This is a genomic window from Pinirhizobacter sp. (assembly GCF_036499745.1).
Lineage (GTDB): Bacteria > Pseudomonadota > Gammaproteobacteria > Xanthomonadales > Rhodanobacteraceae > Pinirhizobacter.
Map to the genome: position 1 here is coordinate 1 of NZ_DASYDG010000031.1, position 114703 is coordinate 114703.

Sequence of the window (114703 nt, forward strand, 5' to 3'; positions counted from 1 at the left end):
GGAAAGCCCTGGCCGCGTGAGCGCTGGAGCATGCGGCGTCAGGTTCTCTCCGAAGTTCACCGGTGCGTGCCGGGTGAGGCTGGGGGGTGTCGTTTTCGGAACGCTTCCGCAGGAGGGCGAAGCCCGACGAGGACTTAGTGACCAGGGTGACGCCCGCCGGCCTCCCCCACTCGAGGCGCAAAAAAAGCCCCCGGCAAGCGGGGGCGTTTTTCGGTGCGACGCGGCAGTGCTTAGAAGCGGTACTGGCCCGACAGGCTGAGCAGGTTGCCCTTGTCGTCGTTCTCGCCGACGGTGAGGTCGCCGGTGGGGCTCATCGAATTGATGTGGGCCTTGTTGACGAAGATGTGGGCGGCGCCGAGGTTCACGTCGAAGCGGTCGGTGACTTTGTAGCCCAGGCCGAAGGTGAGCCAGCGGCGGGTGGAGTCAGGCACGCGGACGTCGCGGGTGGAGTTGTAGGTGGGCGTGGTGTCCACGGCTACACCGGCGCGCAGGGTGAGCTTTTCGGTGGCGTAGTACTCGCCACCGACTGAAGCGAACCAGGTGTTGCGCCAGTTGAACTGTTCCGCCGTGGCCGGCTGCGACGGGTTGCCGTACTGCACGGCCAGTTCCTTGAAGGAGTCCCACTTCGTCCAGGAGATGTCCATACCCAGGCCGAACTTCTCGTCCTGGTGCCAGAAGCTGGCGGTGGCGAAGGCCGGGGTGGTGAAGTCAGCCGTACCGCTGGTGTGGGTGAACGGCGCCTGGCCGCTACCGAGCAGCGGGGCAACCAGCGGGTTGGAGAGCAGACCCTGCACCTGGGCGGGCACCTGGAAGTTGGCGGTGCCTTCAAGCGTGTGGGAGATCTTCGAGTGGTAGTTCAGCGCGAAGCGATCTTGCGCGGTGAGCTTCCAGAAACCACCAAGCTGCCAGCCGTAGGCCCAGTCGTCGCCCTTGATCTTGGCGTAGCCATCGGTGCCCGGGGGCACGACAGCGCCGATCACGCCCAGGTAGGTGGGCACGGCCTGCGGCGGAATGGCGCCGGCAGCGGCACCCTGCTGCACGATCCCCAGGCCAACGGCGTTGAAGTTGACGGCGCTGGTGAGTTCGGCGCTGGTGCGCTGGGCAATGGCGCTGGCGCCCAGGGTGAAGGTGTCAGTGACATCGAACGAGGCCGACAGCGTGGCGTCGAGGGATTTGAAATCGGACTTCAGGCCGCTGTAACGGCCGGTGAAATCGTTGTCGTAGTCGGTCTTGAAGCCGAACGGCGCGGTGAGGGCCACGCCCACGTGCCAGCGATCAGACACCTTGGACTGGAAGTACATCGCGGGCACCGGGATGGTGGTGCCGGCATCGCCGCCGTTGGAACCGGCGATCGGACGGCCCAGCGCGTCAGTGGAGCTGCCGGAGAACTTGGTGCTGAAATTGATGGCGGTGACGTCGGCCTGGAAGGTATTGCCGTCCAGCATGGTCATCGCGGCCGGGTTGTTCACGATCACCGAGGCATCGTTGCCGGCCGTGACGGAACCGGCGAAGGCTGTACCGAGCGCCTTGGCGCTGTTTTCCTTCAGCTGGAACGCGCTGGCGTCCGCGGCGCGGGGGGCGACTAGCGCGCCGGCGATGGCGACGGAGAGGGCGGCAAATGCCAGCGGGCGAACCGCCCAGGCGCGGCGGGTAAGGGACATCTGCATTTGTGGACTCCTGCCAGTTTGTTCTTATGAGTTCGAGGCGGGACTGCCGAGGGGCCGGGAGGCCCGTGTAACAGCGCGTTCATACGCCCGTTTGACAATCCCGGGCGAGACTGTGCCGTGAACTTTTCGTTAGCGCAAGTGGCGGTGCAGCAAAATGAGACGCAGCTGGCGACTTCAATCGGGTATAACCATCCAATGCTTCGTTCCGGGGCGCAGCATTGCTAGGCTTGTCCGGCCAGCCAACACGAAACACGGGGTTACCCATGCAGTGCTTCGTCTATGCAAGCCAGCGCAAACCCGATACCTACGTGTGGTTGCACAAGCGCGACGGCTTTGACGTGCTGCCCGAGCCGCTCACCCTGATGCTTGGGGAATTGCGTCTAGCCCTCGAGCTGGATCTGGACGACAGCCGCCGCCTTCCCCAGGAAGACGCCCGGGAAGTGCTGGCGAACCTCGCCGAGCGCGGCTGGCACCTGCAGATTCCCCCGGGCGACACCCTGGCCGTAGGCAATCAGCACTATCGCCAGGCGCCGCGCGAGCCTCGCGAACCGCGCGACTGATCCTCGCAAGAAGAAATCGAGGTTAACGTTCGGTTACCGCGAGGCGTGTTCGTGCTTCCGTATACTCGCGCGTATGTCGAGAATCAAACCACGGCGCCGGCCGCCGCTCCTGAAATCCCTCCCGTGGTTCCTGCCGGCGCTGATCGCCGTTGCCCTGGCCGGGTGGTCGACCCATCCGGTGGTACTGATACCCCTGCTCCTGGCCAACGCCCTGGCGATGGGCGCGGTATGCCATGCCATCGGCTTCGATCCCGAACCCAGCTTCGCCCGCACGCTGCTGCGCCGCGGCGCCGCGCACATGGTGATGTTCACCAGCTATACCGCGGTGATGTTCCTGCTGGTGGCCTGGCCGCTGGTACGCCTGATCCAGGAACCGAGCCTTTCCGGTGCCCTGCTGCTGGCCGCGGCGCTTGTGGTGGCCCTGGCCTCGCTGTGGCGGATATGGCCTGCATTCGGTCTGGTCTTCGTCTGGGACGACGCCTACCCCGGGCAGGAAGATGGCTCGTGGATATTCACCGCCGTGGCACGCAGCATCGCCTTCGGGCGGCACCTGTCGGCCGAAGAACGCTTTTTCTCGCATTTCCTACCGGCGGCCATGGCACTGCTGGTGCTTTCGTTCGCCGCCGTGACGCTCACCGGGCTCTATGGGGTGTTGCCTTCGGAACTTCGCATCAGTGCGCTGGCCATCTATGGACTGGTGCTGCTGCCGCTGGGCTGCATGGTGATCGCCAACCGTACGTTGCGCGCGATGCTGTGCGAAGGGCGCCAGCGTCCGCACGGGACCCCGGCATCGCGCAGCGGCGTTACCGCGACTGCGCCTTTGACCGCCTCGGCGGATAAAACACCGCGGGTGGATCCGGTGTTCGGCACCGAAAGCGCTCCCGGGCCGGTGCAGCCGCCCCACTCCATCGAATCCATACCGGCCGGTCGGCCGCAGGCGGAACTGGACAACGACCTCCTTGAAGCCACGCGCGGCGGCGATGTCGATCGCGCGCTTGCCCTGCTCGATGCGGGCGCCGACGCCAACACCACCGCGCATCCCGGCGACCGCGACCAGCGCCCCGTGCTGGTGCTGGCGGCGCTCATGCCCGATGTGCGCCTGTTGCGTGCCCTGATCACCCGAGGTGCCGAGGTCAACCGTGTGCACGCCGGCTGCACAGCCCTGCTGGCCGCCTCGCGCGACAGCTGGCATGGCCGCGCCGACGCCGTGATGACCCTCCTTGCCAACGGCGCCAATGCCTCGGCCGTCGATGGCGAAGGCAACACGGCGCTGCACGGCGCGGTGCTCTGCGGCGAGCCGACCATCGCAGCGATGCTGCTCGATGCCGGTGCGCCGCTGAACGCGTTGAACAAGGCCGGCTATAGCGCGCTGGCCGCGGCCTGCCGCGCCGCCAACTGGAACCTCACCCGCTTCCTGCTCGAGCGCGGCGCCAAGGCCACGCCGGTCGATGGCGAGCCTGCGCTGGTTGCCGCCGCCGGCATCACCGAAGACGACGACGAAGGCGTGCGTATCCTGTTCAAGCACCGCGCCGCGGTAAACGCCACCGACAGCCACGGCCGCAGTGCCCTGATGGTGGCCGCGGCCGAAGGTCACGAGCGGATCTGCCGCACGCTGCGTGGTGCAGGAGCCGACGTGGGCCTGGCCGACCGCCGGGGCAGCACCGCGCTGATGGAAGCTTCGCGCGCCGGCGCACCACGCATCGTGGAACTCTTCGCCGAGGCAACGCCCGATCCACGCGCACGTGACAGCCATGGGCGCGACGCCCTCACCCTGGCGTGCCAGTCGCCACAGGCGCGCGCCGAAACCGTGCGTGCGCTGCTCGCCCTCGGCGCACAGCCGCGTGAAGCGGGCATGGATGGCCGCAGCGCACTGGATCACGCTGCCGCGGCCGGTCGTTGGGACCTGGTCGCCCTGCTTGACCCGGAAACACCGCTCCCGGCCAGCATGAGCGATGCCGTGGTCCCCGAAGCCGGCGCCGATTCACCGGACCACCTGCTTGATGCGCTGCGCTTCGGCCATTGGGCCGTGGCATCCACCTTCGCCCGCCGCGCACGTGAATGGCCGGCGTCGCAACTGGCCGCGATGTATTTCGAACTTTCAGCCCCGGGCCTCGGCGCCAGCCGTGCATGGTTGCTCGAGCACGGCCTTGACGCCGAGGCACGCCTGGGCGCCCCGCGCCAGCGCGACGACAAAGACATTGAAAACGGTGACGACGACAGCACCAAGGCACTTGGACGCCGTCTTTTCGATGCGCTGATACCGCAGCTGCCAGCATCACAGGACGCCGTGGCCCAGTTGCTCGATGCCGGCGCCACGCCGGCCGGCGCGGGATTGTTCCTGCAGGCCGTTGCGCACATGGGCGACAGCGATGCCGAAGCCTCGCTGCTGCTGCGCATGCTCGGCGCTGGCGCGGATCCGTTTGGCGTGGATGCGCGCCTGCGCAGTGCCGTTCACGTCGCTGCGGCCGTCGCGCATCCACGCGTGCTCAATGAACTGCTGGCCCGCGGCGGCGATCCCAACGCACGCGATGGCCAGGGCCGCACGCCGCTGTTCGCGGCGCTGGAAGCAGGCAATCGTGTACTTGAGCGCGTGCGCAGCCTGGTGGCCCACGGGGCGGATCCGGAAACCACCGACGCCCACGGCGAAACCCCGCTGGGCGTGGCCATGGGTCAGCCCGAGGTGGAGCGTTGGCTGAGCTGGAGCCGCTGGCCGTTGCCACGCCGGCCGCTTCGCGCCACCGATCTTCCACAGGCTGCCGCCAGTGGTGACGCCGAAGCCGTGCGCCGCCTGCTCGATCTCGGCTTCGCCGTTGACGCTGCTGACGACAAGGGCGCCACTGCACTGCTGCGAGCCTGTGGTGCTGGCCACCGCGACGTCGCCGTGGTCGTCCTGGATGCTGGTGCCGATCCCGAGCGTGCTGCATCGACGGGCGCCACGCCGCTGGTGGCGGCAGTGACCGCGCGGCGCGAAAACCTGGTGGCCTTGCTGCTTGAGCGTGGCGTGGCGGTCGACCAGCGCCTGCCCGGCGAGACCACCGCCACGATGATCGCGGCGGCCTTGGGCTACCCAGAGATCGTCGAGGCGCTCGTGGATGCTGGGGCAGACATCAACGCCCGCGACGGCAGCGGCCACACGCCGTTGCATGCCGCCGCCCAGTACTGTTTCGAAAGCAGCGACAGCCTGCGCTCGCGCCGCCTGCTCGATGTACTGATCAGCCGCAAGGCCGAGATCAACCATGCCGACAATGAGGGCAAGACGGCACTTCTGCTTCTGCTCGGAGCGCACAAGCGGCCAGGCGTAAGCTGCGATGCCACCCACCTGGGCGCTTTGCTGCCCGCGCTACTGGACGCCGGCGCCGACATCAGCCACGCGGACCAGCGTGGCGTCACCGGCCTGCACGCCTGCGCCATGCATGCGTTGCTGCCGCCGGCGCGCACGCTGATGGCGCGTGGCGCCGATCGCAGCGCCGCCGATGCCTTCGGGCGTACCGCGGGCGATGTCGCCCGTACCCTGGGGCTGGTAGACATCGCCCATGAACTGGGCGTGCGCACCAGCGCGGTGCCCAGCGTCCGGCAGACGCTTCGCCAACCCTCGCAACCGAACGACTGATCGCTATCCGTTTCCGCGGGCGAGGGCTGCGCGGCGGCGAGCCACGCGGCGCTCCAGGCGCACCTGCTTGCGCTTGCGCGCCCGCTCGGCAAGGCACGAGAAGATCACATAAAGCGCCGGCGTACTGAGCAACGTAAGGCTCTGCGAAACCAGCAGGCCGCCGATCATGGCGATACCCAGCGGCCGGCGCAGCTCCGAGCCTTCGCCCAGGCCAATGGCCAGCGGCAATGCGGCCAGGATGGCGACCATGGTAGTCATCATGATTGGCCGGAAGCGCACCAGGCAGGCTTCGCGAATGGCCTCGAGGTAATTTTTGCCGTGCTCGCGCTCGGCCACCAGGGCGAAGTCGATCATCATGATCGCGTTCTTCTTCACGATGCCGATCAACAGCACCAGTGCGATCATCGCGATCACCGATAGCTCGGTGTCGGTGATCACCAGCGCCAGCAAGGCACCCACACCGGCGGCCGGCAAGGTGGAAAGAATCGTCACCGGATGGATCAGGCTCTCATAGAGCATGCCCAGCACCAGGTAGACGGTGATGATCGCTGCTGCCACGAGCAACAGCATGTCACCCTGGGACTGCTGGAAGCGCTTGAAGTCCGAACCGAAGTCCATGCGGATGTCGCCGGGCAGGCGCATGTTGTCGATGGTCTTCTGGATCACCTGGGTGGCCTCGCCCATGCTGATACCCGGCGCCAGGTTGAAGCTGATGTCCATCGTGGTGTACTGGTCTTCGTGGATCACCTGTGTCGGGGCAAGCCCCGGCATCTGCTTGGTGACTGCCGTAATCGGCACCATCGCGCCGCTTGTGCTGCGCACGTACAGCCGGTTGATCGCCTCGGGTGTCGCCGCCAGCGCCGGCAACGCGCTCATCACCACCGAGTACTGGTTGATGTCCGAATAGATGGTCGATACCGAGCGCTGGCCGAAGGCGTCGTACAAGGCCGAGTCGATATTGCCTACTGACACCCCCAGCTTCGATGCCGCATCGCGGTCGATCACCAGGTTCTGGCGCAGGCCCGCGTCGTCGACATCGGTTCCCACGTCGCGCAACAGCGGGCTCTTCTTCAGCTCTGCCTGGAGCCTGGGCAGCCACAGCTGCAGGGTTTCCTGATCGTTGCCTTTCAGTGACACCGAGTACTGCGCGCCCTGGCTCGAGCCACCGCCCGCACCACCGGTGGGAAGGTCCTGCACGGCACGAAGCCGCAGGTTCAGGTCGGGGAATTTGGCGGCCTTCGTCGACAGCCGCGTAAGCGCTTCGAAGGTGGTGTCCTCGCGGCCCTGTGCGCGCGTCTTAAGGCCGACACTGAAGAATCCGCTGGTGCCCTGCCGGCTGGTGCCCAGGCGTGTGCCGACGGTGGCGACATCGGGATCCGCACGCAACATGTCGGTGAGGCGCTGCATGCGCTTTTCCATATCGGTGAACGAAACAGTAGCGCCGGAGGTGGCGCGCCCCGAGATCAGCCCGGTGTCCTGCTGCGGGAAGAACCCCGAAGTGACCATGCCGAACAGCAGGACCGTGATGCCGATCAACACCAGCGGCGTCAGCGCCATCAGCAGCGCGTGGCGCAGTGTCCAGTCCAGCGAGCGCCGGTAAACCGCCAGCATGCCGGCCAGGAACCGTTCGATACCGCGGCCCAGGCGCGAAGGTGGCCGGTGCGAATGCTGGGTAAGGAACCGCCCGCACAGCGACGGAGTAAGGGTAAGCGATACCAGTGCCGAGACCACGATGGCCGAGCACAACACCACGGTGAACTCCTTGAAGAACATCCCGATGATGCCCGTGGCGAACAGCAGCGGGATGAACACGGCGATCAGGGAGGCAGTGATCGAGACGATGGTGAAGCCGATCTCGCGTGCGCCGAGCAAGGCCGCATCCATCCGCGAGAGGCCTTCATCCATATGACGACTGACGTTCTCGATCACCACGATGGCATCATCGACCACGAAGCCGATGGCGATCACCAGCGCCAGCAGCGACAGGTTGTTCAACGTGTACCCGAAGATGTACATCATCAGGAACGCGCCCGCCAGCGACAGCGGCACGGCCAGGCCCGCGATCACCGTGGGCGCCAGCCGCCTCAAGAAAAGCGCCATGGTCATCACTACCATGGCCAGGCTGATCAGCAGCGTCGCTTCCACTTCATGCAACGAGGCGCGGATGGTGGGCGTACCGTCGAAGAAGGGCTGCAGCCTCACGCCTTCGGGCAACCATTCGCGCATCTGCGGCAGCTGGTCGCGGATGTTGTCCACGGTCTGGATCACATTCGCATTGGACTGCTTGTACACGTACATCAACACGGCCGACTTCGAATTGAACCAGGCCGCCTGCTGGGCGTCCTTCTGGCCGTCGTACACCTTGGCCACCTGGTCAAGGCGGATCGGCGTGCCGTTGTTGTTGGCGATGATCAGCCTGGCGAAGTCCGCCGCGCTGTGCATGTTGTCGTTGGCGACCACCGCCATGGTGGTGTGGCCATCGGACAGGAACCCCTGCGGTGAGGTCACGTTGGCGGCGGTGAGCGTGTTGCGCAGCTGGTCGGGTGTCAGGCCCATGGAATTGAGTTGTTGCAGGTCCACGTCCACCCGCACCGCCGGCGTGGCGCTGCCGTAGATATCCACGCCTGACACGCCGACCTGCTGGCGCAGGCGCTGGGCCAGTAGCGAATCGGCGATGTTGTACAGGGCGTCGCGGGCCAGCGTGTCGGAAGTGAGCGCGATGGCGATCACCGGGTCGTCGTTGGGGTTGGCCTTCTGATAACTCGGCGGCGGCAGGCCGGCGGGCAGATCCGCCTGCGAGGCGTTGATCGCCGACTGCACGTCGCGAGCGGCAGCATCGATATTGCGATCTGAGTCGAAGATCATGAAGACCGAAGCCCGGCCTTCCGAACTGTTCGAACGCATGGTCGAAATACCAGGCACCTGGCCCAGGTGCCGCTCCAGCGGCGCCGCCACCGTCGCTGCCATGGTGTTGGCGTCGGCGCCGCTCTGGCTGGTCTGCACGAAGATCGCCGGGAACTGGATGTCCGGCAACGCCGCCACGCCCAGCAGGCCGTAGCAGATCATGCCGACGACGAACACGCCCGCGGCGAGCAGGGTGGTGCCGATCGGGCGGCGGATGAAAGGACCGGAAATATTCATGCTTTAGATAATTAAGGGGCAGCCGCCAGCATGGCCGGGGCCGGCCCATGAACGTCGATGCCCGGAAAAGGCTTCGCCGGGCGGTTGCCCGCCCGGCGATCAGAGGGTACTGCGGCTCGTCGCGCCGTGCGCGACGGGGGCTGGATCACGCCAGTCCCCGGGCGGCGTCGCGGGCGATGGCGCGCCGCTCGCGGCGCGCTTCGATCCAGTCGGAAACCCGTTCCATGTAGAGGTAGATCACCGGCGTGGTGTACAGCGTGACCAGCTGGCTGAGCAGCAGGCCGCCGACGATCGACACACCCAAAGGACGACGCAGTTCCGACCCGATGCCGTTGCCCAGTGCCAGCGGCAAGGCACCCAGCAGCGCCGCGGCGGTGGTCATCATGATCGGGCGGAATCGCAACAGGCACGCACGGCGGATCGCGTCATGGGCATTCATGCCCGTGCGCTTCGCCTCGATCGCGAAGTCGATCATCATGATCGCGTTCTTCTTCACGATGCCGATCAGCAACACGATGCCGACGATGCCGTCCACCGACAGGCTCATGCCGCAGATAAGCAGTCCCAGTAGCGCGCCGACACCCGCCGGCGGCAGGGTGGAAATGATCGTCACCGGATGGATGTAGCTTTCGTACAGCACGCCCAGCACGATGTAGATCACCACCACGGCAGCCAGCAACAGCAGGACGGTGTCGCCGACGGAGGATGAGAATTCCGCCGCCTTGCCGACGAACTGCTTGGCCACCTGCGGCGGGATATTGACCTGGTTTTCCACTTCGTGGATGGCGCTTACCGCTTCGGACAGGGAATAACCCGGTGCCAGGTTGAAGGCGATGGTCACCGCCGGCAGCTGCTGCTGGTGGCTGATCACCAGCGGGGCGTTGGTGACCTGCGCCGTAGCCAGGGTGGAGATCGGCACCGCGCCGCCGCCGCCGAGCAGGATGCCGGTGTTGGACAGGCCGATACCGGTGGCCGTGGCCGAGTTGCTCGACGAGGCCTGTCCGAAGGTGGTGGCATTGCTGCCGGTGAGCGCACCGCTACCGTTGCTCTTGACGTAGAGCTTGTCGAGCAGATCCTTGCTGGAGCGGAACTTCGGGTCGACCTCCAGCACCACGCGGTACTGGTTGAGCTGGGTGAAGATGGTGGAAATCTGGCGCTGGCCGAACGAGTCGTACAACGTGTCGTCGATGGTCTGCACCGGCACACCAAGGCGGCTGGCCGCGTCGCGGTCGATGGTGAGCTTGAGCGCATTGCCCATGTCAGCCAGGTTGTTGTCGACGTCGGCCAGCTCCGGGCGCTGGCGCAGCGCCGCGGTCATCTGCGTGGCGTACTTCGACAACTCGGCCGAGTTCACATCGCTCATCGCGTACTGGTATTCGGTGGCCGCCACCCGGGTTTCCAGGGTCACGTCCTGCACCGGCTTCAGGTACAGCGCCGTGCCCGGCAGGTGGGCTGCGGCATCCTGCAGGCGCTTGACCACGTCTTCCAGGTTGCCGCGCTTGGAGCGGTCTTTCAGCACGATGGAAAGCTGGCCCTGGTTCAGGGTGGGATTGATAGAGCCGGCACCGATGAATGCAGCAACGCCGGTCACGTCCGGCACCTGGCGCAGGGCATCGGCCACCGCCTTGGTACGAAGTTCCATCTGCTCGAAAGCGACGTTCTGGTCGGCCTGCACTACGCCTGTGATGAGGCCCGTGTCCTGCTCGGGCAGCAGGCCCTTGGGAATCACGATGTACAGCACCACGGTGAGGGCCACGGTAACGCAGGCCACCACCATGGTCGTGCGCTGATGGGCCAGTACCACGTCGAGCGACCGCTCGTAGACTCCCACCACGCGCGACCACCAGGTGACCTTGCCGTCAGCGGCATGGCGCTCGTGCGCGTCTTCACCCTCGGGCAGCGAATCGGCCTTCAGCAGGTAGGCGCACATCATCGGGGTGAGGGTAAGCGAGACCAGCATCGAGATCGACACGGCGATGGTCAGTACCCACGCGAACTCATGGAACAGGCGGCCGGTGACACCCGGCATCAGCAGCAGCGGCAGGAACACGGCGACAAGCGACACTGTCAGGGACACCACGGTGAAGCCGATCTCGCGGGCGCCGATCTCGGCCGCCTCCTTGCCGTCCTTGCCCTGCTCGATATAGCGGACGATGTTTTCGATCATCACGATGGCATCGTCGACCACGAAGCCGGTAGCCACCGTCAGCGCCATCAGTGAAAGGTTATCCAGCGACATGCCGGTGAAGGCCATCACGCCGAAGGTACCCAGCAGCGAAAGCGGTACCGCGACCGACGGGATCACCGTGGCCCACAGCCTGCGCAGGAAGACGAAGATCACCGCCACCACCAGGAAGATGGTGAGGATCAGGGTGAACTGCACGTCCTCCACCGACGCGCGGATGGTCACCGTGCGGTCGGAGAACACATCCAGCTTCACGTCGGCGGGAAGCACCGTTTTCAGCTCGGGCAGGATCTGCCGGATGCGCTCGACCGTCTGCACGATGTTGGCGCCGGGCTGGCGGCGGATGTCCAGCAATACCGCCGGCTTGCCATCCGCCCAGGCGGCCAGCTGGTCGTTCTCGACGCCGTCGACGACATTGCCGACGTCGCTCAGGCGAATCGCCGCGTTGTTCTTGTATGCGACGATCGTATCCTTGTACTCCGCCGCCGTGGCCAGCTGGTCGTTGGTACCGATGCTGTACGACTGCGTCTTGCCGTTGAGCGTGCCCTTGGGCGCGTTCACGTTGCTGGCCGTGAGCGAGCTGCGCAGGTCCTCCATGGTGAGGCCCAGGTTCGACAGCTGGGTCGGGTTCACCTGGATGCGCACGGCCGGTCGCACGTTGCCGGCGATGCTCACCAGGCCCACTCCCTGCACCTGGGCCAGGCGCTGGGCCAGGATCGAATCGGCCACGTCGTTGATATCGCGCAGCTGCACCGAATCGGAGGTGAGCTTCAAGGTCATGATCGGCGCGTCGGCCGGGTTCACGCGATTGTAGACAGGCGGATACGGAAGCGAGCTAGGCAAGGTGCCCTTGGCCTGGCTGATCGCCGACTGGACATCCTGCGCCGCGATGTCGATGTCGCGGCCCATGTCGAACTGCAGGATGATCGTGGACAGGCCCGCCGACGAGTCCGAGCTCATCATCTGCAGCCCGGAGATCTGGCCGAAATTGCGCTCAAGCGGCGTGGTGACCAGCGAGGCCATGGTGCTGGCGCTGGCGCCCGGGTACTGGGTGGTAACCACCAGGCTTGGGGCGTCGATTTCAGGCAGCGCCGATACCGGCAGCTGCCGGTAACCCAGGATGCCCAGCAACATGATCGCCACCATCAACAGGGAGGTAGCGATCGGCCGGCGAATGAAAAGTGTCGAAAAACCCACGTGGCGTGTCCTTGCAGAACTGCTTCAAGCCACCGCGCGATGAATCCATCGCGCCATGGCCCTGGTGTGTTGGTTAGCCGCCGCGGCGTCCGCCCTTGCGGTTTGCTGCCTGCTTGGTCTTGTCCAGCTCCGCGGCGGTCGGCGCGGCCGGTACCTGGCCCGGAGCCAGTGCCTGTACCTTGCTGCCGGGCTTGAGGCGGAACTGGCCCTCGGTGACCACGCGGTCGCCTTCCTTCAGGCCCTGGGTAATCAGCACATGGCTGTCACCCACTTCGGTGCCCGAGACCACCGCCTGCATCTTGACCGTGTTGTCGCCCTGCACCTGGTAGACGTAGTCGCCATCGGGACCGCGCTGCACGGCCTGCGTGGGCACGACCAGGCCGCCCTTGATCGTGTTCACCTTCAACTGCACGTTGGTGAACTGGCCCGGCCACAATTCGGTCTTGGTATTGGGGAACACCGAACGCACGGCGAACTGCGCGGTGGTGGCATCGATCTGGTTGTCGATCACGTCGAGCTTGCCGTCATTGGCCACGATGTGGCTGTCGGCACGATCGCGCACGGTCACCGGCGCATCGCCGCTGGCAAGCGCCGCGCGCACCACGTCGAGGTTCTGCGTGGGCAGCTTGAAGGTCACGTACAGCGGATGCAGCTGCGTAAGCACCACCAGGCTGTCGGTGGTGGAAACGATATTGCCCACGTCCACCGCGCGAATGCCGGCCACACCGTCGATCGGAGCGATCACCTTGGTGAAGCCCAGCTGCACTTCGGCGGCGCGGATCGCGCCCTGCGCACCGGCCACCGTGCCCTCGTACTGCTGCACGGTGTTCTTCAAGGTGACGAGGTCGGCCTGGGAGACGTACTGCTCCTTTGAATTGGCGACCAGGTCCTGCGAACGCTTCAGGTTGCTGCGCGCGGTACCCAGTAGCGCCTGGTTCTGCGCCAGGGTGGCGCGTGCCTGGTCAAGGTTGGCCTGGATGGTGCGCGGATCGATCTCGGCGATCACATCACCCTTCTTGACCTCCTGGCCTTCCTTGAAGTTGAGCTTCATCAGCTGGCCGCCGACCTGCGGCTTCACCGTTACGGTGTTCAATGCCTGCGCGTTGCCCAGCGCATTGAGGAACACTGCAACGTCCTGGCGGACCACCGGCACCACGGTCACCGGGATCGGTGTGTCGTCCTTGCCATCCTTGCCCTTGCCGTCCCCCTGCCCGGCCCCGGCTTGCTGGCCAGCAGCTGCGCCACCCTTGTGGCCCAGGCGCGGCACGACGATCACCGCGGCTATGGCCAGCACGACGATCACCGCCAGCGCGATCTTCCAAAAACGCGACATGAAACGCTCTCCATATAGAAACTGCGGGGTTGTCCCCGGCGCGCGGTGCGCGCGGCCTGACCCATGGGTCAATAGCATAGGTTTACTGCAACGAGGTTGAACAATGCCGGTTGACAGGGGTACCGCGTGACCTGTGGCAGGGTTGGACAACGACGGATGGCCAAAATATCCCCGCGCCATGATCACCCCGCGACGCTCTTTCCGCTATACTCGGCGACTGATTGTGTCCCCTTTATACGGGGCCATGCCTGGGCCAGCATCCCCTTCAGGAGTCATGCGTGAGCGGTACACCGAGCAAATCCGACAAGAGCTTCCTGCAGCAGTTCTCACTGCTCACCACTGGGCTCTCGGTCCTCACCGTCCTGCTGATGTTCCTTGCCTACTGGATTTATTCCGGCATTCCCAAGGAATCAGATCCCACCCAGGTCCAGGCAAAAGCCGAACGCATCGCCGCAGTCGGTGGCGTCTACGCCGGCGATACCGGCCGTGCCGCCATGCAGGCCGCGCAGGAAGCCGCCACCAAGGCCGCCGCCGCGCAGGTCGCCTATGGCGGCACCACCGATGGCAAAACGGTCTACGACAACCTCTGCCACAGCTGCCACACCGCCGGTGTCGCCGGCGCACCGAAGCTGGGCGACAAGGGCGCCTGGGCAGCCCGGGTGGCCGAAGGCATCCCCACCCTGATCAAGCACGCGATCGAAGGCTACAAGGGTCCGGACGGCAACGTAATGCCGCCCAAGGGCGGCAATCCCTCGCTCAACGACGAACAGGTCGGCAACACCGTCAAGTGGATGGTCTCGCAGGTCAAGTAAGCGCCCGCACTGGGGCTTCGGCCGAACGTGATGAAGCAAAAGCTAAAGCCGCCGCGAGGCGGCTTTGAGCGTTGAGGGGACGGGAGTGGGCGGGTGTGACCCTGGTCACTAAGTCCTCAGTCGGCTTCGCCTCCCTGCGGAAGCGTTCCCAGGGTCACACTCGCCCACTCCCTCCGACTCGTGATGCAAAGCACGCAGTGTGGGAGATTGACGCAGGCATTTTTGGGCGCCTCTCGCGCCGGTGGGCCGACGCAGGGGAAACGGCGTTCATCGATCACGGTGACGTCAGACATCCGTAGCCCGTTCTCCCCACAACCGTCGTTGCGTCCGAGGGTGCGGTCGGGTGGTGCTTTCGTCGCGCTTCCGCAGGGAGGCGAAGCCGACTGAGGACTTAGCGACGAAAGCATCATCCGGCCGCGCCGTCACCGCCACGCAAGATAACGGGCGAGGCAAAGAGGCTGGCGCTGAGTGGGGGGCGGCCTTTGAAAAAGGCCGGGCCTCGGTACCAGAGCGGGGGAGGGAGGGTATCTGGTACCGAGGCGGGGCAGGCAGTCCATTAAAGAACTGCTCGGTACAGGATTATAGGCCTGCGAGGCCCGGCGTCAATAGGATCGATCTAAATTCTTTTTCATCAATGGCCGGAAACCGGCACGGGGTTGGTAGGCCCTGCCACTGGGCATGGGGACTTCCGGGCCATTGCAGCCGCTCAGGCGGGCGGGTATCCCTATGGGGCACGCCTATTCCTTATGGAGCCCACGTCATGCGCAAGTACGCCCTGCTCGCCCTCGCCTTCGCCCCCTTCGCCGCGGCGCACGCAGATCAATGCACGAAGTCGGCGGACCGCTCCCTGGACGCGGACCTGCGCGGGGTGCGCACAGTGCGCCTGGAGACCGGTAGCCACGACTTGAAAATCAATGCCAGTGGCAGCGGTACCTCGCTGGCCGCACGCGGCAAGGCATGTGCATCCAGCGATGACGCCCTGGCGGAACTGGTGATTACCCAGCATCGCGACGGCGATACCCTGGTGGTGAGGCTGGGCGACGATCGCAGCCATTGGCACATCGGCTACACCTACCAGTCGTTCAAGGTGGACGTGGCGATGCCGGCCAACCTGCCCGTCCAACTCGAAGTGGGTAGCGGCGATGGCGAGACGCATGGGGTGGCAAGCCTTGATGCCCACGTCGGCTCCGGCGATGCGAAGCTTTACGAGACGGCGGGCGCAGTCAGTGCTTCGGTGGGCTCGGGCGACCTGACCGTTGAAGGCGCCGGTAGCGTGAAAATCGATGCCGTCGGCTCAGGCGATGGCAAGCTTCGCAGTATCCGTGGCCCGGTAAGCGTGGGCACCGTCGGCTCCGGCGACCTGGACATGCGCGATGTCGGCGGCAATGTCGAGGTGGATTCCATCGGCTCAGGCGACGTCAACGCCGACAACGTGCGTGGCGACCTCACCGTGCACTCCAAGGGTAGTGGAGATATCAGCCACTCGCGCGTGACGGGTAAGGTGTCGGTGCCCCGCGAGGACTGATTATCCGGCGCGAAGGCGGAGATTGGCCTCAGTGCGCCGCCAGCGCGGCGCGCAATTGGTCGACGTAGGTGCGGCTCGCCCGCAAGGGCGTGCCGTCGCGCAGGCGAAGCAGGCAGTCGCGGTTGGAGAGTGCCTCGAGCTCGGCGATGCGATCGATGCGCACGATGGTGGAGCGATGGATGCGCGCGAACCGCCGTGGATCCAGGCGAAGGCTCAGCTGATGCAGCGGTTCACGCAGCAGGTATACCCGTGTTCCCACATGTAGGCCGGCGTAGTCGTCGTTCGCTTCGATCCAGTCGATGTCGTTGGTTTCAACTACGGCGATGCGTTGGCCGACGCGTACCGTGAAACGTTCTACCCAGGTTGGAGGCGCCTGGGCCATGTCGTCGCGGGCGCGGTTACTCAGGGCCATGCGCGCGCGGTCCAGCGCTTCGCGAAAGCGCTCGTCGTCGATGGGTTTGAGCAGGTAGTCCAGCGCCTGCAGCTCGAACCCGGCCACGGCGAAATTCTCGTAAGCGGTAAGCAGGATGGCGAGGGGGCGCGAGGCGACCGGGATCTGGCGCAGGGCGTCGATGCCGCTCATGCCAGGCATCTGCACGTCCATGAATACGAGGTCCGGTCGATGTTGCCCGATCAGCCGTACCGCCGCCTCGCCCTCCTCCGCTTCGCCGACCCAGCAGATGTCCTTGTGTCGGGTCAGGCGGGCACGCACGCCATCGCGGGCGAGCGGTTCGTCATCCACCACCATCACACGCATCACGGGCTGGCCACCTGCGGGGAATGCTTGGCGGCGGCAGCCAGGCGAAGCGGCAAAGCCAGGCGCACCCTGCAGGAGCCATCTGCTTCCACGGCGACATCCACGGTGTGATTTCCTGGATACAACGCTTCCAGCCGTTGCCGCACGTTGGTCAGGCCGATGCGGGTGGAACGTTGCGAAGGATCGCCGACGGGATCTGCCACGCCATCGTTGTGCAGTTCGATCACCAGACCACCGCCCTCGCTCTCGATGCGAAGTCGCACCGTCCCGCCAGCTGCCCTTGGTGCGATGCCGTGGCGAATCGCGTTTTCTACCAGTGGTTGCAACAGAAGGGGCGGCACCCAGGCCTGCAGCACTCCGGCGCCAACGCGTATGTCGACGTGCAGGCGCCGGCCGAGCCTTACTTTTTCAATGTCCAGATAATGGTCGGTGAGCGAGAGTTCCTCGGCGAGCGTCACCTCGCGCGCATCGCTGCGTTCCAGCGTGGCACGCAGGAGATCACCCAGGCGCGCGATCATGCGGGTGGCGCCACTACCGCGGCCATCCACGACCATGGAGGAAATACTGTTAAGGGTATTGAACAGGAAGTGCGGGTGCATCTGGTACTGCAGCGCTCGCAGTTCCGCTTCGCGAGCCAGGGCCTTGGCCTCCGTTTCGCGGCGGTGCGCCCTTTGCAGTGCGTCGTACTGGTGCAGCAGCGCATGAATCGCACAGTAGACGATGAGCGCCAGCCAGCAGCCGTCGAGTCCGGCGAAGATGCGGGCGAATGAGTAGCCCGGTACCAGGCGCCAATGTACCGCCGCGGCCTGTGCCACGGCGTTGTTGATCACCGAAGGCACGTAGGTGGCCAGTAGCAGCACCACGATGGTCAAAAGCCCGGGCACGCCGCGCCGCCACATGGCGCGTTGTAGCAGGGCGATGGGTACTACCCAGAAGAGATAACAGACAGCATAGAAGGCACGGAACGCGCCTGCGTGCGCCTGGCCGAGCTCCGGCAGCGCCATCACTGCCATGCAAAGCATGACGGGCAGCGCTGCCAACAGCGAAACCCGCAGCGGCAGGCCGACAGGCGGACGAGGAAGCAAAGCGTGTGTCATCGTGATGCCCGTTGAGCGCCGACCCCGCTGCCGGACGCCCCGGGCACCGTATATCGAACCTCAGCCCTTGTCATCCATGATGGCCGAGTACAGCATGGCGCTGATCTTCCAGCCCTCGTCGGTATGCACCAGCTGCCAGGTTTCCGCGCCATGGTTGGTGGCCTTGCCATCCACCAGGAACCGGTAGTCGAAGTAGACAGTGCCGACGATGCCGTCGGTCTGGATGCTTACATTGCTGAAGACCTCTTCGATCGGCCTGGGCGCGCTGCCGACAAAGCCTGCGAACTCTTCGTAGCTGCCCGGCACGAACTGTTTGGCTTCGGGATGTCTGGTGCGAATCTTCGCCACCGAGGCCTTGTCCACGGCCATCAGCCACGAACCTCCGGACAGGAACATCCCACTCATGGCTTTTCCATTCTTGGCGATGATGGCCGCTTTGAAGCTGTCGACGACCTGCTGTATCTGCGCGCGGTCAGCAGCATGCGTGTCGACGGGGACATCCTTTGCGTGAACGGTCGCGGTAAAGGACAGGGCAACGAACAGGACGGATAACAGCAACCTCATGGCGCAACTCCATCGACAGTGGGTGGTGCCCGATTAAGGCTGCCCGGCATCGCGGGCGCCACTGATTTGCGGCTAGCCGTGCACGGGACGCGGTAAGTCGTGGATGAGGGATGGGCACGGCCAATGCCCTGACGTGGCCAGACTCAGGTCACGACCGATACTGCAACGCCTCGGCCAGGTGCATGCGGCCAGGTGGCGACGCCGGATCTTCCGCGAGGTCGGCGATGGTACGGCCGACGCGCAGGATGCGGTGGAAGGCTCGTGCCGAGCCGCCCAGGCGTTCCACCGCTGCTTCCAGCCACTGGCGATCCGTCGGCCGGAGTGGGCAGTGGCGTTCCACGCCGCGTGCATCGAGTGCGGCATTGGCGCATCCCTGGCGGGTAACCGCCGCTTCCCTCGCGCGTCTTACCCGCACGCGCACGGTGGCCGTGCTTTCGTCGTGGGGACCGGGCTCGCCACGCAGTTCGTTGAGCGGCACGCGCGGCACGGGAACGTGCAGGTCGATGCGGTCGAGCAAGGGGCCGGAGATCTTGCTGCGGTAGCGGGTGATCTGGTCGGGTGTGCAGGTGCAGCGGCCGCGTGGATCGCCGGCGTGGCCGCAGGGACATGGGTTCATCGCCGCTACCAGCTGGAAGCGCGCGGGGAAGGTGGTGCGGCTGGTGGCGCGCGATATCACCACCTGGCCGGATTCCAGCGGCTCACGCAGGGCTTCGAGCACGCTGCGGCGGAACTCCGGCAACTCATCCAGGAACAACACACCCTCGTGGGCGAGCGATATTTCACCTGGACGTGGACGCGAACCACCACCCACCAGCGCCGCCGCGGATGCCGAATGATGCGGGGCACGGAACGGTCGGCTGCGCCACGACACCGGTGGCGGCAACTGGCGACCGACCGAGCGTACGGCGCACGAAGCCAGGGCTTCGTCTTCGGACATCGATGGCAAAAGGCCTGGCAGGCGTTCGGCCAGCATCGTCTTGCCGGTACCGGGCGGCCCGGACAGCAATACGTGGTGGCCACCGGCCGCGGCGATCTCCAGTGCGCGCCGCGCCTGGTACTGGCCCCGGACATCGCCGAGGTCGGGATACGTGGGTTCGTCCGAGGCATCCACCACCGGTGGCGAATCCAGATCACCGGTTTCGGTGAGCCAGGCGCAAACGTCGCCCAGCGAATCGGCCACCAGCACGCGCATACCGCCGACCATGGCCGCTTCGCCGGCGTTGGCACGCGGCACGATGGCGATGCGGCCCGATTCGCGCGCCTGCAACAGTGCGGGCAGCAGGCCGGCGACCGGCCGCAGCTCGCCCGATAGCGCCAGTTCGCCCAGGAACTCGCATGCTGCCACGCGTTCGGCGGGCAGGTGATGTGCCGCGGTGAGCAGGCCTACGGCCAGTGCCAGGTCGAAGCGACCGCCTTCCTTGGGAAGATCGGCCGGGGCAAGGTTCACGGTGACCCGGCCGTTGGGGGTTTCAAAGCCGGTATTGCGCAGGGCCACCCAGACGCGGTCGCGCGCCTCGCGTACGGCGGTCTCGGCCATGCCGACCATGTAGAACGCGGGCAGACCGCCGCCCAGGAAAACCTCGACGGTTACCTCAGGGGCCAGGATGCCATCCTGCGCGCGGCTGTAGGCCACGGCGAGCGTCATGGGATGGAGCACCCGGTAATGGGTGTGGTTTTGAACATGGCGCCTTCCTTAGCGCGGGCGGATTCCGAGCAACTTCCAACTAACCGCCCCCGGTTCTTCAATCTCGGGGTGAGGGTGACAAACCGGGGGCGGCTCCCGGGAGCTGACTAATGCCCGCGTGCGCCCTGGGACGCTTCGAGGTCCGCAATCCGTTGCTCCAGCTCATCGATCCGTGCGCGGGTGCGCGCTAGCAGCTGTAGCTGGACTTCGAATTCTTCACGGGTAACGAGGTCGAGGCGGCGCAATCCCTGTGCCAGGACATCACGGAAATTGACCTCCAGGTCGTTGCGTGCCTGAGCAAGACCGGGTGGGACCAGCGATGCGAGGCGCTGGGCCAACTGATCGATACTTTGCACATCCATGAGGATTCACCCCGAATTCGTAAGTTCAGTCTAGGAAGCCGTCCGCAGTCCGGCCATCAGGTAATGCCGACTCTTCTTGTAGGGTTTTTCCTACAAGATGAGTCAGGCCATGGAGGGTATCCCAACCGGATGGCACAATGGCCCTCCGCCGCATACCCCACGGAGCAGGACATGAAGCTGGTCGTCGCCATCATCAAGCCTTTCAAGCTGGACGACGTCCGCGAGGCCCTGGCCGAGGTGGGCGTGCAAGGAGTGACCGTCACCGAAGTGAAGGGCTTCGGTCGCCAGAAAGGCCACACCGAGCTCTATCGTGGCGCGGAGTATGTGGTTGATTTTCTTCCGAAAATCAAGCTGGAAGTGGCTGTCACGGAGGACATGGTGGAGCGCGTGGTGGAGGCCATCGGCAACGCCGCGCGCACCGGCAAGATCGGCGACGGCAAGATCTTCGTCAGCCCCCTGGAGCAGGTGGTGCGCATCCGCACCGGTGAGCTCGACGGCGACGCGCTCTAGTCCAGCGCCACCGTACCTGCCGGAGCCGTCGCCTTCCAGCGACGGTGGTGCACCAGCAGGCCTGCGTAGTAACAGATGTAGTAGCCGAAGGTCAGGCCCAGCACCAGCAGGGTCAATGGGCTGTTGCCAATGGCCGGATGACCCTGGGCGGCTACCGCGGTGGCACCGGTGGAAGCCACCACGAACCTGTAGGCCACACGTCCCAGGAACAGCGCCGTGACCACGGCGCCCAACCATGGGTTGGGCACATAGCGGTCGCCTTCAGGCGTGGTCTCAAATCGCGTGAGCCTTAATCCGGCATAGCCCACCAGGCCACCGACGACCAGCCCGGCAAGCAGGCCTTCAACCAGCGCAACGTTCGCCAGGGGCCCCACGAGCGACGGAATGGCGAAACCCACCACGACCAGCGACAGGATCACGATGCGCACGACCATCCGCTTGGTGCGGATCGGCTGGGGGCCGAAGCTGCTGCGCACGCGGCGGTAGACGCCCCAGGCCATCAACGGGACGGAAATGAGCATGCCGATCAACTGCGGGTTCATGGGAGCAGCCATGGGAAAGCCTCGGGACCGTTTTTTGAAGTGGGGCCAGCTTAGGGCGCCGGCCCAACCCGAACCATGGTCGAACGCCATGACATCGGGGTGACGGCTGTCATTTGGCCTTGCCCTGTGCCGCGACGGCGGCCATCTTGGCCTCGATCGCAGCTGCGTCGCCCAGGTAGTAGTGCCTGACCGGTTTCATATCGGCATCGAACTCGTACACCAGCGGCACGCCGTTGGGGATGTTCACGCCCACGATTTCATCATCGGGGATGTTGTCCAGGTACTTCACCAGCGCCCGCATGGAATTGCCATGCGCCGACACCACCACGCGCTGGCCCGAGCCCACGGCGGGCTTGAGCACTTCATGCCAGTAGGGCAGCACACGCGCCACGGTGTCCTTCAGGCATTCGGTCAGGGGCACCTGGCCGGGGGCGAGCTTCGCGTAACGCGGGTCGTCGATCTCGGTGCTCTTTTCCAGTGCCGGAGGCGGGATATCGTAGCTGCGGCGCCAGATGTGAACTTGTTCCTCGCCGTATTTACTTGCCGTCTCGGACTTGTTCAGGCCGGTGAGTGCACCGTAGTGGCGCTCGTTGAGGCGCCAGTCGGTCACGACCGGCAACCACATCTGGTCCATGGTGTCCTGTACGTGCCACAGGGTACGCACGGCACGCTTCAACACCGAAGTATGGGCGATATCGAAGGAAAATCCTGCGTCCATCAACAGGCGCCCCGCCTCGACGGCCTCTTCGATGCCCTGCTCGCTCAGGTCGACATCGGCCCAGCCACTGAAGCGGTTCTCCAGGTTCCATTGCGACTGGCCATGGCGGATGAGGACAAGCTTGTGCATGATCTTCCGGTGCCTCGAGGCTAAAGAAGTCGATGGTGGAGCGGGCCGGGCCTTAGGTCAATTCCGCTCCCCTGCCATGAGTCACACTAAACGCGGGGCATTCCGGAGGCATCCTATGCCTACACCAGACCAGAAAAGGGAAACAAACATGAAGCGCAGCCTTATAGTCCTGGCCATGGGCGTAGCCCTTTCGTGCACCGCCTGTGCCGGCGGTAGCGACACGGACAAGGTAAATGGCTCGGTATCGGTCGCGGCCGGCCAGCCGGCCACCGACGTAAGCACGGTGAACGGCGCGGTCCACATCGCCGACAACGCCCAGGTGAAGGAAGCCAACACCGTCAATGGCGGCATCACCCTGGGCGACGGTGCCCAGGCCACGGAACTGGATACCGTCAACGGCTCGGTCACCCTGGGTGTCAAGGCGGCGGTAAGTGGCGAGGTCAACGCCGTCAACGGCGGCATCCGGCTTGCCAACGGTGCTGGCATCAAGGGCAAGCTTTCCAACGTCAACGGCGACATCACCCTGGACAACGCCCACGTTGGTGGCGGCATCGAGACCACGGCGGCCGACATCACCATCAGCGGTTCGTCGAAGGTGGAAGGCGGCATCCATGTGCAGAAACCCAGTGGCCTGAACTTCAGCGGCAACAACAAGGTGCCGAAGATCGTGATCGGCCCGGGAGCTACCGTCAGCGGTCCGCTCGACTTCGAACGCGAAGTGGAACTGCACGTGAGCGACCGCGCCACGATCGGCCCGGTGAAGGGAGCCACGGTGCAGAAGTTCTCCGGCGACACGCCGTAAACGCTAGATCCAGTCGCGCGGCTTGAGATACCCGGCCAGGCGCGCTTCGGCGCTGCCTGGCTCGGGCTCATAGCCATACTCAAAGCGCACGCGGGGCGGCAGGCTCATCAGGATCGACTCCGTGCGCCCGCCCGACTGCAAACCGAACAGTGTGCCGCGGTCCCACACCAGGTTGAACTCTACGTAGCGGCCACGCCGGTACAGCTGGAATTCCCGCTCGCGTTCGCCATGGGGGGTATCGCGGCGACGTTCGACGATGGGCGCATAGGCATCGAGGAATCCATTGCCTACCGCCTGGGTGAAGCCAAAGCAGCGCTCGAAGCCGCCTTCGTTGAGATCGTCGAAGAACAGTCCGCCCACGCCGCGTGTTTCCTGCCGGTGGCGCAGGTAGAAGTATTCATCGCACCAGGCTTTGTAGCGTGCGTAAACGTCGTCGCCAAAGGGCGCGCACAGGTCGCGTGCGGTGCGATGCCAGTGGATGACGTCTTCATCCACCGGATAGAACGGCGTGAGGTCGAAGCCGCCGCCGAACCACCACACCGGTTCCACGCCTTCCTTGCGGGCTTCGAAATAACGCACATTGGCATGCGTGGTGGGCACGTGGGGGTTGTTTGGATGAAGCACCAGCGACACGCCGGTGGCGATGAAACTGCCGCCGGCCAGTTCCGGCCGGTGCGCCGTGGCGGCGGGCGGCAGTTTGTCGCCATGCACACGCGAGAAATTCACGCCGGCCTGCTCGAACACTGCGCCATCGCGCAGCACGCGGGTGCGGCCACCGCCGCCGGCCGAGCGGGTCCAGGCGTCCTCGGTGAATCGCGCGTGGCCGTCGAGGCCTTCGACGGCCGAGCAGATGCGGTCTTGAAGGTCGCGCAGGAAGGTCTCGACAAGATCGGCCTGGTGGCTCATGGCGGTGCCGGTGCTGATGATGGAACACCGGAGGATAGCAACCCGGGGCCAGGGCCTCACCCAAGCATGACACCTGCCCCGCGTGTCAGCTGACGCGGTCGGCCATGCGCCGATGGCCGATCAGCCGCGCCCAGCGCACGGCGACGTCGATCCACATCAGGTATCCGGCCTCCAGGAAGATCCGGCGCAGGTAGCGGATATCGCGGGGCAAGGTGGCCTCGGCGCCCACCGTTTCCACCTCGAAGCCGAGCCTGCGTGCCAGCAGCTGGCAGCGCGCCAGGTGGTAACGGCTGGTGACCAGGCATACCGGCGGCAGATCCCCGGCGTCCCGTGCCAGCAGGCTGCGTGCGTGGCGGAGATTTTCCAGCGAATCGATCGAGGCCTGTTCCAGCTGCATCGGCACCATGGCCGGGAACCCTTCATCGCGCAACCAGCGCTCGCCGGCGGCGGCTTCGGTTACCGTGCCGCCACCGCTGCGCCCGCCCAGCAACATCACCCGCTCGGCCAGCCCCCGTTGCGCAAGCAGCAGGCCACGCGCCAGGCGCTGACGGTAATCATGCTCAGGGCGATTGCCCACCAACATGCGGCCAAAGACCAGCACCGCCAGCCGCCGGGTAGGTTCCCGTGGACTGCGCAGCGCCACGCGCGCCACGTGAAGCAGGTAGCCCACGTACAGCAGGCCACCGGTGCCCGCCAGGGCCACCAGCGTCACCGCGGCGCCATGGAGTACGTCCACGTCGCCCAGGTAACGCCAGACGCCGCGGCGGAAAGGTTTCAGCAGGGAAGAACGATGGGCCATGGGCGCCGCCAAGCATGCCTCAACGGCGTTCACGCGGCGTACCTGACCTAGGAAATAATTTCACCCAACGCTACGCTGGAACGATGCCCGAACCCATGCTTCCCCTGGCCATTACCGCCTTTACCGCCACCACCGCGCTTGGACCGGGCCTGAAGGCCCAATCCGATGGCCTGGCCGCATCGCGCAGCGGCCTGCGCCGCAATGATTTCAGCCAGGCCCCGCTCGATACCTGGATCGGCCGGGTCGACGGCCTGGAAGATGCTGCCCTGCCGGCCGATGCCGCCGGGTGGGAGTGCCGCAACAATCGCCTGGCGTGGCTGGCGATGAACCAGGACGGCTTTGCCGACGCCGCGCGCGAGGCGGCCCGGCGCCATGGCAGCGACCGCGTGGCCGTGGTGATGGGTACCTCCACCGCCAGCATCGGCGCCACCGAGCATGCCTATCGAACGCTCACCGAAAACGGCGCGTTTCCACAGGCCCTGCGGCGCCGCGACGTCCATCAGCCCAATTCCCTCACCGGTTTCGTACAGGCGGCACTGGGGCTGGACGGCCCGGCGCTCACCATCGCCACGGCGTGCTCCTCCAGCGCCAAGGTGTTCGCCGCAGCCGAGCGGTTGATCCGCCTTGGCGTGGTGGACGCCGCCGTGGTCGGCGGGGTGGACACCCTGTGCGAAAGCGTCCTCTTCGGCTTCAACTCGCTGGAACTGGTATCGAATGAACCGTGCCGGCCGTTCGACGCTACCCGCGGTGGGATCTCGATTGGCGAGGCCGGCGGCTTCGCCCTGCTCGAACGGCGCGAGCTTGCGCCCGGCGCACCACGGCTGGCCGGCTACGGCGAATCCAGCGACGCCCACCACATGTCCACGCCCCATCCGGAAGGCCTGGGCGCGGAATTGGCGCTACGCGACGCACTGGCCCGCGCGGGCCTTGACGCCGCCGAAGTGGACTACATCAACCTGCATGGCACGGCGAGCCTGAAGAACGACGAAGTGGAAGCCGCACTGGTTGCACGCAGTTTCAGTGCGCAAACGCGGGCCAGTTCCACCAAGGGCTTCACCGGCCACACGCTGGGCGCCGCCGGCATTGTCGAGGCAGCCTATGCGTTGCTGGCCATTCGCGATGGCTTCGTGCCCGGCAACCTCAATGCCAGCCAGCCTGATCCGGCCTGTGGGCCGCAGATGGCGTGGCACAACGAGCGGCAACCAGTGCGCGTGGCACTGTCCAATTCCTTTGGCTTCGGCGGCAACAACGCCTGCCTGGCATTCGTCGCGGGCGACCACGACTGATGCGGCCACTGGAAGTTTTCATCCAGGGCGTCGGCCTTTGGGCGCCGGCGGTGGCGACCTGGGCGGATTTCAAACCCTGGCTTGACGGCGCGCAACCGGATGCCGAACCCGGCAAGCCGCGTGCAGACGTACTGCCGGCCAACGAGCGGCGGCGCGCGCCCGATAGCGTGCTGCTGGCCGCTGCAGTCGCAGGCCAGGCTGTATCGGCCAGCGGGCTGGACCCGGCCAACCTGGCCAGCGTGTTCAGTTCCGCCCACGGCGACCAGGCCATCACCGATTACATGTGCGCGACGCTTGCCCAATCGCCGGCTGGCCTGTCACCCACCCGGTTCCACAATTCGGTACACAACGCACCGGCCGGCTACTGGACCATCGCCACGGTGTGCCATGCGGCATGCAGCGCCATCTCCGCCGGCGATGCCAGCTTCGGTGCGGGGCTGCTGGAGGCGGCAGCGCAAGCCGTCGCCGATGACCACCCGGTGTTGCTGGCCGCCTTCGATACCCAAGGCCATGGACCACTGCTGTCGATGACACAGGTGACCCTGCCCTTCGCTACCGCGTTGGTGCTCTCGCCTTCGCGCACGCCCCGGAGCATGGCGCGCCTGGTGATCGCCACCGCGCCGATCACCACGGTGACCAGGGCACGCGACGATCGACTGCATGCCTGGACAACGGCCAATCCATCCGCTGCGGGCCTGCCGTTGCTCGAAGCGCTGGCGCATGGCGCCGGTGCCGACGTGGTGCTTGCCGCTTCCGCCGGCATGGCGCTGCACGTCCGTGGAGAAACGCTTACTTGAGCTGCTGCGTCCTCATCCCATGCCTCAACGAGGAAAAGGCCATTACCGCGGTGGTCGGGGAAGCGATTGCGCTTGGCCTGCCCGTGATCGTGGTGGACGACGGCTCCGATGATGCCACCGCCGATGTCGTCGCCACGATGCCCGTGACCCTGCTGCGCCACGACACCCGCCGCGGCAAGGGCGAGGCCTTGCGCACGGGATTCCGCGAGGTGCTTCGCCAGGGCTTCGATGCGGTGGTCACCATGGATGGCGACGGCCAGCATTCGGCCGCCGACGTGCCGCGCCTGCTTGCCGCCGCCCGCGCCTACCCGGGGCACATCGTGATCGGCGCCCGGCTGCTGGACAAAGCCCAGCAACCACCGGGTCGCCGCCGTGCCAATGCCATCGCCGACTGGGGCATCTCGTGCGCCTGCGCGCAGCCGATCGCCGACACCCAGAGCGGGCAGCGCTTCTATCCGCGCAAAGTGATCGACCTGGTCGAGATCGGGGCGGAGCACTTCGTGTTCGAGGCCGCCCTGTTGATCAAGGCGTCACGCGAACTAGGCGTTCGCGTGGTCTCCGTCCCGATCGCCTCACGCTATCAGGGCGGCTTCCGCCACAGCCATTTTCGCCCCGTGCACGACGTCACCCGTATCACCCTATATACGATCGGACGTGCTTACCATTATGGGAACTTCATCCGGAGCTACCGGAAGTCGCGGGCGACCCTGCCGGTGGTGGTGGACCCTCCCCTCGCCTGAACGGCGAGCCCATGCCCCGGCCGCCCTGCACGCGCCCATTCGCAAGAACGTGCACAATCAGCTGGCGCCAACGAGGAGCAGGGCATGACGGCAAGCTCGCACGATGTGGTGATCATGGGCGGGGGCCTGGCCGGTCTCACACTTGCCATGCAACTGAAGGGCCGTTTCCCTGACCTGTCCATCCTGGTGATCGAACGCAACCGGCACCCGGTACCCCTGGCCGCGCACAAGGTGGGCGAGTCTACGGTGGAAATCGCCGCCCACTACTTCGGCCACACGCTGGGCCTGCGCGAGCACCTGGAAAGCGACCACATCCGCAAGTTCGGTTTTCGCTTCTTCTTCTCCGACGGCAAGGATGACCTGGCCAATGTCACGGAGTCCGGCGTGCGCCGCGTTTTCCCCACGCCCAGTTACCAGCTCGACCGCGGCGTCCTTGAAAATTACCTGGCCGAAGAAGCCGGACGCCGCGGCATCGAGTTGCGTGGCGGCGCCGTCGTGCGTTCGTTCCAGATCGTCCAGGGTGGTGCCGCGCATACGTTGCGCTATACCGGTGCCGGTGGTGAGCACGAGGCCCAGGCGCGCTGGCTGATCGATGCCTCGGGCCGCGCAGGGCTTATCCGCCGCAAGTTCGACCTTACCCGCGACAACGGCCATCACGCCAATGCGGTCTGGTTCCGCATGGAAGGCCGCATGGATATCGATGGCTGGTGCAACGATGCCGACTGGCAGAACCGTTGCGTGCCGCCGGAGCGCTGGCGCTCCACCAACCACCTGTGCGGGCCGGGCTACTGGCTTTGGTTGATCCCGCTGTCGTCGGGCGCGCATTCGGTGGGTATCGTGGCCGATGCGGACATGCATCCGATCGAAGACATGCGCACCTTCGACAAGGCCATGCAATGGATACACAAGCACCAGCCGCTGGTGGCGCGCGATCTTGAGAAGCGCCGGGACGACCTGCTCGATTTCGCCTTCCTGCGGAATTATTCCTACACCAGTACCCGGATGTTCTCAGCCGACCGCTGGGCGCTCACCGGCGAGGCCGGCGCGTTCCTCGACCCGTTCTATTCCCCGGGCAGCGATTTCATCGCCATCGCCAATACCTACATCACTATGCTGGTGGGGCACGACCTGGCCGGCGAGCCGGTGGCACCGTGGGCGCGCCTGTACGAGCGGCTGTTCTTCTCGTTCTACGAGAACACCTTGCAGATGTACCGCGGCCAGTACCCGCTTTTCGGCGATCCGGAAGTAATGCCGATCAAGGTTGTCTGGGACTACGCCTACTACTGGGGCGTGCTGTGCCAGCTGATGTTCCAGCAACGGCTGGGCGATGCTGCGCTTTTTGCCGCGCTTGGATCGGAGCTTGAGCGTGCGCGCGAACTCAATATCGCGATGCAGGCGTTTTTCCGCCGCTGGCACGCGGTATCGCGGCAGCGGAATACCGGCGTGATGCTTGACCAGGGTGAACTGGACTGGTTCCAGCAGATGAACAACGGCCTGCACGATGAGCTCTCGCATGACGACCTCGTCCAGCGCCTGCGCGCGAACATCGCCCTGCTCGAATCACTCGCCGGCGGCATCGTGGCCCGCGCGGCCGAGGACGACCCCGACCTTGCCGATGGCGTAACCCCGGTACCGGCGCCTGCGCCTGCGTTATTCACACGCGTGGCGTAACGGGGCGCTTCCCTGCGGCGGATGAATCACCGCCGCACGTCCGCTGGCAAGCAGCTGGCCGCCTTGCTCGACGCGGAATTCATACTGCGCACCGCCGTCGTCCGCCGCGATGCAACGGGCGTGGACATCCAGCGCGCCGGCATCGGGGTCGACATATTCCACGGCCAGGCGAACATCGCGCAGGCTCACCAGCCGGCCGGGTTTTACCGGTGCACCGGGCGTCGCCTTCAAACCACCGTGTACCGCCATGGCCTGGGCGCCGTACTCGGCCAGGTTCACCGCGTGCAAGCCACGTGGTTCGCGAAGCGGATGATCGGCCAGGGCATGGCTTTCGCTACGTGCGTGGATACTGTCGTGGTCGAAGGCGACCACGGCATCGAGCAGGTTCATGGCCCCTGCGTGGGGAATGAGCCCGGCGAATTCACTCTTTCGAAGCATGCGGCGCCATCAGGATGGAAATACAGAAATGGAAGGCCACGCCCAGGCTCACCGTGAGGCCGATGGCGCGCAGCACCGGGATCGATGACCACGCCAGCATGCCGAACACCAGCAACGCTGAAAGTACGCAGACGATAGTGGCGTGCAGCGTGCGCCGCTGCTCGTCGGGATCACCGGTATCCCGTTCGAAGAACAACGCGTAGTGCAGTCCCAGGCCACCTGCCAGGATCAGCGACACCAGGTGGAACAGCGATAGCGGGATGCCTGCCACGCGCTCTACCGCCAGCACCATGAAGGTAGCAAGCGTCATCGGTGCCAACACGTGCCAGGCACGGCGGAAGCTGCGCAGGGCAAAGGCAATCGTGGCGATCAACAACAAGGTGGCCACGGCCAGCGCCTTGAGGATGCGCGTGCGGTATTCGGCGACCAGGGATTCGGAGGCTTGCTTCAGATCCAGCAGGCGTACCGCGCCACCCGTTTTGGCGGCCAGGGGCGCGAAGGCGGCAGCATCGTGCACACCGGACAATGTAGCCAGGCCCACCCAATGATCGCCACGGTTCACCAGCATCGCCGAGAGCCGCTGGCCCAACGGCGAGGAGGCGAAGCGTTCCGGGGTAAGCACCGGTGCACTGCGTGCGGCTGCGACATCCGCCACGAACGGGGCGAACAAGTCCTTCTTGAACGGCGTGTCCTGCAGCGCGCTGGCCAACATCTTCTGCAAAGCCTGCGTGTCCGGCAGCTTCGCCTGGCGCGCCTTCTGCGTGGCCGCGCTGGGCAGGTAACGCGAAGGCAGCTCCACGCTGTCCAGCGCCTTGCCGGCCAGGAGCCTGTCGATATCGGGCTCGATGCGTTCGGAGAGCGCAAGCACGCCGTCGGCGTCGTGGGCCTGCAGCACCAGCAGGTAGCGCACGTCGGGTGCGCCTAGCTCGCCGCGTAACCGGGCGTCAGTCATCAGCATGTCGGTGGGCAGCGGCGTCAACGCAGCGAGGTTGTTTTCCCAGAATGAACCCGGCGCGAAATACAACATCGCCGCCGCGGCAAGGGCGATCGGCACCGGCAGCCAGCGCGGACGTGGCAGTTCGTCGAAGAAGGTGCGCAGGCGGGCCAGGCCGGGTGTGGTGGCAATGTCACGCGCACGTTCGGGCAGAAGGTGCGGCAACAGATAGCGCGTGGCAAGGCCCGCGGCCAGCAGGCCGGTGATGGTGAACACCGCCAACTGCTGGAGCCCGCCCACACCCGAGGCATAGAAAGCAAGATACGCAATGCACGCCGAGGCGATCGCCGTCATCAAGAGCGGCCACAGGCCACGCACGCTGGCCAGCGCTGTTTCGCCGGCCCGCCGATGGCTAAGCAGCCGGATCGGATATTCCTGTGCCACACCCAGCAAGGTGAAGCCAAAGGCAAGCGTGATGCCGTGGACTTCGCGAAAGCAAAGCGCCATTACCGCGATGCCGGCCAGGCCACCGGTGGCCACGGGCAAGGCGCCGAACAACAGCGAAGTGACGCTGCGGTATGCAACAAGCAACAACACGATGAAGCCGATGGTGGAAATGCGGCCGATGACATCGGCTTCGTGGCGCGTCTGCGCGTTCACCACCACGCTGAAATAGCCCGGACCGCTCAACAGCAGGTGCGCGCCCTGGCTGCCCGGCAGGGCTGCGAATGCCGAGCGAATGCCGTTGATGGCCGCCTCCTGTGCTTCCGGATCAAACCCCGCCGCCTGGGTCTGCACCAGCAACAGCGCTTCTCCCTTGCTGGAAAACCACACGCCGTCCTTCACCTGTGGTGACTTCGCCGGCGTCCACCGTTCGGCGAGCTTCAACAGTTCCAGGGTGGGATCGCGCGGAAGCAACGACTTGAGCATCGACGCCGCCGGCGAGGCCATGTCGTCCAGCCGCTGCTGTAGTTGATCGGAAAGGAAAGGCGCGTCCATCGCCGTGGTGTCGAGCGTGGGCGAGAGCAAATACCGGTAGAACAAGAACCGGTTGTCGAGCGCAGCCAGATCGAAGTCGCCGTTGACCACCTGGGGGTAAGCCGGCTGCTTGCGCAAACTTGCCGCCAGGCCATGGCTGAGCGACGCCAGCTGCGACGCCGGGACGCCATCGATGGCAACGAGCAGCAGGCGCGATCCCGGGCCCTCGCCCACCTGGTCCATCAAGAGCTTCTGGTCAGGTGTGGTCGGCGCCGGCATGAAGCTGCGCAAGTCCGTGCCCACCACCAGGGTGTGCGTAATCAACACATACAGCAGGCCCAGGCAAACCAGCCAGGCGGCCAGCAGGGCGGCGCGCGGTGCGAACCTCATGCGGCCACGTTGACCATCACGGCGCGGTGCCGGCGCATAAAGCCACCAGGCCATCGCGCGTGGGTTCGGCGGGCATCTTCGCTGCCAGTGGACCGAGCAGGTCGATGGCCACGTCGCCATCGCCTTCTTCCATGCGCATGCAGCGCGGCTCGTTGCCAAGGCCATCCACCACGATGCGGGAAATCTGCTTCGCGACCTTGGCATCGGTGGGCGTGAGTGCCAGCGACCAGTGTTCGCCATCGCGGTTGAGCTGAACGGTGAAAGCCTCGGCCAGGCGTGATGCATCGCCACCGAGCAAGGCGACGAAACTGTCGAGCAACACCTTCAGCTGCGGTGCGCGGGACAGCGAAAAGCTTCGCGGGCTCTTGCCTTCGCGGGTCTGCGTGACCTTATCATCGGCGATGGTCGCCGTTTCCTTGCGCGGGGCATCCACGCGCCGCTCGAGCTTGTCCTGGCCCAGCCAGGCCAGTTCGCCCGACGACACCAGGGGCTTATCCAACACGCTGGAAAAACGCGCCTCGGCGAAACTCGTGCGCGCCGGTGCCGGACGGCCCAGCGATGCGATCAACGCATTCGCATCATGCGCCGGCGCTGCTGGGCTGGATGTGGTCCATGCCAGCATGAGGGCCATCGTCATGCCAGAAATCGTAGAAGTTGAACCAGTTGTAAGGCGCCACATGGGCATAGTGCTCCAATCGCTGCGCGTAGCGGGAAATCAGCTGGTCGAGGGCCCGGGCGCGACCGGCGCGAGGGATCTGCACGCGGTCGGCCATGGTCTCGAAGATGAGCTTGTAGCGGTTGCCACCCATGTACAGGCCGAAGCACAGTACCACCGGCACCTGCAGCACCGACGCCATCAGCCAGGGGCCCACCGGGAACGGCGCGCGCCGGCCAAGGAATTCAACGTGCCGGCAGTGTTCACCGGGGCGGGCACGGTCGGCCAGCAAGGCCACCATCTCGCCCTTGGAGGTTGCCTCGGCCATGGCCAGGGCGATCGAGGTTCCGTCGCGCGAAGCATCGATGACCCTGGCGCCCACCTGGGGTGCCAGCGCCTCGAGAAGTTGCGTCATCGCCGGTGTTTTTTGCTTGTCCAGCACCACGCGCAACGGCACGTCGGGCCGGCGCTGGCTGATCGCGCGCAAGGCCTCGAAGCTGCCCTGGTGCGAACCGACCAACAGCACGCCGTTGCCTTTGGCTAAGGTCTGGTCCAGCAGGGCCAGGCCCTCGACTTCGATGTCGAAATCGCGATCGCCATGGGCCAGCAGGAAGATTCGATCCAGCAGCGTGGCCGCAAAACAATGAATGTGGTGGATGACCTGGGCGTGGCTGACCGGCATACCGGTGACGCGCTCCAGGTACTGGCGCGAGGCGCGGCGCTCGGGTCCGCGGCGAAGGAAGTAGTAGATCGCGATCGGATGTAGCCAGATGCGGCCGAAACCCCGCCCGAAATGCAGCGAGATGAAACGGATCAGCCATAGCGCGAAGCGACCACCGCCCTCGCGCTGCTCACGCCATTGCGCGCTCATGCCGCGCTTCCGGTAACGCTGCCACGGACCAGCACATCGCTGCCGCGGGCCACCGTGAATTTCCAGCGGCCCTCGCCGCCTGCGAGCGTTACCGAGGCTGATTCACCCGGCAGAAGAGGCTGGATGAACTTCGCTTCCGGGACACCCGTCATGCGTTCGCCGGCGACGGCGCGCAGCGCGTCGGCCACGTGCTGCAGAAGCAACACACCCGGCGCGATCGGATGACCGGGGAAATGCCCGGCAAACGCCGGATGGCCGGCGTCGATGGTGAACGCGTGTACCGGGTTCAATGATCCAGCCCCTGTCCGCGAACGAGTTTGGGCCAGCGTACCGCTACCTTCATCACCAACTCGCGAAAACCCGGATGCGATACATGGCGCAGGTGGTACTGGCGGAACACGTGTTCGGCTGCAAACGTGACGGCGATCATCACGTAGGCGCCCGCATGGGCGTAGCCCATGGCCCAGGCAGCCGGCACAGCGAAGGGCGGGGTAATACCCAGGTCGAAAAGAATGCCGCCGGGTACGGCGCAACCCAGCAGAACCGCCAGCAGCATGGCCTGGATCGCCAGGAAACAGGCCCAGAATCGCGTGAGGTTACGCGCGTAGGGTGCGATACCCGGCTCTTCCAGTCGTGCCGGGCTTTCCACCGATGCAATGATCCGGGCGATCAAAGGAATGCGGCCAGCCAGCAGGGTACGCCCGAACACCCAGGACAGGGCCAGGTTGATCAATACAGGTACGCACGAAAGAAGGATCGGGCCCACCCCAAGCACACCGGTGCCGATGATCACCGCAGCGCCGACAAGCCACGCCGCCCAGGCGCGCCGCTTGCCCGCGCCGAGCATCGGCAACGCGATGACGGTGAGCAGTACCAACAGTGCCGCCAGCGACAGGGCCGGGCGGTGCCATACCGCGCCGGAGATGGCCAGCACCGGATAAGCCACCACGAGGGGCAGCATCAAACGGCGGGAGCCATGGCGGGTGGTCTGGGTCGGATTCATCGGCACGTCCATGTTAAGGCGCGGGCCGGCATGCCGGGCGCCCACCGGTGGCATCGGTTCAGCTGGCGCGATGCTGTTCGATATGCTCGGACAGGGTGCGCAGGCTGGTGAAGATGCGCTTGTTGTCCGGGTTGTCCGAGCGCAGCTGGAATCCATAGCGCTTCGATACGGCCAGGGCGATTTCCAGCGCGTCGATGGAGTCCAGGCCCAGGTCGCCGCCAAACAGGGGAGCGTCCGGATCGATCTGGTCCGGTTGGGTGTCTTCCAGGTTGAGACTGGTCACTACCAGGGTGGCCAATTCGCTCTGCGCTGCCGTCTGCTCTGCCATGCTTCCTTCCGATACCCATGAAATCCTGCCCCCCCCGGCGGCAGCGGTCGCGGAGTGTACCATAGCGACTGGATGAAGCCGGATCGAACCATGGTTCAGGGTTGTGAAAAACTGCACGCGAATCAGTTAACTGCATCGCGGGCACCACAGGTTTCCTATCAATCTTCCCCTACCCTCGCCGCCAATGTGCTGGCGGCTTTCCGTTTCCACGGCGCCCCCTGTGCGCAAGAAGATGCGCGGGTACTGGACGTCGCCCTGGCGCCGCTCGCCGGCGACGCCACCGAGATATGGACCGTCGATGGCGAAGTCACCTCGGGCCGTGAAGGCGACTTGCGCTGGTCGCGGGGCGGCGGCTGGCTGTTCTGTGCGCTGGAAGCAGACGAACGTATCCAGGGTGGTCCGGAAGGTGCGGCACGGCATGCCTATGGCACGCTTTCCCGGTTCCTTGGCCAGCAGCCCGAGCGCCATGTGCAGCGGCTGTGGAACTACCTGGGCGGGATCAACCGCGGCGAGGGCGACGACGAACGCTACAAGCATTTCTGCCATGGCCGCGCGGAAGGCATGGGCGACTGGTTCGCCAGCGGTTTCCCGGCGGCGACGGCGATCGGCCACCACGCCGGTGAGCACCTGTTGCAGGTGTACCTGCTGGCCGGGCCCTCTCCCGGGCGCCGGGTGGAGAACCCGCGGCAGGTCAGTGCCTGGGAGTATCCCCGCCAGTATGGTCGCACGCCGCCGACCTTCAGCCGCGCCACCGTGCTTTGTACCGGCGATGCCCTGGCGATTTCCGGCACTGCATCGGTGATCGGCCACGCCACTGCGCATGAAGGCGAAGTGCTGGCCCAACTGGATGAAACCCTGCGCAATCTCGATGCCCTGCTCGCCAGCGGCGGATTGCCCGAGGGCTTCGACAGCCGCAGTCCGTTGAAAGTGTATGTTCGCCATGGCGAACATGCTGCGCTCATTCACCAGGCACTCCTCAGGCGATTGCCAGGTGTGCCGTTGCTGCTGTTGCACGGCGACATCTGCAGAGCTGACCTGCTTCTGGAAATCGACGGGTGGCGCTACGCAGCGGCCAGTACCGCGTAGCCGATACACGCGGCGAGCGCCCTCGCGATGCGTCGGAAAATCCTACCCTCGGGAAAGTGAGACGCTCACCGGACGTACTTGCCGGGGCTTATGGAGCAAGTGCACCTGCGTCGATAACGTGTCAGTGCGTCGAGTAACGACGTATTCGATCGACACACATGAGCATTCATTCCGCGCCCCGTGCACCTGCTTCACCCTCGCCCGGACACGCGTCCGGATTCAATGCGCCAGCATTCTCGCTCCATGCGGCGGACGACATCGGGACACTCGCCCGATGCGTCCTCCAGGGGCCATCGCTGGACACTCCCCTGGGGGAACATCGACTGGCGCTGGTCGATCCAACACCAGAGCGCCTGGCGGTGGCATCGCGCATCGTCGCCCGAGGCGTGCCCCATGCCGGCCCGCGCGGCATCTGGTTCCAACCTCGCGGCAAGCACATCGCAAGCGGCAAATGCGCCTTCCTCTTCCCCGGCGTGGACAATCGTCCGCTGCCGAACCTGGATGACGTGTCACGTCATTTCGCCGGTCCGCCGCCACCGCAGCCAGGCATCGACCCTGGCGACACGCTGGCAAGGTCGCGCCAATCGATGGAAAGCGGCATCCTGCTGGACCACGCCATGCGTCAGTTGGGTGTTCGTCCGGACGGAAGGGCCGGGCTCAGCTGTGGTGAATGGGCTGCGCTTACCGTTACCGGTGGGTTCGTCAACGTTGCGCCACTGCTCGACTATCGCCGTGCCGGGCTACCGCTGCCCAATCTTGTCTACCTCGCAGCAGCCATCAATGCCAATGTCCTGCGCGAGATCCTTGCGACCACGCAACGCATGGCGGATGTTGCCGTTTCGCACGAGAACTCCCCTTCGCAATCGGTCGCTTGTGGGCCCATCGAGGACATCGGGCGCCTTCGGGAAATACTCCAGTCGAAAGGTGTAATCACCCAGGAACTGGCCGTACGTTCCGGATTCCATGTGCCGGCGTTTGCGCCGCACGTAGATGCCATGCTTGGTTTCCTCGAGCTGGAGGCCCGGCCACCCAACTCTGAAGTGTGGTCGTGCGTTTCCGCAACACCATTTCCCGCCGAAAGATCCGGCTGCTCGCAACTGCTTCGCCGGCATTTCGTCGAACCGGTGAATTTTCTCAGGCTTGTCCGTGCCATGCACGCAGATGACTACCGCGTTTTTGTCGAATTGGGCAGCGGCGCACTGTGCGCCATGGTGGCCGACACTCTCGACGGAATGCCACATGTCGCCGTGCCCGCTGCACACCATTCGCGCCCCGGCCTTGAAAGCCTGCAACGCGCTCTCCTGGCGCTTTGGACAACTCATGTCGGCGTCGATCCTTTCGCGCTAGCCCCACACCCGCGCGCACTTGCCGTCTCTTGACATCCTTCGAGCATCAGCCATCTCTTCAAGGACCAAAACCATGACCACTCCACTCACTTTGTCGATCGACGAAATGGCGGCGCTCGAGACCGTCGTGGTGATCCTGCGTGAACTTACCGCCGACTATGACATCGACATACCGATTGATCCCAATCTGGAGCTGCAGGATGGCCTTGGGCTGGACAGCATCGACCTGGCACAACTTTCCGCAGAGCTATGGACGCGTTACGACGCGCGGGTGAACCTTGCCGAGCATTGTTCACGCCTCGAATTCGATGCCATCGCGCGCTTCTCGCTCGGCGACATTGCGCGTTACGTGGCCTCGGCAATTCGCGCAGCCGGGGCCTGACCATGTATGTCAAGGCACAAGGTATTGAGCACCATGTAATCATTGCCGACAACACCGGCGAACGCACCAAGCCCGAATCCGGCCGCCCCGTGGTGGTCATGGTGCACGGCGCCGTCGCGGACAGTTTTGCCAGTTTCTACCTTTCGCTGCACTGGCCACTTGCGTGCATAGGCACCACCAACCTCATGTACGACCGGCGCGCTCATGGGCGCACGGGCTACTTGCCGCGAACGCTCACTTTGCAACAGGCGAGCGCCGACCTCGCCGATATCCTTGCCGCCGCGGGCATCACCGACGCAGTGCACCTGGTAGGTAACTCGTACGGAGCCAGCGTGATTGTCGACTTCGCCGTCCACTACCCCGGGCGCGCTGCATCCCTGATCCTGCTCGAAGGCGAGCCTCCTACCCTGCGATGGCGCACCCAGATGCTTGAGGGCCTGGCACATGGCCTGGACGAGACCGACACGCACAGGAAATTCGCACTTTCCGACGGCCTGGGTACCCGGCATCAACGCCGTGCGAAGGCCGCCATCAGGGTGCTTGAGGACACGACGATGTTCCGCGACTTGGGGGCAAGCCGGCTTGTCGATGGCGCCATGCTCGATGTCCTTACCATGCCGATCCTCGGGATATATGGCGAAGCGAGCACGGTCGGCGTGAAAGCGCGCACGTTGGCCGCCATGGGCGATCGGGAGAATTTCAGCCACGAGACCATCCCTGGCGCAGGACATCTCCTACTTTTCGATGCGCCACGCCAGGTCGGCGAGCTGATCACGCAATTCCTGGTGCGGCACGACCCGCGCTGCGCAGCGGTTACCCGGCCTTGAGCCGTGTACTGCTGGTGGTCCCGCCGTGGAGGGGACATGTCAATCCGGCCGCCGGTGTCGCCGCTGTCCTGCATGGCGAGGGCCACGAGGTTGCCTGGGCCGGGCACGCGCCTTTGCTTCGGGAGCTTGGTGTGCCCGGCCGCATCTTCCCGACAGGGCCGCTTCCCCCCACGCCCGATAGACCGGGCGGCATGCATGGCATGGCAGCGCTACAGACACTATGGAATCATGCACTGGTACCGCTGGCACTGGGCATGGACATCGCCGTCGCCAATGCCATGGATACTTTCGCACCCGACGCGATGTTGGTGGACCAGCAAGCCATTGGCGCTGGCATCCGGGCGCAGCAGCGTGGCGTGCCATGGCTCACGCTTGCCAGCAGCCCCGGCGAACTGGTCACGCATGGCGACATGCACGCGCCTGTGCGCCGCTGGATGATCCAGACCACCCGCGAGCTCGCGGGCAGGCTTGGAGTCGACTCGATCCCTGCTGATCCACTGTTCTCTCCGCAGGGCACCGTGATGCCCAGCTGTCCGGCATTGATGGGCGAGATACCTGAGGGCTTGCTTGTACACGCAGTGGGCTGCCTCCTGGCGCATCGCGCGACCGCCAACGTTGCAGGCGTGGAAGATCCGATAGCGGGCCACCACCACGTACTGGTAAGCATGGGCACGGTAAGCGAAGAGGCATCCATCCGCTTCCTGGAAGCAACATGGCTTGCCGCGCAGGAAGGGCCGGCATCGATACACTGGACCATCGTCGACCCGACCGGATCCCTCGGCAAACGCCATGCGCCGAATGTCACGCTAGCTCGTCACGTCGACCAGCTGGCGCTCCTTGGCAACATGGATGCCGTGTTATGCCACGGCGGTCATAACACTGTCGCTGAAGCCCTTGCCCATGGCCGGCCACTGGTCGTCGCGCCCATACGCGACGATCAGCCCTTGATCGCACAACGCGTGGAAGTCAACGGCGCCGGTGTGCGCCTGCGGTTTGCCCATGCCCGGCCCACGCATATCGCCGCAGCGGTACACCGCGTGCTCCACGAAGCATCATTTCGCCAATCCGCCAGGGCCATCGCCGGCCAACTGCTCGATGGCGAGGCACGCGTGAAGCGGTTGGTGGGGCAGTGGCTTACCCATCCTCGCGCGTGCCTACCTAGCGTTTGACAGGACGTTTCCACCCCTGAATGGTCGCCTGGCGCGCACGGGCCACCGTCAGTTCGCCAGGCGGCGCATCCTTGTTGACCACAGACCCCGCGCCGATGGTGGATCCGTCATGCAGGGTCACTGGTGCCACTAGTGCACTATTCGAACCCACGAACACATCGTCGCCGATCGACGTTGTGAACTTGTTCACCCCGTCGTAGTTGCAGGTGATGGTGCCGGCCCCGATGTTGGTACGGCGACCGATCACCGTGTCGCCGATATAGGAAAGATGGTTCACCTTCGAGCCCTCACCGATGGCGGACTTCTTCACTTCCACGAAGTTGCCCACGTGCACGTTGGCGGCAAGTTCGGTGCCCGGGCGCAGGCGCGCGAAGGGACCAATCAGGCACGGTCCGCGGGTGACCACGCCATCGAGATCACAATGCGCATGTACCACGGTGCCCGCCGCCAGGGATACGTTGCGCAGGCGGCAGAACGGCCCCACCCGCACCTCGTCACCCAGTTCCACGCTGCCCTCCAGTACCACATTGGCGTCGATTTCCACATCGCGGCCGGCATTGACCTTGCCACGGATATCCAGTCGTGCCGGGTCGACCACGCGCACGCCTGCGATCATCAGCGCCTTCGCCGCCGACTGGCGGTGGAATGCTTCGAGTTCGGCCAGCTGCCAGGGATCATTCGCGCCCGCCGCTTCGTATTCGGCGCACTCTATACAAAGCGCCGCCTGCCCTTCCTTGTTGGCCATGGCGAAGACGTCGGTGAGGTAGTACTCGCCCTGCTTGTTGTCGTTGGTCAGGCGCTCGCACCATGTGCGCAGGCTGGGGCCATCGGCGATAAGCATGCCGGTGTTTATCAGGTCGATCTTGCGCTGCGTATCATCCGCGTCACGTTCCTCGACCACGGCCTTGACCTTGCCATTGCCATCGCGCAGTACACGGCCATAGCCACGCGGATCGGCCACGCGCGTGGCCAGCATGGCGATACCGACTTCGGCGTCGATCATGCCCTGCAAGGTATTGGCATGAACCAGGGGGACATCGCCGTAGAGCACCAGCACGCGGATGTCGGCAGGCATCTCGGCCAGCGCCGTGCGAACGGCGTGTCCCGTGCCCAGGCGCTCGCGCTGCTCGATCCAGTGGATGTCGTCGTTGCCTGCAAAGGCCTCGCGCACCTGCTCGCCCTTGTGTCCATACACCACGTGAATGCCCGCGGCGCCAAGGGCCCGGGCGGTGTCCACCACGTGGGCCAACAGCGGCCGCCCGGCCAGTGGCATCAGCACCTTGGCGCGTGCCGATTTCATGCGCTTGCCTTCGCCGGCGGCGAGGATCAGGACGTGGACCGGGTGTTGGGACATGGGAGGCTCGGCGAGAGGATTGGGCGCCACTTTGGACGAGGCGGCCCCGGAAGCCAATAGGCTCGGCGACCTACTTCTTTTCGGGGTCGGGCTTGAGGTTTTCCAGAGTCGGCGAATACGCCTTGACGAACGCATTCCGCAAAATGCCGGTAATGGCGTCCCAGGTGCTCACATTCTTCTGGTCAAGTCGTCCGCTGATGGCCACCCGGGTGGCCAGCAGGTCCTTGTCGTGGTTCTTGAAGATCCACGACAGCCCTTGGGCCGTGGCTTCCCAGGCTATCCGCAGCGGATTCTTGTGGTCTTGCTCCACATCCTGCTTCCAGCTGAAGATCTGCACGTCATGGAAGAGTGGCTTGGCGTAACCGGAAAGGTTCTTGTCGTGGGATTCAAGCTCCATCACGAAGTCGCCCTTGCCAGCGGCGAAATCAAGCCCGGCGTAGGCGCGGGCAAGATCGTTGGCCTTGGTAAGCACAATGTCCCTGACGGTGAGCTCGTATTTGAAATCACCCCACGTCTGCAGCGGGTCGAAGCTTGCTTTCACCGTCAATGGTGCCTCGCCCAGGATGTTGGCCTTGATGTCCGCGGTGGCCACCACCGTGCCGTTCGCCCTCGATGCGTTGCTCAAGTTCTCAAGCGTGCCGTTGACGTCGGTGGCCTTGAGATCTACCCGGGGGCTCGAGACGAAGTTACGGAACGTTACCGTGCTGTCGTGCACGTTGATCTCGTCCAGGCGGATGGGCGCCAGGTGCTTGATCTGCTCGCGCCAGTCCACGCCTTTGCCGGTCTGCGATTCGCCGCCGCCGCGGCCATCGACGAAATTCAGTTCAGCATTGTAGAAATCGATTTTCGCGCGCACCACGCCGTGGCGCAGGGCCTTCCAGCTGACAGCGGTATCGGTGTGGGGGGCATTGAAGAAGTGGACCGGAACCTTTCCGTCGACCTTCTCGATGACCAGCCCGTTGATGGTGTACGCACCCCGCCACAGGTGGATGTCGATGTCGCCGATGTGGCCGCGATACGCGCCCATCGTCTGCATGCGGCCATTGAGGTAGTTAAGCACCACATACGGCAACGCAAGGCGGCCGGCGATGACGAGCACAACCAGTACGCCCAGTATCCATAAGGGGCGGCTATAGCGTGCTTTCATCGGATCAGGCCGTGGGCTGCAATCATCAGACTGCCATTGTAGACAGCAGGCAGGTTGTCGCGGCATGAAGAAAAAAGCCGGCCCAAAGGCCGGCTTCCTGGTGTTACTCGAACGAGGGCTTAGTGGCGGACCATCTTTCGCATGCGCTCCAGCGCCTGCAGCTGGGCCAGGGCCTCGGCAAGCTTGGCCTGGGCGGCGCTGACATCAAGCGTGTCGCCTCGGTTGGCCAGGGCCTGCTCGGCGTCCTTCTTGGCGGCCTGCGCGGCCGCTTCGTCGAGGTCGGTGGCACGGATGGCTGTATCGGCCAGCACCGTCACCACCTGCGGCTGCACTTCGAGGAAGCCGCCGTTGACGTAGAACGACTGACGCTCGCCCGAGGCCAGCACCACTTCGACGAAACCCGGCTTCAGGCGAGTCACCAGCGGTGCATGGCGCGGGGCTATGCCCAACTCGCCCATCTCACCGGTGGCCACCACCAGGGTAGCGTCGCCGGAGAATTCCTCGGCTTCGGCACTGACGATGTCGACACGGATGGTATGCATGGGGAGTCCTGATTCGTTGCGTTAAGGAGGATGGAAGCTAAGAGGGGGCTTTAGGCCGCCTTCTTCGCACCCATGTCCTCGGCCTTCTTGATGGCCTCGTCGATGCCGCCGACCATGTAGAAAGCCTGCTCGGGCAAGTGATCCACTTCGCCCTCGACGATCATCTTGAAGCCGCGGATGGTTTCCTTCAGCGGCACGTACTTGCCCGGCGAACCGGTGAACACTTCGGCCACGTGGAACGGCTGGGAGAAGAAACGCTCGATCTTTCGGGCGCGGGACACCGATTCCTTGTCGTCCTGGGACAGTTCGTCCATGCCCAGGATGGCGATGATGTCCTTCAGTTCCTTGTAGCGCTGCAGCGTGCCCTGCACCTTGCGGGCCACGTCGTAGTGCTCCTGACCGATCACGGCCGGGTCCAGCTGGCGGCTGGTGGAATCGAGCGGATCCACCGCCGGGTAGATACCCAGCGATGCAATGCTGCGGCTCAAGGTAACCGTGGCGTCCAGATGCGCGAACGTGGTGGCCGGCGACGGGTCGGTAAGGTCATCCGCGGGCACGTATACCGCCTGGATCGATGTGATCGAGCCGGTCTTGGTGGAGGTGATGCGTTCCTGCAGCACGCCCATTTCTTCGGCCAGGGTGGGCTGGTAGCCCACGGCGGAGGGCATGCGGCCCAGCAGCGCCGACACTTCGGTACCGGCCAGCGTGTAGCGGTAGATGTTGTCGACGAACAGCAACACGTCCTTGCCCTTGCCGGTTTCGTCCTTCTCGTCGCGGAAGTACTCGGCCATGGTGAGGCCGGTGAGCGCCACGCGCAGGCGGTTGCCCGGCGGCTCGTTCATCTGGCCGTACACCATCGCGACCTTGTCCAGGACGTTGGAGTCTTTCATCTCGTGGTAGAAGTCGTTGCCCTCGCGGGTACGCTCACCGACGCCTGCGAACACGGAAAGACCCGAGTGCGCCTTGGCGATGTTGTTGATCAGCTCCATCATGTTGACCGTCTTCCCCACGCCGGCACCGCCGAACAGCCCGACCTTGCCGCCCTTGGCGAACGGGCACATCAGGTCGATCACCTTGATGCCGGTTTCCAGCAACTCGCTGGCGGCTGCCTGGTCGTCATACGACGGGGCGGCGCGATGGATCACCCAGGTTTCCTTCTCGCCGATCGGACCGGCTTCGTCGATCGGGTTGCCGAGCACATCCATGATGCGGCCGAGCGTGGCTGCGCCGACCGGCACCTTGATGCCTTCACCGGTATTGCGGGCTACGAGGTTACGGCGCAGGCCATCGGTGGAACCCAGCGCAATGGTACGGACGACGCCGTCGCCCAGCTGCTGCTGTACTTCCAGCGTGATATCGGTGCCGTCGATCTTCAGTGCGTCGTAAATCTTCGGCACCTGGTCGCGCGGGAATTCGACGTCGACGACCGCGCCGATGATCTGTACAACTTTGCCCTGGCTCATGGATCTGCTCCGGATGGATCTTTGTGTGTACGTGTCGGCGCCGCCGTGGCGTCGCCTATGGATGTGTTGCCTTAGACCGCCGCGGCGCCGCCGACGATTTCGGAAATTTCCTGCGTGATCGCCGCCTGGCGCGCCTTGTTGTAGACGAGGGTGAGCTCGTCGATGACCTTGTTGGCGTTGTCGGAGGCGGCCTTCATGGCCACCATGCGGGCGGCGTGCTCGCTGGCAAGGTTCTCCAGCGCCGCCTGGTAGACGATGGATTCGATGTAACGGCCCAGGAGGTGCTCGAGCACCGTGCGCGCATCGGGCTCGTAGATGTATTCCCAGTCGTGCGACTGTTCGGTCTTGACGCCCGAATCGTGGGCCACCAGTTCCTTGGCCACGACGGTGAGCGGCAACAGGGTTTCCACCGTCGGCTTCTGCACGATGGTGTTGACGAAGCTGTTGTACACCAGCAGGACGCGGTCCAGGCGCTTGGCCGTGTAGGCATCGAGCACGACCTTGATCACGCCGATCAGGTCTTCCACCCGCGGCTTCTCGCCAAGGTGCGCGGCGGTGCCGATCAGGTTCACGCCCTTGATGCGACGGAAGAACTGGATGGCCTTCTGGCCGACGGCGACGATGTCGACACCGGCGCCCTGGGCCTGCCATTCACTGATGGTGGCAAGCGTGCGGCGGAACAGGTTGGAGTTGAGGCCACCGGCAAGCCCTCGGTCGGTGGAGACCACGATGATGGCGATGTTGCCGACCGACGACCGCTCGGTGAGGAACGGATGCGGGAAATCGGTGTTGGCCTGGGCCACATGCGCTATCACCTTGCGCATGGCCTTCGCGTAGGGACGCGAGGCCTTCATCAGGTCTTGCGCCTTGCGGATCTTCGAGGCCGAGACCATTTCGAGCGCGCGCGTGACCTTACGCATGTTCTGCGTGCTCTTGATCTTGGTTTTGATTTCGCGACCGCTGGCCATGTGCTCTTCCGTCTTGTTGGTTTACCGCGCCGGCGGGCGAACCCGCCGGCGGTGCATCAGTTACCAGCTACCGGTCTTCTTGAACTCGTCCGCCGCGGCCTTGAAGGTGGCCTCGATGTCGTTGTTCCAGTCGCCGGTTTTCTCGATCTTGCTCATCAGTTCGCCGTGGTTCTGGCGCATGAAGGCATGCAGGCCCTTCTCGAACGGCAGCACCTTGTTGACCGGCAGGTCGTCGAGGTAGCCCTTCTCGGCCGCGAACACCGACACGCCGAGCTCGGCAATGGAAAGCGGCGAATACTGCGCCTGCTTCATCAGTTCCGTCACGCGCTGGCCACGGTCGAGCTGGGCGCGGGTGGCAGCGTCGAGGTCGGAGGCGAACTGCGCGAAGGCTGCCAGTTCACGGAACTGGGCCAGCGACAGCTTGATGCCACCGGAGAGCTTCTTGACGATCTTGGTCTGGGCCGCGCCACCGACACGCGACACCGAGATACCGGCGTTCACGGCCGGGCGGATGCCAGCGTTGAAAAGGTCGGTTTCCAGGAAGATCTGGCCGTCGGTGATGGAGATCACGTTGGTCGGCACGAACGCCGAGACGTCGCCGGCCTGGGTCTCGATGATCGGCAGCGCGGTGAGCGAGCCGGTCTTGCCCTTCACTTCGCCGTTGGTCATCTTCTCGACATATTCCTCGCTGACGCGCGAAGCGCGCTCGAGCAGACGCGAGTGGAGATAGAAGACGTCACCCGGGTAGGCTTCGCGGCCCGGCGGACGCTTGAGCAGCAGCGAGATCTGGCGGTAGGCCACGGCCTGCTTGGAAAGATCGTCATAAATGATGAGTGCGTCTTCGCCGCGGTCGCGGAAGTACTCACCCATGGCGCAACCGGAATACGGCGCCACGTACTGCAGGGCGGCCGATTCGGACGCCGAGGCCACCACGATGATGGTGTGGGCCAGGGCATTGTTCTCTTCCAGCTTGCGCACCACGTTGGCGATCGAGCTGCGCTTCTGGCCGATGGCGACGTAGATGCACTTAATGCCGGAGTCTTTCTGGTTGATGATCGCGTCGATGGCGACGGCGGTCTTGCCCGTCTGGCGGTCACCGATGATCAGTTCGCGCTGGCCGCGGCCGATCGGGATCATGGCGTCGATGGACTTGTAACCCGTCTGCATCGGCTGGTCGACCGATTTGCGCCAGATCACGCCAGGGGCGACCTTCTCGATCGCGCTGGTACCGGCGGCCTCGATCGGGCCCTTGCCGTCGATCGGATTGCCGAGCGCGTCAACCACGCGGCCGAGCAGGCCCGGGCCGACCGGCACTTCGAGGATGCGGCCGGTGGTCTTGGCGGTATCGCCTTCGCGGATCGCCTGGTATTCACCCAGCACCACGGCGCCGACGGAGTCGCGCTCAAGGTTCATTGCCAGGGCGAACACGTTGCCCGGCAATTCGATCATTTCGCCCTGCATCACGTCGGCCAGGCCGTGGATGCGCACGATGCCGTCGGAGACGCTGATGACAGTGCCTTCGTTGCGGGCTTCCGAGCCGAGCTTGAACTGCTCGATGCGGGTCTTGATCAGCTCACTGATCTCGGACGGGTTCAGGGTGGTACTGGACATGGTCGTTTCCTGGAATTTGAAACTGGGTTCAGTGCGTCAGCGCCGTGGCCAGGCGCGCCAGACGGCCGCGCGCTGAACCGTCGATCACTTCCTCGCCGGTATCGATCACCACGCCGCCGAGCAGCGCGGCATCGACATGCGCCTGGATTTCGATCTCGCGCTTGAAGCGACGCTTGAGCGATGCCTTGAGCGTTTCGGCCTGGGCGGCATCGAGCGCCAGCGCGCTGGTCACCTTGACCAGCAAGGTGTGTTCAGACTCACGCTTCATCTCGTCGAAGAGCTCCTCGACTTCCGGCAGCAGCGACAGGCGACGCTGGTCGGCCAGGGCTGCCAGGAACGAGCCAAACGGCGCACTGGCGTCCATGCCCGATGGCAGGTGCAGGGCAACAAGCTGCGCCGTCTGCACGCGCGGGTCGTTCAGCAGGTCGTGCACTCGGGCGTCGCCGGAAACGGCGGCCGCGAACGCCAGGGCCCCGGACCAGTCGGCAAGCTTGCCCTCCGCATGCGCGATCTCGAAAGCCGCACGTGCGTAGGGACGGGCGAGGGTGAGCGCCTGGGCCATGGTCAGATCTCGGCCGCGAGCTGATCGAGCATGGCCTTGTGCGAGGCCGGATCGATTTCACGCTGGACGATCTTCTCCGCACCGCGGATGGCCAACTGGCTCACCTGCGCGCGCAGCTGCTCGCGGGCCTTCTGGGCCATCGAGGCGATGTCGTCCTGGGCCGCGGCCTTCAGGCGATTGATCTCTTCGATGGCATCCACACGGGCCTTGTCGATGATCTGGTTGGCCTGTTGCTGGGCCTTGTCGATGATCTCGGACGACTGCAGGCGCGCCTGCTTGATCTCGACGGCAACCCGGGCATCGGCGTCCTTGAGTTCCGAGCGCGCGCGTTCAGCCGCGTCCAGGCCGTCGGCAACCTTTTTTTGACGTTCTTCGATGGCGCCGTTGATCTGGGGCCAGATGAACTTGGTGGTAAACCAGACCAGTATCGCGAACGATAGCATCTGGCCCAGGAAGGTCATGTTGATATTCATGATCTTACCGATATCTCCCGAAACGCATTAACGATGCGGCCACCGCAACGGGCAAGCCCGCTGCGGTGGCATGAACCCGCTGGATCAACCGCCCGCGGCGGTCTTGAGCATGCCCAGCAGCGGGTTGGAGAACGCCAGCAGAAGTGCGATGGCCAGGCCGATGATGAACGCGGCGTCGATCAGGCCGGCCAGCAGGAACATACGGCCCTGCAGCAGCGGAACCAGTTCCGGCTGGCGTGCAGCGGCTTCGAGGAACTTCGAGCCCATGATGCCGATACCGAGGCAGGCGCCCAGGGCACCGAGGCCGATGATGATGCCGATGGCGATGGCCGTCAGGGCCTGCACGTGTGCGATGAATTCCATGGTGCTCTCCTACGATGCGATAGCGGGTTGGCTAGAACGAAACGAAACAAAAAGTGAGTGGTAAATCGTGCTGCAGTTGACGGGTACTGCCTTGCTCAGTGGTGCTCGCGCGCCATCGCGATATAGACGATGGTCAGCATCATGAAGATGTAGGCCTGCAGCGCGATGATCAGGATGTGGAAAATGGCCCAGCCCGTGTTGAACAGGACACCCGGCACGAAACCGATCCAGCTGATCATCAAACCGGCGATCAGCATGAAGACCAGCTCGCCGCCGTACATGTTGCCGAAAAGTCGCATCGCCAGCGATACCGGCTTGGACAGGTATTCGACGAGGTTCAGCAGCAGGTTGAACGGCGAAAGCACGATTTTCATTACCGTGCCCTCGGACTGGAACGGTGCGGTGAGCAGTTCCTTGCCGAAGCCGGCACCGCCCTTCGCCTTGATGCCGTGCGCCAGCACGATGAAGAACACCGCCAGGGCCAGGCCGATCGTCGTGTTCACGTCAGCAGTGGGAACCATGCGGAAATACGTGTGATGGGCCACTTCATGGCCGCGGAAGGTCGTAACCAGCCAGCCGGCAAGATCCACCGGCAGCAGGTCCATCGCGTTCATGAAGAACACCCACATGAAGATCGACAGCGCCAGCGGCGTGATCGTGCGGCGGTCGCCGTGGAACGTATCCTTGACCTGGGTATCGACGAACTCGACGATGATCTCGACCAGTGCCTGCGCCTTCGAGGGCACGCCGGAACTCGCCTTGCGCGCCAGCAGCCAGAACCACAGGCAGAAGAGTGCACCGAGTACGAGCGAAACCACGATTGAATCCAGGCGCACGTCCCAGAAGGAGCCTGCGCCCGGACGTGTGGTCACCACCAGATGCTCAAGGTGATGCTGGATGTATTCGGTCAGACCGCCCTGCGGTTCACTTGCCATGCCTCAACCCTTGAATCTGAATGCGAGCAGATTTACCGCGAATGCAGCCGCCAGACCTGCCAGGGCGGCCAACGGCGGCAGCTTCCAATGAACCAGAACCAGCAGCAGCCCACCGACGATGACGACCCATTTAAGGATCGTTCCCGCGATAAGGCGCCCCAACATGACCGCTCCGCCACCCATGCCGCTGAAGGTTCGCGCTGCCATAAGCGCGTTGCCCAAAGCGACCAGCAGCGCACTCAACGAGGCGGCCAGTGCATAGCGCCAGCCCAACCCGAGGAATGCGAGGCCCACCAGCGCCGCCACGGCAACCTGCCACATGAACAGGCGCAAGGCCAGACGACGACCGACGGAAAGATTGTTAAGCACGCGATGGTTCCCGTGACGGTTTCGCACTAGGCGCCACCGAGTCAACGACGGGCCACGGTTTCGATCCGAGAAAGTATATCAGCGAGCGATTTGGCGTAACAAGCTACGACGCTGCGACAGGATGCCCCAGGACGTGACCGGGCACGCATCCTCAGGACATGGGCCTTATGACTATTTCCTAGTGCGACGCAGCATCCGAAGCGCGGAAAGAGGCCCCCGAGGTGCAGGTTTCGTGCACCACCACCTGGTCAAGCCCCGGCAGCGCGGGTCGCAGGCGCTGGAAGATCCATCGGGCCAGGTTCTCACTGGTGGGATTCTCCAGCCCCTCAATGTCGTTGAGATAGTGATGGTCGAGTTGGTCGTAAAGCGGCGCGAAAGCCGATTTTATGTCCGCGAAATCCATGACCCAGCCGGTGTGCGTGTCCACCGGGCCTTCCACGTGCAGTTCGACCCGGAAGGAATGGCCATGCAGGCGGGCGCACTTGTGCCCTTCGGGGACATTGGGCAGGCGGTGGGCCGCCTCGAGGGTGAATACTTTGAAGATGTGCATGGCGGACATTCTACCTGCGGCGGCCTCTCCGCCATCCCCGTCGGCTGTTTCTGACGAGTCGATTCGAGCCCCACGTACAGAAACGAAGGCGGGGCTCCTATAGGGTAGGTGTGAACAATGAAAGTTGCCGCCGCGCCTGGATTCAAATTGATGCTGGTTCCGGCCGGGGAGTGAGCACACGACAAAAAACCGCGCTAGCGCGCAGTCAGACGACTTCAGCCGACATACCACAGGTCGTTAACGGCTTGATTGCCGGACCTTTTTCCCGACCCTCCTCCGCTGGCTGGCTCCATAAAGCCGAAACCAGCCCTCCCCGAGCGCCGTTCTGCGTCGCAAGCCGGCGGAGGCAGTTCCCGATCTGGATCTGTTGTGCGCCGCCGAAGGTCAGGGCGGATGCTCTCAGGTGGCTCGAGATTCGTTCATCTGAGATATCGCTTGTCGAACCAGAACGGTTCTGGCTTCGATTCGACGAGGCAGGTAGCCCGCTGTGGATGATCGGGGTTAACCAGGTAGTTGGTGGCATCCGCGATCAGCGACGATGGCACTGGCAGAAGCAACGATGACTTCGACTTAAGCCAGCCGTCGCCGATAGCTCGCGTCGTCACGTCATTCGCCTGCCAGCCGGACGGCATGTTCGGCTGTGGATCGATGGCAGCATCGTCCAGAACCTCGATACGGATAAGTTGCAGCGTTAGCGGAATGTCCGTTAGCGGCAGACGCATATGGGCCAGGGTCTCGATCATGGCCAGCGCTGGATGTTCAGCGGTGTAAACGATGCGGCGGCCCTTGGTGTGCCATCGGCCGTCATCGTAGAGACCTCCCTCCCCAGTGAGGCCGGGGAAGGCCGAAATACGCCACAACCGCATCAATAGATACCGTTCGCGGTACGGCGTATATGCGACTCAACGATGCGCGCCCCGGCGTCTGTCGCGGCTAACGCCATGGGAGTGATCGGCGCCGATCCACGTACATACTCGGCCGGTCGCTTGAACCAATCAATGGCCATTTGGCGATCACCAAAAAGCTCCACAGCCTCCGCGTACACCCGAGCGACGCGCACAATCTTCTCAGACTCGCTTTCGTTGAAAGTTTCCTTCTTGGCCACCCGGCGCCGGATGGTGGTCTCAGGTCCAACCAGATCAATTGGAAAACTCAAGACCTTCGAGATGGCAAGGTAGTTCCTGGTCGCAATCCCCTTCGTGACGGCTTTGAATGCATCACTCTCCGAGGTGAGACGGATCCCGAGGACTTCGCCCATATAAGTGAAGATGGAAGGGGTCATTTCAGGTGTGTAGGACATAGGAGAGCCTCCGCCATGTGGCTAAACTATCCCACCATATGGCGCCGCAGGCAAGCGCGAAGCCCATTTTCGCACGCGTTATGCGGAGACGTCGTAGGATTCGAAGCGCACCGGCCAGTCATTCGGTTCCCGGACCCGGACTAGTAAGAGCTGGTTCGTTGACCTCGAACACTCCGGCTGCATGGAGCACAGAGCCACGCAATTCTGAGACTGATCCGATTGCGCTCGCGGAACTAACGCGTGCACAGTTGATCGCTGCGGCCTCACTCAGAATCACGCCTCCGCAGGATACCCTCGACCTGGACATCGGCGCGGGGGCAGGTCGACACCATCCGAGCGCGGAAGGCTCATCGTGTTGCATTAGCTCGGATGGACGTGAGCGAGTCACCTAGCAATTGGTCTGAATCACCCACCCTCCAAGATTTGTCGGTGGGATGCTCCAGGCCCGCTACCTGGCCATGGACGGCAAGTGGAAGTCATCTCGAACGCAAAGCAAGGGGCGCCTGCCGCAGGCAAAAGGCGCCTCCTTTCTATCCAGGCCCTTCGTGCAATCGCGGCGCTAACTGTGGTGTTCTCGCATTTCCGCGGGACGGAAGAGCTTGTCCTTCCCGGTCGAACCCTATTGCCGTCCTGGACGTGGGTTGGCTTTGCCGCCGTCAATCTGTTCTTCGTCATGTCGGGCTTTGTAACTGCGCTTAGTGTCCAAGCAATGCGTGGCGGTTACCGGGATGGTCTTCGATTCTTGTGGTCGCGTTGTAGCCGCATCCTTCCACCCTACTGGCTTTACACCGCTCTTCTCATAGTTCCGGCTGTTCTAGCGCCCGCAACATTCAACACGGTCGTCGACCTACCGAGGGTCCTGTCATCGGCCCTATTGTGGCCACAGGGAGAGCTGCCCATCCTGATGGTCGGCTGGACACTCGTCCATGAGGCCTATTTTTACCTGATAGCGGCCTTGGCTTTGTGGATCGTCCCTAGACGCCACCATACCTTGTGCCTCGGTGGTTGGGCCGCTGTGACCATGGCGTTGAACATATACGCGACGGATGCTTGGCCCGCGTGGCTCAACCTACTGGCGAGCCCATTCACGCTCGAATTCATTGTTGGAATCATGTTGGGCAAGTACTGGCGTTGTCTGCCTTCGTCGCTTGCCTTACCTGCAATCTGCGTCGCCGCCATCATCCTGGCAACCGCGGCGATGGGATCATCCATCCTGGATCCGAGCTACGGGCACCATCCTGGGCGCGTCGCCATACTCGGGATAGTGTCGATTCTTGTTGTTCTTTCACTCGTCCAGTTGGAGGCGAGCAGTCGAATCACCCCACCCGCCGCGCTGGTCGCGATCGGCAACTGGTCGTTCTCCATTGGCTTGTCGCACATTTTTGTGACATCAATGATGGCTCGAGTGTGGCGCCGCCTTGGGCCTGAAATGCCGCTTGCGACACAAGCCGTCTCGCTCGCGGCTTTCGTTGCAGCGAGTCTGCTGATTGGATGGGCCTCGTATCGCTACTTGGAGCAGCCGTTTGCACGTTGGTCAAAAGTAATGGCTTTCCCACGTCCTCACGTCGCCCCACGTTGAAGAAGCGCTCGGAAGCGATCCTGTACTTCAGGCGCCAGTATTTGGCGCCGGTCGGCATCACCTGCAGGTACAGGCTCTTGCCCGCCGAAAGGCGGTAAGCCTTTTCCCTGGGTTTCCCATTGCGCGCCACCACCTGCGGTACCACCCGAAAGGGCGCGTCTTGCTGGGACAGGATCGGACGTCAGGCGACCTGCAAACAACAAAAAACCGCGCAACGGCGCGGTTTCGTGATTCTTTCTGGATCCCCGTGGAATCCATCGGGAAGAAGGAATGGTGGCTAGAGGCGGGCTCGAACCGCCGACCTCAGCATTATGAGTGCCGCGCTCTAACCAGCTGAGCTACCTAGCCACATGACCCTTCGAACCCCCGCGAGCTGGACGCGAGGGCCGCGCAGTTTAATTCGTCAGGCAGGTACGGCACAAGCCTTGCCTTGCCGCAGCTTTGTGCGCTGTGGTTGAATCGACCGCGAGGCAGGCGATATGCCTACCGGGCGGCGAAGGAGGCCCGATGATCGACGCAGATGGTTACCGGCCCAATGTTGGCATTGTCCTGCTCAACCAGGATGGGCGGCTGTTTTGGGCACGCCGCGTCAACCGCGACGGCTGGCAGTTCCCGCAGGGCGGGATGCGTAGCGATGAAACGCCGCTGGAAGCGATGTATCGGGAGCTCGAGGAAGAAACCGGCCTTGCCGCGCACCACGTGGAAGTGCTGGGCGCCACCCGGGGCTGGCTGCGCTACAAGCTGCCTAACCGCTTCGTTCGCCACCACCAGCGCCCCACCTGCATCGGCCAGAAGCAGGTCTGGTTCCTGCTGCGTCTCACCGGAAGCGAAGACGCTCTGTGCCTGAACGCCTGCGAGAAGCCTGAATTCGACCAGTGGCGCTGGGTGGATTTCTGGTATCCGGCGGCCAACGTGGTGAATTTCAAGCGGGAAGTCTACGAAAGGGCCCTGCGCCAGTTCGCACCCCTGGTCGAAACCGCCTGCTGCGTCGAAATCGGCAACCTGCCCCGCTCCTGAACGTCGCACCGGGCAGTCCCCCGCGTAGTTGACAATCGTTCGCATTCGCGTTCAAATACCGCCCCATGTACATCTGCCTGTGCAACGCCGTCACCACCCACGACATCCGCCGTGAAGTCGCCGACGGCGTGCGTGGCTTTTCCGATCTGCAGGCCCGCACCGGCTGCTCGGACTGCTGTGGGTGCTGCGAATCGGAAGCCCGCAAGGTGCTGTCCCGTGCCATCGACGAACACGCCACGGCCCTGCCCGCCTTCGTCCAGGTCGCCTGACCTCGCGCTAGCACGCGCGCAAGCGCGAACCATCCCCATTTGCGTTTCTTCAAGGCGTTTTTGCCTTGGGTATAGTGGCCGCTGTCCACGCATCCGCGCACGCAGCTACCCAGGGAGACGGCCATGAAAGGCGACGCAAAGGTCATCGAGTTCCTCAACAAGGTGCTCTACAACGAACTGACCGCAATCAACCAGTATTTCCTGCACTACCGCATGTTCAAGGACTGGGGCTACAAGGAGCTGGCAGATCATGAATACAAGGAATCGATCGAGGAAATGAAGCATGCGGACAGGGTGATTGAACGCATCCTTTTCCTTGACGGGCTGCCCAACCTGCAGCGGCTGGCCAAGCTTCGCATCGGCGAGAACGCCATCGAATGCCTGCGCGGCGACCTCGAACTGGAATACGACGCCCTGAAGGACCTCCGCGAAGGCATTGCCTACAGCGAAGGCGTCCACGATTACGTCAGCCGGGACCTATTCAAGAACATCCTGGCCGAGGAAGAAGACCACATCGACTGGCTGGAAACCCAGTTCAGCCTGATGACCGACATCGGCAACGAACGCTATCTGCTGAGCAAGGTCGGCGAACTCTCCAGCTGAAGCTGCGTCACGTTTCCTTGACGCTTCGCGCGAAAGCCGGGTATACCTCGGCTTTTGCGGCAATCCCCACCCATGGCCTCCAGCCCGACACCGCGATTTGTGGTGCAGACGGTCGACGCTCGAGCCGAGCGCCGCCGCCGGGCGGTCGTGGCCGCCGGGCTGGCAGGCTGCCTGGTGGCCGGCCTGGTGATCGGCTGGCTGGCTGGGCACTCAGGGGCCGTCCCGGGGGTCGTCGGCGACCATGGCGCAGCAAAGCAACTGGCAGCGGACAACGAGACGCTCCGGCAGCAGGTGGCCAACCTCACCCGTGACAACCAGGTGGGGGCGGTGGCGGCGAACGAGCTCAAGCACACCCTCGCCGAGCGCGAAGAGCAGCTCAACGGCCTGCGCAACGACCTTGGTTTCTATTCGCGGCTGGTCGGCGGCGGCGACCAACGGCAAGAACTTACCGTGCAGGATGCCCGTGTTTCGCCAATTGCGGGCAGCCACGCATGGAACCTCACCGTAACCCTTACCCAGAATGCACGCCGCGGCGCGGACACCAAAGGCCACATCACCCTTGCCGTGGAAGGCCTGCGCGGTGAAAAACTCGTCGTGCTCGACGCCAAAGACCTCGGTGGAGCTGTCCAGGCGGGAGGCCTGGACTTCTCCTTCCGCTATTTCCAGCAGTTACACACCACCCTGGCCCTACCCGCCGATTTCCGCCCGACGCGCCTTCGCATCGGCGTGGATGCCGACGGCAGCGACGCGGCAACCCGCACCGTCGCCTGGGCCGACGCCAGCCAGACTTCGGGGGACAACCATGTTCAACCATAGCAAGCCCACCAAGGGCGCCGCGCCGTCACAGCGCGCGCCGGAAACCAGCCTCATTGCCAGTGGTACGGCCATCACCGGCAATGTCCGCTTCAGCGGGGCGTTGCATCTGGACGGCAGTATCGATGGCTCGATCCAGGCGGAGCCTGACAGCCAGGCCGTCTTCACCCTGAGCGAGCACGGTCGCGTGACCGGTGAGATCCGGGTCCCGCATGCGGTGATCAACGGCGTGGTCAAGGGCGATATCCATGCCGGGGAACGGCTGGAACTGGCCCCGCAGGCGCGCGTGGAGGGCAACGTCCACTACAGCGTGCTGGAGATGGCCGCCGGTGCCCAGGTGAACGGCAAGATGAGCCATGCCGGCGTCGGCGGTCCGCAGCGCCAGCTGGCGGCTCCCGAGGAAGAGCCCCAGGAGGCTTGACCTGCGCGGTTTCGCCGCCATCATGGAAGGCATGGAAACCCTCGCCCCCGACTACCGCGCCGCCGAAGCTCCTCTGGTATTCACCGAGGCGGCCGCGAAGAAAGTACACGAGCTGATCGTCGAGGAAGGAAACCCCGGCCTGAAGCTGCGCGTATACATCAGCGGCGGCGGCTGCTCGGGCTTCCAGTACGGCTTCACCTTCGACGAGGAAAAGGCCGAGGACGACCTCTCGATCGACCGTGACGGCGTCACCCTGGTGGTCGATCCGTTGTCGTTGCAGTACCTCACCGGTGCCGAGATCGACTACGCCGAATCGTTCAGCGGTTCGCAGTTCGTCATCCGCAACCCGAACGCCCGCAGCACCTGCGGCTGCGGTTCCTCGTTCTCTACCTGAGCCCGGCATCGATGCAGGCAGCGGCGCGGGGGCGCGAGGGGCAGGCCAACACATTCGCCGGAACCATCCTTGACCGCGTGTCCGAACATCGCGACGACCCGGCCTGGGTGGCGGCAAGGCTGACTGAATCCGGCACCCGCTTCATCGTGGTGGGGCCGTCGGGCGAAACGCTGAAAGTTGCCAACGGCGACGCGCCGCTGTGGCTGGACAACACCATGCGGCACCAGCACCTGGCGCAATTGACGCCGACGTTGCTGGGTGTGGCCGATGGCCGGGCCTATTTCATGCTGGTGGCCGACGCCGAACTGATGAAGATGCTCGCCGACCATGCTGAAACCACATCCGTGGACTTGCGGCGTGCCGGTCTGAGCTTCAATCCCTTCGACGCCGGCCTCTTCGCCTATGCGAAAGGTCTGGCCCATTGGCAAAACGAGACCCGCCACTGCGCCTACTGCGGCGCGCCGGGGGTGCTGGTGGCCTCGGGCCATCGTGTGCGTTGCACCAACGAAGCCTGCGGCCGCCTGCATTTTCCGCGCACCGATGCCGCGATCATCGTGATCGTGGAGCACGAGGGCGCCTGCCTGCTAGGGCGCCAGCGCACCTGGCCGCCAGGACGGTTCTCCACCCTGGCCGGCTTCATCGAGCCGGGTGAATCACTCGAAGACGCGGTGCGTCGCGAAGTAGCCGAAGAGGCGGGAGTGGAGGTGCTGGACGTGCATTACCACTCCTCCCAGCCCTGGCCGATGCCGGCATCACTGATGGTGGGCTTCACCGCCTTCGCGCGTTCGCGCGACATCCGCTACCGTGACCAGGAACTGGAAGAAGCCCGCTGGTTCACGCCGGAGGACATCCGCCAGGGCATCGCTGACGGCAGCCTGCTGGTGTCGCCTTCGGTATCGGTGTCCTATCGCCTGCTCGAACACTGGCTGGCCGACCGCGGCTACGACCTCGGCGCCATGGTCGCGGCCGGCACGCGCTGACTGGCACAATGGGCCAACACTAAGCCCGACGACACGCCATGGCCTTACGCCTCTTCGCCATCCTGATCGCCCTGTTGCTCTGCCACCTGTTGCCGCAACTGGCGCGGTGGCGTGACGAGCGGTGGTTCCGTGCCTGGGCCGAAAAGCTTTCCGACAGCTCCGGCGCCGGCCGCGTGGCCATCGTGCTGCTGGCCCCGACGATGGCCGTGGCGATCCTGGCCGGGTTACTGGCCACCACGCGATTCCTCGACGTACTGTGGCTACTGCTGGCCGTAGCGTCACTATGTTTTGCCCTCGGGCCCGGTGACCTTGACCGTGACATTGACGCGGCCTTGCAGACGGCGGACCCGCGCGAACGCGATGCCGCCATCTCGCGCCTTTCCACCAATGGCGAGCCCGTCGCCTGGTCAGCAGGTCCCGTGGTGGAAGCGACCTTCTTCGCGGCCCTGCGCCGCCGCTTTGGCGTGCTGTTCTGGTTCGTGCTGCTTGGGCCTGCCGGCGCGGTGCTTTACCGGCTGGCGCAGGCGCTCAGTTTCGACGGACTCATCGATATCGACGCGCGCACGCGTGCCGCCGCACGCCGCTTCGCCGAGGCCCTCGACTGGCTACCGGCCCACCTGATGGTATTCGCCATGGCGCTGGTGTCGGACTTCGACGCCGTGATCGGTGCCTGGCGCCGCTGGCATGCATCGGCCGAACATGCCCGCGGCCAGCTCGATCCCTCGTTCCTGGGCGCCGTGGCCCATGCCGGCGTAGACGCCGACATCCAGGCCGGCGACGGTGATGCCCAGGATGTCAGCGATACGCTTGAGGAATTGCGCGACGCCAAGCGAGTGACACATCGAGTGCTGGCCGTATGGCTGGCGTTGATCGCCGTATTGGTGCTGGCCGGCTGGGCAGCTTAGCGGGCCAGGCCCTGGCGCAGCACGACCATCCTCCACACCTGGTCCGAGGTCACTGCATTGAACCGAAGCCAATCTTCGGGGATGGGAGGCTGGACGGCGGCAAATGAAGGGATGATCGTTCCCTTGGTGGGAGCCGACGGATAGGTCGACCAGGGAATCAACAAGCTGTGGTTCGGATTGGTCGGAAGAGCCTGGTAACGCGAGGAGTCGTCGATCCGCACCCGGGGCACGTTGCCATCGTCAAGATGCAGCCGCCAGTCCTGCGATGCGCCATCGTAGAGCGTATAAAGGCGATCGGCACGCCATTCCCATCGCTGCGAATTTCTCAGACTGCAGGTGTCAAGCACAACATGGCTACCGCTTATCGGCGCGTTTGCGTCGGGAAGCATGGTCAGACACATGCCGCTTCCCCGGTTGAAATAGCGCCCTTCCTCGTCAAGTTGCCATTGGGCGTCTTTGGCGTCCTCCCATGACGGATGTGATGTTGCCGGACATGTCCGCATGATCGCCTCCTGACGATCACGCCACAGGCATAGACCATCGCCTTTCTGTGCCTGCAGGAAGACGGTGGTAATGCGAGTAAGGTATGGCGAATCCGCGCGCACCATCAGGCCAACGGTTGCCTGGGGCCTGGGATCTGGCAGATTTTTATCTACCGCAGAGCCATTGAAGGACGCATTGGTTATCTTCGCACTCGCTTGCAGGATAATATTGCCTGCGTACCGGCCGTCGATTTCCCAACTGGCGAAACCCTCCGGCGAAGCACTGCGCATCATCGGCGTTACACGCTTCTCGGAAACCGGCTTGCCAAAATATCTGGCATCGGACGCGATGAGTGGCGCAAGTTCGAACGTCCATCCAGCTTTATAAAAATTGGAGCCTGGATTCTCGGCGCGGGACGCCACGAAATAGTCGCGAACGGTGAACGCCACGGACTTCGTGTCCGTGTATTCTTTCCCGAAAGTAAAACCATATCTTGTCTTGGCCGATGCCTCGGGCACAGCGCCCTGGAGCCCGCCGCTTATTTCGCTGGAGATATTGAAACCGTAGGATGTTTTCGTTTCGTTGGACTCGGAGAAGGCGATATCTGTCCTGGGGTCGCTGCCTGGATACTGGCTGCTGAGTCGTGCCTCAAAGGCCGGCGTGCCAGTTCCATCCAGGACGACCTTTGTTTCAATCTCATATTTATAGGGCACGATGAGACTGCCGCCCGACATGCCGTTATGGGCAGGTTTGAGGTTGTAGTTTGAGCGGGTGTTGATCCGCAGGACATCCTTGCTCCGGCTTGAGTCACGCACGACGGTGGCTGCCAGCGTGCTCGACGCCCCCGGTATACTCACTGCGTACTCCGTGTCGACCACTTCGATCCGCGGAAGCGCCACAGGCTCGCCGTCGTCGGTACTCGCTTTGGGAGTTGCGTGCGACAGGGTTATCGCACGATCGACGTCCGCGACGAGTTGGCCCATGGCTAGCGAAAGGTCTCCCGTGGCCCGGTACGGGGCGTCAATGGCATATACACGCAATCCTCCGCCCGCACCGGCCTGGTAGACCGCTACTTCTGCGGGTGACGCGGCGCCAAAGATGCTGTGGATGGCACCGTCGATTCGCTGGGTTTCTCCCGCGCGTATCACCAATACTGGTTGGCCGTCGGCGAACATCCGATTGACGCGAGCGGCAATAGCTGGATCGGCCAATGCCGCACCCCAAACCCAGCCAACCCCTACCGTTGTATCGGCCCCCTTCAGTGCTTGGGGAGCTAGCGCCCCTGCCACGAGACGGCGACTGGCGCTAGCGACACCCTGATCGAAAATATCTTGCAGCTGATTGATCGGAAAGGTGCCGACCTGATCGTGGACACCTACTGACATGACTTCGCCACCCAATCGAAGCTCATGCCCTATCACCTCGCCTGCGCAACCTGCTATCGCCAAAAACAGCGCGGTTTTTCTGATATGTGTCATACATGCACCATGCGTCTTGTAAGAAAGACGCATGGTGTCGTAGGAGTATGTATGGCGAAATCAGGGAAACCTGACGCTTATGTCAGCGTTGGGATGAGTCTGGTGAGGGTCCAATCCTCAGGCGCAATTACCACGTAGGGCACTCACGCAACTCCGCAAGAGTTGTGCGTCGACCATGGTTCTCTCGGGCACCCCAGCGACCAGCTCGATGCGCGACATGAAGCGTCGCGGCAAGCGCATGCGCTTCATCGCTGAATCGCGCCGGCTAAAGAAACTTCCCCACATGCCGCGCAATGCCAATGGCACGACCGGCACCGGACGTCGGGCCAGGATCGTTTCCACACCCGGGCGGAATGGCGCGATGTCGCCGTCGCGCGTGATTGCGCCTTCCGGGAAAATACATACCACTTCGCCATCGGCCAGGGCCTGGTCGACCGTGTCGAACGCCTTGTTCATCAAGTCGAGGTTTTCGTTGCGGCCGGCGATGGGAATGGCCCTGGCCGTACGAAAGATGAAACTCAGGCCCGGGATATTGAAGATCCTGTAGTACATGACGAAACGCACCGGACGGCGCACCCCGGCCATGATCACCAGCGGGTCAAGGAAGCTCACGTGGTTGCATACCAGGAGCACCGGGCCTTCATCGGGGATGTTCTCAAGGCCTTCCGCTTTCACCCGGTACATCGCATGCACCACCGCCCACGTCATGAAGCGCATGATGAACTCGGGGACCAGGGTGAAAATATAAATCGCCACGAACGCGTTCAACACCGCCGTGACCAGGAATATCTGCGGCACCGAAAGCCCAAGCATGCCTAGCCCGAGGCCGAAGCCCGAGGCCACGCAGATGAAGATGGCGTTGATGATGTTGGTGCCGGCGATCACCCGCGAAAGCCGGTCGCGCGGTGTGCGTGACTGCACGAAGGCAAACAGCGGCACCACGAAGAAGCCGGCGAACACGCCGATCAAGGTGAGGTCCAGCGCCACATGCCAGGCACCGGCGGTCTGCAGGAAGCCGTGCCAGTCCAGGCCCGGAACCGGCGACACGCCCGGTCGCGAGAAATACAGGTCGATACCGAAGGCCGTAAGTCCAAAGGCGCCCATCGGCACCAGACCCACTTCCACCCGCTTGCCGGAAAGCTTCTCGCACAACAGCGAACCGATGCCCGTGCCCAGCGAGAACAGGGTGAGCACCAACGTGTTCACCGACCCATCGCCACCAAGGTTCACCCGCGTGTACACAGGCAGCTGCGCTATCATCACGGTGCCGAAGAACCAGAACCAGGAAATGCCAAGGATGGCGTTGAAAACAGCCTTGTCGGTCCGCGCGATACGCAGCACGCGGCCGGTTTCGGTGAAGGTGTTGAAATTCACCTTCAGGTCCGGTGCGGCGGCCGGCGCAAGCGGAATCCACCGGCTGGCCAGGTAGCCGGCCACTGCCACGCCGATGGTCGCCGCCGATGCCGCGGTAGGGCCGTAACCTTCGATCAGCATCAGGGCATTGCCGATGATCATGCCGATCAGCATGGCCATCTGCGTACCCATCTCCACCAGGCCGTTGCCGCCGACGAGTTCCGCAGGCTTAAGCGCCTGGGGCAGGATCGAATACTTGATCGGCCCGAACATGGTCGAGTGCATGCCCATCAGGAACAGCACCACCAGCAGCAGGGCAACGTGGTGGGTGTGGAAGCCGATCGCCGCCACAACCATGGCTGCGATCTCGAACAGTTTTACATAGCGGATGATCCGCGACTTCTCGTATTTCTCGGCGATCTGCCCCGCCGTGGCGGAGAACAAGAAGAACGGCAGGATGAACAACGCCGGTGCCAGGTTGGTGTACAGCGCCGCCATGTCGTTACCCAGCGACATCTGGAATACCACCAACATGACCAGTGCGTTACGGAAGGCGTTGTCGTTGAAGGCACCCAGCGCCTGCGTCCAGAAAAACGGCGCGAAGCGGCGGCTGCCCAGTAGGCTGAACTGGCTCATGCGTAATCCGGTGGCGTTCCCGCCGGAGAGCTTACTTCAAAGCACGATGGGCAATGTCTTGGCGGAATTGCCGCCCCTGGAAGGCGATGCCGTCGATGGCGCTATAGGCCGTGTCACGGGCGTGGGCCAGCGTGTCGCCCAGCGCGCAGACGGTCAGTACGCGCCCGCCGGCAGTAATCACCCGCCCCTGTGCGTCGATGCCGGTTCCTGCATGGAACACTTTCACATCCGGCCCGAACGATGCGTCGTGACCTGAGATCACATCGCCTGAATGCACCTGGCCGGGATAACCGTCCGCGGCCAGTACCACGCCGATCGACGGGCGCTCGTCCCAGTCGGCCACGACCTGATCCAGCTTGCCATCGAGCGCGGCGTCGACCAGGTTCACCAGATCCGACTTCAACCGCAGCATGATCGGCTGCGTTTCCGGGTCACCGAAGCGCACATTGAATTCGATCACTTTCGGCGCGCCCTGTGCGTCGATCATCAAGCCAGCGTAGAGGAACCCGACAAAGGTGGCGCCATCGGCCTCCATCCCGCGCAAGGTGGGTTCGATCACCTCGCGCATAACGCGATCCTGCACCGCTTGCGTTACCACCGGTGCAGGGGAATAGGCACCCATGCCGCCAGTGTTGGGGCCTTCGTCACCATCGTCGCGGCGTTTGTGGTCCTGGCTGCTGGCCATCGGCAAGGCATGCCTGCCATCGCTCATGACGATGAAACTGGCTTCCTCGCCTTCGAGGAATTCCTCGATCACCACACTCGAAGACGCATCGCCAAAGACCTTCTCGCCCAGCATGTCATGCAGGGCCGCTTCAGCCTCGGCAAGTGTCATGGCCACCACCACGCCCTTGCCCGCCGCCAGCCCGTCGGCCTTGATCACAATGGGCGCGCCCCTCCCACGCACGTAGGCAAGGGCCGGCTCAAGCTCGGTATGCACGGCATAGTGCGCCGTAGGGATGCTGTTCCGCTCCAGGAAGGCCTTGGCATAGGCCTTGGAACCTTCAAGCTGCGCCGCCTTCGCCGAGGGACCAAAACAGCGCAGCCCCGCCGCGCCAAACGCATCGACGAGGCCCGCCACCAGCGGCACTTCGGGGCCAACGATGGTGAGCTCCACGCCCTCGGCGCGGGCCAGGACCAGCAGGCCATCGATGTCGTTCACGGCGACCGCCGCATTGCGCAGGTGCTTTTCCCGCGCCGTGCCGGCATTGCCTGGCGCGACGATCACTTCCTCGACCCGCGGCGACTGGGCAAGCTTCCACGCCAGCGCATGCTCGCGACCGCCGCTACCGATGACGAGGACTTTCATGCACCACTCCCAGGGACGTGCCAACGCAAAGGGGCGCATTGTAGCCGACCGCGTGTCAGGGCCGCCGATCCCGGGCAACTAACCGTGCCGGTGGACCATTTCCAGCAACACCGCACGAGGCAGCTTGCCGGTCTCGTTGCGCGGGAGCGCATCAACGAGCCGCAGCGGCCTGGGCAGGAACACCGGGTCCATCGACTTGCGCAGTTCATCGAAGATGGCGTGCTCGTCCATGCCCGGCGCCACGGCCAGGGCGGCGATGCGCCGGACACCGATCGGGTCGGCGTCGTCAAGCTGGAACACCACGCCGTCGTGCACGCCGTTGACGGCCAGAAGGCGACGGGTGAGGTCGGCCAGCGACGCGCGCTTGCCGGCGATCTCCAGCACGTCGGCATTGCGGCCGCACAGACGGAAACGGCGGCCACCATCGTGCAGCGTGACCAGATCGGCCAGCGCTATCGGCGCGTCCAACTGCGGCGCATCCACCAGCGTGCCGTCTGGCTGCGGGTGCAGGACCACATCGGCGTAGAGTTTCCAATCTTCATCCTGCGACGTGCGCCGACTGGCGAACACACAGGTTTCGGTCGAACCGAACACCTCGTGGAGCGGCGCACCGAAACGTGCCTCGGCGGCGCGGGCAAGTTCCAGTGGCATCGGCGCGGTGGCGGAGACGAATGCCGATACGCCGGGAAGGTCGACATCGGCCTCGACCAGGGCGCGAAGGTGCACGGGCGTGGTCACCAGGACACGCGGGCCGGGCACGCTTTCAAGCGCGGCGGCCACGTCGCCGGCGAAGAACGGCCGACCGGCGTGCACGGCCACGTTACCCAGCAGAGGCATCACCACCGACATCTCCATGCCGTACATGTGCTGCGGCGGCACCGTGGCGACGATGGTGAAGGGCGTGCCTACATCAGCTTCAAGCAGTGCATGATTCCCCGCGTTACTGCATGCGAAGGAACCCCAGGTCTTGGGGTTGGCCTTGGGCGTGCCTGTGGAACCGGATGTGTAACCGATGGCTACCAGTTGATCGGCACGAATGTGCGGCCATGCATCGACCGGTCGAATGTCCGGATCGAAGACGGGCATCTGTACGTAGCCCCGGGGCGACGGATCGAGTGCGGCATCCCCGATCGCGTAAGAGCCTGCATGCGTGGCCATCACTTCATCGATGGCGCGCGGCGCGCGCGAGGGCGGCAGCAGGTTGACCTGGCCGCGCACGGCCAGCGCACAGAAGGCCACAAGGAAGGCATAGCGATCCTCGCATAGGTTCACCGCGCTGTCGGACTCCGGTAGCAAGGTGGCGACCATCGCCACATGCGCAACGAAAGTAGCCGCGGAAATCGCCTTGCCGCCCAGCCAGGCGAGCACGCGATGGGGATCGTCGGCCACAACAAGGGGCAGGCGGCGCGACGCATCACCGCTGGCAAGGTCAATCACGCTCGACAAGCGGTTCTCCGGTACGCAGTCCTGATCATGGGCGGATGATAGCGCCCGTCAGCGCGTCGCGGATCGGCGTGGGACGGTCAAGGCCGCCCAGGGGAGCATCCAGGATGCCGTCCAGGCCGACGTCGAAGGCTTGCTCCAGCTCGCTCGTGCCCAGTGCCGCCGGCTGCCCATGGACGTTGGCGCTGGTGGACACCAGCGCGCCGCCGAAGGCGCGGCACAGTGCCGCCGCCGGTTCATGCGCCGTGACACGCAAGGCGATGCCAGGGTGGGTACCTGCGATCCAGGCGGGAACCGTTTTCGCCCGGGGAAACACCCAGGTGTGCGGTCCTGGCCATGTGGCCCATGCCTGGTCGAGCACGGGCAGCGGTACGGCTTCGAGATCGATATAGGGTTCGACCTGGGAAAAATCCGACGCGATCAGCAACACGCCCATGCCCGCGGGCCGCTGCTTCAGTTCGAAGATCCGGGCGAACGCCGCTTCGTTTCGTGGATCACAGCCGAGGCCGAACACAGCCTCGGTGGGGTAAGCCAGCACCCCGCCCTCGCGCAGCAGTTGGCCGGCCTGGTCGACGGTGGCAAGGTCGAAGCGCCGCATGGCCTAAGCCTCGGTGGAGGCGGCCTTCTTTACCGCGGCTTTCTTGGTTGCCGCCTTCGTGGCAGTACCGGGGGCCTTCTTCACGGCCTTCTTGGTGGCCTTTTTTGCAGTCTTCTTCGCCGCCTTGCTGGCCACCTTCTTCACCGCGGCTTTCTTCGCCGGTGCGCCGCCATCTGCAGCAGCCTTTTTGGTAGCCGCTTTTTTTGTGGCCGCTTTCTTGGTTGCCGTCTTCTTCGCAGCCTTCCCTCCGCGTGGCTTCTTCACCGGTGCGGCCGCCAGCAACGCGATGCATTCCTCCAGGGTGAGCTCCATCGGCTCCTTGTCCTTGGGGATGCGGGCGTTCTTCTCGCCATCGCTGATGTACTGGCCATAGCGGCCGTTGAGGATCTGGATGCCGTTGCCGAAATCCTTGGCAATGCGGTTCGCGATGGCTTCGAGCTTCTCCTGCACCAGTTGCTCGGCGCGGGGCAGTTCAATGGTGTACGGGTCGTCTTCGGGCTTGAGCGAGGCGTAGATGCTGCCCTGCTTCACGAACGGCCCGAAGCGGCCGATGCCGACGGTGACCTCTTCGCCCGCGGCTGACTGGCCCAGGTTGCGCGGCAGCTTGAACAACTCGATCGCCTCGGGAAGGGAGATCGTGTGCATGCTCTGGCCCGGACGCAGGCTGGCGTAAGTGGGTTTGTCCTCGTCGTCCTTGCTACCGATCTGCGCGTAGGCGCCGTACCGACCCAGGCGTACCGATACGGGCTTGCCGGATTTCGGATCGGCGCCCAGTTCACGCGCGCCGGTAGCCTCGTTGCGATCGACGGTTTCAGTCTTGTCGTCTACCAGCGCCTTGAACGGCTGCCAGAAGCGCTCGAGCAGCGGCACCCAGGCTTCCTCGCCGCGGCTGACGGCGTCGAGCTCGTCTTCGAGCTTGGCGGTGAAGTCGTAGTCCACATACTGCTTGAAGTGACCGGAGAGGAAGTTGCTGACTGCGCGGCCGACGTCGGTGGGCTTGAAGCGACGGCTATCCAGCAGCACGTACTCGCGGCCCAGCAGCGTCTGGATAATGCTGGCGTAGGTGGACGGCCGGCCGATGCCGTATTCCTCCAGCGTCTTGACCAGGCTTGCCTCGGAGAAGCGCGGCGGCGGCTCGGTGAAGTGCTGGTCGGCCAGGATGTCGGTAAGGGACACCACGTCGCCCTTCTCAAGGCGCGGCAGGCGGCGTTGTTCGTCGTCGTCCTCGTTTTTCTGGTCGCGGCCTTCCTCGTATACGGCCAGGAAGCCAGGATCGACGATGGTGGTACCGGTGGCGCGGAAGCTGGAGTCGCGCAGCGCGAATTCCACCGACACGGTGTTCATGGTGGCGTGGATCATCTGGCAAGCCACGGTGCGCTTCCAGATCAACTCGTAGAGCTTGCGCTGGTCGTCGCTCAGGAAACTTGCGATGCTGCGCGGCGTAAGCATGGCGGAGGTGGGGCGCACCGCTTCATGCGCTTCCTGCGCGTTCTTGGATTTGTTGCGGTAAACCTGCGGCTCGTCCGGCAACGCCTTGGCGCCGTAGTCGCGCTGGATCAACTCGCGAAGCTCGACGAGCGCATCGTTGGAGAGCGCCGTGGCGTCGGTACGCATGTAGGTGATCAGGCCGACATTGCCCTCGGCGCCCAGTGATACGCCTTCGTACAACCCCTGGGCCACGCGCATGGTACGGCTGGTGGAGAACCCAAGTTTGCGCGCGGCTTCCTGCTGCAAGGTAGACGTGGTGAACGGCGGTGCCGGCCGTCGCTTGCGTTCGCGGGAGGTGACTTCGCTGACAGTGAGCCGGCCCTTGGCCGCGTCCACCAGGTGTTCGCGCGCAGCGGTGGCATCGGCCTCGTTGGTAAGGTCGAACTGCTCGAACTTCTTGCCGCGAAGCTGGGTAAGCCGCGCGGTGAAGCCGCCCTCTGCATGGGCGAGATCGGCGGTGATCGACCAGTATTCGCGGGCCTTGAAAGCCTCGATCTCTTCCTCTCGCTCCACGATCATGCGCAACGCCGGCGACTGCACGCGGCCAGCGGAAAGGCCACGCTGCACCTTGCGCCACAGTACCGGCGACAGGTTGAAGCCGACGAGGTAATCCAGCGCACGGCGCGCCTGCTGCGCATCGACCAGGTCGTGCGAGAGGCGGCGTGGCGAGGCTACGGCCTCCTTGATCGCACGCGGGGTAATCTCGCTGAAGACCACGCGATGCATTTCCTTGCCTTCGGAAAGTCCGCGCTCTCGCAGGATCTCGCTGATGTGCCAGGAGATCGCCTCGCCTTCGCGATCCAAGTCGGTCGCAAGGTAGATGGCGTCGGCAACCTTCGCCGCCTTGGCGATGGCGTCGACGTGTTTCTCGTTGCGCTCGATCACCTCGTAGGCCATGGCGAAGCCGCGGGCCGGATCGACTGCACCCTCTTTGGGCCGCAGGTCGCGCACATGGCCGTACGAGGCCAGGACGTGGAAATCCTTGCCGAGGTACTTGTTGATCGTCTTGGCCTTGGCGGGCGATTCGACGATGAGGAGGTTCTTGGCCATTGACTTGCGATCCTGATGCAGCGTATTCGCGTGGGCGCATGCCCATGCACATATGTCTAGTTGGAAGCACACAGTTACCGAACGTGTCAAGCCTTATCGTGATGGCAGGCGCTGGTAGCGGTTGCCGGGCAAGGTGGCGACGACGTCCTCCAGCTCAAGCATCAGCAGCATCGAGGCAAGAGATGTCACTGGCAGTGACGTTCGCGTGACCAGGTCGTCCAGGGGCACCGGATCATCGCCCATCGCATCGAGCAGGCGCCGGTAATCGGGGTCATCTCGCCAGCCCGGCGGGGACTTGCCGCGGGGTGCGGGGGCCTCGGTGCCGCCCAGGCGGGCGGCCAGCTCCCGACCCAGCTCAACGGCCGCCGGGGCCAGTACCCGGACCACGTCGTCGGCCCGCTGCACCAGCCGGGCGCCATCGGCGATCAGCTGGTGGCAACCCTCGGCCAGCGGATTGTGGATGGATCCGGGCAGGGCAAAAACCTCGCGACCCTGTTCGGCGGCGAAGCGGGCGGTGATCAGGGAGCCGGACTTTTCCCCGGCTTCGATCACCAGGGTACCCAGCGACAGCCCGGCAATGATCCGGTTGCGCCGGGGGAAGTGGTCCGGACGCGCCGACGTGCCGGGGGGAAATTCGGTGACCATGGCGCCCTGCTCCACGATCGCCCGTGCCAGCGCCAGGTGCTTGCGGGGATAGACGCGGTCCGGTCCGGTGCCGACGACGGCAACCGTCGGTCCACCGGCTTCCAGGGCCGCCATGTGGGCGGCGCCGTCGACCCCGTCGGCCAGGCCGCTGGTGACCACCAGTCCCGCGTTGGTGAGGTCGCGGGCAAAGGCTCGGGCATTGGCAAGCCCTACGGGCCCTGCGCTGCGCGAACCGATGACCGCCACCTGGGGCCTGAGCAGCAACGAGGCATCGCCGGCCACCCACAGGGCGACCGGGGCCGAAGTGATGGTCTCCAGCTGGGGCGGGAAATCTTCGTCGGTGCAACGGAGCAGCCGGTTTCCGGGCTCGGCCATCCAGGCAAGGTCGGCCTCGATCCGTGCCGCGTCCGGGGCGGCAAGCCACGCCACACCCGCCTCGGACAGGCGATAAGCCTCCGGGCGCCGCGCCAGGCGGTCAAGCGCCGACGTGGCACTACGCCCGGCATCCACCAGCAACTGGCGAAGACGGGAAGCGGAGAGGCCCGGCGTGCGCAAAAGCATCACCCAGGCACGATCATTGTCGAGATTGGCCATCGGCTTGAGTCTAGAAAAAAAACGGCGCGGCCAGGGCCGCGCCGTCGTGTCAGCCTTGGCGGTTCGCGTTACTGCGGCGCCACCAGGTTGTCGCCCTTGTGGACCGGCCGCAGCCCGTCCATCACCAGTCCATAGCTGACCTTGTCGAAGGTGCGGAACACCATTACATGGCCGCCGTACTCATCGGGAAGCTGCACATCGCGGCCACTGCCGCGGGTGAAGCTGTCGTGCGCGACGTCGTCAGCCACCTTTTCACCCTTGCTCATGATGGTGAAGGTGGTGCCGTTGTCCACGCCATCGCTGGCCCCGACCGACAACGCCACCACCTGCTTGCTGCCACTGGCGTCCATGGCGTCGCTGGTGAAAGCGATGACTTTGGCGTTGGCCGGCATCGACTTGGGAGCATGTGGATAGTAGTAAGGATCGTACGGATGGTCGTCGACCGGCAGCAGGCGATCACCCGGGCGGACTTCCCGAGTGGAGTCGACCAGCAGCAGCGAGGCCGGATCGCCTTCCTTCAGGAGCTCGGCGGTACCGATGACGGTGACCTCCGTACCCAGTTCATCGCCGCGACCGGTGTGGCCGTCGTGGCGGGTGTCCTCGAGCCACGGGGTACTCTGCATCTGCGCGCTGGCATCAAGCTCGTCCCCGACCATCGGACCGATGGAGCCGTCACCGTCGTCGGTGAAGCCGCGGAAGATGTGCGTGGGACGAACCACGGCAAAACGTTGGCCGGGACTACCCACCAGGTCGCCGCGGACGTAGATCTTCTGCCCCGGCGTGGCGCGCAGGCGTCCTTCTTCCGAGGCCATTACGTAGGGTGCGTCCTTGATGGCATCGGAATCCATCACCCGCATATCCTTGAGGAAAATCTTCAAGTCTTTCAGCGGGATGGCCGTGATCGCCTCGTCGTCCTCGCGAACGCGCGGCTGAAGGCCCAGGTGCGCCCTGCCGCCCAGCATCGACAGGTTCAGGACGTCGCCCGGGTAGATCAGGTGCGGATTGCGGACCTGCGGGTTGGCCTGCCAGATTTCCGGCCAGAGCCAGGGCTTCTGCAGGAACTTCGCCGAGATGGCCCACAACGTATCGCCCCGGCGCACCGTGTAGGTGTCCGGATGCCCGTCGCGCAGCTGCGCGGCCGCCGCATAAGCGGCCACGGTAAAAAACATGCTGCCCAGCAGCACGGTGAGCTTCTTGATCATGACGGGTTTTCCCCCTTCCCCGGTTCCAGCGCGAGTGTAGCTTATTGGTTAAACGCTGCAAGATGAAGATCTTGCGGCCACAACGTTACAATGGGCCCAACTTTACCCGCTGGCACGGCTTGGATTTCGCCGACCTGCCCGCATTTTTTCGGCTCCACCGCCCTTTTCTGTAGCTGCTACGTGCCCAGGTGCCCCTCGTGTCCGTCCTGACCATCATCGAATACCCCGACCCGCGCCTGCGCACCGTTGCCGCACCTGTCACCGTGTTCGACGAGGAACTGGCCACCTTCGTCCAGGACATGTACCAGACGATGTACGAATCTGACGGTGTTGGCCTGGCTGCCACCCAGGTAAACGTGCACAAGCGCGTGCTGGTGGCCGACATGAGCGCCGACCGCAACGAGCGCCTGTGCCTGATCAACCCCGAGATCCTCGAGAAAGACGGCGCGCAGGTGTATCAGGAAGGCTGCCTGTCATTCCCGGGTATCTATGCCGATGTCACCCGCGCGTTGAGGGTCAAGGTGCGTGCGCAGGACGTCACCGGCGCTGAGTTCATCGTCGAAGCGGAAGGCCCGCTGGCCGTATGCATCCAGCACGAGATGGACCACCTGCTGGGCAAGGTCTTTGTCGATTACCTCTCACCGCTCAAGCGAAGCCTGTTGCTCAAGCGCCTGGAGAAACAGCGCCGCCAGGCGAGCTGACGGTGCCCGCCCAGCCGCTTCGGATCGTTTTCGCCGGCACCCCGGATTTCGCCGTTCCCAGCCTTGCCGCGTGCGGCGCCAGCGGCGCGCAGGTCGTGGCCGTCTACACCCAACCAGACCGGCCTGCCGGACGCGGGCGCAAGCTCAGTCCCAGCCCGGTGAAGCTGGCTGCACTGGAAGCCGGCATCACGGTGGAGCAGCCAGAGTCGTTGAAAGACGACACCGTGCGCGCGCAGCTGGCTGCCTACCGGCCCGACCTGATGGTGGTGGTGGCCTATGGGCTGATCCTGTCGCGCAAGGTGCTGGCGATCCCGCGCCTGGGTTGCTGGAACGTGCACGGTTCGCTGCTGCCGCGCTGGCGCGGCGCAGCGCCTATCCAGCGCGCGGTACTGGCTGGCGATGAAGAAACCGGTGTCGACCTCATGCAGATGGAAGCAGGCCTGGATACCGGCCCTACCCTGGTCCGCCGCACCACCCCGATCACCCGCGACGATACCGGTGGCAGCGTGCACGACCGCCTTGCCATGCTGGGCGCCGAGGCGCTCGCCGAAGGGCTGGCGCGGGTGATGGCAGGGGAAACGCCCACCCCCGTGCCGCAGCCCACCGAGGGTGCTACCTACGCGCATAAGCTGGACAAAGGTGAAGCGCTGCTCGACTTCACGCTCCCGGCGATCGACCTGGAACGCAAGGTCCGCGCCTTCGATCCGTGGCCCGTGGCCGAAGCCGACCTCGCCGGTGAACGGGTGCGCGTCTGGGGCGCCCGAGCCATGCCCTGGACCGGCGATGCCAGGCCAGGCAGCGTGATCGGCACGTCGCGCCAGGGCATCGACCTTGCCAGCGCCGACGGCATGCTGCGCATCATCGGCCTGCAACGTGCCGGCGGTCGTCGCATCACGGCGGCCGATTACCTCAACGCACGTTCCGACCTGCGGGCGCCCTGAGCCATGGCGCGCAAGCCACCCGCGCCGACTGACACCCGCGCCTTGGCGGCGCTGGCGCTGACCGAGGTCGCCCTGCACGGCAAATCGCTGCGTGAAACGCTCGATCGCCACGCCCGGGCCCTGCCCGACAGCCGCGACCGCGCGCTGCTGACGGCCCTGCTCAATGAAGGTGCGCGTTGGTGGATCCGCTTCGATGCCGCCCTCGACACCCTGCTCGAACGCCCGTTGCGGCAGAACGAACCGACGATCCATGCCCTGCTGGTAGTAGGCCTGGTGCAACTGGAAGTGCTGGAGATGGCCCCTTACGCCGCGGTGGCGGCCACGGTGGAAGCGGCCCGGGCGCTGCATCGCCCGCGCCACGCAAACCTCGTCAATGCCGTACTGCGGCGTTGGCAGCGCGAACGCGTGGCCTTGCTGGCGCGCCTGGATGCAGATGCCTCCACGCGTAGCTCGCATCCGGCGTGGCTGGTTCAGGCGATCCAGGAAGACTGGCCCGAAGCCGCTGCCTCGGTACTGGACATCGCCAACGTCGAACCGCCCCTGATGCTTCGGGTGAACCGGCGGCGCGCCCAGCGCGAGGCGGTGATCCAGGCACTGGTGGGCGATGCCCACGAGGCCCATGCCCACCCCTGGCTCGCCGACGCCATCGTGCTGCCGCACAGCACCGACGTCACCCGCCTTCCCGGTTTCGATGAAGGCCAGTTCGCCGTGCAGGATGGCGCCGCGCAGATCGCCGCCGATGTGCTGGATCTCGCCGATGGCCAGCGCGTGCTCGACGCCTGCGCAGCCCCCGGTGGCAAAGCCTGCCACGTGCTCGAGCGCGCCGATGTCACGCTGGTGGCCCTGGAGCACGACATCCACCGCATACCGCGGATCGAACAGAACCTGGCGCGGTTGGGCCTGATAGCGCAGGTGATTGACGGCGACGCCGGCGACCCATTGTTATGGTGGGGTGGTAAACCGTTCGATCGCATCCTGATCGATGCACCGTGTTCGGCAACCGGGGTGATCCGCCGCCGACCCGATGTACGGCTGCATCGACGCCCTTCGGACATTGCCACGCTCGGTTTGCAGCAAAGGCGCATCCTGGCGGCCTTGTGGCCGCTGCTGTCTCCCGGCGGCCGCCTGGTCTACGCCACCTGTTCGCTGTTGCGGGCTGAAAACGAAGCCGTGGTCGGTGATTTCCTGCGCAGCACGCCCGATGCACGCATCGTGCCCCTGACGCTCGCCGATGGGCGGCCAGCCACCGTGGGATGGCAAGTTCTTCCCGGCGATGGCGACCTCGACGGCATGTACTATGCAGCGCTTACCAAGGTGCCCGACTGACGGGCCAGGCGCCCGATGGTCCAGTCGACTAAAAACCGCTTGAGGATCCAGCTGATCGCGCGTGACAACGGCGCGGGGCTGACGCGTGACCTTGCCGTGCTCGCAGACGTACTCCAGGCCGGTGGCTGCGAGGTGACGGTGCGGGCCCTCGGCCACCGTGGCCGCACCGGCACGGCAGTGCGCATGCTGAAGGCACACGTACGGCGAAAGCTGAAACTGCGCCCCCGCTTCGACATCAACCTGATGCTCGAACGGGTACGCCCGGAATTCTTTGGCAGTGCGCGCCACGAAGTGCTGGTACCCAACCCCGAGTGGTTCAACGACGACTGGAAACCCTTCCTGCCGGAGTTTTCTTTGGTGCTTGCCAAGACCCGCCACGCCGAACGGATCTTCGGTGAACTAGGCTGCCGCACCCGCTATGTGGGCTTCGTGGCGCCGGATCGTTACCGTCCGGGCCTGGTGGCGCCGCGCGCTGGGTTCCTTCATGCGCCGGGGCGCAGCGGCAACAAGGGGAGCCACGCGCTGCTGGAGCTTTGGGCGGCCAATCCCCACTGGCCCATGCTCACGCTTATCTGGCGGCGCAAACGCGTGGATATCGACCCGCTGCCCGCCAATGTCATCTGGCGCCGGGAGTACGTGCCCGACGACGAACTGCTGCGCCTGCAGAACACCCTGCGCTTCCATCTTTGCCCATCGCGTACCGAAGGCTATGGGCACTACCTCGCCGAAGCGCTGGGTGCCGGCGCCGTCACCATCACCACGGACGCTGAGCCGATGAACGAACTGGTGACATCCGACCGCGGCGTGTTGGTGGAGGCCCGCCCCGCCGGCAAGCAGGCCCTGGCCACGCTTTACGATTTCGAGCCCGAAGCCATGCGCCAGGCCATCGAGCGCTGCCTGGCGATGGAGCCGGCAGAGGTCATGCGACTGGGCCGGGCCGCCCGCACCTGGTTCGAAGACAACCGCCGCGATTTCGCCATCCGGTTGCTCGAGGCCCTGCATGGGCTCTCTTAAGCGCCGGGTGCAGTTGATTGCACGCGACAACGGCGCCGGTCTTTCGCGCGACCTGCGCCTGCTCGAAGGCATCCTCAAGAACTTCGGTTACCGCGTGGTCGTGCTGCGGCTGGGTAACCATGGCCGGCTCTCGCATCGCCTGCGCCGGCTGGGGGTGCGCCTGTCCCGACTTGGCGGGGGATGGTTGCGCGGAAAGGCCAACGCCCGCTTTGACCTTAACCTGATGATCGAACAAGTGCGGCCGGAATACCTCGGGCAGGCGCGTTGCAACGTGCTGCTGCCTCACCCGGAGTGGTTCAACCAGGCTTCGCGCCGCGCGCTGCCTGGGATCGACCGCGTACTGGCCAAGACACGCCATGCCGAACGCCTGTTCCGTGAACTGGGCTGCGACACCGAATGGGTAGGTTTCCTCGGCGCCGATCATCGCCGCGTGGGCGAGCAGCACCGCCGCCGGGAATTCCTGCATGCACCGGGTGTCAGCGGCAACAAGGGCAGCGAACGCCTGCTTGCGCTGTGGAGCCGGCATCCGACATGGCCCAGGCTCACCCTGGTGTGGCGCCGCAAACTTGAACAACCGCAGGTGGTTCCGGCGAACGTCACCTGGCTCACCCACTACGTGCCGCAGGACGAACTGCTGACGCTGCAGAACGACATCCTGTTCCATCTTTGCCCCTCGCAGACCGAAGGTTACGGCCACTATCTGGCGGAATCGGTGAGCACCGGCAACGTGGTGATCACAACCGACGCCGAACCGATGAACGAGCTGGTCACCGCCGGACGCGGCGTGCTGGTGGCGGCCCATGCGGTGGGCGCGCAGGACCTCGCCACACTGTTCGATTTCGACGACCACGCGATGGAAGCGGCGATCGAGCGCTGCATTGCCATGGATGACGAGCAAGCCACGTGCCTGGGTAGGGCCGGGCGCGCATGGTACGAGGACAACCGCCGCGGCTTCCTCGAACGCTTTCGGCACGCCCTGGACACGCTGATGGCCGGACAACCATGACCACCGTGCGTATCGTCGCCCGCGACAACGGTTTCGGCCTGACCGGCGAGATCGCCACCTTGCGCCATGCGCTGGATGAACTCGGCTGCGAGGTAAGCGTGCTGTCGCTGGAGGAAGCGGCCGAACACGAACGCTGGCGCCTGGGCGGCAATCGCCTGCGGTCGCGCCTGCTGGCCCGTTGGCAGCGGCGCCAGCGCGGCGGCCAAGTCGATATGAACCTCATGTTCGAGCACATATGGCCGGCGCAGCTGGGCATGGCGCGGAAGAACATCGTGCTGCCGCACCCGGAGTGGTTCGACAACAAGGACATGCGCCACCTTCCATGGGTGGACCAGGTATGGGCCAAGACGCATCACGCCATCGACCTGTTCGCTCCCTTCGGCCGACCCACGCGCTTCATCGGTTTCGACAGTCGCGATCGCCTGGATCCTTCCGTGCCACGCGAACGGGCCTTCTTCCACCTGGCCGGCGCCAGCCCGCTGAAGGGCACGTTGCGCCTGATGCACGAATGGGCCGCCAACCCGCACTGGCCCATGCTGACCGTCGTGCGCAACAAGCCGGGCGAGAGAGATCCGCGGGCGCCCAATATCCGCGTGCTGGCCGGCTATCGCGAAGAGGCCGAGCTTCAGCATCTGCAGAACGCCCACCTGTTCCACCTGTGTACCTCGCGCACCGAGGGTTACGGCCACTACATCACCGAGGCGATGAGCGTGGGCGCCGTGGTGATTACCGTGGCCGCGCCTCCGATGAACGAACTGGTCTCACCCGAACGCGGCTTGTTGGTCACGGCCCGTGCCGGCGACACCCATGGTTTGGCCACGCTGTACGACTTCGACAAACCCGCGTTGGCTACCTGCGTGACGCAAGCGATGACCATGGGAGAGGATGAGATCGCGCGGCTTGGCCACGCTGCACGCGCCTGGTTCGTGCAGAACAAATCAGGCTTTGCAGAGCGCCTGCGCGCTGCCCTTGCAGGCGTGAACGCCTAGCCGACGGCGAGCGACGCGCGAAGCGGTTCGTATCTCTCCGCGCGCATGCCATCGAGCTGGATGACGGCGTCGGCGGCTTCCTCGATGTGGCTGTCTATGCCGCGCAATGCCCATATTCTGCCCTCAGTCCGCGTCTGCGCCAGGATCTGGTTGTTGGGCATGGACATGTCGTTCGGATCGGCCGGCGCCCGGGACGGGTGGTCCAGGTGCACGGCGAGGGCTGCGAATTTCAGCTGCCGGCGATGGCGGCCGAAGTTATCCAGGCGGGCGGCGAGCTCGAGGTCTTCGCTGCCATAGCCTTCCATGCGCTCGTCGAAACCGTTGACGGCCAGGAGATCGGCCTTCCAGAAACTCATATTGCAGCTCATCACCCTTCCTCCGCGGCGTGCCCGTGCCTTGAAGGCGGCAAGCCAGGGGTGGCGCAGCGCGTAGAGGCGCCGTGAGCCGCTGCTGCGGCGGAAGTCGCCATCCACCAGTGGGTGGTAGCGGGCACTGCCACCGGCAAGCAGGCGTGTTGTCTCGCGTGCCGTCATGCACAGACGGCCGCCCTGCAGGTAGAAACCCGGCTGGGCGAAACGCATGTGGTCGGCAATGAAATCCGGGTGCAGCACCATATCCCCGTCAACAAGAATAATGTAGTCGCCCTTGGCGGCCACGATGCCGCGGTTCCGGGCCCGCGCGGCACGAAACCCCAGGTCTTCCTGCCACACATGGCGCAGAGGAATGCTCAATCCAGGCGCCAGCGACGCGATGAGCCCGGCGGTTTCGTCACTGGAGCCGTCGTCGGCCACGATGATTTCGTCAGGCATGCGGGTTTGTCGGCGCAGGGACTCAAGCACCAGCGACAGGGCCGAAGCCCAGTTATATGTCAGCACCACGATGCTGATGGTTGGATCGCTCATGCCTCGCCCGCCCGTAAAAACGGAAACCGGCACATGGCCGGAAACTAAGCCTTCATGTTTTCCATCCATGGTGCCCTTGCATGCATTCAGCCGGCTTTCCCCAATCTAAGGCCGGTATCCGTGCTGCAGCAGCCACAACTTGACGAATTTGCGGCGTACATATTCGATGCGCACCAGCGCGTATAGCAATCCGCGCCAGCCATCGAGGAATCCTGCGCGAAAAACGTAACCCCTCAGGAAACGCCACGCGGGACTGAACAGGATCTGCCCTACATTGGCGCGTTTTCCCGTTGCAAACAAGTGTTCGGCCATCATCTGGGCGTAACGCTCCTGTTTTCCCAGCTGTTCAGCGAGTGATCGATAAGGGTGATGCTCGAGGTTTCCGGCCAGTCGGCCGACATGGCCATCGACGCTGACAGCCTCGTGGATCTCCCGTTTTCCGCGCCATCCGCCCTGCCTGCGATCGAACAGCCGCAGCACGCGATCGGGATAGGCGTTGCCGTGGCGGAGGAATTTTCCGAAATATTCCGACAAGCGGGCGAAGCGATAGCCTGCCGTGTCGGAGAAGCCGTTCGCATGGGCCGCTTCGATCGCCTCGCGCAATGTGGCATCGACGCGTTCGTCGGCGTCCAGGCAAAGCACCCATTCGTGCCGGGCCTGGGATACGGCGAAATCCTTCTGCGAGCGGAAGCCGGTAAACGCGCGGTCGATCACGCGCGCGCCATGGGTACGGGCAAGGTCGGCGGTGCCGTCGGTGGAACCGGAATCCACCACCACGATGTCGTCGCAGAAGGCGAGCGAATCCAGGCACGCCCCGATGCGGTCGGCTTCGTTGAAGGTGATGATGCAGGCAGACAGCGGGATGGTGGTCATCGGGGCGATGGTCGGGCCATGGGCATCGCGCATAATGCCAGCTTCGCCGCGACCGGACCTGATCGAACGTGCCCACCAGCCTGATGTTCGCCACCGAGCTCTACGCCCTGCCGATCCTGCGGCCGCTGGCGGCTGCAGCCCAGGCGCGGGGGCAGGATGTCGGCTGGATCGTGACCGATCGCGTAGCCGCCCAACTGGCCCCGGACGAGCGCAGGCTTGCCACCTGGCCTGAAGTCCATGCCAGCGGCGCCGAAGCTGTGTATTGCGCCGCAAACTGGATATCGCCACGGCTGCCGGGTACCAAGGTGCAGGTATTCCACGGCTTCAACGCTGAAAAGCGCGAGCCCGGCCGCGGTCATTTCGCACTGCGGGGGTTCTTCGATCTGTATTTGACGCAAGGTCCCGCCACCACCGGCCCGTTCGAAGAGCTCGCCCGCGAGCATGGCTATTTCGCCGTACGTGAAACCGGCTGGCCCAAGCTTGACCCGCTGTTCAGGCCGGCCGCCCCGTCGACGGACCTGAATCCACACGACGGCCGCCCGGTAGTGATGTTCGCCTCGACCTTCAGTCATCGCCTGAGCTGCGCACCGCTGGTGCTGGACACGCTGCGGGAACTGGTGGCGCGCGGCGACCGCTATTGGCTGCTTACCCTTCACCCGAAATGCCCTCCGGAACTTTTCGAGGCCTACCGCGGCCTTTCCGGACCCCATGCCCGCTTCGAGGAATCCGGGCGGTTGATGGACATGCAGCGCGCGGCCGACGTATTGCTGTGCGATACATCGTCGGTGCTGCACGAATTCGCCGTGCAGCTCAAACCGGTGGTGACGGTACGCAATCGCCTGCCCAAACCGTTCATGCTCGACGTGCAGGATCCGGCCGAGATCGATGGGGCCATCACCACCGCGCTGTCGCGGCCCGCAGCGCTGATGCGGGCCGTGCGTGAACACGCCGACGCCATCCACCCCTGGCGTGACGGCCGGTCATCCGAGCGCATGTTGGACGCCGTCGATGCATTCCATCGTGGTGAACTGGGGCCCCTGAAGCGCAAACCGCTGAACCTGGTGCGCCGCTACAAGGCCCGGCGCGATATCCAGGCACTGCTCACCAACGTGGCCTCCACGCCCCCGGGGTAGAATCCCGGCCATCCAACTCGAGCGGACTCCCGCCCTTGCAGCCAAGCAGCTTTTCCCGCCGCGAACATCTCCGCGCCCTGTGGCCGTGGCTTCCTGTCTGGACCATCGTGGCCCTGGTGGGGGTCTTCTCCCATGGCCCGATGCCAATGTATTCCACGCGGACGCTGGCCGTGGCGTGGGAAATGTGGAACCAGCACCATTGGCTGGTACCGCACAACAATGGCGAGCCATACAGCGAAAAAGTGCCGCTGGTGTTCTGGATGATCCACGCCGGCTGGCTGGCGTGGGGCGTGAACGACATCTGGCCGCGTATCCTGGAAGTGATTTACGGCGGCACAGAGCTGGTGCTGGTTTCAGTGCTGGCCCACCGCCTGTTTCCCAATCGCGCCTGGGTGGCCAAGGCAGCGCCCTGGCTGTTGATGTCACTGGCCTATGCGTTTTTCTTCGGCCTGCAGATCATGTACGACGTGCTGCTGGCGGTGTGGGTGCTGGCGGCGCTGCTGTGCCTTACCCCGCGCGCCGGCCGCAGCGAGCCGCGATGGCTTTTCTTCGCGTTGTGCATCGGCCTGGGTCTCTTGACCAAGGGCCCGGTGATGTTGCTGCACGTGGTGTTCCCGTGGCTGTTGGGCCCGTTGTGGAGCGATTGGGCGCGCGCGAACCGCGGCCGATGGTACGGTCGCGGTGCGCTGGCGCTGCTGGGCGGCTTCGCCGTCCTGTTGTGCTGGGCGCTGCCGGCGGGCTTCAGCGGCGGAGAGGCTTACCGCCAGCGGTTGTTCTTCACCCAGACCGCCGGCCGCGTGGTGGATGCTTTCGACCATGCCGAACCCTTCTGGTTCTACGCCATGTGGTTGCCGGCGCTGCTGTTCCCGATCATTGGCTGGCCGCGTGCCTGGGCGGCCGTGGCAAGCCTGCGTCGCCCGCTGGATCCTGGCGTGCGCTTTGCGTTGTGCTGGATCGTGCCTGTGTTCGTGTGCTTCTCGGCGATCAGCGGCAAGCAGCCTTATTACCCGCTGCCTGAATATGCCGGTTTTGCCTTGCTGGTGGCAGGCGCGGTATCGAGCTTCCGCGAGAAACGACCGGATCTTGCCTTCAATTACGCCCTGGGCACCTGGCCGTTGGCGCTGGGAGGATTCGCGGTAGCCGTGGGCATGTTCATCCTGCCCAACCTGGTGGAAAGCGGCCGCGCACACGATTCCTGGTTCGTCGATTTCGCCCGCTATAGCCGGTATTTCGCCATCGTCTATTTCATCCTGGGTGCGTTGTTGTTGCTGCGCGGCCGGGGCGAAACCCGCCGCCTTGCCATCGCCGGGCTGGTGGGCACGCTGGCGCTCAATACGCTGTTCACGCTCAGCTCCTGGCAGCGGTTCGATCTTTCGCCCGCGGCGGTGTACCTGGGCCGCGCACAGGCTGAGGGCAAGGCGGTGGGTAACCTTGCCTATTACGAGGGCCAGTTCCACTTCGCCGGCCGGATGGACAAGCCGGTCACGCGGCTTCGCGAGGGCCAGGAACTCTTCGACTTCGCCAGAGCCCATCCCGACGGCCTGGTGGTGACCTACGGCACCAAGCTCGACGCCGACGAACTTCGTTATGCCCAACTGGTGCAGCCGTTCCGCTCGGACTTCCTGGTGATCTGGAAGGCCGATGCGCTGGCCGCCCTGCGCCAGGGCCACCAGCCGGCAGAGCCCGTTACCGCCACGTTGATCTATCCCCCGGGCTACTGGCGCTACAAAGTCCTCAAATGAGCCGCGTCGACGCCCTGCGCAAGCAAGTCGATGGCCCACGCGATGGTGCCTTGCTTCGGTTTTCGCTGGGTTCGGCCTTGCTCGAGGAAGGCGACAGCGCCCAGGCGATCGTTCATCTGCATCGCGCCGTTGTCTTCGACGCGGACTACTCCGCGGCCTGGAAGGTGTTGGCGAAGGCACAAGCCGGCGCCGGCGACACGGCCGCCGCCATCGAAAGCTACGAGCACGGGATCGCCGCCGCACAGCGCCGCGGCGACAGGCAGGCCGAAAAGGAAATGACGGTATTCCTGCGGCGCCTGGTGCGCTAGCCGGCCTGGTGCCGGCGCGAATACGGCGAAGGGCGGTCGTCGGCGCTATAGCGCTTGTAATGCCACTGGTATTGCGTAAAAGCCAGTTCCACGCACTGTTCCACGCCCTTGTTCAGCGCAGCGCAGGCGATCTTGAGGTCGGTTGCGGCAAGGCCTTCGGGTGCCGGCAGGATGTGAATGCGAAACCCCTCGCCATCGGGCAAGCGTTCGGCAAAGCTGAACAGCACTGTTGCGCCGGTGCGCGCGGCCAACCGCGGCAGCAGCACCATGGTCAACGCTTCCACGTTGAAGAACGGAGCGAATTCGCCCTCACCGGCGCGGGGTTTCTGATCGGGCAGGATGCCTACCGTCCCGCCTGCGGCCAGGCGCTTGTAGAGCGTGCGGACGCCGGCACCTTCGGCGCGCACCTGCTCAGGTGCCAGCGCGCCGCGTACCTTGCGCAACAGGGTTTCCACCGCCGCCACCCGCGGCGGCCGGTAAAGGATGGCCATCGGCGTGCGACTGCATAGCCAATAGTTCAGCAGCTCCCAACAACCCAGGTGGGGGGCGGCGATGATCGTGCCCTTGCCGCTGGCGATCGCCGCCTCGAACAACTCAAGGCCGCGCACCTCGCACACCAGGCCCAGCGCTTTCTGCGCGCCACCGCCCCAGATATTGGCCATTTCGGTGAGCGAGCGGCCGCTTTCTTCCATGGTCTGCTTCAGTAATCCGGCCTGTGCGGCGGCGTCAAGCGCCGGGCGCACCAACTTCAGGTTCACCGCCGTGTGACGCGCTGCCTTGCTGTGCATGGCCAGCGACAGGCGGCCGATGGCATCGCCCAGCCGGTGCATGGCCTTGAGCGGAAACAGGCTGAAAAGCCGCAACAACAGGTAGACGAGGTAGATATCAGGACGCATCCGCCCATGGTAACCCGGCGCCGCTTGCGGCTAAATTCGCAGGCATGATTGCCCTCATCCAGCGTGTCAGTTCAGCCCGTGTCGACGTGGAAGGTGAAACCGTCGGCGCCATCGACGCGGGCCTGCTTGCCCTCGTCGCGGTAGAGCCCGGCGACGGCGAAGCGCAGGCCCGTCGCATGGTCGAACGCTTGCTCGGTTACCGGGTGTTCGCCGACGAGGCCGGGAAAATGAACCGATCCCTTACCGATACCGCTGGCGGCCTGCTGCTGGTGAGCCAGTTCACCCTTGCCGCCGACACCCGGAAGGGCATGCGGCCGAGCTTTACGTCAGCGGCTACCCCCGAACAGGGCCGGTTATGGTTCGACCGCCTGGTGGACCTGGCGCGACTTGCCCATCCGGGGGTGGAAACCGGCAGGTTCGGCGCCCATATGATGGTTCACCTGAGCAACGACGGCCCCGTGACCTTCCATCTGGAGGTCCGCTGATTCCGGCCGATAACCGTGGCGCCAGGCCTCGCCGGTGAACTTGCCCGCGCCAAGGATGTGGATAACCGACGACATGGCGTGATTCTTGCGTACCTGTCCGGCCGCCCATGTTCTTGATACTGGTCATAAAATCACCATATTGGTATAATGGTTAGTCATGCAGATAGCGGCGGTCGGAATGAATAGCAAAGCCCACGAGCAGCAGTCGGAAATCAAACAGCTCATTTCCAAGGGGCTCGAACAGGGCTACCTGACGTACGCTGAAATCAACGATCACCTCCCCGACGACATCGTCGATCCGGAGCAGATCGAAGACATCATGGCGGTGCTCAAGGGCGTCGGCATCGAAGTACACGACGCCGCCCCGGACACCGACACCATCGCCGATGGCGCCTCGCCGGGCGCCACGGGCGACGACGAAGCCGCCGCCGAAGAAGCCGTGGCCCTGCTTTCGGCGGTTGACGCCGAAGTCGGCCGCACCACCGATCCCGTCCGCATGTACATGCGTGAGATGGGCACGGTGGAGCTGCTCACCCGCGAAGGTGAAATCGCCATCGCCAAGCGCATCGAGGAAGGCCTGAACCAGGTGCAGACCGCCCTGGCCAGCTTCCCGCTCACCATCCAGCTGCTGCTGGAGGAATACGACCAGCACCTGGAAGGCAAGCGCCGCCTGTCCGAGATCCTGGCCGGTTTCGCCGATCTTGAGGAACTGGCCGACCAGGAGAAAGCCCTGGCCGCCGAGGCCGCGCTGAACGCCCCGCCGGTGGAAGAAGGCGACGAGGAAGAAACCGACGACGCCGTCGAGGAAGAGGAAGCCGGTCCTACCGGCCCCGATCCCGAAGAGGTCAAGCGCCGCATGGAAGAACTGCGCACGCTTAGCGGCAAGTTCCAGAAGGCCGCGCCGAAGGCCGAGATCAACGACAAGAAGGTGTTGAAGATCCGCGACCAGATGGCCGAGGCTTTCCTGAAGCTCAAGCTGCCTTCCGCGCTGATCGATGGTTTCGTGCGCAAGCTGCGCGAGGTGGTGAACGACATCCGTTTCCACGAGCGGGTGCTGATGGACATCTTCGTCAAGCAGGTGAAGATGCCGCGCGCGGAATTCCTGAAGACCTTCCCCTCCAACGAGGGCAACCTGGAGTGGGCGGCCGAGCTCGGCCGCAAGCGCCAGAAGTGGTCGCCGAACATCAAGACCTATCGCGAAGCCATTGACGGCGAGCAGGAAAAACTCGCCACCATCGAGCGCACGCTGTACCTGCCGTTGACGGACATCAAGGACATCAACCGCGCGATGAGCGTGGGCGAAGCCAAGGCCCGTCGCGCCAAGAAGGAAATGGTGGAGGCCAACCTTCGCCTGGTGATCTCCATCGCCAAGAAGTACACCAACCGCGGCCTGCAGTTCCTCGACCTGATCCAGGAAGGCAACATCGGCCTGATGAAGGCCGTGGACAAGTTCGAATACCGCCGCGGTTACAAGTTCTCCACCTACGCTACCTGGTGGATTCGCCAGGCCATCACCCGCTCAATCGCCGATCAGGCGCGCACCATCCGTATCCCGGTGCACATGATCGAAACGATCAACAAGTTGAACCGCATTTCCCGCCAGATGCTGCAGCAGTTCGGCCGCGAGCCGACGCCTGAAGAGCTGGCCAAGGAAATGGAGATGCCCGAGGACAAGATCCGCAAGGTGCTGAAGATCGCCAAGGAACCCATCTCGATGGAGACCCCGATCGGCGACGACGAAGATTCACACCTTGGCGATTTCATCGAGGACACCAACGCCAGCTCACCGATCGAATCGGCGACGGAAACGGGCCTGATGGAAACCGTCCGCGACATCCTGGCCGGCCTCACCCCGCGGGAAGCGAAGGTGCTGCGCATGCGCTTCGGCATCGATATGAATACCGACCACACGCTGGAAGAAGTGGGCAAGCAGTTCGATGTTACCCGCGAGCGGATTCGCCAGATCGAAGCGAAAGCGCTGCGCAAGCTGCGTCATCCGAGCCGGTCGGAGCAGCTGCGGTCGTTCCTTGATATTGATTGATAACAGTGCGGTAAGAACAAGGAAAAGAGCCCGCTTCAGCGGGTTTTTTTTCGTCCGCAGACAGCCATCCGCATGGAAAGAGCGATACTCATATGCGGCTGATGACCTTACTGCCTAGGATTGCTGCTCACACCTTCACGGCCTGGATGCCATGCAGTACGTTTGCGAGCAGTACTTTCAGCTGACCATACCCGTCACTGGAATCCATATCGATGACCTCTCTGGCGTCGATACTGCGATTATCGACGGGCGTGAAACAGAAGTAACTTTTGACATCGACCTGAGTGTCTGGCGTGCCGTTGCAGCGGACGGCGGTCTTTCAACGCCGCTTCCTGGACTGGCTGATAACTCACGTGTCCGTCAGATCGAACTCCCCGCATTTCCGGCCGTACCCAAAAATGCCACGGAGATACCGCGATTTCTCCACTTCGTCTGGGTGGGTCATACGACCATGCCCGAACCCCTTGTGCGCCGGGTAGTTATCAATGCGCTTCGCACACCCGGGTTCCGTACGATCGTGCACGCGGACGTGGCAAGCACTTCGCTTCTGGACGACTTACGGAAACGCCTCACTGGCCAGGTGCCGTGGATAACCGTCCTCAACCTTCGCGAACAGCCGTGCTTTGCGGACTTCGTGACACATCCAGTGTTTCGCTATTACCAGAAATTCCTGGGGGAAGCGGCGCGCAACTACGGAGCGGCATCCGACCTGCTTCGCCTTTATCTCGTCCATGCCTACGGCGGGGTTTATCTCGATGTCGACGATCTTCTTGCAAACGAGATACCACTCGAGGCTTGCCCCAAGGCCACTCCAGCCGATTTACTTGTCGGCGCCTGCTATTCCGCACCCAAGTACGGCCTTTCTGGCTGCTGTCAGAGCCATTTCGCAAGCCATGCAGGCAATGCCTTGTTGATGAGCATGCTGGCGGAATCGGCGATACGCTTGCAGGCTACTGGCATTTTCTCCTCACCACGGCCATGGCGTAAGTCGGGTGAAGCCGATAGCGGAGAGCTGAACGCGTACGTCCGTGAAGTACTCCGCCTTACAGGACCACAGCTGTTCAGTGATCTCATCAATATACATCGCCCCGGCATGCTCGAGCTGGACGCAAAGTTGCTCAAAGCGATGGAAGTGTTGCATTACTCCCCTGAGCGCCAACGATATCGAGCGAACCGGTACCTCGCAGCGGTGGCTGCATCGTTGGCGCACTATCGGCCGTTCTGGCATGGGATGTTTCAGGTGATAGTCGGAGCCGCAGGGTCGTGGCTGGAGAACACAAATTCCGATGCCTAAGAATGCGTCGGCCATGTGCCAGGGACGGCCCGCGGCTCATTCGCCGCCTGGCATAGCCTTGCAATCACCTTGCTGCCTTCACGGGCCTCATCGTCATTGGCTGGGGCGAATTCGGTCACGGTGAGGCCGACGATGTCGGCGTCGCGCGCGACGCGGCCAACCAAAGCCATGGCGTCGTTGATCAGCAGCTTTCCGTCGGGATAGGCGACATAGGGAAATTCCCGCGGGTCCAAAACATCCAGATCGAAATGAATGTGGACAGGGCCGCTGATGGGCGCTTTCGGATCGAGCAGCTTCAGGTCCAGTTCGCGCTGCAGCGACCAGTCGCCCTCGTCACCGACATGGGCGCCGAAATAATGGAAACGCGCCGGATCCACTGGCGCGCCCATCAAGGGTTGCATCGGCTCAGGTGCGCGGCCCAGGATTGCGCTGACTGGCATACCGTGGAAGTGGCCACTGGGCGAGGTCGCCGGCGTGTTGGCATCGAGATGAGCGTCGACCCAGATCACGCGAAGCCCAGGATGCATGCCATTGAGATAATTGATCACCGCCACATCCACGGCGCAGTCGCCACCGGCCGTGAGCACGCGCCTGGCGCCAGAGCGCGCGAGGATCTCCTGGGCACTGCGGAACTGTGCAAAGATCGCCTCCCAGCGCCGAACGCCATACGCAGCGGCGTCACTGTGGCTGTCGCCGCCCTGCACCTGAGCCCTTGGTGCGTATTGCGCGCAGACTGCCGCTGCCGCTTCGGCACCGCGCGCGAGGTTTTCGTGCCGACCCGATCCCTGCCATTGCGGATACGCAAGGCATAGATCGAAGTGGTTGTCGATCGATCGCATCTGTCCACGCTCCGTTTTCAGGTCGTTGATTGAAGATCATGCCATGGAATAAGACAAAGCCCGCACGAGGCGGGCTTTGTTTTGGCTCAGATGCACGCTCAGGTGCTTACCCCATGTCGTAGAAAAACTGCTCGCGATCGACCTTGTCGTTCTTCACGTGGTAAAGGCAGATCTCGGCCATCTCCATGCGACCGTGACCCTTCATCGTTACATCCAGCATCATCGACAGGCTGAACCAGTTACCGGCCACGACGGCGTCGCTCACCTTCACGCCATGCATTTCTTCCACGCCCGCCTGGAAGGCCTCGCCCTTCTTGAAGATGGCGTCCAGTCCCTTGGCATCACCCATCGCGCCCGCGGGCGCCCCTTCCGGCTCGATGCTCACCGCATCCTGGGCATAAAGCTCTTTCTGCGCCGCTTCGAACTGTCCGGCTCGACATAACTCCACCAGCCGTTTGGCTACCGATTCAGTACTCATCGCCGTCCCTCCACTCGTAGGAACCACGAGCCTACGCCCGGAAAGATGACGAAACGATTAGTCCGGCGACCCTCGACGCACCCAATTGGCCCGGCTAAGATTAGGGGTTCCCAGCCGTGCAACGCGGCCGCGCAAGCGACGGGCCTATAGCTCAATGGTTAGAGCAGAGGACTCATAATCCTTTGGTTCCAGGTTCGAGTCCTGGTGGGCCCACCACACCCGCGACGGTTACTCGAACGACGATTCGTCACCTGGATGCTCCGGGATATGAGAACGCATACTCGACGCCCTTAGGCGCAGTCGGCCTGGCGTTCCGAATATGCCGTCACATAACGGGGCTCAAATGTAGGCGTATTCTCACAAGTTCATTCCGATATCCAACCCGAGGTTGCAGCGCCCATGACGGATGAATCGAAAGTAGGGGAAACGAAGCAGGGCCACTGCGCCGGGGAAACCTTCGGGGACACGGGGGCTAGTCTCAAGATCTCCCGCCGCGGCTTTCTCACCGGCACGGCCCTCGCCGCCACCGGGTTGATGATCGTGCCCCGCCACGTCCTGGGCGGGACCGGCTATACACCGCCCAGCGATCGATTGAACATTGCCGGCATCGGCGTCGGCGGCATGGGCATGCACAACATGCGCGCCCTGGCCAGCCAGAACATCGTCGCCATGTGCGACGTGGACTGGCGCTACGTGGACAAATCCTTTCACGGGACGGTCGAAAGCCTGGGTAAAGCACAGGCACGCCTCGACAAGGCGCAGACCGCCAAAGAGCGCCAGGAGCTGCAGGATGAGATCGAGCAGACAAAGCTGCTTTCGAGCAAGTTTGGTTCAATCAAGCGCTATACCGACTACCGCCGGATGCTCGAGCAGCAAAAGGACATCGACGCGGTGGTCATTGCGACGCCGGACCATCTGCATGCGGTGATCGCCAGCGCAGCGATGAGCCATGGCAAGCATGTATACGTGCAAAAGCCTCTCACCTGGTCGATTGACGAGGCTCGCATGCTGGCCAGGAAGGCCAAGGACAACCCGAAGATCGTCACGCAGATGGGAAACCAGGGCCACTCGACCGACGATGCCCGGTTGATCAACGAGTACATCGCGGCCGGGGCGATCGGCAATGTTCGCGAGGTCCACGTCTGGACGAATCGCCCGCTTGCCTACTGGCCGCAGGGAATTCCTCGTCCGCAAGCCAGGCCAAGGCCGGACGACGCGAGCTGGGACGAGGACGCGGTGATGGATCGGCTCGCCAATGCCATGGTCGGCAACTATCCGAAGCCCGCAGGGCTGGCATGGGATCTCTTCCTTGGCCCCGGCCCCGTCGTCGACTACCACCCGGTGTATCACCCGTTCAACTGGCGTGGTTGGGTGGATTGGGGCGTGGGTGCCATCGGCGACATGGGGGCGCACCTGATCGATTCTCCGTTCTGGTCACTGGACCTGGGTTTCCCGACGTCCGTGGAGACCGTCTCGACGCCGTTCAACCATGCGTCGTACCCCATGGCGACGATGACGTACTACGATTTCCCGGCACACGGCAGCAGGCCGCCAGTGAAGCTCACCTGGTATGACGGCGCGTTGCTGCCGCCCGGGCTGCAGGCGTTGGGAGCCGGACAGATGAGCAAGGATGGCGGTGTCCTCTACATCGGTGACAAGGGCAAGCTGATCCACGAGACCTACGGCGCGAATCCGCGCCTGCTGCCGCAGTCGTTGCATGATTCGGTGGGCACGCCTCCCCAGACGTTCGCGCGCATCAAGACCTCGCACGAGATGAACTGGGTGGACGCCTGCAAGGGGAAGGCGGAAGCGTCCTCGCCGTTCTCATACGCCTCGCGGCTGACGGAGGTCATGCTGCTGGGCATCGTATCCCTTCGCGCGGGTGGCAGGATCGAGTACGACGCGGCGAACATGCACATCACCAACGCGCCGGCAGCCAACGAGTTTCTGCGTCGCGAGTATCGCGAAGGTTGGGCCGTCTAGGACAACCCGGATGTGCGCAGCGCGATGATCGTCTTCCCGTTGATCCGCCGGGTCGGATTGAAGGCGGCGACGGCATCGTCGAGGGTAGAGACGGTGCCGATGCTCGTCCGCAGTCGTCCGTCCCGCACCCGCTGGACGATCTCACCCAGTTGCGCGCGGTCGGACTCGACGACGAAGTCGATTGCCAGGCCGTGGTCGGGCCGCGCCTGGCTCGGCCCGACCACGGACACCAGTGTTCCTCCGGCTCGAATCAGGCCCGCGGACCGCTTCCCGATGTCGCCGCCGATGACATCGAACACCAGGTCGACTCCGCCGACGTCTTCCAGGACATCGTTGTCGAGATCGACGAATTCCTGCGCGCCGAAATCGAGCACCTTCTGACGATCGGCGGCACGTCCGGTACCGATGACATGGGCGCCAAACTCACGTGCCAGTTGCGTCACGATCGACCCGACTGCGCCAGCCGCGCCGTGCACGAGGGCGCTCTGCCCCGCCCGAAGGCGGCCATGCACGAATAGTCCCTGCCACGCGGTCAGACCCGAAATCGGCAGGCTCGCGCCCACCGTGAAGTCGACATCGCCCGGCAGCGGTGCGAGATTGCGCGCTTCGACGGCCACGTACTCCGCCAGGGTGCCGTCGCGACTCCAATCCGTGAGGCCGAACACCCGCTGTCCCACCGACAGTCCCGTCGTGCCGTAACCCAGCGCGGTGACCACGCCGGCCAGCTCGTGACCGGGGATCGATGGTGTTCGGTCACGACCAAGGCGATCGGTCCATGTCGAAGGCCACGCCAGTTCAGTGTGGACAAATCCCGACGCATAAACCTGGACGACGACGTCGTTGATCGCAGCTTGTGGCTCCGGCCGCTCCACCAGCTTCATCCCGGCCGTTCCCGCCGCCTGGTCCGTCACCACTATCGCTTTCATGGAATGTCTCCTCGAATGTGTTGCTGTTTGATACCTCCACCGAATTGAATACGATACCCTCGAACGAGTCTGGTGCCTTAGCCAGGCAGCTTTTGCCGGGTCAGGGTCAAACCGACTGGGCCCAGTTCACCGCGTCGGCACCGGCAGGAATTCGCATGGGGCTCAAGGGGTCATTCACCGCGCGCCACACGGCTTCCGCCACGTCCTGTGCATGCGTGACCGGTCCCGTTTCTTCAAGACGCGCGAAGACACTTTTCACCAGATCGGCATAAGCCTCGTGATCGAGGCCCTGGGCGTGGGTGCGCGCGTTATCCCCGAAGCGGGTCTCGGGTGAACGCCCCGGCAGCACCAGGCGCACGCGTATGCCGAACTGCTCCAGTTCCAGTGCCATCGACTCGGTAAACGCGTTTACTGCCGCCTTGCTCGCCGTGTACGAAGCAATCAAGGGAATCGATTTCAAGGTCACGCTCGACGTTACATTCACGATGACACCGGCCTTGCGTTGCCTGAATTGCGGCAGGACGGCTTGAGTCAAAGCCATGGTGCCGAAGGTATTGGTTTCGAAAATCTCGCGTACCGTCGTCATCGGAATGGCCTCGGCAGGCGACGCGGCACCGAAGCCTGCGTTGTTGACCAGGGCGTCTATCGGCCCTGCGGCCTGGACGGCTTGCCGGATGCTTTCCGGATCGGTGACGTCAAGCGCAATGACGCGCAGGTGCTCGGAACGGGGCAGTACATCCTCGCGCGGCTTGCGCATCGTGGCGACGACCTTCCAGTGGCGATCCAGAAAGTATTTGGCCGTCTCGAGTCCGAAGCCGGATGAGCATCCGGTGATCAGAATGGTTTTCATGGGGAGTCCTCGTGTTGGTTTGCCATACCAAGACAATAGGCTCCCGGGACCGGACGATCTATAATTGAAAGTCCAAGAGTTGTTTGCAGGAGTCCGGATATGGTCGATCCACTCGCTGAGGTCGTCACCTTGCTGCAGCCCGGTGCCCGGTTCTCGAAGGCCGTCGTCGGCGCCGGCTCGTGGCGCGTCAGCCGTTCGGACGCAGGACAGCCCTTCTACTGTGTGCTCCTCGAGGGCGCATGCCGTCTGGTCGTCGACGGGCACGAGGCGATCGAACTTCGGTCGGGCGACTTTATCCTGGTCCCTGCGGCTTACGGTGTCGCGATGTCCAGCCTCACCGCTCCCTCGGAAGGGGCTGCCGAAACACCGCCTGTTGCGCTGGCCACCGGAGAGTTCAGGGTCGGCGACCAGGATGGCCCAACCGACCTGCGGATGTTGGTGGGCCACTGCACCTTCGGCTCCCCCGACGCGAGCCTGTTGGTATCGCTCCTTCCCAGACTCATCCATGTGCGGGGCGAGCCGCGCCTTGCCACTCTCGTGCAGCTCGTGAAAGATGAATTCCACGAGCGGCGTTCGGCACGCGAAGTCATCCTCACCCGTCTGCTGGAGATTCTTCTCATCGAAGTACTCCGCTCGTCGGCAGGCACCACGGCATCACCCGGGCTCGTGCGCGGACTTGCCGACGAACGCGTTGCCATGGCAATACGACGCATGCACGAAAGCCCGACCAGACCATGGACGATCGCCCAGTTGGCGAAGGAGGCGGCACTGTCTCGTTCAGCGTTCTTCGAGCGTTTCAACCGCGCGCTCGGAGTCGCCCCGATGGAGTATCTGCTCGCCTGGCGTATGGCTTTGGCCAAGAACCTGCTGCGCCGAAAAGAGGGTAATGTCGCCGAGGTTGCCCAGCACGTCGGCTACAGCTCCCAAAGCGCCTTCAGCGTCGCATTTACCCGCCATGTCGGATTGCCGCCGACGCGGTATATGCGGGAGCAACCGGACGCCTGAGTGGTTTCCGCCACGGGTTACTTCACCGCATAACGTTGCCATAAATAGATAGGCAGTCCGGCGAGCAAAAGCACCGCACCCCACAGCAACGTTTCGGCCCCTGTACCGATCAATGCCCATACGCTGAAGGCCAGGGCGCCCAGTGCAACCAGTCGCCGCCATCGCCTGGCCGTCGTGTCAATCCGCCACCATGCAAGCACGGTTACCAGATAAGGAACGAGTGTCGCCGCGGTAGACAGCAAAATGGTGAAGGTGAACAACGCCACCAATGTACGGCTGTAATTGGAGGCAATCAGCCCACTGGCAAGCACGCTGCTGACCAACAGCCCGATCCATGGTGTCCCGCGTTTATCCAGCCGGGCGAAGCACTTGGGAAACAAGCCATCTTCCGCAGCTGCAAGCGTTGTCTGCGCTTGCAGCAGCACCCATCCGTTGAGTGCGCCAAAACACGAAACCGTGGCGACGACACCAATCCCGATACCAGCTAGGTTGCCCCAAACCCGCCTCGCTGCCTCGGCCATGGGCGCGGCCGATGTGTGCAGTACGTCAGCGGGAAGCATACCGATGACCACGGTGCAGGCCAGCATGGTCGCCAGCCCCGCTATCGTCACGCCGATGATGGTGGCGCGAGGGACAGTGCGTTGTGGATCGATTACGACATCGGTCGGCACGGTGGCGCTTTCCAGGCCAAGGAACGCCCACAAAGTCAATGCAGCAACGGACGAGGCAACGCTTACCAGGGGGCGACCGCTGGAATTGAAGGGTTCGAAAGCGCTCGCATGCACCCAACCCAGCCCCAACAGGCCAAATACGACCAGTGGCACCAGCTTGAGTAACGTCAGCACGATCGCCGTGCGCCCGGCTTCGCGCACGCCGGCCAGACTGATGGTCGTGCAGATCCACAACGCTACCAACGCGCACAAGGCACTGCGCAATGGCGTGAGCGTTGCCGCCGGCCACACGGAACCCAGGCTGCCGGCAAATGCCACGGCAATGGCCGCATTGGCCGACCACACGCAGACCCAGTAACTCCACGCCACGATGAAACCGACGCGGTCACCGAATGCGCGTCGCGCATAGGCGTACGCACCTCCATGATTGGGGATGATGTGCGCCAGCCGGGCATAGACCAGGGCCAGCATCAGTGCGCCACCCAGGCTTATGCCCCATCCGAGCAAGCTCGCAGCACCATAAGGCGCCAACGCCGCCGGTAAAACAAAAACCCCTGACCCGATAATATTGCCGATAACCAGTGCGATAAGCATCCATAGCCCGAGCGACCGCTGAGGGGCGCTCATGCGATGGCGAGCGAATCGCGGTAAGCACGGCGCAGCATTTCATGAAAATGATGCACGGCATTCTCGCGTAATGGATTCAATCGCCCGGCCTCATACGAACCTGAGGCAAGACCGCGCTGCACGTCTTCACACATGGCGACATCCTCATCCTGCACTTCGTCACTGAATGCAATGTCTTTTGCACGCCGCGCCTGGGCTTCAGGTGTGTCGTCGGGGGTGTAATAGAAGTCGAACTCTACCCGGCAACGATCGACACCAAGCGGCAGGACACGATTGGTCTGCAAGCGTCCCGGCAGGATGTTCAACATCGCGTTCGGATACAGGAAATAATACAAAGCCTCCCCGCTGCCGTAGAGATCGTCGCCGCTTTCCAGCGGGCTGAACTGGAATGAATACCACCGGGCGGTTTCGGTGATATAGCTGCGGTAGTCGAGCAGGCTGTTCAAGCCCGGATGGATGTGAGGTACGTGATAACCCTCCAGGTAGTTATCTACATAAACCTTCCAGTTGCAGGCAACTTCGTAGCTCGCACGATGATGGAACTGGTAACCATGCAGCGCCCGGTGCGCCCCGAGGCGTTCATCGATGCCCTCGACAAATTCATCGAACGGTGGCGCTTCGCCCATGGCGACGAACACCAGGCCCTGCCACACGTGTACGCGAACCTCCGGAAGCCGGATGTCCGACGGGTTGAAATCCGGCGTACGGCCCATTTCCGGCGCGCCGCGCAGCACGCCGTCCAGGCCGTAGGTCCAGCCGTGGTAACGGCAGCGGAGATGTTTTGCACCCTTTCCGTCGCAGCTGGCGATCGGCCCCGCACGATGCCGGCATACGTTGTGGAAAGCGCGGATGCCTGACATGTCGCTTCGCACGATCAGCAAGGGTAGCCCGGCAATTTCGGTGACGACGTGATCGCCCACGCCAGCCAGTTGTGATTGATGGCATACCAGTTGCCAACTCCGAGCGAAGATGGCCGAACCATCCAGCGCTGGCATGCGCGTATCGGTATAGAAGCGGGCCGGCAGGGTCAGCGCGTAATCAAGCTGTTGCGGGACGAGCGTATCGGGGGAAAGCAATTCAGTCATGGCTGGACGCAGCGACGGTGATGGCCGAGTATTCATCGAACCGCGCTGCAGCATCAATACTCCCCCGGGCCGGATAGTCCCAACGATCCTGACTCGACGGCTGACCAGCCTGACCAGGGAGGGATAGATGGAGAAAACCCTATACCCCGAGCCCGCTTGGGGAATCTCTGCTGACCCCCCGGCCGGGAATTCCTACCGGGCTCTTCCTGATCGGCCCCGGGTCAGATCAATCGTCACTTGCGCTCGTCCAAGGCATCGTAGCAGCGGTTCTGTGCAGCCATGAAATGGCCACGACCCGCATCGTAATCGGTGTTCTGAGCTTCACCGATCAGGCGACGGCACATCTGAAGAGCGACGCCTTCGTCTTGTGGGAGCTTCGCCGCTAGCTCGCGGACGTGTTCCTCGAGTTGATCTGCGCTCAACACGCCGTCGATCAAACCGGCTTCTTCGGCGTCTATCACACCCCACGTATCGCCGAGCAGCAATAATCTGCGCGAGATGCCGGCACCGATCAGGCGTGGCAGGCGGTTTACGCTCAGGCCAGGAAGATATCCGTTGCGCACCTGGGGGCACTTGAAACCGGCTTCGGCGGTGGCGAAGCGAAAGTCCGCTGCCACTGCCAACTCGAACGACGCTCCGATACACAGCCCATCGATATGGGCGACGCTCACGATCGGCAGTGATTCCATACGCCGTATTTGCACTTCCAGATGCCGGTGCTCGCCGATCTCCATACGATCGTGCATGTGGGTATCGTCGCCCAAACAAAAATCCTGCAGTGCCAGCAGTGCGGCACGGCCACTGTCCTCAACCCGGTCCAGTACCGCGCTCAATCGATCACTCAATATCGATGGCGTGGTCCCGTCACCTTCTCCGACGAGCCGCACGATGCCCGCATCGTCGTCGCCCATACACGTAGGTTTGACCCCATCCGATTTCGTGCCGCGCTGTAAGTCCATTGTCCAATCCTCCATGAATGAATACTTGATTACGCTCTCAGGGTGCGCCTTGCGGCCTCAGAAACGGGCCAGGCAGCATTCAATGCTTGCCCCTGGTCCCATCGTCATCATCACCGTGTAGTCGCCAGGTTCGGCCACCTGTTCCTGCAGGAGCCGCCGGTGTGAGAAGAGGAACGAGCCCGATGAGAGGTTTCCCATATCCTCCAGCACGCTTTCGGTGTGTCGCAGCGCATGAGATGACAAGCCGAGATTGAACTTGATCGCGTCGATGACCTTGCGGCCGCCGGAGTGGATGATCCAGTGTGCGACGTCGCGCATCCTAAGGCCGTTCTTCGCGAGTAATGAGTCGATCGGATACCTTACGTTCGCGCCGATCACGTTGGGAATGTCGCGGTCGAGAAAGAACGAGTATTTGCCATCGACATGATCGAAGCGCATCGCGTCTATGTGGTCGGTCATGACGTATGAGCAGAAATCGAGCACTTCAGGACCGGTTTGCGTCGACGGTCCGTGCGGGCCGAAAACCGCCGCGACGGCGCCGTCGCCGAACAATGAATTGACCACCGCCGTACGCATCGTGGCATCGAATACGTAAGATGCCGAGCAGATCTCCACGCATACCAGCGCACCGTGCCTTGCTGGATTGAGGCGACAGTAATTGACCACCGGTTGCATACCGTTCAACCCGGCATTGCAGCCCATGCCGACGACGTCCAGGCGGTGCACGTCCGGACGCAGGCCCAGCGCCTTGGCCAGAAGCGCGGACAATCCGGGGCACAGGAAACCGGTCGAGGTTACGCAAGCGATATAGTCCAGATCATGGGGCTTGAGGCCCGCCGCCTCGAGTGCGAGTAGCGTCGCCTCGGCACCCGCGGCCACCGCCTCGCGCTTGTGTTTGGCGGCTAGCTCCGCGCTACTTTCGGATCCCACTCGCCCATCCGTTCCAGCCGGTGGAAGTGTCAGATACCGCCTGCTGATCCGGGAGTTTCGAAAGTGATTGACCAACTTGCTGTCATTGATGTCAAACAGTTCTATCAGTTGCTCGTTTGTATAGGGCTGGCCGGGATTGCTTGTTGCGATGCTGAGTACGCGCGGAGCGACTCTGGCGGTGTGTTCGTTGATCACGAAAGCGTCCTCGGTTGATTCCGTTCATGTTGAATTCCTTGGGCAACAACTCCTAAAGGCAGGATTTCGCTGCTGCCTTAAGGTACAAGGCACACCGCAAGATCGCGACGGCGCCGCGGCAGGATTTCCCTGAAGATCATGTGATCGCGTAGCTGATTGAGGAGTAAGCCCAGGGGCATCGCGGCGCGCTGTGGGCGCCTGGGCTCGGACACATCGGTCGACTGCCTCAGTCGAACGGCACACGTGCGCGCAGTCCGGGGAGCCTGGTCTATTTATCCAGGCCAGGGAAGCATTCCCGAGCCATCCGGCGTCGGGCCCAACTCGCGCTCGCCCGGACCAACTACCGGACGAGCGCTTTCACCAACCCTTACGGGCCGAACTTCTTCTCCACACCCAGCAGGATCGACTGGTTGTCCCGGCTCGTGTTGTCCAGGTAGTTCTGGTATTCGAAACGCAGCATCCAGCCATGCAGGGTCTGCAATGCCACACCCGCACCCAGCATGGTGTGGTTGCGTGACTGGCTTTGCAGGGTGGCCTGGTAGGTCGGGCCGTTCAAGAGATCCGCATAGCGCATGGAAGCCTGGCTGGAGCCTTGCAGGTCGTGCCCGAACTCGGCACGAAGCTGCGGTGCCCAGGTGCCGTAGTCGCGCTTGGCCGACCACTGCGCCAGCACGCCCACGGTGGCCGTGGAGGTGTTCACGTCCTGGCCCTGGTATTTCAGCGAGTAGATGGCATCGCCCGTTTCGGTGTAGCCCTCCAGGTTCGCCCGGGCAATATCCAGGCGTCCATAGGGCGTGAGCATCATGCCCTGGGCACTGTGCTGGTAACCCGTCGAGAACGAAGCGAACCACTGCTTGCCATCGCGGCTGCCATGCACCGTGTTGCCGTTGTCGGTGACATATCGGCGGGCGTCGAACGACAGCCACTGGTAGCCGACCAGGGCATCGGCGTAGAACGCTTCGGCCGGGCGGTAGCTTCCATACAGCGCCACGTTGTAGCTATCGACCGTGCTGCGGCTGGTGTGCTGGCCGATGTCCGATACATCGTGGCCATAACCCAGGCCCGCACCCAGCGCCAGCTTCTCCGTCACCTGCTTGTCGGCGCCCATGCTCAGGCCCGAGGTGGTGAAGTCGATGCCGTCGTCGCTGCTACCGGGCAGCATCTTGCCAAAGTTCACCGCGCCGCCGGTCCACACCGACAAGCCACCCGGTGAGCCATTGCTGGCGCTGTTGCCTGCGCCCTGATTCGGCGCAGCGTCCGAACGCGGGCCAGCGGGCGCCACGAACAAGCCGTTTCCTTCGTCGTCGCCGGCGTACGGCCCGCTGATCCTGCGATCACCCGGCATGCTGCTACCGAACATGCCGTTGCCGGACACGCTGCTGCCAGGCATGCCGCTGCGAGGCATGCCATTGGCGGACAGGCTGCTGGCCGAACTAAAGGTCACGCCGTTGCTGAAACCACCCAGGCTACCGCTGTGCAGGGCCTCCAGGCGGCGCTGGAAATTGTTGATCTGGCCCAGCGCCATGCGACGGGCGGAATCGGCCTGGGCATCGAGTACGCCAAGCACTTCGGCGTTCTTCGACGGGTCGCTGCGCAAGGTCACGTTGATGCTCACGGTGCCCGGATCCGATGTGGCATAGGCGTTGGTCAAGGTGTAGCTGACCTGCGCCATGCCGCCGAAGGCCGGTGCCGCGGTGAATGACAGCTTGTAACCGCCGCTGGCCGCCTGCACCGTGGCCGTACCCGCATTGGCCGGGGAGACCGACACCACCTTCGCATCGGAGAACGGCCCGCCGTGCGCCGTGGCGGTCAGGTCCACCAGCACCGTGGTGCCGGCCACCGTCGTAGCGGTAAGGTTCGGCGCCACCGGGCGGGCATTGACCGTGATCGTCGCGTGCGCCGGCTGCGATGCACCGAAGGCGTTGCTAAGCGTGAAGTCGAAGCCGAACGTACCCGACGCATTCGGATCGGCGGTGTAGACGATGTCCGTACCCTGCATTACCGCCGTGCCAGAGGAAGGTGTATTGACCAGGGTGACCGCGGTAAACGGACCGTTGGTCGCACCCTTTGCGGCCTGGATGGTGACCGCCTTGCCGGCCAGCACGGTCGCACTCTGCGCCGCCGCCGTGGGCACCGAGCCGGGCACCACGGTAATCGTTACCGTGGCCACGCTCGACGTACCACCCGGGCCGGTCGCGGTGTATTTCAGTGAGTCGCTACCGAAGTAGTCGTGCGCCGGGGTGTAGACGATAGTCAGCCCATTGACGGTGGCTGTTCCATGCGCCGGCTGCTGGGTAATCGCCAGGCTGGTGATGGGGCCGGTGTCGCCGTTGGTAACTGGGATGCTCTGTGAACCGTTTGCGTTCACCGTCGCGGTGCTGTTGACCACGATTGGCGCTGGCTGGCCGATGGCCGCGCTGTAGGCCTGGACAACCTGGAAGTTGTGCGAGTCGGTGGACGCTACGCTGAAGTTGAAGTTACCGGTCGCCGTCGGCGTGCCGGTCAGCGTCCCGGTCGAACTCAACGAGAGCCCGCCAGGTAGCGCGCCGGATGTCACCGCGTACGAGTACGGCCCGACGCCACCGCTGGTGGACAATACCTGCGAATACGCATGGCCAACGGTGCCGCCCGGCACGGTGGCCGGGGTGATGGTCATGGACGGCCCATTGACCGTCAGCTGGAACGCCTGGTCCGCAGTCTGCGTGGCCTGGTCGGTCACGCGCACGGTGATGTTGAACGGAGTACCACCGGCCAGCGGCGTACCCTGGATAACACCGTTCGAGAAAGTCAGCCCAGTCGGCAGGCTGCCGCCCGTCATCGTGAACACGTACGGTGCCGCACCACCCGTAGCGGTGATGGTGTAGCTGTAGGGCACCTCACCCGTGGCCGAGGGCAACGTCGCCCCGCTCGAGAAACTCACCGCACCACCGGGCACCGCAATGGTGAAAGACTGCGTCACGGTCGATGCGGCAAGCCATGCAGCGTCGCCGCTCTGGTCGGCATTGATGCTGCACTGGCCCGGCGCCTTGGTCGTCAGGACGCCCTGCCCGGTGACCGTACAGATGTTCGGGGTAGTGGACGTGAAGCTCACCTGCAGGCCGGACGTCGCGCTGGCGTTCAACTGCGGCGATGTGGCGAAGTTCACCGAGATCGGATTGGTAAAGCTGATCGTCTGCGGCTCCTGCGGTGTAACCGGATTCGACTCACCCGACGTGCCGCTGGGACCGGCCGAGTTGTTCGCCGTCACCGTGAACCTGTACAGCGTTCCGTTGGTCAAGTTGGTGATCGTGATCGGTGAGGTTGTACCGGTGGCAGTGAGGCTGTCAGGAATGGAGGTCACGGTATAGCCGGTGATCGTCGCACCACCGACATTGCCCGGCGGGGTAAACGAAACAGACGCTTGCCTGTTGCCCGCGGTTGCGGGGCCGATGGTCGGCGCGCCCGGCACGACGGCGTTCACCTGGAATTGCTGCGTGACCGTGGCAGCAGCCAGATAGGTTCCGTTGCCTGTCTGGTCTGCATTGATGATGCAGATGCCCGACGACAAGAAGGTCAGTGTGCCGCCGGCAACGGTGCAAACGAGCGGCGTGGCCGAGGTGAAAGCTACCTGCAGGCCCGAGCTGGACGACGCAGTCAGCGTCGGCGTCGTACCGAAGTTCTGCGAGGGGGGGGTGGCGAAGGTAATCGTCTGCGTGCCTTTCGGCGTCACCGGGGTGGACGGATCCGAATCCGGACCGGGACCTGCCGAGTTGCTGGCCACCACAGTGAAGGTGTACATCGTGCCGTCAAGCAGTCCAGCCACTACCACCGGACTGGCGGTGCCGGTACCGGTTTTGTTACCGGGACTGGAGGTCACGGTATAGCCCGTGATCGGTGCGCCACCGGTGTTCGTCGGAGCGTCAAAGCTTACCGTGGCCTGTTCCTGGCCCGCCGTCGCACTGGCGTTGGTTGGCGCGCCGGGCGCGATCGCCGCCACGTGCATGCTGTAGGCCCGGCTACCGGTAAACGAGTCGGAGTCGGTGGCTTGCACGGTAAAGTTGAAATCGCCCGCCACCGACGGTGTACCCGACAGCGTGCCATTGGCGGCCAGCGTCATGTTGGTGGGAGGGGCACCGGCACTTACGTTGAACGTGTACGACCCCGCGCCGCCGGAAGCGGACAACGTCTGGCTGTAAGCCGTGCCCACGGTTGCATTGGGGAGGCTTGCCGGCGATAGCGTGATCGTCGGCCCGGCGATGGTCAGCGTGTAAGCCTGCGTGGTGTGATAAGGCGCGCCAGGTCCCGTGGTCGAGTCGTTCGCCTGCACGGTGATGGGGAAGCTGCCCGCCTGCGTCGGCGTGCCACTGAGCACGCCACCGGAGGATAGCGTGATGCCGTTCGGCAATGCGCCTGTCTCGGTGTAGCTGTATGCAGCCGTGCCACCCGATGTCGTGATCGTCTGGCTGTACGGCGCATTGAACGTGCCGGCCGGAAGGGTGGTCGGCGCAATCGTGAGGCTCGGCGCACTGATGGTCAGGGTGACATTGGCCGGTGCCGAAGTGAACGGGCCGGTGCCCGTTGAACTGTCGGTTGCACGAACCGGGATGACGAAAGTACCCACGGCCGTGGGTGTGCCGGTGATCGTCCCATTGGAGGCCATGGCCAAGCCCGGCGGCAGACTTGTCGTCGGCGCATAGGTATTGGGCGACTTGCCACCGCTCACGCCGGTCGCAACGCTTTCGTTATAAGCCACGCCCGCGGCGCGAGAGGGCGGCGAAGTCGGCGTATAGGTAATCGTCGGCGGGCTCACCGTGATGGTCACGGTCGCCGGCGACGATGTGCCCGCGCCATTGGTTGCCGTATAGGTAAAGCTGTCCGGGCCGGCATAGCCTGACGTGGGCGTATAGGTGATCGAGGTACCGGTGGCAATGGCCGTGCCATGCGCGGCCTGCGTACCCACCGCTACCGATGTTGCAGTGGCGCCGGTGATGTTAAGGGTGACCGGATTGGCTGAGCTGCCATAGGCAACCGTCGCGCTCACCGGGCCGGCTGTCGGCGGGGTGTTCGTCACCTGGATCGAAAGATTGTTCAAGGTGAAATACGGACCGCCGGGACCTGGGCTGCTATCGGTCGCGCGGATGGTGAAGTTGGTGGTGCCCACGACCGTTGGCGTGCCGCTGATAACGCCGCCGATCAGCGACAGGCCAGCCGGCAAGGTGCCGGACTCCAGCGTATACGTGATCGGCCCCGTACCATCCGACGTCGACAGCGTGCGGCTGTATGGCGAGTTTACGGTGGCGTTCGGCAGACTGGGTATCGTCAGGCTGGGATTGGGAACGATGACCGGATAGCTCTTCGTCCCCGTCACGCTGGCGCTATCGGTCGCCGTAATGGAGAAGCTGTATGAACCGGCCTGGTTGGGAGTGCCGCTGATGATGTTGCCACTCAACGTCAGGCCGCCTGGCAACGTGCCTGTCACGGTGAAGGTATAGGGAGCCGCGCCGCCCGATGCGCTCAACGCTTGGGAGTAGGCGATACCCACGCGCGGCGTCACGATCGATGCGGGAAACACCGCAATCGGCGAGGTAGCAGGGCCGATGTTGACGGTGACGTGGTGAGTTACGTTGTCGGCATCAGGAAAGTCAAAACTGTCCGTCGTTGCACCGTTGCCATTGTTTGTATACGTCAACTTGGCATGGACAGCATCCGCTGTCACATGACCGTTTGGCGTAGCGGTGTCGAGCGGATTGATGCCGATCCCGATAGGATCGCAAGCACTTGCGTCAATGACGATGCTGCCGCCCGATGCCATCGGCGATGTCGAAGGAACGGTATTGGCGTCGGGGACAGTACGATCCGGGCAGCTGGCAGCCTGGGCCACATGGGGTAGCAGCAGGAATAATGAAAGTATCAGCGCCCAGGCGCGCGGCGAGCGCAGAAACGACATGGCGCGCGCAAGGATGCGCGACGGCGACGGGTGGTAATGCATGATCCCTGTTTCCCCTATATGCACGAATTCGGCAAAAGAGAGAGGCGCTGCTTGGCGCGCGCTGCTGTCTACCGGATTCGAACTGTCACGGCTTCCCTAAGCCGTCCCCTTTTCCTGCCGCATTTCCTTGGCCGGCAGTGTTGCCAATCATCCGTCCCGGCGATACTACGCCGGATTTTTGGAGTGGTGTATTGTGACGCGCCGCACAGATAGCTTGTCAAGCTACCGTTGCTAAGTCAGAGTATTTAACACGCTGCGGACCGAGAACGGCCGCGCGTCCACCAGGGGGAATTTATGGCACAGGCTTTTCTTGGGCAGATCATGCTCACGCCGTACAACTTCGCGCCAAAAAACTTTGCGCAATGCAACGGCCAGACCATGTCGATCAGCCAGAACCAGGCGCTGTTTTCGCTATTGGGTGTTACGTACGGAGGAAACGGCAGCACCACCTTCATGCTACCGAACCTGCAATCGCGGACGCCGATAGGCATGGGAACAGCTCCCTCGGGGTCGATGTATCCCATCGGCCAGGTCGCGGGCACCGAGAACGTTTCGCTGATCAACTCGCAGGTTCCACCGCATATGCACGTAGCCGCCTACAGCACGGCAAGCGCCGCGGCACGCAGTCCCGCCAATGGCCTGTACGGCAACACGGGAAGCACCAGCATTTACGCCAATGCGGGCGGGGCACCCCAACAGGTGCTGCTGAATCAAGCCACGGTGAGCCAGGGCGGCGGGAACCAGCCTCATCCGAACCTGCAGCCCTACCTGGCGCTGAATTTCTGCATCGCGCTGAACGGCATTTTCCCTTCGCGCAACTGACCCTGGAGATCGCTCAATGACAACCCCTTATCTTGGCGAAATCCGGTTGATGCCCTATACCTACGCGCCAAATGGCTGGAACGATTGTGACGGCAGCCTGCTATCGATTGCCGAATACGATTCCTTGTACTCTCTGATCGGCACCGCCTTCGGCGGTGATGGTGTACAGACCTTCGCCCTGCCCGATATGCGCGGGCGCCTGCCTATCCACAATGGCACCGGCAATGGGTTAAGCACCTATGTGCTCGGCCAGAGAGCCGGTAATGAGTCCGTCACGCTGACACCTCAGCAATTAGCCGGGCATACTCATGCGATGTCGGCCACTACCGCCGGGGCCAGCACGGGTGTTCCAAGCGGCAGCGTGGAGCTCGGCTCGATCAGCGGCGATGCGCTTTATACAAACAGCATCACCGGCCTGACTGCCATAAACATTGCCAACACCATGGTCAGCTTCGCCGGTGGCAACCAGCCTCATGAAAACCGCATGCCCACGCTGACGATGCGGTTCTGCATTGCCCTGTATGGCGTTTACCCTTCCCAGTCCTAAATCATCCAGGCATCGCAACCATTCAGGGGAATGCATCATGACCGATTCTTTTACCGGCGAAATCCAGCTCTACGGCTTCAATTTCGCGCCAAGCGGTTGGGCGTTGTGTGCCGGCCAGATCATGCCGATATCCCAGAACACGGCACTTTTTTCATTGCTTGGCACCAACTATGGCGGCAATGGCACCAGCAACTACGGTCTACCCAACCTGCAGGGTCAGGCCGCCTGCATGGCCGGGCAAGGTCCCGGCTTGCAATTTTACGACGTGGGCGAAACGTTTGGTCAGGAAAACGTGGCCCTGGTATCCACCGAGATACCGCAGCACAACCATACGGTGAACGTCTACAACCAGCCCACGGCCGCCAATCGATCAGGCACGCCAAGCCCGGGAGATGCGCTGGTGATCCCGGCCAACTTCGGCCCCTTCACCACCGCCAATACCGCCGGCGGCAGCTTCTCACCACAGATGCTCGGGCCAAATGTCGGTGGTCAGCCGCATACCAATCAACAGCCGTATCTGGCACTCAACTTTTGCATTTGCCTGGCCGGCACATTCCCGCAACGGCCCTGAATATGCAAATACCGGCGTTCCCGCCCGGGCGGGAACTACCGTTTCGGACAACGGCCCCACTCGACGAGCACGAGTTGGGGCTGCGTTGCGCGGACACTGCCGATCTTCCCTTCCTGCGACGGCTGTATGCGGCATCGCGCGCTCCGGAGTTTGCCGGCATACCCTGGCCTGGGGAAACCAGGCAAGTCTTCTTCGATAGCCAGTTCGACATGCAGCACCGTCACTATGTGACGTGCTATGCATCGGCGGATTTCCTGATCGTGCTTCGTCGCGGCGCTCCGATCGGGCGGCTGTACCTGCATCAATCAGGGCGGGAGCTATGCATTGTGGACATCCTGCTTGAGCAGGCGTTTCAAGGTCGCGGGATTGGTTCGGCATTGCTGCATTGGGCGCAGGCCAGCGCGCGTGAGCGCAAGCTGGCGGCCCTTACGTTGCACGTTGAACTACGCAATGAAGCTGCAAGGCGCCTCTACGAGCGGCACGGATTCGTTGCCGGCGACGTCGATGGCGCTCATCTACGGATGACCTGGCAGCCCTGACGAGGGATCGGCTAGTTGAACAAAGCCTGGTAAATGAATCCATCCTTGTCGCGAGCGATGGGTACCAGGAAAATACCGAATTCGCCCATCGCATTATTGCTCATGGTGTAGATCCGCTGCGGAAACACCACCGCCGCCTCGTGGCGGAACAACAGCGAAAACGGCGAGCGCACCAGGCCCTGGACCGGATGGTGCTGGATAGGCCTGGCCTCGACCAGGACGAACGGCGAGCGGACGTTCTCGATCTCGACCATGAAGGTCTCGTTGAGATGGGCCGCGAATTGGTCCAAACGAAGCAACTGCATGAAATTCCCCCTGTAGCTGACGAGCATGCCCAAGCCCGGGCGCGCTTTCAAGCCTCGGTGTCGCCGTTCACCGCAAGGTCCGCGCACACGGCGGCGGTGAAATCATCGGCTGGAAACGTGCAGTCGATCCGTATCTCATCGAGGGTCACATCGTAAGGAGCTGCGAAGGTAGTGAATGTTTCAAAGAAGCGCAGCTCACCCATATCGCTGTGGAAGGTAAAGGTGACGATGGGCGAAGGTTCATCGCCCAGTTCGCGGTCCCGCCAGCGCGCCGGCACGTCGGGGTAGGCAAAAATCTCATCGAGCAACTGGTGCGTCCGGCGATCGGTCGGGTTGGCGGTGAGATCGTCGTGCAGGTGCCGGATGAAGCGGGCGGCTACTTCATGCCAGTTGACGATCACCGGCCGGAAGTCGTCGGGGTCGAAAATCTGGTGCAGGAGATTGTTGTGCCGCAGCGCGCGGCCTTTCATCAGGACCTGGTTGAGCCTGATGGCTGCCTTGTTCGTGGCCAGCACATCCCAATGCCGGCTCACCACGAAAGCCGGATAGGGCTCCTGGTGCGCCAGGATCAGGTCCACCGCCTGGCGAACGCGGTCAAGGGCGGGGGCGGTCAACGAGCGTTCCGGGTGCATGGCTGAAAAACCTGCCGCACGCAGCAGCGCGTTGCGCTCCCTGAGCGGCATCCCCAGCGCGTCGGCCAGGCGCGATACCGTGTCACGGCTGGCGCGCGCTTTGCCGGTTTCGACACAGCTCAAGTGCCGGGTAGATATGCCCGTTTCCAGCGCCAGGTCGAGCTGGCTCAGGCGTCGCGCCGCGCGCCACTCGCGCAGCAACGCGCCGATCGGCGGATGGGAGGCAGTGGCCTGGGGCGTGGCGATGACGAATCCTTCGAGCGATGCCATCCAAGCATAACCTCAGGATATTCCCGGCTGCAAAAAGCACCACCCCCGCCATCCATGCTGAACCCCGCACCGGTGTCGTTCCGGCCCCGAGGTTCATTCGCCCGGTGGCGTGTTGTGAATCTGGGTGAAGATAACCTGCCACTGGCCGCCGCGTTTGGCCCATACATCGACGAAATTCAATCGAGCCGGCTCCGCAACTGCTTCAGCGTCACCTGCCGTAGCTCCTCCCGCAACTGCCGCGGCGAACGTCCAAGCGTCTGGCGGAATGCGTCGGTCATGTGGCTATGGCTGTTGAAACCGACATCACAGGCAAGCGACGCCAGGTCATCTTCCCCTTCGGCCAGGCGGTCCAGGGCATTGCCAAGGCGATGCTGTACACGGAACTGGCGTAGCGATTGCCCGGTGTGTTGACGGAAGATGCGGCATAAGTGAAACGGTGAGCAGCCCGCAATCCCTGCCAGCGCTTGGACGCTAATATTCTCCCCGGCATGACCGATGATCGCCTCTTCCGCCCTGGCCACTTGCCGCGCCGCAAGCGGCTGGTATCGTCGCCGCGGCTGCCCGTTCGCCTGTATCAGCCGATCAAACAGGTCGTAAAGCACATCTTCCCCGTCCGTTGCCGAGGCGTCGCCGCGGCGTAAACCCAGCATCAGTTCGACGTGGGACACCTGAAAATCCATGTCGTGCGAAAAAACGCAGGCGGCGGACGGTACCCGCTCCAGATCGAGCATGTCCAGAGCTTCCTCATCGAGCAGTACATCGGTACAGCAATCGCATCCCTGGCGGTCAGGATGGCTCACGCGATATTCGACAAACCTGCGAATCAGTACCGCCTGCCCCGGCCGCGCGACATAAGTCTGGGAGCCAACGTGCATGGCAAAGGAACCGCGACGGGTAAAAAGGATGCGCGTGGGCTCGTTGCCCTGCGTATAGCCGCAATCGACGCGCGGATGCCTGCAGACATGGCTGACCACGTCGAAATGCGCTGAATGCAGCACGTTCTGCATGATCGACATCGGCACCGCTCCGTCACGAGCCAAGCCTGCCCCGGGTACCGATCATACGCCGCATCTACGCCAGAGGGCGCCCCAAAGCAGGCCTAAACCACAATCGAGCACGTTTCTGGAAGCGTGCAACGACGTCGTGCAGCACGCTTGCCGCGCGTGTCCAAATGGGCCGTGCCCGCACCAACGCCATGGCCCGCGCGTTCGTTCTTCGCCCCTATTTGCAAGGAGGACTCCCATGAACAAACTCATGTGTGCCGTGCTGGCCGCCTGCTCCGTGATTGCCGCAGCCCAGGCCGCGGAACCTGACCCGTTCAACTTCGGTCGCGACTTCAATTTCATGCTTTATCCAAAGGACTCCCGCCCGTTTGACAAGAGCATCTACGGCTGGGGCGATGCGTCGGTGCAATGGATCTATGCGCAGCCATTTGACCGAAACCCGTTCTTCGATCCTACCGGCGCCAATTGCGGCGTAGCCCAGCAAGGCCCCGTATGGTTTCTCGCGCCGATCGCATCGATGGCTGCGGGCAGCTTTACCCGCGCCTGCACCATCCCGCGCGGCAAGGCGATCCTGCTGATCGCCCAGTTTGTCAGCGACACCTATCCCTGTCCTGATCCGAACTTTACCCCGCCGGCGGGCATGTCGCTGTACGACTTCCTGGTGGCCGACTCCGAGACCTATCTGATGACGAAGAAGCTCGACATCACACTTGATGGTCGTCCGGTTCGTAACGCGCTCGATTATCACTATGTGTCGGAGAATGTTTTCTCACTGAAAGGCGATCCAAGCCTGCAGGCACCCTTCGATCCATGCATCAACGCCACATGGCAACCGGTGGTGGCGAATGGTTGGTATTTCATGTTCCGTCCGCTCTCGCCGGGCATGCATACCATCGTGCGCAAGACCACCAGCACGATGGGAACGACCAATACCTTTACCTATTACCTGACGATCAAGTGACTTAACCCTGCCGTGGGAGGCCCCCGGTCGACCATCGGGGCTCCTCGGACGTGCAGGCTTGCCCGATATGCCAACCTGGTGAGATTGACTTATAAGGTAGACGTAATAGATTGGATTTTCCCAAGTACAACATTGACTTGTCATGCCCTTGCGCGACACGAACCACCCATCCGTCGAAGTGTTCTTCCACAAGGATACGGCCACCTTCACCTACGTCGTCCACCACGCGCATTCGGCGGTGGTGATCGACCCGGTGCTCGACTACGATGCCGCCGCAGCGCGAACCAGCACGACATCCGCCGATCAGGTAGCTGCATTCGTTCGCGATCGGCAACTGAACGTGGCATGGATTTTGGAAACGCATGCCCATGCCGACCATTTAAGCGCCGGATACTACCTGCGTGACGTGCTCGGCGCCCAACTGGCGATTGGCCGGAAGATCGTCGCCGTGCAATCTCACTTCAAGACATTGTTCGACCTGGGCGACGATTTCATGCCCGATGGAACGCAGTTCGACCGACTGCTCGGCGAAGGCGATGAATTGGTCGCCGGCCAGTTGAGCGTCCGCGTGATGGCGACGCCCGGTCATACCGAGGATGGCCTTACCTATCTGATCGGTGATATGGCTTTTATCGGCGACACGCTCTTTGCCCCGGACATCGGCACCGCACGGTGTGATTTTCCAGGAGGCGATGCGGCGCTGCTGTACCGTTCGATACAGAAGATCCTGTCGTTGCCCGCGGATACGCGCATCTTTCTCTGTCACGATTATCCACCACAAAGCCGTACCCAGACGCCGGAAACGAGCATCGCGGCACAACGGGAAAGCAATGTGCACGTTGGCCGTGGCATCGCCGAGGAAACCTTCGTTGACATGCGATGTGCGCGTGACTCGAACCTGGCCGTTCCCAGGCTGATTCTTCCGGCGCTGCAGGTGAATATACGAGGTGGCCGCCTGCCAGCGCCCGATAAGAACGGTGTTGCATTTCTCAGGCTTCCGTTGAACCAGATCGGGCCAAAAGCCTGACGGCGTCCGCCGCCAATCACACCTGGTTCACCATCCTTGGACAATCTGTTCGGACGAACCGAGCCAGGATGCATATCCTGAAAGCCTTCACCGTTGCGGGCGTATCAAAGGCGCAACGCAACGAGAGACAGCCATGGAAACTTATTTCCAAGTGTCAGCGCCTTGATGGACATTCGTCGGCCGGGGGGGTGATGACGTACCTGGGTTTGCTGATTCTCATGCGGCTAACGGGTCGAATGGCCGAATCACCCTGATACTCAAAGAAAACCAAGCAACCGGCAGGAGACCATGATGACAAGACGACATGTATTCAGCACGGCCAACATCGATGAGGCAGCCCAGGCGATGAACCGGGCCCGCCAGGCCGGCATTGCCAATGAAAATATCTCGCTTATCGCCCGGGAGGATATCGAGCGGCAGGAACTGCCCGACGAACGGAACGAAGGCGCTTCAGACTTCTATCCGGCGGCCCTGCGCGGTGTAGGCATGGGTGCGGGGTCGGGCCTCCTTGCCGGACTCATCTGCCTGGTGATCCCTCCGCTGGGGATCACCGTTGCCGGCGCCGCTGCGATGACGGTTGCGGGCGCGGCAGTGGGCGCCTGGACCAGTGCGCTGGCGGGCTCGGCCGTGCCCGATCCGATAAGCCGCAAGTTTGAAGACGAAATCAAGTCCGGCCGCATCCTGGTGGTGATTGATGGTGACGACGACGCGCTTGCGACGGCGGCGGCAGCCATCGAGGCCGGCGGCGCCAAGCAGCTGCCTTTTGATGCGCCCACCGCCCTGACGTAACACGGCGCATACGGCGGGGCCCTCCGGTTCACCTTATCCGCACGGTCCCGTCCTTACCTTGGGTCAGACCCGGCGTCAGGCGCGGACGGTTCGTGCTGGGGTGGAGCGAGGACGATGACCCAGGTTTTCCAGCCGCCATTCGTATTCCTTGTCAAACTGGTTTTCCTGGCCGTGCTGGTGATGGCGTTCATCGGCATTGTCCTGTTGCGGGCACTGACCGCCGAGGCGCACGCGGTAAACGAAGCCGTCGAGCAGCCGGTTCCCTTCAGCCACAAGCACCATGTGACCGATGTCGGCCTGGATTGCCGCTACTGCCATGCGGAGGTCGAAACGCAGGCTTTTGCCGGGATCCCGCCGGTGTCCACCTGCATGACCTGCCACTCGAAGCTTTTCACCGACCAGGCCGCGCTGGCGCCGGTGGTGAAATCGTGGGAAACCGGCGTACCACTGCAGTGGGAGCGCGTACACCAGCTTCCGGACTTCGTGTACTTCAACCATGCCATTCACGTGGCCAAGGGCGTGGGCTGCGAATCGTGCCATGGGCGGGTGGACACGATGGCGCTGGAAACACGCACGCAAGATCTTTCGATGAAGTGGTGTCTGTCGTGCCACGAGGCGCCGGAAAAATTCCTGAGGCCCCGTGAAGAGGAGTTCACCATGGGCTACAAGGCCGCCGACCAGGCCACGCTGGGGATGGAACTGGTGCAGGCCTACAGCATCGACCGGCGACGCATGATGGATTGTTCGCTGTGTCATCGCTGACCGCACGACAGCGCGAAGCCGCCCAGGCGCTGCGTGCGTCGGTGAATGGCGCACGTGGCGAGCACTACTGGCGGGCCCTTGAAAGCTTCGCGGACGATCCGCGTGTCCACGAACTGTTTCCGCAACTCCGTGACATGGGTGCGTCGCTGGACCGCCGCGCTTTCCTCAAGCTGATGGGTGCGTCGATGGCCATGGCGGGACTGGCCGCGTGCAGTGGGCCGCCGTCTGATCGCATCGTGCCGCTGCTTGGTCGCGGTGATGGCGCGCCCCCACAGCGATCCCTGTTCTATGCCACGGCCGTTGCCGTCGCCGGCGAGGTAGCAGGCATCCTGGTGGAGACGAACGAAGGCCGTCCCACCAAGATCGAAGGCAACCCAGAGCATCCCCTGAACGCCGGCGCCACCGATGCGATCACCCAGGCGATGATCCTGGAACTTTGGGATCCGGACAGGTCACAGACGCCGTACCGGAAGCAGGCAGTGGCCAGTTGGGACACATTCGACGGCGATGCTGCCGTGTTGCGGCAAACCTACGGCAAAGATGGTTCCCGTCTTCGCGTGCTTTCCGGCCGCCTGCATTCGACGACAGCCATCGACCAGGCCGGTCAATGGCTGCGACGCTTCCCGGGCTCGCGCTGGCACATTCATGAGGCTATCGACGACGCTGCCGTGATGGCGGGGCTGGACTTAGCTTATGGCCGTCCACTGCGGCCACGCCTGGACGTGTCCCATGCCCGCGTGATCCTGACCCTGGAGGCCGACCTGCTCGGCGACATGCCGGGCAAGATGAAGGCGGCACGCGATTTCACCGCGAACCGCGATCCGACGACAGGTTCGATGACCCGTTTGTATGCCGTGGAGTCGTCGCCGACACTCACGGGCGCAAACGCCGACCACACATTCCCTATGGATGCATCGGACATACCCGGGCTGGTGGATGCGCTCGCGGCAAAGCTTGGCGTGGGTCTTCAGTCCAACCCGGACCTGGTATTCCCCGCGCTGGACGCGATCGTCAACGACCTCAAAATGCATATTGGGACCAGCCTGGTGGTGGCCGGCCGCTCGTTGCCGGCGCCCGTGCACGCATGCGTGGCGGCGATCAACCACGCGCTGGGCAACGTGGGTACGAGCATCCACTACCTCCCTGTGGAGGACATCGAATCGGGTGCGGGCACCCTGGCCGGACTCGTTGCCGACATGCACGCAAGAAAGGTGGACACCCTTTTGATACTGGACGGCAATCCAGCTTATGCCGCACCGGCGATGCTGGATTTCGCCGGTGCATTGAAGAAGGTTCGCCAGAGTATCCACTTCGGGCTGTATCGTGACGAGACGGCGGCTCTCTGCGACTGGCACCTGCCCAGCCTGCATCCACTGGAGGCATGGTCGGATCTTCGCGCGGCCGATGGCACGGTGAGCGTGCAGCAGCCGGTGATATCTCCCCTCTACGCCGGGCGCTCGCTGCACGCACTATTGGGCGGAATCATCGGCGATGTCGATAACGACGACATGGCGCGTGTGATGGCGACCTGGAAGCTTTCCGGATCGGCATGGGATGAAGCCCTGCGCCGCGGCAGCATCAACACGGCAGTTACGCCGACAGTAATGCTCGGCGCTCCCCGTGTTGCCGGCACGCCTTCGGCAATGCCTTCCAGCCAGGCGCGGTCCGCCGATGCAGTGGATGTCGTGTTCCGGCCCGACGCCACGCTCTGGGACGGCCGGCATGCCAACAATGGCTGGCTGCAGGAATTGCCACGGCCACTGACACGCCTGACGTGGCACAACGCGGCTCTCGTGTCGCCGTCACTCGCCGCCGAACGGAAGCTCGCCAATGGCGACATCGTGGAGCTTCGCGCCGGCAAGCGGCGCCTGGAAATACCGATATGGATTGCACCGGGACAAGCGCCGCGCACGGTGGCCCTGGCGCTGGGCGGCGGCCGCTGGCGCGCCGGTCAGGTGGGCACGGGGCAAGGCAGCAATGCCAACGCATTGCGCCACACCGACTCTCCCTGGTTCGAAGCGGGCGTGCAGATGATTGCGACCGGGCGCCGACGGGAGCTTGCCAGTACCCAGGAACACCAGGCGATGAATGGACGGGATATCGTCCGCGCCAGCACGCTCGATGCATTCCGGGACAACCCGTCGTTCGCGCGCGGCAAGCCGACACCGCCGAGCTTCTATCCAGACAGGAGCCCCGGCGAATACGCGTGGGGCATGAGCATCGACCTCAATGCATGCATCGGCTGCAATGCATGCACCATTGCGTGTCAGTCGGAGAACAACATTCCCGTGGTGGGCGAAGACCAGGTGCGCCGTGGCCGGCAGATGCACTGGATCCGGGTAGACCGCTACTACACCGGGCAGCCCGCGGCGCCGCGTACATTCCATCAACCGGTACCGTGCATGCACTGCGAGCACGCACCATGCGAAGTGGTATGCCCGGTGGGGGCGACCGTGCATGACAGCGAAGGACTGAACCTGCAGGTATACAACCGCTGTGTCGGCACGCGTTTCTGTGCCAACAACTGCCCCTACAAGGTGAGGCGTTTCAACTTCCTGGAATTCTCCGAATGGGCCAGCGAACAATCCAAGGCACGCCGCAACCCGGAAGTGACGGTGCGCAGCCGGGGGGTGATGGAGAAGTGCACGTACTGCGTGCAACGGATCGAGTCGGCACATATCGAAGCTGATCGTGAAGGCAGGCGCATCGCCGATGGCGAGGTGGTAACTGCCTGCCAGGCGGTGTGTCCCACCAAAGCCATCGTGTTTGGCAACGTAGCCGACGACGCGACGGCCGTGGCCAGGGCCAAGGCCTCGCCACGCAGCTACGCCCTTCTCGAAGAACTCAATACCCGACCGCGAACCACGTACCTGGCTGCAATCCGCAACCCTAACCCGGCCATCGAGGGTGATGCATGACGCGCGTTGCCATCTTACCGGCTGACCACGTCCTGGACCTGGTGCTCAATCGCCGTCCCGGCCGGCTTTGGGCTGCGAGTTTCGCCGGCGCGCTAACGCTCACGATCCTGCTGGCAGCAGGCGTCGTAGTACTGCTGGTGCGCGGCGTGGGTATCTGGGGCATCGACATGCCGGTGGCGTGGGGCTTCGCCATCACCGACTACGTATGGTGGATCGGCATCGGCATGGGAGGTACGTTCATTTCCGCGGCGCTCTACCTGACACGCCAGCCCTGGCGCACCGCTTTAAGCCGCTATGCCGAGGCGATGACTGTCTTCGCGGTGTCGGTATCGGGGATCTTTCCCATCCTCCACCTGGGCCGGCCGTGGTTCTTCTACTGGCTCATGCCCTACCCTGATCGCATAGGACTGTGGCCGCAATGGCGCAGTTCCCTGAGTTGGGATTTCTTCGCCATCACCGCTTACCTGATCGTGTCGGTGTTGTACTTCTACATGGGTATGCTGCCCGATATGGCCGCGCTGCGCGATGGAGCGCGCTCACGCGGACGCCAGGTTGTATATGGCCTGCTGGCGCTTGGCTGGCGTGGCGAGGCGCGGCACTGGCAGCGCCATCGCACGTTGATGCTGCTATGGGCTGCCGTGGCGGTACCACTGGTGTTTTCGGTGCATAGCATGGTGGCGCTGGACTTCTC

106 protein-coding genes and 2 tRNA genes (1 of these 108 cut by a window edge) are annotated in these 114703 nt (G+C 63.9%); 50 read left to right on the top strand and 58 right to left on the bottom strand.

From position 1 onward, the window contains the following. Positions 1-230: 230 nt before the first annotated feature. The gene (locus VGM61_RS11480) at positions 231-1667 is read right to left on the bottom strand and encodes an OmpP1/FadL family transporter (protein ID WP_331522953.1); all 1437 of its coding nucleotides are present in this window, start codon (positions 1665-1667) and stop codon (positions 231-233) included. Between the two features lie 263 nt (positions 1668-1930). Between VGM61_RS11480 and VGM61_RS11485 the strand changes: the two genes are divergently transcribed. Both VGM61_RS11485 and VGM61_RS11490 read left to right on the top strand, forming a co-directional pair. Continuing rightward, on the top strand, positions 1931-2227 hold the full coding sequence (locus tag VGM61_RS11485) for a YcgL domain-containing protein (RefSeq protein WP_331522955.1): 297 nt from the start codon (positions 1931-1933) through the stop codon (positions 2225-2227). 73 nt (positions 2228-2300) lie between these two features. Continuing rightward, on the top strand, positions 2301-5837 hold the full coding sequence (locus VGM61_RS11490) for an ankyrin repeat domain-containing protein (protein ID WP_331522956.1): 3537 nt from the start codon (positions 2301-2303) through the stop codon (positions 5835-5837). Positions 5838-5840: 3 nt separating this feature from the next. Here VGM61_RS11490 and VGM61_RS11495 read toward each other — a convergent pair whose 3' ends face one another. From VGM61_RS11495 to VGM61_RS11505, 3 genes are all read right to left on the bottom strand, one after another. Further along, positions 5841-8978 (bottom strand): efflux RND transporter permease subunit, encoded by a 3138-nt coding sequence (locus tag VGM61_RS11495; protein WP_331522957.1) that lies wholly within the window; start codon positions 8976-8978, stop codon positions 5841-5843. 145 nt (positions 8979-9123) lie between these two features. Next, positions 9124-12360, bottom strand: coding sequence for an efflux RND transporter permease subunit (locus VGM61_RS11500; protein WP_331522958.1), 3237 nt, complete (start codon positions 12358-12360; stop codon positions 9124-9126). Positions 12361-12433: 73 nt separating this feature from the next. Continuing rightward, positions 12434-13693: an efflux RND transporter periplasmic adaptor subunit gene (locus VGM61_RS11505; RefSeq protein WP_331522959.1), complete on the bottom strand. Its 1260-nt coding sequence runs from the start codon at positions 13691-13693 to the stop codon at positions 12434-12436. Between the two features lie 278 nt (positions 13694-13971). Here VGM61_RS11505 and VGM61_RS11510 point away from each other — a divergent pair, with 278 nt between their 5' ends. Both VGM61_RS11510 and VGM61_RS11515 read left to right on the top strand, forming a co-directional pair. Next, positions 13972-14505, top strand: a complete 534-nt coding sequence (locus tag VGM61_RS11510) for a c-type cytochrome (protein ID WP_331522960.1) — start codon at positions 13972-13974, stop codon at positions 14503-14505. Positions 14506-15265: 760 nt separating this feature from the next. Further along, a complete protein-coding gene (locus VGM61_RS11515) occupies positions 15266-16030 on the top strand; it encodes a GIN domain-containing protein (RefSeq protein ID WP_331522961.1) in 765 nt (254 codons plus the stop codon). 28 nt (positions 16031-16058) lie between these two features. Here VGM61_RS11515 and VGM61_RS11520 read toward each other — a convergent pair whose 3' ends face one another. The 5 genes from VGM61_RS11520 to VGM61_RS11540 all read right to left on the bottom strand — a co-directional run bounded on the left by VGM61_RS11520 (position 16059) and on the right by VGM61_RS11540 (position 20494). Beyond that, on the bottom strand, positions 16059-16787 hold the full coding sequence (locus VGM61_RS11520) for a LytTR family DNA-binding domain-containing protein (RefSeq protein WP_331523097.1): 729 nt from the start codon (positions 16785-16787) through the stop codon (positions 16059-16061). Next, entirely contained in the window at positions 16787-17884 is a 1098-nt protein-coding gene (locus tag VGM61_RS11525; protein WP_331522963.1) for a sensor histidine kinase, read from the bottom strand. The genes VGM61_RS11520 and VGM61_RS11525 overlap by 1 nt, the downstream gene beginning before the upstream one ends. 60 nt (positions 17885-17944) lie before the next feature. Further along, positions 17945-18448, bottom strand: a complete 504-nt coding sequence (locus VGM61_RS11530) for a hypothetical protein (RefSeq protein ID WP_331522964.1) — start codon at positions 18446-18448, stop codon at positions 17945-17947. Positions 18449-18596: 148 nt separating this feature from the next. Then, on the bottom strand, positions 18597-20093 hold the full coding sequence (locus VGM61_RS11535; protein WP_331522965.1) for a YifB family Mg chelatase-like AAA ATPase: 1497 nt from the start codon (positions 20091-20093) through the stop codon (positions 18597-18599). Between the two features lie 146 nt (positions 20094-20239). Further along, positions 20240-20494 (bottom strand): accessory factor UbiK family protein, encoded by a 255-nt coding sequence (locus tag VGM61_RS11540; RefSeq protein WP_324348178.1) that lies wholly within the window; start codon positions 20492-20494, stop codon positions 20240-20242. Positions 20495-20665: 171 nt separating this feature from the next. Between VGM61_RS11540 and VGM61_RS11545 the strand changes: the two genes are divergently transcribed. Further along, positions 20666-21004 carry a P-II family nitrogen regulator gene (locus VGM61_RS11545; protein ID WP_250626554.1) on the top strand — a complete coding sequence of 113 codons (339 nt, stop codon included), beginning with the start codon at positions 20666-20668 and terminating at the stop codon, positions 21002-21004. Here the strand turns inward: VGM61_RS11545 and VGM61_RS11550 are convergent. Next, positions 21001-21558, bottom strand: coding sequence for a DUF1453 domain-containing protein (locus VGM61_RS11550; RefSeq protein ID WP_331522967.1), 558 nt, complete (start codon positions 21556-21558; stop codon positions 21001-21003). The two genes, VGM61_RS11545 and VGM61_RS11550, sit on opposite strands and share 4 nt — an antisense overlap. Positions 21559-21655: 97 nt before the next feature. Continuing rightward, entirely contained in the window at positions 21656-22396 is a 741-nt protein-coding gene (gpmA, locus tag VGM61_RS11555; protein WP_331523098.1) for a 2,3-diphosphoglycerate-dependent phosphoglycerate mutase, read from the bottom strand. 145 nt (positions 22397-22541) lie between these two features. Between gpmA and VGM61_RS11560 the strand changes: the two genes are divergently transcribed. Further along, a complete protein-coding gene (locus VGM61_RS11560) occupies positions 22542-23195 on the top strand; it encodes a hypothetical protein (RefSeq protein WP_331522968.1) in 654 nt (217 codons plus the stop codon). A 3-nt stretch (positions 23196-23198) separates the two neighbouring features. On the opposite strand, the gene hemF is transcribed toward VGM61_RS11560, so the two are convergent. Further along, complete coding sequence (gene hemF, locus VGM61_RS11565; protein WP_331522969.1) at positions 23199-24101, bottom strand: oxygen-dependent coproporphyrinogen oxidase; 903 nt, start codon at positions 24099-24101, stop codon at positions 23199-23201. Between the two features lie 85 nt (positions 24102-24186). Next, on the bottom strand, positions 24187-24900 hold the full coding sequence (locus tag VGM61_RS11570; RefSeq protein ID WP_331522970.1) for a YdcF family protein: 714 nt from the start codon (positions 24898-24900) through the stop codon (positions 24187-24189). A gap of 95 nt (positions 24901-24995) precedes the next feature. Here VGM61_RS11570 and VGM61_RS11575 point away from each other — a divergent pair, with 95 nt between their 5' ends. The 4 genes from VGM61_RS11575 to VGM61_RS11590 all read left to right on the top strand — a co-directional run bounded on the left by VGM61_RS11575 (position 24996) and on the right by VGM61_RS11590 (position 29394). After that, a complete protein-coding gene (locus VGM61_RS11575) occupies positions 24996-26186 on the top strand; it encodes a beta-ketoacyl-ACP synthase (RefSeq protein WP_331523099.1) in 1191 nt (396 codons plus the stop codon). Continuing rightward, positions 26186-26983: a beta-ketoacyl synthase chain length factor gene (locus VGM61_RS11580; protein ID WP_331522971.1), complete on the top strand. Its 798-nt coding sequence runs from the start codon at positions 26186-26188 to the stop codon at positions 26981-26983. Before VGM61_RS11575 ends, VGM61_RS11580 begins: the two co-directional genes overlap by 1 nt. After that, a complete protein-coding gene (locus VGM61_RS11585; protein WP_331522972.1) occupies positions 26980-27723 on the top strand; it encodes a glycosyltransferase family 2 protein in 744 nt (247 codons plus the stop codon). The genes VGM61_RS11580 and VGM61_RS11585 overlap by 4 nt, the downstream gene beginning before the upstream one ends. Before the next feature lie 84 nt (positions 27724-27807). After that, on the top strand, positions 27808-29394 hold the full coding sequence (locus VGM61_RS11590) for an NAD(P)/FAD-dependent oxidoreductase (protein WP_331522973.1): 1587 nt from the start codon (positions 27808-27810) through the stop codon (positions 29392-29394). Here the strand turns inward: VGM61_RS11590 and VGM61_RS11595 are convergent. The 7 genes from VGM61_RS11595 to VGM61_RS11625 are packed head-to-tail and all read right to left on the bottom strand — an operon-like array spanning position 29374 to position 34991. Next, positions 29374-29832 carry a phosphotransferase gene (locus VGM61_RS11595; protein ID WP_331522974.1) on the bottom strand — a complete coding sequence of 153 codons (459 nt, stop codon included), beginning with the start codon at positions 29830-29832 and terminating at the stop codon, positions 29374-29376. The two genes, VGM61_RS11590 and VGM61_RS11595, sit on opposite strands and share 21 nt — an antisense overlap. Further along, a complete protein-coding gene (locus tag VGM61_RS11600; RefSeq protein ID WP_331522975.1) occupies positions 29816-32134 on the bottom strand; it encodes an MMPL family transporter in 2319 nt (772 codons plus the stop codon). The genes VGM61_RS11595 and VGM61_RS11600 overlap by 17 nt, the downstream gene beginning before the upstream one ends. A 16-nt stretch (positions 32135-32150) precedes the next feature. Next, complete coding sequence (locus VGM61_RS11605) at positions 32151-32771, bottom strand: LolA-related protein (protein WP_331522976.1); 621 nt, start codon at positions 32769-32771, stop codon at positions 32151-32153. Beyond that, positions 32713-33660, bottom strand: a complete 948-nt coding sequence (locus tag VGM61_RS11610) for an acyltransferase (RefSeq protein WP_331522977.1) — start codon at positions 33658-33660, stop codon at positions 32713-32715. The genes VGM61_RS11605 and VGM61_RS11610 overlap by 59 nt, the downstream gene beginning before the upstream one ends. Further along, entirely contained in the window at positions 33657-33950 is a 294-nt protein-coding gene (locus VGM61_RS11615; protein WP_331522978.1) for a hydroxymyristoyl-ACP dehydratase, read from the bottom strand. Before VGM61_RS11615 ends, VGM61_RS11610 begins: the two co-directional genes overlap by 4 nt. Further along, the gene (locus VGM61_RS11620) at positions 33947-34663 is read right to left on the bottom strand and encodes a xanthomonadin biosynthesis protein (protein ID WP_331522979.1); all 717 of its coding nucleotides are present in this window, start codon (positions 34661-34663) and stop codon (positions 33947-33949) included. Before VGM61_RS11620 ends, VGM61_RS11615 begins: the two co-directional genes overlap by 4 nt. Before the next feature lie 58 nt (positions 34664-34721). Next, entirely contained in the window at positions 34722-34991 is a 270-nt protein-coding gene (locus VGM61_RS11625) for a phosphopantetheine-binding protein (protein WP_331522980.1), read from the bottom strand. Positions 34992-35081: 90 nt separating this feature from the next. On the opposite strand from VGM61_RS11625, the gene VGM61_RS11630 reads away from it, so the two are divergent. The 5 genes from VGM61_RS11630 (at position 35082) to VGM61_RS11650 (ending at position 39801) form a co-directional block, all read left to right on the top strand. Next, positions 35082-36077 carry a pteridine-dependent deoxygenase gene (locus VGM61_RS11630; RefSeq protein WP_331522981.1) on the top strand — a complete coding sequence of 332 codons (996 nt, stop codon included), beginning with the start codon at positions 35082-35084 and terminating at the stop codon, positions 36075-36077. Positions 36078-36235: 158 nt separating this feature from the next. After that, positions 36236-37456, top strand: a complete 1221-nt coding sequence (locus VGM61_RS11635) for an acyltransferase domain-containing protein (protein ID WP_331522982.1) — start codon at positions 36236-36238, stop codon at positions 37454-37456. A gap of 40 nt (positions 37457-37496) precedes the next feature. Then, complete coding sequence (locus VGM61_RS11640; RefSeq protein ID WP_331522984.1) at positions 37497-37805, top strand: hypothetical protein; 309 nt, start codon at positions 37497-37499, stop codon at positions 37803-37805. A gap of 2 nt (positions 37806-37807) precedes the next feature. Then, the gene (locus VGM61_RS11645) at positions 37808-38632 is read left to right on the top strand and encodes an alpha/beta hydrolase (RefSeq protein WP_331522985.1); all 825 of its coding nucleotides are present in this window, start codon (positions 37808-37810) and stop codon (positions 38630-38632) included. After that, positions 38629-39801 (top strand): glycosyltransferase, encoded by a 1173-nt coding sequence (locus VGM61_RS11650; RefSeq protein WP_331522986.1) that lies wholly within the window; start codon positions 38629-38631, stop codon positions 39799-39801. Before VGM61_RS11645 ends, VGM61_RS11650 begins: the two co-directional genes overlap by 4 nt. Here the strand turns inward: VGM61_RS11650 and glmU are convergent. The 14 genes from glmU to VGM61_RS11720 all read right to left on the bottom strand — a co-directional run bounded on the left by glmU (position 39791) and on the right by VGM61_RS11720 (position 51438). After that, on the bottom strand, positions 39791-41155 hold the full coding sequence (glmU, locus tag VGM61_RS11655; protein WP_331522987.1) for a bifunctional UDP-N-acetylglucosamine diphosphorylase/glucosamine-1-phosphate N-acetyltransferase GlmU: 1365 nt from the start codon (positions 41153-41155) through the stop codon (positions 39791-39793). The two genes, VGM61_RS11650 and glmU, sit on opposite strands and share 11 nt — an antisense overlap. Before the next feature lie 70 nt (positions 41156-41225). Beyond that, on the bottom strand, positions 41226-42302 hold the full coding sequence (locus tag VGM61_RS11660) for a DUF748 domain-containing protein (RefSeq protein ID WP_331522988.1): 1077 nt from the start codon (positions 42300-42302) through the stop codon (positions 41226-41228). Positions 42303-42421: 119 nt separating this feature from the next. Further along, positions 42422-42844, bottom strand: coding sequence for a F0F1 ATP synthase subunit epsilon (locus tag VGM61_RS11665; RefSeq protein WP_250626529.1), 423 nt, complete (start codon positions 42842-42844; stop codon positions 42422-42424). 50 nt (positions 42845-42894) lie between these two features. Beyond that, positions 42895-44307 carry a F0F1 ATP synthase subunit beta gene (gene atpD, locus VGM61_RS11670; RefSeq protein WP_331522990.1) on the bottom strand — a complete coding sequence of 471 codons (1413 nt, stop codon included), beginning with the start codon at positions 44305-44307 and terminating at the stop codon, positions 42895-42897. Positions 44308-44378: 71 nt separating this feature from the next. Further along, positions 44379-45275, bottom strand: a complete 897-nt coding sequence (atpG, locus tag VGM61_RS11675; protein ID WP_331522991.1) for a F0F1 ATP synthase subunit gamma — start codon at positions 45273-45275, stop codon at positions 44379-44381. A gap of 60 nt (positions 45276-45335) precedes the next feature. After that, positions 45336-46886 carry a F0F1 ATP synthase subunit alpha gene (gene atpA, locus VGM61_RS11680; RefSeq protein ID WP_331522992.1) on the bottom strand — a complete coding sequence of 517 codons (1551 nt, stop codon included), beginning with the start codon at positions 46884-46886 and terminating at the stop codon, positions 45336-45338. 28 nt (positions 46887-46914) lie between these two features. Further along, the gene (locus tag VGM61_RS11685) at positions 46915-47448 is read right to left on the bottom strand and encodes a F0F1 ATP synthase subunit delta (protein WP_331522993.1); all 534 of its coding nucleotides are present in this window, start codon (positions 47446-47448) and stop codon (positions 46915-46917) included. A 2-nt stretch (positions 47449-47450) separates the two neighbouring features. Then, a complete protein-coding gene (locus tag VGM61_RS11690; RefSeq protein ID WP_331522994.1) occupies positions 47451-47921 on the bottom strand; it encodes a F0F1 ATP synthase subunit B in 471 nt (156 codons plus the stop codon). 84 nt (positions 47922-48005) lie between these two features. Further along, a complete protein-coding gene (atpE, locus tag VGM61_RS11695; protein ID WP_331522995.1) occupies positions 48006-48284 on the bottom strand; it encodes a F0F1 ATP synthase subunit C in 279 nt (92 codons plus the stop codon). A gap of 95 nt (positions 48285-48379) precedes the next feature. Next, complete coding sequence (gene atpB, locus VGM61_RS11700) at positions 48380-49219, bottom strand: F0F1 ATP synthase subunit A (RefSeq protein ID WP_331522996.1); 840 nt, start codon at positions 49217-49219, stop codon at positions 48380-48382. A gap of 3 nt (positions 49220-49222) precedes the next feature. Beyond that, positions 49223-49588, bottom strand: a complete 366-nt coding sequence (locus tag VGM61_RS11705) for a hypothetical protein (protein WP_331522997.1) — start codon at positions 49586-49588, stop codon at positions 49223-49225. A gap of 178 nt (positions 49589-49766) precedes the next feature. Next, positions 49767-50147: a 6-carboxytetrahydropterin synthase QueD gene (gene queD / locus VGM61_RS11710; RefSeq protein WP_331522998.1), complete on the bottom strand. Its 381-nt coding sequence runs from the start codon at positions 50145-50147 to the stop codon at positions 49767-49769. A 410-nt stretch (positions 50148-50557) separates the two neighbouring features. Then, a complete protein-coding gene (locus VGM61_RS11715) occupies positions 50558-51004 on the bottom strand; it encodes an RES family NAD+ phosphorylase (RefSeq protein WP_331522999.1) in 447 nt (148 codons plus the stop codon). Next, on the bottom strand, positions 51004-51438 hold the full coding sequence (locus VGM61_RS11720; protein ID WP_331523000.1) for a hypothetical protein: 435 nt from the start codon (positions 51436-51438) through the stop codon (positions 51004-51006). The genes VGM61_RS11715 and VGM61_RS11720 overlap by 1 nt, the downstream gene beginning before the upstream one ends. 80 nt (positions 51439-51518) lie before the next feature. Between VGM61_RS11720 and VGM61_RS19540 the strand changes: the two genes are divergently transcribed. Then, positions 51519-51830 (top strand): tail fiber assembly protein, encoded by a 312-nt coding sequence (locus VGM61_RS19540; protein ID WP_414694865.1) that lies wholly within the window; start codon positions 51519-51521, stop codon positions 51828-51830. Between the two features lie 77 nt (positions 51831-51907). Next, complete coding sequence (locus tag VGM61_RS11725; protein ID WP_331523001.1) at positions 51908-53017, top strand: acyltransferase; 1110 nt, start codon at positions 51908-51910, stop codon at positions 53015-53017. 271 nt (positions 53018-53288) lie between these two features. Here VGM61_RS11725 and VGM61_RS11730 read toward each other — a convergent pair. After that, positions 53289-53365: transfer RNA gene (locus VGM61_RS11730), tRNA-Met, on the bottom strand. Between the two features lie 159 nt (positions 53366-53524). Between VGM61_RS11730 and VGM61_RS11735 the strand changes: the two genes are divergently transcribed. The 8 genes from VGM61_RS11735 (at position 53525) to VGM61_RS11770 (ending at position 58419) form a co-directional block, all read left to right on the top strand. Beyond that, positions 53525-54034 (top strand): RNA pyrophosphohydrolase, encoded by a 510-nt coding sequence (locus tag VGM61_RS11735; RefSeq protein WP_331523002.1) that lies wholly within the window; start codon positions 53525-53527, stop codon positions 54032-54034. Positions 54035-54099: 65 nt separating this feature from the next. Next, entirely contained in the window at positions 54100-54303 is a 204-nt protein-coding gene (locus VGM61_RS11740) for a (2Fe-2S)-binding protein (protein ID WP_331523003.1), read from the top strand. Positions 54304-54426: 123 nt separating this feature from the next. Continuing rightward, on the top strand, positions 54427-54906 hold the full coding sequence (bfr, locus tag VGM61_RS11745) for a bacterioferritin (RefSeq protein WP_331523004.1): 480 nt from the start codon (positions 54427-54429) through the stop codon (positions 54904-54906). A gap of 72 nt (positions 54907-54978) precedes the next feature. Beyond that, positions 54979-55722: a DUF6776 family protein gene (locus VGM61_RS11750; protein WP_331523005.1), complete on the top strand. Its 744-nt coding sequence runs from the start codon at positions 54979-54981 to the stop codon at positions 55720-55722. Beyond that, positions 55709-56140, top strand: a complete 432-nt coding sequence (locus tag VGM61_RS11755) for a polymer-forming cytoskeletal protein (protein ID WP_331523006.1) — start codon at positions 55709-55711, stop codon at positions 56138-56140. The genes VGM61_RS11750 and VGM61_RS11755 overlap by 14 nt, the downstream gene beginning before the upstream one ends. Positions 56141-56171: 31 nt before the next feature. Further along, positions 56172-56534: an iron-sulfur cluster insertion protein ErpA gene (gene erpA / locus VGM61_RS11760; protein WP_331523007.1), complete on the top strand. Its 363-nt coding sequence runs from the start codon at positions 56172-56174 to the stop codon at positions 56532-56534. Positions 56535-56545: 11 nt separating this feature from the next. Next, a complete protein-coding gene (nudC, locus tag VGM61_RS11765; protein ID WP_331523008.1) occupies positions 56546-57514 on the top strand; it encodes an NAD(+) diphosphatase in 969 nt (322 codons plus the stop codon). 38 nt (positions 57515-57552) lie between these two features. Continuing rightward, the gene (locus tag VGM61_RS11770; protein ID WP_331523009.1) at positions 57553-58419 is read left to right on the top strand and encodes a beta-lactamase induction protein; all 867 of its coding nucleotides are present in this window, start codon (positions 57553-57555) and stop codon (positions 58417-58419) included. Here the strand turns inward: VGM61_RS11770 and VGM61_RS11775 are convergent. From VGM61_RS11775 to VGM61_RS11810, 8 genes are all read right to left on the bottom strand, one after another. Next, positions 58416-60380, bottom strand: a complete 1965-nt coding sequence (locus tag VGM61_RS11775; RefSeq protein ID WP_331523010.1) for an RICIN domain-containing protein — start codon at positions 60378-60380, stop codon at positions 58416-58418. The two genes, VGM61_RS11770 and VGM61_RS11775, sit on opposite strands and share 4 nt — an antisense overlap. A 117-nt stretch (positions 60381-60497) precedes the next feature. Further along, complete coding sequence (locus VGM61_RS11780) at positions 60498-62369, bottom strand: MFS transporter (RefSeq protein WP_331523011.1); 1872 nt, start codon at positions 62367-62369, stop codon at positions 60498-60500. Between the two features lie 31 nt (positions 62370-62400). Then, a complete protein-coding gene (purD, locus tag VGM61_RS11785) occupies positions 62401-63678 on the bottom strand; it encodes a phosphoribosylamine--glycine ligase (RefSeq protein WP_331523012.1) in 1278 nt (425 codons plus the stop codon). A 78-nt stretch (positions 63679-63756) separates the two neighbouring features. Then, entirely contained in the window at positions 63757-65124 is a 1368-nt protein-coding gene (locus VGM61_RS11790; protein ID WP_331523014.1) for an AMP-binding protein, read from the bottom strand. 25 nt (positions 65125-65149) lie between these two features. After that, positions 65150-65719: an L-threonylcarbamoyladenylate synthase gene (locus tag VGM61_RS11795; RefSeq protein WP_331523015.1), complete on the bottom strand. Its 570-nt coding sequence runs from the start codon at positions 65717-65719 to the stop codon at positions 65150-65152. A 3-nt stretch (positions 65720-65722) separates the two neighbouring features. After that, positions 65723-68257, bottom strand: a complete 2535-nt coding sequence (locus VGM61_RS11800; RefSeq protein WP_331523016.1) for a DNA topoisomerase I — start codon at positions 68255-68257, stop codon at positions 65723-65725. A gap of 93 nt (positions 68258-68350) precedes the next feature. Next, on the bottom strand, positions 68351-69496 hold the full coding sequence (dprA, locus tag VGM61_RS11805) for a DNA-processing protein DprA (protein ID WP_331523017.1): 1146 nt from the start codon (positions 69494-69496) through the stop codon (positions 68351-68353). Between the two features lie 68 nt (positions 69497-69564). Continuing rightward, positions 69565-70698, bottom strand: coding sequence for a LysM domain-containing protein (locus tag VGM61_RS11810; RefSeq protein WP_331523018.1), 1134 nt, complete (start codon positions 70696-70698; stop codon positions 69565-69567). 197 nt (positions 70699-70895) lie between these two features. Here VGM61_RS11810 and def point away from each other — a divergent pair, with 197 nt between their 5' ends. The 6 genes from def to VGM61_RS11840 are packed head-to-tail and all read left to right on the top strand — an operon-like array spanning position 70896 to position 76675. Further along, entirely contained in the window at positions 70896-71399 is a 504-nt protein-coding gene (gene def / locus VGM61_RS11815; protein ID WP_331523019.1) for a peptide deformylase, read from the top strand. Between the two features lie 2 nt (positions 71400-71401). Further along, positions 71402-72340, top strand: coding sequence for a methionyl-tRNA formyltransferase (gene fmt, locus VGM61_RS11820; RefSeq protein WP_331523020.1), 939 nt, complete (start codon positions 71402-71404; stop codon positions 72338-72340). A gap of 3 nt (positions 72341-72343) precedes the next feature. After that, positions 72344-73666, top strand: coding sequence for a 16S rRNA (cytosine(967)-C(5))-methyltransferase RsmB (rsmB, locus tag VGM61_RS11825; RefSeq protein WP_331523021.1), 1323 nt, complete (start codon positions 72344-72346; stop codon positions 73664-73666). A 39-nt stretch (positions 73667-73705) separates the two neighbouring features. Beyond that, the gene (locus VGM61_RS11830) at positions 73706-74680 is read left to right on the top strand and encodes a glycosyltransferase (RefSeq protein ID WP_331523022.1); all 975 of its coding nucleotides are present in this window, start codon (positions 73706-73708) and stop codon (positions 74678-74680) included. Then, complete coding sequence (locus tag VGM61_RS11835) at positions 74667-75686, top strand: glycosyltransferase (RefSeq protein WP_331523023.1); 1020 nt, start codon at positions 74667-74669, stop codon at positions 75684-75686. Before VGM61_RS11830 ends, VGM61_RS11835 begins: the two co-directional genes overlap by 14 nt. Then, positions 75683-76675: a glycosyltransferase gene (locus VGM61_RS11840; protein ID WP_331523025.1), complete on the top strand. Its 993-nt coding sequence runs from the start codon at positions 75683-75685 to the stop codon at positions 76673-76675. The genes VGM61_RS11835 and VGM61_RS11840 overlap by 4 nt, the downstream gene beginning before the upstream one ends. Here the strand turns inward: VGM61_RS11840 and VGM61_RS11845 are convergent. Together VGM61_RS11845 and VGM61_RS11850 are read right to left on the bottom strand one after the other, a co-directional pair. Then, a complete protein-coding gene (locus VGM61_RS11845) occupies positions 76672-77577 on the bottom strand; it encodes a glycosyltransferase family 2 protein (RefSeq protein WP_331523026.1) in 906 nt (301 codons plus the stop codon). The two genes, VGM61_RS11840 and VGM61_RS11845, sit on opposite strands and share 4 nt — an antisense overlap. Positions 77578-77682: 105 nt before the next feature. After that, positions 77683-78483: a glycosyltransferase family 2 protein gene (locus tag VGM61_RS11850; RefSeq protein WP_331523027.1), complete on the bottom strand. Its 801-nt coding sequence runs from the start codon at positions 78481-78483 to the stop codon at positions 77683-77685. 50 nt (positions 78484-78533) lie between these two features. Between VGM61_RS11850 and VGM61_RS11855 the strand changes: the two genes are divergently transcribed. The 3 genes from VGM61_RS11855 to VGM61_RS11865 are packed head-to-tail and all read left to right on the top strand — an operon-like array spanning position 78534 to position 81633. Next, positions 78534-79583, top strand: a complete 1050-nt coding sequence (locus VGM61_RS11855; RefSeq protein WP_331523100.1) for a CDP-glycerol glycerophosphotransferase family protein — start codon at positions 78534-78536, stop codon at positions 79581-79583. Between the two features lie 35 nt (positions 79584-79618). Continuing rightward, positions 79619-81325 carry an ArnT family glycosyltransferase gene (locus tag VGM61_RS11860; RefSeq protein ID WP_331523028.1) on the top strand — a complete coding sequence of 569 codons (1707 nt, stop codon included), beginning with the start codon at positions 79619-79621 and terminating at the stop codon, positions 81323-81325. Beyond that, positions 81322-81633 carry a hypothetical protein gene (locus VGM61_RS11865; protein ID WP_331523029.1) on the top strand — a complete coding sequence of 104 codons (312 nt, stop codon included), beginning with the start codon at positions 81322-81324 and terminating at the stop codon, positions 81631-81633. Before VGM61_RS11860 ends, VGM61_RS11865 begins: the two co-directional genes overlap by 4 nt. On the opposite strand, the gene VGM61_RS11870 is transcribed toward VGM61_RS11865, so the two are convergent. Next, entirely contained in the window at positions 81630-82529 is a 900-nt protein-coding gene (locus VGM61_RS11870) for a lipid A biosynthesis acyltransferase (RefSeq protein ID WP_331523030.1), read from the bottom strand. The genes VGM61_RS11865 and VGM61_RS11870 overlap by 4 nt on opposite strands. A gap of 44 nt (positions 82530-82573) precedes the next feature. On the opposite strand from VGM61_RS11870, the gene dtd reads away from it, so the two are divergent. From dtd to VGM61_RS11885, 3 genes are all read left to right on the top strand, one after another. Then, positions 82574-83014 (top strand): D-aminoacyl-tRNA deacylase, encoded by a 441-nt coding sequence (gene dtd, locus VGM61_RS11875; RefSeq protein WP_331523031.1) that lies wholly within the window; start codon positions 82574-82576, stop codon positions 83012-83014. Between the two features lie 178 nt (positions 83015-83192). Further along, positions 83193-85055, top strand: coding sequence for an RNA polymerase sigma factor RpoD (rpoD, locus tag VGM61_RS11880; RefSeq protein WP_331523032.1), 1863 nt, complete (start codon positions 83193-83195; stop codon positions 85053-85055). 151 nt (positions 85056-85206) lie between these two features. Next, the gene (locus VGM61_RS11885; RefSeq protein WP_331523033.1) at positions 85207-86349 is read left to right on the top strand and encodes a glycosyltransferase; all 1143 of its coding nucleotides are present in this window, start codon (positions 85207-85209) and stop codon (positions 86347-86349) included. Here the strand turns inward: VGM61_RS11885 and VGM61_RS11890 are convergent. Together VGM61_RS11890 and VGM61_RS11895 are read right to left on the bottom strand one after the other, a co-directional pair. Further along, entirely contained in the window at positions 86346-87188 is an 843-nt protein-coding gene (locus VGM61_RS11890; RefSeq protein ID WP_331523034.1) for an arginase family protein, read from the bottom strand. The two genes, VGM61_RS11885 and VGM61_RS11890, sit on opposite strands and share 4 nt — an antisense overlap. Before the next feature lie 106 nt (positions 87189-87294). Beyond that, positions 87295-87666, bottom strand: a complete 372-nt coding sequence (locus tag VGM61_RS11895) for a SnoaL-like domain-containing protein (RefSeq protein WP_331523035.1) — start codon at positions 87664-87666, stop codon at positions 87295-87297. 140 nt (positions 87667-87806) lie between these two features. Between VGM61_RS11895 and VGM61_RS11900 the strand changes: the two genes are divergently transcribed. Then, positions 87807-87882 (top strand) — tRNA-Ile (locus VGM61_RS11900). Between the two features lie 183 nt (positions 87883-88065). Then, the gene (locus VGM61_RS11905; RefSeq protein ID WP_331523036.1) at positions 88066-89649 is read left to right on the top strand and encodes a Gfo/Idh/MocA family protein; all 1584 of its coding nucleotides are present in this window, start codon (positions 88066-88068) and stop codon (positions 89647-89649) included. Here the strand turns inward: VGM61_RS11905 and VGM61_RS11910 are convergent. Both VGM61_RS11910 and VGM61_RS11915 read right to left on the bottom strand, forming a co-directional pair. Further along, positions 89646-90575, bottom strand: coding sequence for an NADP-dependent oxidoreductase (locus VGM61_RS11910; protein WP_331523037.1), 930 nt, complete (start codon positions 90573-90575; stop codon positions 89646-89648). The two genes, VGM61_RS11905 and VGM61_RS11910, sit on opposite strands and share 4 nt — an antisense overlap. 106 nt (positions 90576-90681) lie before the next feature. After that, on the bottom strand, positions 90682-91425 hold the full coding sequence (locus tag VGM61_RS11915; RefSeq protein WP_331523101.1) for an SDR family oxidoreductase: 744 nt from the start codon (positions 91423-91425) through the stop codon (positions 90682-90684). A gap of 99 nt (positions 91426-91524) precedes the next feature. Here VGM61_RS11915 and VGM61_RS11920 point away from each other — a divergent pair, with 99 nt between their 5' ends. Beyond that, positions 91525-92430, top strand: coding sequence for an AraC family transcriptional regulator (locus VGM61_RS11920; RefSeq protein WP_331523038.1), 906 nt, complete (start codon positions 91525-91527; stop codon positions 92428-92430). Positions 92431-92447: 17 nt separating this feature from the next. Here VGM61_RS11920 and VGM61_RS11925 read toward each other — a convergent pair whose 3' ends face one another. The 5 genes from VGM61_RS11925 to VGM61_RS11945 form a co-directional block, all read right to left on the bottom strand. Continuing rightward, positions 92448-93728 carry an amino acid permease gene (locus VGM61_RS11925; RefSeq protein WP_331523039.1) on the bottom strand — a complete coding sequence of 427 codons (1281 nt, stop codon included), beginning with the start codon at positions 93726-93728 and terminating at the stop codon, positions 92448-92450. After that, on the bottom strand, positions 93725-94813 hold the full coding sequence (locus VGM61_RS11930) for an aromatic ring-hydroxylating oxygenase subunit alpha (RefSeq protein ID WP_331523040.1): 1089 nt from the start codon (positions 94811-94813) through the stop codon (positions 93725-93727). The genes VGM61_RS11925 and VGM61_RS11930 overlap by 4 nt, the downstream gene beginning before the upstream one ends. Positions 94814-95046: 233 nt before the next feature. Beyond that, positions 95047-95772, bottom strand: coding sequence for an enoyl-CoA hydratase/isomerase family protein (locus VGM61_RS11935; protein WP_331523041.1), 726 nt, complete (start codon positions 95770-95772; stop codon positions 95047-95049). A gap of 57 nt (positions 95773-95829) precedes the next feature. Beyond that, complete coding sequence (gene dpgA, locus VGM61_RS11940) at positions 95830-96897, bottom strand: 3,5-dihydroxyphenylacetyl-CoA synthase DpgA (protein WP_331523042.1); 1068 nt, start codon at positions 96895-96897, stop codon at positions 95830-95832. 367 nt (positions 96898-97264) lie between these two features. After that, entirely contained in the window at positions 97265-102865 is a 5601-nt protein-coding gene (locus tag VGM61_RS11945; protein ID WP_331523043.1) for a putative Ig domain-containing protein, read from the bottom strand. Positions 102866-103159: 294 nt separating this feature from the next. Here VGM61_RS11945 and VGM61_RS11950 point away from each other — a divergent pair, with 294 nt between their 5' ends. From VGM61_RS11950 to VGM61_RS11965, 4 genes are all read left to right on the top strand, one after another. After that, a complete protein-coding gene (locus VGM61_RS11950; protein ID WP_331523044.1) occupies positions 103160-103687 on the top strand; it encodes a phage tail protein in 528 nt (175 codons plus the stop codon). Positions 103688-103703: 16 nt separating this feature from the next. Beyond that, the gene (locus tag VGM61_RS11955; RefSeq protein ID WP_331523045.1) at positions 103704-104234 is read left to right on the top strand and encodes a phage tail protein; all 531 of its coding nucleotides are present in this window, start codon (positions 103704-103706) and stop codon (positions 104232-104234) included. A gap of 37 nt (positions 104235-104271) precedes the next feature. After that, positions 104272-104805: a phage tail protein gene (locus VGM61_RS11960; protein WP_331523046.1), complete on the top strand. Its 534-nt coding sequence runs from the start codon at positions 104272-104274 to the stop codon at positions 104803-104805. A 74-nt stretch (positions 104806-104879) separates the two neighbouring features. After that, on the top strand, positions 104880-105344 hold the full coding sequence (locus VGM61_RS11965) for a GNAT family N-acetyltransferase (RefSeq protein ID WP_331523047.1): 465 nt from the start codon (positions 104880-104882) through the stop codon (positions 105342-105344). A gap of 11 nt (positions 105345-105355) precedes the next feature. On the opposite strand, the gene VGM61_RS11970 is transcribed toward VGM61_RS11965, so the two are convergent. From VGM61_RS11970 to VGM61_RS11980, 3 genes are all read right to left on the bottom strand, one after another. Next, positions 105356-105649, bottom strand: a complete 294-nt coding sequence (locus tag VGM61_RS11970; RefSeq protein WP_331523048.1) for a DUF6916 family protein — start codon at positions 105647-105649, stop codon at positions 105356-105358. Between the two features lie 47 nt (positions 105650-105696). Beyond that, positions 105697-106551: a helix-turn-helix transcriptional regulator gene (locus VGM61_RS11975; RefSeq protein WP_331523049.1), complete on the bottom strand. Its 855-nt coding sequence runs from the start codon at positions 106549-106551 to the stop codon at positions 105697-105699. A 176-nt stretch (positions 106552-106727) separates the two neighbouring features. Next, positions 106728-107567 (bottom strand): AraC family transcriptional regulator, encoded by an 840-nt coding sequence (locus tag VGM61_RS11980; protein ID WP_331523050.1) that lies wholly within the window; start codon positions 107565-107567, stop codon positions 106728-106730. A gap of 226 nt (positions 107568-107793) precedes the next feature. Here VGM61_RS11980 and VGM61_RS11985 point away from each other — a divergent pair, with 226 nt between their 5' ends. From VGM61_RS11985 to nrfD, 6 genes are all read left to right on the top strand, one after another. Then, the gene (locus tag VGM61_RS11985) at positions 107794-108516 is read left to right on the top strand and encodes a hypothetical protein (RefSeq protein WP_331523051.1); all 723 of its coding nucleotides are present in this window, start codon (positions 107794-107796) and stop codon (positions 108514-108516) included. Between the two features lie 142 nt (positions 108517-108658). Next, entirely contained in the window at positions 108659-109543 is an 885-nt protein-coding gene (locus tag VGM61_RS11990; protein WP_331523052.1) for an MBL fold metallo-hydrolase, read from the top strand. 291 nt (positions 109544-109834) lie between these two features. Then, positions 109835-110332 (top strand): hypothetical protein, encoded by a 498-nt coding sequence (locus VGM61_RS11995; protein WP_331523053.1) that lies wholly within the window; start codon positions 109835-109837, stop codon positions 110330-110332. 114 nt (positions 110333-110446) lie between these two features. Beyond that, positions 110447-111094: a cytochrome c3 family protein gene (locus VGM61_RS12000; protein WP_331523054.1), complete on the top strand. Its 648-nt coding sequence runs from the start codon at positions 110447-110449 to the stop codon at positions 111092-111094. Next, entirely contained in the window at positions 111082-114012 is a 2931-nt protein-coding gene (locus tag VGM61_RS12005; RefSeq protein ID WP_331523055.1) for a Fe-S-cluster-containing hydrogenase, read from the top strand. Before VGM61_RS12000 ends, VGM61_RS12005 begins: the two co-directional genes overlap by 13 nt. Continuing rightward, positions 114009-114703 carry the 5' portion of an NrfD/PsrC family molybdoenzyme membrane anchor subunit gene (nrfD, locus tag VGM61_RS12010; protein ID WP_331523056.1) on the top strand. The gene runs 613 nt beyond the window's last position, so the window shows 695 of its 1308 coding nt (coding positions 1-695); the start codon lies at positions 114009-114011; the stop codon falls past the right edge of the window. Before VGM61_RS12005 ends, nrfD begins: the two co-directional genes overlap by 4 nt.

Coding starts and splice junctions, on each gene's coding strand:
- atpD (WP_331522990.1), bottom strand. CDS start 44,307: ATGAGCCAGGGCAAAGTTGTACAGATCATCGGCGCGGTCGTCGACGTC.
- VGM61_RS11595 (WP_331522974.1), bottom strand. CDS start 29,832: ATGCTTCGAAAGAGTGAATTCGCCGGGCTCATTCCCCACGCAGGGGCC.
- dtd (WP_331523031.1), top strand. CDS start 82,574: ATGATTGCCCTCATCCAGCGTGTCAGTTCAGCCCGTGTCGACGTGGAA.
- VGM61_RS11970 (WP_331523048.1), bottom strand. CDS start 105,649: ATGCAGTTGCTTCGTTTGGACCAATTCGCGGCCCATCTCAACGAGACC.
- VGM61_RS11925 (WP_331523039.1), bottom strand. CDS start 93,728: ATGAGCGCCCCTCAGCGGTCGCTCGGGCTATGGATGCTTATCGCACTG.
- VGM61_RS11485 (WP_331522955.1), top strand. CDS start 1,931: ATGCAGTGCTTCGTCTATGCAAGCCAGCGCAAACCCGATACCTACGTG.
- bfr (WP_331523004.1), top strand. CDS start 54,427: ATGAAAGGCGACGCAAAGGTCATCGAGTTCCTCAACAAGGTGCTCTAC.
- VGM61_RS11495 (WP_331522957.1), bottom strand. CDS start 8,978: ATGAATATTTCCGGTCCTTTCATCCGCCGCCCGATCGGCACCACCCTG.
- erpA (WP_331523007.1), top strand. CDS start 56,172: ATGGAAACCCTCGCCCCCGACTACCGCGCCGCCGAAGCTCCTCTGGTA.
- VGM61_RS11625 (WP_331522980.1), bottom strand. CDS start 34,991: ATGGCAGAGCAGACGGCAGCGCAGAGCGAATTGGCCACCCTGGTAGTG.
- purD (WP_331523012.1), bottom strand. CDS start 63,678: ATGAAAGTCCTCGTCATCGGTAGCGGCGGTCGCGAGCATGCGCTGGCG.
- VGM61_RS11845 (WP_331523026.1), bottom strand. CDS start 77,577: ATGAGCGATCCAACCATCAGCATCGTGGTGCTGACATATAACTGGGCT.
- VGM61_RS11570 (WP_331522970.1), bottom strand. CDS start 24,900: ATGGCCCATCGTTCTTCCCTGCTGAAACCTTTCCGCCGCGGCGTCTGG.
- VGM61_RS11735 (WP_331523002.1), top strand. CDS start 53,525: ATGATCGACGCAGATGGTTACCGGCCCAATGTTGGCATTGTCCTGCTC.
- VGM61_RS11895 (WP_331523035.1), bottom strand. CDS start 87,666: ATGAGTACTGAATCGGTAGCCAAACGGCTGGTGGAGTTATGTCGAGCC.
- VGM61_RS11540 (WP_324348178.1), bottom strand. CDS start 20,494: ATGGATGTGCAAAGTATCGATCAGTTGGCCCAGCGCCTCGCATCGCTG.
- VGM61_RS11795 (WP_331523015.1), bottom strand. CDS start 65,719: ATGCGGCGCTTCGACCTTGCCACCGTCGACCAGGCCGGCCAACTGCTG.
- VGM61_RS11715 (WP_331522999.1), bottom strand. CDS start 51,004: ATGCGGTTGTGGCGTATTTCGGCCTTCCCCGGCCTCACTGGGGAGGGA.
- VGM61_RS11490 (WP_331522956.1), top strand. CDS start 2,301: ATGTCGAGAATCAAACCACGGCGCCGGCCGCCGCTCCTGAAATCCCTC.
- VGM61_RS11535 (WP_331522965.1), bottom strand. CDS start 20,093: ATGACGCTCGCCGTGGCCTACAGCCGCGCGCAGGATGGCATCCTGGCC.
- VGM61_RS11580 (WP_331522971.1), top strand. CDS start 26,186: ATGCGGCCACTGGAAGTTTTCATCCAGGGCGTCGGCCTTTGGGCGCCG.
- VGM61_RS11590 (WP_331522973.1), top strand. CDS start 27,808: ATGACGGCAAGCTCGCACGATGTGGTGATCATGGGCGGGGGCCTGGCC.
- VGM61_RS11780 (WP_331523011.1), bottom strand. CDS start 62,369: ATGAGCCAGTTCAGCCTACTGGGCAGCCGCCGCTTCGCGCCGTTTTTC.
- VGM61_RS11660 (WP_331522988.1), bottom strand. CDS start 42,302: ATGAAAGCACGCTATAGCCGCCCCTTATGGATACTGGGCGTACTGGTT.
- VGM61_RS11545 (WP_250626554.1), top strand. CDS start 20,666: ATGAAGCTGGTCGTCGCCATCATCAAGCCTTTCAAGCTGGACGACGTC.
- rsmB (WP_331523021.1), top strand. CDS start 72,344: ATGGCGCGCAAGCCACCCGCGCCGACTGACACCCGCGCCTTGGCGGCG.
- VGM61_RS11740 (WP_331523003.1), top strand. CDS start 54,100: ATGTACATCTGCCTGTGCAACGCCGTCACCACCCACGACATCCGCCGT.
- VGM61_RS11885 (WP_331523033.1), top strand. CDS start 85,207: ATGCAGTACGTTTGCGAGCAGTACTTTCAGCTGACCATACCCGTCACT.
- VGM61_RS11915 (WP_331523101.1), bottom strand. CDS start 91,425: ATGAAAACCATTCTGATCACCGGATGCTCATCCGGCTTCGGACTCGAG.
- nudC (WP_331523008.1), top strand. CDS start 56,546: ATGCAGGCAGCGGCGCGGGGGCGCGAGGGGCAGGCCAACACATTCGCC.
- VGM61_RS11955 (WP_331523045.1), top strand. CDS start 103,704: ATGACAACCCCTTATCTTGGCGAAATCCGGTTGATGCCCTATACCTAC.
- VGM61_RS11605 (WP_331522976.1), bottom strand. CDS start 32,771: ATGACGATGGCCCTCATGCTGGCATGGACCACATCCAGCCCAGCAGCG.
- VGM61_RS11505 (WP_331522959.1), bottom strand. CDS start 13,693: ATGTCGCGTTTTTGGAAGATCGCGCTGGCGGTGATCGTCGTGCTGGCC.
- VGM61_RS11960 (WP_331523046.1), top strand. CDS start 104,272: ATGACCGATTCTTTTACCGGCGAAATCCAGCTCTACGGCTTCAATTTC.
- VGM61_RS11610 (WP_331522977.1), bottom strand. CDS start 33,660: ATGAGCGCGCAATGGCGTGAGCAGCGCGAGGGCGGTGGTCGCTTCGCG.
- glmU (WP_331522987.1), bottom strand. CDS start 41,155: ATGTCCCAACACCCGGTCCACGTCCTGATCCTCGCCGCCGGCGAAGGC.
- VGM61_RS11950 (WP_331523044.1), top strand. CDS start 103,160: ATGGCACAGGCTTTTCTTGGGCAGATCATGCTCACGCCGTACAACTTC.
- VGM61_RS11980 (WP_331523050.1), bottom strand. CDS start 107,567: ATGTCGATCATGCAGAACGTGCTGCATTCAGCGCATTTCGACGTGGTC.
- VGM61_RS11995 (WP_331523053.1), top strand. CDS start 109,835: ATGACAAGACGACATGTATTCAGCACGGCCAACATCGATGAGGCAGCC.
- VGM61_RS11975 (WP_331523049.1), bottom strand. CDS start 106,551: ATGGCATCGCTCGAAGGATTCGTCATCGCCACGCCCCAGGCCACTGCC.
- VGM61_RS11755 (WP_331523006.1), top strand. CDS start 55,709: ATGTTCAACCATAGCAAGCCCACCAAGGGCGCCGCGCCGTCACAGCGC.
- VGM61_RS11515 (WP_331522961.1), top strand. CDS start 15,266: ATGCGCAAGTACGCCCTGCTCGCCCTCGCCTTCGCCCCCTTCGCCGCG.
- VGM61_RS11635 (WP_331522982.1), top strand. CDS start 36,236: ATGAGCATTCATTCCGCGCCCCGTGCACCTGCTTCACCCTCGCCCGGA.
- VGM61_RS11945 (WP_331523043.1), bottom strand. CDS start 102,865: ATGCATTACCACCCGTCGCCGTCGCGCATCCTTGCGCGCGCCATGTCG.
- VGM61_RS11685 (WP_331522993.1), bottom strand. CDS start 47,448: ATGGCCCAGGCGCTCACCCTCGCCCGTCCCTACGCACGTGCGGCTTTC.
- VGM61_RS11905 (WP_331523036.1), top strand. CDS start 88,066: ATGACGGATGAATCGAAAGTAGGGGAAACGAAGCAGGGCCACTGCGCC.
- VGM61_RS11750 (WP_331523005.1), top strand. CDS start 54,979: ATGGCCTCCAGCCCGACACCGCGATTTGTGGTGCAGACGGTCGACGCT.
- VGM61_RS11550 (WP_331522967.1), bottom strand. CDS start 21,558: ATGGCTGCTCCCATGAACCCGCAGTTGATCGGCATGCTCATTTCCGTC.
- VGM61_RS11775 (WP_331523010.1), bottom strand. CDS start 60,380: ATGACACATATCAGAAAAACCGCGCTGTTTTTGGCGATAGCAGGTTGC.
- atpA (WP_331522992.1), bottom strand. CDS start 46,886: ATGTCCAGTACCACCCTGAACCCGTCCGAGATCAGTGAGCTGATCAAG.
- VGM61_RS19540 (WP_414694865.1), top strand. CDS start 51,519: ATGCGGAGACGTCGTAGGATTCGAAGCGCACCGGCCAGTCATTCGGTT.
- VGM61_RS11720 (WP_331523000.1), bottom strand. CDS start 51,438: ATGTCCTACACACCTGAAATGACCCCTTCCATCTTCACTTATATGGGC.
- VGM61_RS11840 (WP_331523025.1), top strand. CDS start 75,683: ATGACCACCGTGCGTATCGTCGCCCGCGACAACGGTTTCGGCCTGACC.
- VGM61_RS11630 (WP_331522981.1), top strand. CDS start 35,082: ATGGTTCAGGGTTGTGAAAAACTGCACGCGAATCAGTTAACTGCATCG.
- VGM61_RS11990 (WP_331523052.1), top strand. CDS start 108,659: ATGCCCTTGCGCGACACGAACCACCCATCCGTCGAAGTGTTCTTCCAC.
- VGM61_RS11520 (WP_331523097.1), bottom strand. CDS start 16,787: ATGCGTGTGATGGTGGTGGATGACGAACCGCTCGCCCGCGATGGCGTG.
- VGM61_RS11600 (WP_331522975.1), bottom strand. CDS start 32,134: ATGAGGTTCGCACCGCGCGCCGCCCTGCTGGCCGCCTGGCTGGTTTGC.
- VGM61_RS11770 (WP_331523009.1), top strand. CDS start 57,553: ATGGCCTTACGCCTCTTCGCCATCCTGATCGCCCTGTTGCTCTGCCAC.
- VGM61_RS11665 (WP_250626529.1), bottom strand. CDS start 42,844: ATGCATACCATCCGTGTCGACATCGTCAGTGCCGAAGCCGAGGAATTC.
- VGM61_RS11910 (WP_331523037.1), bottom strand. CDS start 90,575: ATGAAAGCGATAGTGGTGACGGACCAGGCGGCGGGAACGGCCGGGATG.
- VGM61_RS11560 (WP_331522968.1), top strand. CDS start 22,542: ATGAAGCGCAGCCTTATAGTCCTGGCCATGGGCGTAGCCCTTTCGTGC.
- hemF (WP_331522969.1), bottom strand. CDS start 24,101: ATGAGCCACCAGGCCGATCTTGTCGAGACCTTCCTGCGCGACCTTCAA.
- VGM61_RS12000 (WP_331523054.1), top strand. CDS start 110,447: ATGACCCAGGTTTTCCAGCCGCCATTCGTATTCCTTGTCAAACTGGTT.
- VGM61_RS11575 (WP_331523099.1), top strand. CDS start 24,996: ATGCTTCCCCTGGCCATTACCGCCTTTACCGCCACCACCGCGCTTGGA.
- dprA (WP_331523017.1), bottom strand. CDS start 69,496: ATGGCCAATCTCGACAATGATCGTGCCTGGGTGATGCTTTTGCGCACG.
- atpE (WP_331522995.1), bottom strand. CDS start 48,284: ATGGAATTCATCGCACACGTGCAGGCCCTGACGGCCATCGCCATCGGC.
- VGM61_RS11810 (WP_331523018.1), bottom strand. CDS start 70,698: ATGATCAAGAAGCTCACCGTGCTGCTGGGCAGCATGTTTTTTACCGTG.
- VGM61_RS11865 (WP_331523029.1), top strand. CDS start 81,322: ATGAGCCGCGTCGACGCCCTGCGCAAGCAAGTCGATGGCCCACGCGAT.
- atpG (WP_331522991.1), bottom strand. CDS start 45,275: ATGGCCAGCGGTCGCGAAATCAAAACCAAGATCAAGAGCACGCAGAAC.
- VGM61_RS11935 (WP_331523041.1), bottom strand. CDS start 95,772: ATGGACTTACAGCGCGGCACGAAATCGGATGGGGTCAAACCTACGTGT.
- VGM61_RS11835 (WP_331523023.1), top strand. CDS start 74,667: ATGGGCTCTCTTAAGCGCCGGGTGCAGTTGATTGCACGCGACAACGGC.
- VGM61_RS11920 (WP_331523038.1), top strand. CDS start 91,525: ATGGTCGATCCACTCGCTGAGGTCGTCACCTTGCTGCAGCCCGGTGCC.
- VGM61_RS11480 (WP_331522953.1), bottom strand. CDS start 1,667: ATGCAGATGTCCCTTACCCGCCGCGCCTGGGCGGTTCGCCCGCTGGCA.
- atpB (WP_331522996.1), bottom strand. CDS start 49,219: ATGGCAAGTGAACCGCAGGGCGGTCTGACCGAATACATCCAGCATCAC.
- VGM61_RS11620 (WP_331522979.1), bottom strand. CDS start 34,663: ATGAATCCGACCCAGACCACCCGCCATGGCTCCCGCCGTTTGATGCTG.
- queD (WP_331522998.1), bottom strand. CDS start 50,147: ATGTCCGCCATGCACATCTTCAAAGTATTCACCCTCGAGGCGGCCCAC.
- VGM61_RS11890 (WP_331523034.1), bottom strand. CDS start 87,188: ATGCGATCGATCGACAACCACTTCGATCTATGCCTTGCGTATCCGCAA.
- VGM61_RS11985 (WP_331523051.1), top strand. CDS start 107,794: ATGAACAAACTCATGTGTGCCGTGCTGGCCGCCTGCTCCGTGATTGCC.
- VGM61_RS11855 (WP_331523100.1), top strand. CDS start 78,534: ATGTTCGCCACCGAGCTCTACGCCCTGCCGATCCTGCGGCCGCTGGCG.
- VGM61_RS11525 (WP_331522963.1), bottom strand. CDS start 17,884: ATGACACACGCTTTGCTTCCTCGTCCGCCTGTCGGCCTGCCGCTGCGG.
- VGM61_RS11640 (WP_331522984.1), top strand. CDS start 37,497: ATGACCACTCCACTCACTTTGTCGATCGACGAAATGGCGGCGCTCGAG.
- rpoD (WP_331523032.1), top strand. CDS start 83,193: ATGAATAGCAAAGCCCACGAGCAGCAGTCGGAAATCAAACAGCTCATT.
- VGM61_RS11870 (WP_331523030.1), bottom strand. CDS start 82,529: ATGCGTCCTGATATCTACCTCGTCTACCTGTTGTTGCGGCTTTTCAGC.
- VGM61_RS11690 (WP_331522994.1), bottom strand. CDS start 47,921: ATGAATATCAACATGACCTTCCTGGGCCAGATGCTATCGTTCGCGATA.
- VGM61_RS11800 (WP_331523016.1), bottom strand. CDS start 68,257: ATGGCCAAGAACCTCCTCATCGTCGAATCGCCCGCCAAGGCCAAGACG.
- VGM61_RS11850 (WP_331523027.1), bottom strand. CDS start 78,483: ATGCGCGATGCCCATGGCCCGACCATCGCCCCGATGACCACCATCCCG.
- VGM61_RS11930 (WP_331523040.1), bottom strand. CDS start 94,813: ATGACTGAATTGCTTTCCCCCGATACGCTCGTCCCGCAACAGCTTGAT.
- VGM61_RS11530 (WP_331522964.1), bottom strand. CDS start 18,448: ATGAGGTTGCTGTTATCCGTCCTGTTCGTTGCCCTGTCCTTTACCGCG.
- VGM61_RS11645 (WP_331522985.1), top strand. CDS start 37,808: ATGTATGTCAAGGCACAAGGTATTGAGCACCATGTAATCATTGCCGAC.